This window comes from Olivibacter sp. SA151, assembly GCF_054130995.1.
In genome coordinates this window covers 2,652,885-2,768,227 of record NZ_CP096391.1, presented here as the reverse complement: position 1 = coordinate 2,768,227, position 115,343 = coordinate 2,652,885, and the positions used below count along the sequence as shown (strand labels likewise).

Annotated in this window: 99 protein-coding genes (2 of these 99 cut by a window edge); 43 read left to right on the top strand and 56 right to left on the bottom strand. The window is 40.8% G+C overall.

Features of this window, described 5'->3' with window-relative positions; all coding sequences use genetic code 11:
- The 3 genes from M1D52_RS11315 to M1D52_RS11305 form a co-directional block, all read right to left on the bottom strand.
- A protein-coding gene (locus M1D52_RS11315; RefSeq protein WP_289553314.1) for a phosphatase PAP2 family protein crosses the window boundary here: on the bottom strand, positions 1-572 show its 5' portion. It extends 7 nt beyond the left edge of the window; the window shows 572 of its 579 coding nt (coding positions 1-572); its start codon is at positions 570-572; its stop codon lies beyond the left edge, outside the window.
- A gap of 292 nt (positions 573-864) precedes the next feature.
- Positions 865-1,623 (bottom strand): TIGR03915 family putative DNA repair protein, encoded by a 759-nt coding sequence (locus M1D52_RS11310; RefSeq protein WP_437392620.1) that lies wholly within the window; start codon positions 1,621-1,623, stop codon positions 865-867.
- Positions 1,624-1,625: 2 nt separating this feature from the next.
- Positions 1,626-2,876, bottom strand: coding sequence for a putative DNA modification/repair radical SAM protein (locus M1D52_RS11305; protein WP_437365834.1), 1,251 nt, complete (start codon positions 2,874-2,876; stop codon positions 1,626-1,628).
- A gap of 203 nt (positions 2,877-3,079) precedes the next feature.
- Here M1D52_RS11305 and M1D52_RS11300 point away from each other — a divergent pair, with 203 nt between their 5' ends.
- Complete coding sequence (locus M1D52_RS11300) at positions 3,080-3,496, top strand: OsmC family protein (protein WP_437365836.1); 417 nt, start codon at positions 3,080-3,082, stop codon at positions 3,494-3,496.
- A gap of 57 nt (positions 3,497-3,553) precedes the next feature.
- Here M1D52_RS11300 and M1D52_RS11295 read toward each other — a convergent pair whose 3' ends face one another.
- Positions 3,554-5,779 (bottom strand): alpha-galactosidase, encoded by a 2,226-nt coding sequence (locus tag M1D52_RS11295; RefSeq protein WP_437365838.1) that lies wholly within the window; start codon positions 5,777-5,779, stop codon positions 3,554-3,556.
- Between the two features lie 467 nt (positions 5,780-6,246).
- Between M1D52_RS11295 and M1D52_RS11290 the strand changes: the two genes are divergently transcribed.
- Together M1D52_RS11290 and M1D52_RS11285 are read left to right on the top strand one after the other, a co-directional pair.
- A complete protein-coding gene (locus M1D52_RS11290) occupies positions 6,247-6,864 on the top strand; it encodes a dihydrofolate reductase family protein (protein WP_013667316.1) in 618 nt (205 codons plus the stop codon).
- Positions 6,854-7,381, top strand: a complete 528-nt coding sequence (locus M1D52_RS11285; RefSeq protein WP_013667317.1) for a hypothetical protein — start codon at positions 6,854-6,856, stop codon at positions 7,379-7,381. Before M1D52_RS11290 ends, M1D52_RS11285 begins: the two co-directional genes overlap by 11 nt.
- A 122-nt stretch (positions 7,382-7,503) precedes the next feature.
- Here the strand turns inward: M1D52_RS11285 and M1D52_RS11280 are convergent, their stop codons facing one another.
- The gene (locus M1D52_RS11280; protein WP_013667318.1) at positions 7,504-8,196 is read right to left on the bottom strand and encodes a response regulator transcription factor; all 693 of its coding nucleotides are present in this window, start codon (positions 8,194-8,196) and stop codon (positions 7,504-7,506) included.
- A 52-nt stretch (positions 8,197-8,248) separates the two neighbouring features.
- A complete protein-coding gene (locus M1D52_RS11275) occupies positions 8,249-9,727 on the bottom strand; it encodes a sensor histidine kinase (protein WP_437365841.1) in 1,479 nt (492 codons plus the stop codon).
- Positions 9,728-9,953: 226 nt separating this feature from the next.
- Between M1D52_RS11275 and M1D52_RS11270 the strand changes: the two genes are divergently transcribed.
- Positions 9,954-10,838 carry a GLPGLI family protein gene (locus M1D52_RS11270; protein WP_377608669.1) on the top strand — a complete coding sequence of 295 codons (885 nt, stop codon included), beginning with the start codon at positions 9,954-9,956 and terminating at the stop codon, positions 10,836-10,838.
- 20 nt (positions 10,839-10,858) lie between these two features.
- Positions 10,859-13,528, top strand: coding sequence for a hypothetical protein (locus tag M1D52_RS11265; RefSeq protein ID WP_437365843.1), 2,670 nt, complete (start codon positions 10,859-10,861; stop codon positions 13,526-13,528).
- A gap of 39 nt (positions 13,529-13,567) precedes the next feature.
- Here the strand turns inward: M1D52_RS11265 and M1D52_RS11260 are convergent, their stop codons facing one another.
- The 3 genes from M1D52_RS11260 to fabF form a co-directional block, all read right to left on the bottom strand.
- Complete coding sequence (locus M1D52_RS11260; RefSeq protein ID WP_013667322.1) at positions 13,568-15,289, bottom strand: M14 family metallopeptidase; 1,722 nt, start codon at positions 15,287-15,289, stop codon at positions 13,568-13,570.
- A gap of 42 nt (positions 15,290-15,331) precedes the next feature.
- Positions 15,332-16,228, bottom strand: coding sequence for a LysR family transcriptional regulator (locus M1D52_RS11255; RefSeq protein ID WP_013667323.1), 897 nt, complete (start codon positions 16,226-16,228; stop codon positions 15,332-15,334).
- Between the two features lie 68 nt (positions 16,229-16,296).
- Entirely contained in the window at positions 16,297-17,541 is a 1,245-nt protein-coding gene (gene fabF / locus M1D52_RS11250) for a beta-ketoacyl-ACP synthase II (protein WP_013667324.1), read from the bottom strand.
- Positions 17,542-17,656: 115 nt separating this feature from the next.
- Here fabF and M1D52_RS11245 point away from each other — a divergent pair, with 115 nt between their 5' ends.
- The 3 genes from M1D52_RS11245 (at position 17,657) to M1D52_RS11235 (ending at position 19,850) form a co-directional block, all read left to right on the top strand.
- Entirely contained in the window at positions 17,657-18,070 is a 414-nt protein-coding gene (locus M1D52_RS11245) for a winged helix-turn-helix transcriptional regulator (protein ID WP_013667325.1), read from the top strand.
- Between the two features lie 123 nt (positions 18,071-18,193).
- Positions 18,194-18,829, top strand: coding sequence for a porin family protein (locus M1D52_RS11240; protein ID WP_437365847.1), 636 nt, complete (start codon positions 18,194-18,196; stop codon positions 18,827-18,829).
- A gap of 178 nt (positions 18,830-19,007) precedes the next feature.
- The gene (locus M1D52_RS11235) at positions 19,008-19,850 is read left to right on the top strand and encodes a DUF4349 domain-containing protein (RefSeq protein ID WP_377608662.1); all 843 of its coding nucleotides are present in this window, start codon (positions 19,008-19,010) and stop codon (positions 19,848-19,850) included.
- A 21-nt stretch (positions 19,851-19,871) separates the two neighbouring features.
- Here the strand turns inward: M1D52_RS11235 and M1D52_RS11230 are convergent, their stop codons facing one another.
- The 7 genes from M1D52_RS11230 to M1D52_RS11200 form a co-directional block, all read right to left on the bottom strand.
- On the bottom strand, positions 19,872-20,978 hold the full coding sequence (locus M1D52_RS11230) for an ABC transporter permease (RefSeq protein WP_437365849.1): 1,107 nt from the start codon (positions 20,976-20,978) through the stop codon (positions 19,872-19,874).
- Positions 20,979-21,006: 28 nt separating this feature from the next.
- Positions 21,007-22,116: an ABC transporter permease gene (locus tag M1D52_RS11225; RefSeq protein WP_013667329.1), complete on the bottom strand. Its 1,110-nt coding sequence runs from the start codon at positions 22,114-22,116 to the stop codon at positions 21,007-21,009.
- 43 nt (positions 22,117-22,159) lie between these two features.
- Positions 22,160-22,900 carry an ABC transporter ATP-binding protein gene (locus M1D52_RS11220; protein ID WP_377608656.1) on the bottom strand — a complete coding sequence of 247 codons (741 nt, stop codon included), beginning with the start codon at positions 22,898-22,900 and terminating at the stop codon, positions 22,160-22,162.
- 5 nt (positions 22,901-22,905) lie between these two features.
- Entirely contained in the window at positions 22,906-23,862 is a 957-nt protein-coding gene (locus M1D52_RS11215) for an ABC transporter ATP-binding protein (RefSeq protein WP_437392618.1), read from the bottom strand.
- The gene (locus M1D52_RS11210; protein WP_130855719.1) at positions 23,849-24,766 is read right to left on the bottom strand and encodes an HlyD family secretion protein; all 918 of its coding nucleotides are present in this window, start codon (positions 24,764-24,766) and stop codon (positions 23,849-23,851) included. Before M1D52_RS11210 ends, M1D52_RS11215 begins: the two co-directional genes overlap by 14 nt.
- Before the next feature lie 17 nt (positions 24,767-24,783).
- The gene (locus M1D52_RS11205) at positions 24,784-26,052 is read right to left on the bottom strand and encodes a TolC family protein (protein ID WP_437392617.1); all 1,269 of its coding nucleotides are present in this window, start codon (positions 26,050-26,052) and stop codon (positions 24,784-24,786) included.
- Positions 26,053-26,312: 260 nt separating this feature from the next.
- Positions 26,313-26,915, bottom strand: coding sequence for a TetR/AcrR family transcriptional regulator (locus M1D52_RS11200; protein WP_013667334.1), 603 nt, complete (start codon positions 26,913-26,915; stop codon positions 26,313-26,315).
- Positions 26,916-27,093: 178 nt separating this feature from the next.
- On the opposite strand from M1D52_RS11200, the gene M1D52_RS11195 reads away from it, so the two are divergent.
- Positions 27,094-27,687 carry a YdeI/OmpD-associated family protein gene (locus M1D52_RS11195; RefSeq protein WP_437392615.1) on the top strand — a complete coding sequence of 198 codons (594 nt, stop codon included), beginning with the start codon at positions 27,094-27,096 and terminating at the stop codon, positions 27,685-27,687.
- Positions 27,688-27,828: 141 nt separating this feature from the next.
- Here the strand turns inward: M1D52_RS11195 and M1D52_RS11190 are convergent, their stop codons facing one another.
- The 3 genes from M1D52_RS11190 to M1D52_RS11180 all read right to left on the bottom strand — a co-directional run bounded on the left by M1D52_RS11190 (position 27,829) and on the right by M1D52_RS11180 (position 30,312).
- Positions 27,829-28,344, bottom strand: coding sequence for an ExbD/TolR family protein (locus M1D52_RS11190; protein WP_437392614.1), 516 nt, complete (start codon positions 28,342-28,344; stop codon positions 27,829-27,831).
- 139 nt (positions 28,345-28,483) lie between these two features.
- Entirely contained in the window at positions 28,484-29,272 is a 789-nt protein-coding gene (locus M1D52_RS11185; RefSeq protein WP_013667337.1) for a cold-shock protein, read from the bottom strand.
- Between the two features lie 194 nt (positions 29,273-29,466).
- The gene (locus tag M1D52_RS11180) at positions 29,467-30,312 is read right to left on the bottom strand and encodes a restriction endonuclease (RefSeq protein WP_013667338.1); all 846 of its coding nucleotides are present in this window, start codon (positions 30,310-30,312) and stop codon (positions 29,467-29,469) included.
- A 447-nt stretch (positions 30,313-30,759) separates the two neighbouring features.
- Here M1D52_RS11180 and M1D52_RS11175 point away from each other — a divergent pair, with 447 nt between their 5' ends.
- The 4 genes from M1D52_RS11175 (at position 30,760) to M1D52_RS11160 (ending at position 35,110) form a co-directional block, all read left to right on the top strand.
- Positions 30,760-30,954, top strand: a complete 195-nt coding sequence (locus tag M1D52_RS11175) for a hypothetical protein (RefSeq protein WP_013667339.1) — start codon at positions 30,760-30,762, stop codon at positions 30,952-30,954.
- Between the two features lie 406 nt (positions 30,955-31,360).
- Entirely contained in the window at positions 31,361-31,555 is a 195-nt protein-coding gene (locus M1D52_RS11170) for a hypothetical protein (RefSeq protein ID WP_013667340.1), read from the top strand.
- Between the two features lie 175 nt (positions 31,556-31,730).
- A complete protein-coding gene (locus M1D52_RS11165) occupies positions 31,731-32,897 on the top strand; it encodes an HlyD family secretion protein (protein ID WP_437392613.1) in 1,167 nt (388 codons plus the stop codon).
- Between the two features lie 47 nt (positions 32,898-32,944).
- Positions 32,945-35,110 (top strand): peptidase domain-containing ABC transporter, encoded by a 2,166-nt coding sequence (locus M1D52_RS11160; RefSeq protein ID WP_437392611.1) that lies wholly within the window; start codon positions 32,945-32,947, stop codon positions 35,108-35,110.
- A 23-nt stretch (positions 35,111-35,133) separates the two neighbouring features.
- Here the strand turns inward: M1D52_RS11160 and M1D52_RS11155 are convergent, their stop codons facing one another.
- Complete coding sequence (locus M1D52_RS11155) at positions 35,134-36,309, bottom strand: acyltransferase family protein (RefSeq protein WP_377608645.1); 1,176 nt, start codon at positions 36,307-36,309, stop codon at positions 35,134-35,136.
- Positions 36,310-36,452: 143 nt separating this feature from the next.
- On the opposite strand from M1D52_RS11155, the gene M1D52_RS11150 reads away from it, so the two are divergent.
- The 3 genes from M1D52_RS11150 (at position 36,453) to M1D52_RS11140 (ending at position 38,657) form a co-directional block, all read left to right on the top strand.
- Positions 36,453-37,310: a patatin-like phospholipase family protein gene (locus tag M1D52_RS11150; protein WP_013667344.1), complete on the top strand. Its 858-nt coding sequence runs from the start codon at positions 36,453-36,455 to the stop codon at positions 37,308-37,310.
- Complete coding sequence (locus M1D52_RS11145; RefSeq protein WP_437392609.1) at positions 37,295-37,825, top strand: DinB family protein; 531 nt, start codon at positions 37,295-37,297, stop codon at positions 37,823-37,825. The genes M1D52_RS11150 and M1D52_RS11145 overlap by 16 nt, the downstream gene beginning before the upstream one ends.
- A 265-nt stretch (positions 37,826-38,090) precedes the next feature.
- Positions 38,091-38,657 (top strand): AAA family ATPase, encoded by a 567-nt coding sequence (locus M1D52_RS11140; RefSeq protein WP_013667346.1) that lies wholly within the window; start codon positions 38,091-38,093, stop codon positions 38,655-38,657.
- Between the two features lie 179 nt (positions 38,658-38,836).
- Here the strand turns inward: M1D52_RS11140 and M1D52_RS11135 are convergent, their stop codons facing one another.
- Both M1D52_RS11135 and M1D52_RS11130 read right to left on the bottom strand, forming a co-directional pair.
- On the bottom strand, positions 38,837-39,157 hold the full coding sequence (locus M1D52_RS11135) for a heavy metal-binding domain-containing protein (protein ID WP_013667347.1): 321 nt from the start codon (positions 39,155-39,157) through the stop codon (positions 38,837-38,839).
- 85 nt (positions 39,158-39,242) lie between these two features.
- Positions 39,243-39,854, bottom strand: a complete 612-nt coding sequence (locus tag M1D52_RS11130) for a hypothetical protein (protein WP_130855713.1) — start codon at positions 39,852-39,854, stop codon at positions 39,243-39,245.
- Positions 39,855-40,189: 335 nt separating this feature from the next.
- Here M1D52_RS11130 and M1D52_RS11125 point away from each other — a divergent pair, with 335 nt between their 5' ends.
- Complete coding sequence (locus M1D52_RS11125; RefSeq protein WP_013667350.1) at positions 40,190-40,390, top strand: hypothetical protein; 201 nt, start codon at positions 40,190-40,192, stop codon at positions 40,388-40,390.
- 67 nt (positions 40,391-40,457) lie between these two features.
- A complete protein-coding gene (locus M1D52_RS11120) occupies positions 40,458-40,895 on the top strand; it encodes a nuclear transport factor 2 family protein (protein ID WP_013667351.1) in 438 nt (145 codons plus the stop codon).
- Between the two features lie 3 nt (positions 40,896-40,898).
- Here the strand turns inward: M1D52_RS11120 and nfi are convergent, their stop codons facing one another.
- Both nfi and M1D52_RS11110 read right to left on the bottom strand, forming a co-directional pair.
- The gene (gene nfi, locus M1D52_RS11115) at positions 40,899-41,618 is read right to left on the bottom strand and encodes a deoxyribonuclease V (RefSeq protein ID WP_130855711.1); all 720 of its coding nucleotides are present in this window, start codon (positions 41,616-41,618) and stop codon (positions 40,899-40,901) included.
- 6 nt (positions 41,619-41,624) lie between these two features.
- Positions 41,625-42,830 (bottom strand): DUF763 domain-containing protein, encoded by a 1,206-nt coding sequence (locus tag M1D52_RS11110; RefSeq protein WP_437392608.1) that lies wholly within the window; start codon positions 42,828-42,830, stop codon positions 41,625-41,627.
- Positions 42,831-43,122: 292 nt separating this feature from the next.
- Between M1D52_RS11110 and M1D52_RS11105 the strand changes: the two genes are divergently transcribed.
- On the top strand, positions 43,123-43,575 hold the full coding sequence (locus tag M1D52_RS11105) for a VOC family protein (RefSeq protein WP_437392607.1): 453 nt from the start codon (positions 43,123-43,125) through the stop codon (positions 43,573-43,575).
- Between the two features lie 248 nt (positions 43,576-43,823).
- On the opposite strand, the gene M1D52_RS11100 is transcribed toward M1D52_RS11105, so the two are convergent.
- Both M1D52_RS11100 and M1D52_RS11095 read right to left on the bottom strand, forming a co-directional pair.
- Positions 43,824-45,248: a sugar MFS transporter gene (locus M1D52_RS11100; protein WP_130855708.1), complete on the bottom strand. Its 1,425-nt coding sequence runs from the start codon at positions 45,246-45,248 to the stop codon at positions 43,824-43,826.
- Between the two features lie 105 nt (positions 45,249-45,353).
- A complete protein-coding gene (locus M1D52_RS11095; protein WP_437392606.1) occupies positions 45,354-46,325 on the bottom strand; it encodes a TIGR01212 family radical SAM protein in 972 nt (323 codons plus the stop codon).
- A 204-nt stretch (positions 46,326-46,529) separates the two neighbouring features.
- Here M1D52_RS11095 and M1D52_RS11090 point away from each other — a divergent pair, with 204 nt between their 5' ends.
- Positions 46,530-46,703, top strand: coding sequence for a hypothetical protein (locus tag M1D52_RS11090; RefSeq protein ID WP_013667357.1), 174 nt, complete (start codon positions 46,530-46,532; stop codon positions 46,701-46,703).
- Positions 46,704-46,790: 87 nt separating this feature from the next.
- On the top strand, positions 46,791-47,600 hold the full coding sequence (locus M1D52_RS11085; protein ID WP_437392604.1) for a Rossmann-fold NAD(P)-binding domain-containing protein: 810 nt from the start codon (positions 46,791-46,793) through the stop codon (positions 47,598-47,600).
- Here M1D52_RS11085 and M1D52_RS11080 read toward each other — a convergent pair.
- From M1D52_RS11080 to nagA, 4 genes are all read right to left on the bottom strand, one after another.
- A complete protein-coding gene (locus tag M1D52_RS11080) occupies positions 47,597-48,481 on the bottom strand; it encodes an alkaline phosphatase (RefSeq protein WP_289553342.1) in 885 nt (294 codons plus the stop codon). The genes M1D52_RS11085 and M1D52_RS11080 overlap by 4 nt on opposite strands.
- A 164-nt stretch (positions 48,482-48,645) precedes the next feature.
- Positions 48,646-49,647 (bottom strand): acyl-ACP desaturase, encoded by a 1,002-nt coding sequence (locus M1D52_RS11075; RefSeq protein WP_041387628.1) that lies wholly within the window; start codon positions 49,645-49,647, stop codon positions 48,646-48,648.
- A gap of 181 nt (positions 49,648-49,828) precedes the next feature.
- On the bottom strand, positions 49,829-51,142 hold the full coding sequence (locus tag M1D52_RS11070; RefSeq protein WP_377608632.1) for a PepSY-associated TM helix domain-containing protein: 1,314 nt from the start codon (positions 51,140-51,142) through the stop codon (positions 49,829-49,831).
- A gap of 82 nt (positions 51,143-51,224) precedes the next feature.
- Entirely contained in the window at positions 51,225-52,328 is a 1,104-nt protein-coding gene (nagA, locus tag M1D52_RS11065; protein ID WP_437392603.1) for an N-acetylglucosamine-6-phosphate deacetylase, read from the bottom strand.
- 136 nt (positions 52,329-52,464) lie between these two features.
- Between nagA and M1D52_RS11060 the strand changes: the two genes are divergently transcribed.
- The 4 genes from M1D52_RS11060 to M1D52_RS11045 are packed head-to-tail and all read left to right on the top strand — an operon-like array spanning position 52,465 to position 57,255.
- Positions 52,465-53,262 carry an N-formylglutamate amidohydrolase gene (locus M1D52_RS11060; protein ID WP_377608628.1) on the top strand — a complete coding sequence of 266 codons (798 nt, stop codon included), beginning with the start codon at positions 52,465-52,467 and terminating at the stop codon, positions 53,260-53,262.
- 4 nt (positions 53,263-53,266) lie between these two features.
- Positions 53,267-55,111 carry a flavohemoglobin expression-modulating QEGLA motif protein gene (locus M1D52_RS11055; RefSeq protein ID WP_437392602.1) on the top strand — a complete coding sequence of 615 codons (1,845 nt, stop codon included), beginning with the start codon at positions 53,267-53,269 and terminating at the stop codon, positions 55,109-55,111.
- Between the two features lie 51 nt (positions 55,112-55,162).
- Positions 55,163-56,164: a glutathione synthetase gene (locus M1D52_RS11050; protein ID WP_013667364.1), complete on the top strand. Its 1,002-nt coding sequence runs from the start codon at positions 55,163-55,165 to the stop codon at positions 56,162-56,164.
- A 2-nt stretch (positions 56,165-56,166) separates the two neighbouring features.
- Positions 56,167-57,255, top strand: coding sequence for a flavin reductase family protein (locus tag M1D52_RS11045; protein WP_130855699.1), 1,089 nt, complete (start codon positions 56,167-56,169; stop codon positions 57,253-57,255).
- A 388-nt stretch (positions 57,256-57,643) separates the two neighbouring features.
- On the opposite strand, the gene M1D52_RS11040 is transcribed toward M1D52_RS11045, so the two are convergent.
- Positions 57,644-58,504: a hypothetical protein gene (locus tag M1D52_RS11040; protein ID WP_377608623.1), complete on the bottom strand. Its 861-nt coding sequence runs from the start codon at positions 58,502-58,504 to the stop codon at positions 57,644-57,646.
- A 387-nt stretch (positions 58,505-58,891) separates the two neighbouring features.
- On the opposite strand from M1D52_RS11040, the gene M1D52_RS11035 reads away from it, so the two are divergent.
- Entirely contained in the window at positions 58,892-60,874 is a 1,983-nt protein-coding gene (locus M1D52_RS11035) for a tetratricopeptide repeat-containing sensor histidine kinase (RefSeq protein ID WP_377608621.1), read from the top strand.
- Positions 60,871-61,494, top strand: a complete 624-nt coding sequence (locus M1D52_RS11030; protein WP_377608619.1) for a response regulator — start codon at positions 60,871-60,873, stop codon at positions 61,492-61,494. Before M1D52_RS11035 ends, M1D52_RS11030 begins: the two co-directional genes overlap by 4 nt.
- Before the next feature lie 76 nt (positions 61,495-61,570).
- Here the strand turns inward: M1D52_RS11030 and pbpC are convergent, their stop codons facing one another.
- The 7 genes from pbpC to M1D52_RS10995 form a co-directional block, all read right to left on the bottom strand.
- Positions 61,571-63,934, bottom strand: coding sequence for a penicillin-binding protein 1C (gene pbpC, locus M1D52_RS11025; RefSeq protein ID WP_437392601.1), 2,364 nt, complete (start codon positions 63,932-63,934; stop codon positions 61,571-61,573).
- A 355-nt stretch (positions 63,935-64,289) separates the two neighbouring features.
- On the bottom strand, positions 64,290-69,794 hold the full coding sequence (locus M1D52_RS11020; protein ID WP_437392600.1) for an alpha-2-macroglobulin family protein: 5,505 nt from the start codon (positions 69,792-69,794) through the stop codon (positions 64,290-64,292).
- Between the two features lie 234 nt (positions 69,795-70,028).
- The gene (locus tag M1D52_RS11015) at positions 70,029-70,475 is read right to left on the bottom strand and encodes a DoxX family protein (protein WP_013667372.1); all 447 of its coding nucleotides are present in this window, start codon (positions 70,473-70,475) and stop codon (positions 70,029-70,031) included.
- 93 nt (positions 70,476-70,568) lie between these two features.
- On the bottom strand, positions 70,569-71,438 hold the full coding sequence (gene cysM, locus M1D52_RS11010; protein ID WP_289553355.1) for a cysteine synthase CysM: 870 nt from the start codon (positions 71,436-71,438) through the stop codon (positions 70,569-70,571).
- Between the two features lie 44 nt (positions 71,439-71,482).
- Positions 71,483-72,319, bottom strand: a complete 837-nt coding sequence (gene epsC / locus M1D52_RS11005) for a serine O-acetyltransferase EpsC (RefSeq protein WP_130855692.1) — start codon at positions 72,317-72,319, stop codon at positions 71,483-71,485.
- Positions 72,320-72,756: 437 nt separating this feature from the next.
- A complete protein-coding gene (locus tag M1D52_RS11000) occupies positions 72,757-73,857 on the bottom strand; it encodes an NADH:flavin oxidoreductase (RefSeq protein WP_437392599.1) in 1,101 nt (366 codons plus the stop codon).
- Between the two features lie 51 nt (positions 73,858-73,908).
- Positions 73,909-74,211 (bottom strand): ArsR/SmtB family transcription factor, encoded by a 303-nt coding sequence (locus M1D52_RS10995; RefSeq protein WP_041387630.1) that lies wholly within the window; start codon positions 74,209-74,211, stop codon positions 73,909-73,911.
- 309 nt (positions 74,212-74,520) lie between these two features.
- Between M1D52_RS10995 and M1D52_RS10990 the strand changes: the two genes are divergently transcribed.
- The 4 genes from M1D52_RS10990 (at position 74,521) to M1D52_RS10975 (ending at position 77,667) form a co-directional block, all read left to right on the top strand.
- Positions 74,521-74,976, top strand: coding sequence for a hypothetical protein (locus M1D52_RS10990; RefSeq protein ID WP_289553356.1), 456 nt, complete (start codon positions 74,521-74,523; stop codon positions 74,974-74,976).
- Between the two features lie 534 nt (positions 74,977-75,510).
- Positions 75,511-76,092: a tRNA-(ms[2]io[6]A)-hydroxylase gene (locus M1D52_RS10985; protein WP_437392598.1), complete on the top strand. Its 582-nt coding sequence runs from the start codon at positions 75,511-75,513 to the stop codon at positions 76,090-76,092.
- Positions 76,093-76,242: 150 nt separating this feature from the next.
- Positions 76,243-76,620, top strand: coding sequence for a hypothetical protein (locus M1D52_RS10980; RefSeq protein ID WP_013667380.1), 378 nt, complete (start codon positions 76,243-76,245; stop codon positions 76,618-76,620).
- 264 nt (positions 76,621-76,884) lie between these two features.
- Positions 76,885-77,667: a LamG domain-containing protein gene (locus M1D52_RS10975; RefSeq protein WP_437392597.1), complete on the top strand. Its 783-nt coding sequence runs from the start codon at positions 76,885-76,887 to the stop codon at positions 77,665-77,667.
- 55 nt (positions 77,668-77,722) lie between these two features.
- Here the strand turns inward: M1D52_RS10975 and mnmE are convergent, their stop codons facing one another.
- The 5 genes from mnmE to M1D52_RS10950 all read right to left on the bottom strand — a co-directional run bounded on the left by mnmE (position 77,723) and on the right by M1D52_RS10950 (position 83,034).
- On the bottom strand, positions 77,723-79,108 hold the full coding sequence (mnmE, locus tag M1D52_RS10970; protein ID WP_041387635.1) for a tRNA uridine-5-carboxymethylaminomethyl(34) synthesis GTPase MnmE: 1,386 nt from the start codon (positions 79,106-79,108) through the stop codon (positions 77,723-77,725).
- A 107-nt stretch (positions 79,109-79,215) separates the two neighbouring features.
- Positions 79,216-79,728 (bottom strand): YdeI/OmpD-associated family protein, encoded by a 513-nt coding sequence (locus M1D52_RS10965; protein ID WP_437392596.1) that lies wholly within the window; start codon positions 79,726-79,728, stop codon positions 79,216-79,218.
- Positions 79,729-79,758: 30 nt separating this feature from the next.
- Entirely contained in the window at positions 79,759-80,133 is a 375-nt protein-coding gene (locus M1D52_RS10960; protein WP_437392595.1) for a hypothetical protein, read from the bottom strand.
- A gap of 114 nt (positions 80,134-80,247) precedes the next feature.
- Positions 80,248-81,609: an efflux RND transporter periplasmic adaptor subunit gene (locus M1D52_RS10955; RefSeq protein ID WP_013667383.1), complete on the bottom strand. Its 1,362-nt coding sequence runs from the start codon at positions 81,607-81,609 to the stop codon at positions 80,248-80,250.
- Positions 81,610-81,645: 36 nt separating this feature from the next.
- Positions 81,646-83,034, bottom strand: coding sequence for a TolC family protein (locus M1D52_RS10950; protein WP_013667384.1), 1,389 nt, complete (start codon positions 83,032-83,034; stop codon positions 81,646-81,648).
- 78 nt (positions 83,035-83,112) lie between these two features.
- Here M1D52_RS10950 and M1D52_RS10945 point away from each other — a divergent pair, with 78 nt between their 5' ends.
- Entirely contained in the window at positions 83,113-83,721 is a 609-nt protein-coding gene (locus M1D52_RS10945; RefSeq protein ID WP_437392594.1) for a polysaccharide deacetylase family protein, read from the top strand.
- A 423-nt stretch (positions 83,722-84,144) separates the two neighbouring features.
- On the opposite strand, the gene M1D52_RS10940 is transcribed toward M1D52_RS10945, so the two are convergent.
- The 3 genes from M1D52_RS10940 to M1D52_RS10930 all read right to left on the bottom strand — a co-directional run bounded on the left by M1D52_RS10940 (position 84,145) and on the right by M1D52_RS10930 (position 88,360).
- The gene (locus M1D52_RS10940) at positions 84,145-84,957 is read right to left on the bottom strand and encodes a DUF4249 domain-containing protein (RefSeq protein WP_437392593.1); all 813 of its coding nucleotides are present in this window, start codon (positions 84,955-84,957) and stop codon (positions 84,145-84,147) included.
- An 11-nt stretch (positions 84,958-84,968) separates the two neighbouring features.
- Positions 84,969-87,284, bottom strand: a complete 2,316-nt coding sequence (locus M1D52_RS10935) for a TonB-dependent receptor (protein ID WP_013667387.1) — start codon at positions 87,282-87,284, stop codon at positions 84,969-84,971.
- Between the two features lie 107 nt (positions 87,285-87,391).
- Entirely contained in the window at positions 87,392-88,360 is a 969-nt protein-coding gene (locus tag M1D52_RS10930; protein ID WP_377608601.1) for a lipid A deacylase LpxR family protein, read from the bottom strand.
- A gap of 195 nt (positions 88,361-88,555) precedes the next feature.
- On the opposite strand from M1D52_RS10930, the gene M1D52_RS10925 reads away from it, so the two are divergent.
- From M1D52_RS10925 to M1D52_RS10910, 4 genes are all read left to right on the top strand, one after another.
- Complete coding sequence (locus tag M1D52_RS10925) at positions 88,556-89,269, top strand: 3-keto-disaccharide hydrolase (RefSeq protein WP_013667389.1); 714 nt, start codon at positions 88,556-88,558, stop codon at positions 89,267-89,269.
- 521 nt (positions 89,270-89,790) lie between these two features.
- Entirely contained in the window at positions 89,791-90,672 is an 882-nt protein-coding gene (gene prpB, locus M1D52_RS10920) for a methylisocitrate lyase (protein ID WP_437392592.1), read from the top strand.
- A gap of 62 nt (positions 90,673-90,734) precedes the next feature.
- A complete protein-coding gene (gene prpC / locus M1D52_RS10915; RefSeq protein WP_437366582.1) occupies positions 90,735-91,886 on the top strand; it encodes a bifunctional 2-methylcitrate synthase/citrate synthase in 1,152 nt (383 codons plus the stop codon).
- A gap of 115 nt (positions 91,887-92,001) precedes the next feature.
- A complete protein-coding gene (locus M1D52_RS10910) occupies positions 92,002-93,447 on the top strand; it encodes a bifunctional 2-methylcitrate dehydratase/aconitate hydratase (protein WP_013667392.1) in 1,446 nt (481 codons plus the stop codon).
- 76 nt (positions 93,448-93,523) lie between these two features.
- On the opposite strand, the gene M1D52_RS10905 is transcribed toward M1D52_RS10910, so the two are convergent.
- Complete coding sequence (locus tag M1D52_RS10905) at positions 93,524-94,501, bottom strand: hypothetical protein (RefSeq protein ID WP_013667393.1); 978 nt, start codon at positions 94,499-94,501, stop codon at positions 93,524-93,526.
- Between the two features lie 94 nt (positions 94,502-94,595).
- Between M1D52_RS10905 and M1D52_RS10900 the strand changes: the two genes are divergently transcribed.
- The 3 genes from M1D52_RS10900 (at position 94,596) to M1D52_RS10890 (ending at position 96,247) form a co-directional block, all read left to right on the top strand.
- Positions 94,596-95,306 (top strand): porin family protein, encoded by a 711-nt coding sequence (locus tag M1D52_RS10900; RefSeq protein WP_437392591.1) that lies wholly within the window; start codon positions 94,596-94,598, stop codon positions 95,304-95,306.
- A 129-nt stretch (positions 95,307-95,435) separates the two neighbouring features.
- Entirely contained in the window at positions 95,436-95,606 is a 171-nt protein-coding gene (locus M1D52_RS10895) for a hypothetical protein (protein WP_013667395.1), read from the top strand.
- 194 nt (positions 95,607-95,800) lie between these two features.
- Positions 95,801-96,247, top strand: a complete 447-nt coding sequence (locus M1D52_RS10890; protein WP_041387638.1) for a hypothetical protein — start codon at positions 95,801-95,803, stop codon at positions 96,245-96,247.
- Between the two features lie 124 nt (positions 96,248-96,371).
- Here the strand turns inward: M1D52_RS10890 and M1D52_RS10885 are convergent, their stop codons facing one another.
- The 6 genes from M1D52_RS10885 to M1D52_RS10860 all read right to left on the bottom strand — a co-directional run bounded on the left by M1D52_RS10885 (position 96,372) and on the right by M1D52_RS10860 (position 107,888).
- Positions 96,372-97,778, bottom strand: a complete 1,407-nt coding sequence (locus tag M1D52_RS10885) for a c-type cytochrome domain-containing protein (RefSeq protein ID WP_437392590.1) — start codon at positions 97,776-97,778, stop codon at positions 96,372-96,374.
- Between the two features lie 3 nt (positions 97,779-97,781).
- Positions 97,782-98,702: a sugar phosphate isomerase/epimerase family protein gene (locus M1D52_RS10880; RefSeq protein WP_377608587.1), complete on the bottom strand. Its 921-nt coding sequence runs from the start codon at positions 98,700-98,702 to the stop codon at positions 97,782-97,784.
- A gap of 20 nt (positions 98,703-98,722) precedes the next feature.
- Complete coding sequence (locus M1D52_RS10875) at positions 98,723-100,231, bottom strand: DUF1501 domain-containing protein (RefSeq protein ID WP_437392589.1); 1,509 nt, start codon at positions 100,229-100,231, stop codon at positions 98,723-98,725.
- A 6-nt stretch (positions 100,232-100,237) separates the two neighbouring features.
- Positions 100,238-102,973, bottom strand: coding sequence for a DUF1553 domain-containing protein (locus M1D52_RS10870; RefSeq protein ID WP_437392588.1), 2,736 nt, complete (start codon positions 102,971-102,973; stop codon positions 100,238-100,240).
- A 179-nt stretch (positions 102,974-103,152) separates the two neighbouring features.
- A complete protein-coding gene (locus tag M1D52_RS10865; protein WP_437392587.1) occupies positions 103,153-104,499 on the bottom strand; it encodes a sugar porter family MFS transporter in 1,347 nt (448 codons plus the stop codon).
- 38 nt (positions 104,500-104,537) lie between these two features.
- Positions 104,538-107,888 (bottom strand): DUF5107 domain-containing protein, encoded by a 3,351-nt coding sequence (locus tag M1D52_RS10860; RefSeq protein WP_437392586.1) that lies wholly within the window; start codon positions 107,886-107,888, stop codon positions 104,538-104,540.
- A gap of 112 nt (positions 107,889-108,000) precedes the next feature.
- Between M1D52_RS10860 and M1D52_RS10855 the strand changes: the two genes are divergently transcribed.
- A complete protein-coding gene (locus M1D52_RS10855; RefSeq protein ID WP_437392585.1) occupies positions 108,001-108,891 on the top strand; it encodes a helix-turn-helix domain-containing protein in 891 nt (296 codons plus the stop codon).
- A 108-nt stretch (positions 108,892-108,999) separates the two neighbouring features.
- On the opposite strand, the gene M1D52_RS10850 is transcribed toward M1D52_RS10855, so the two are convergent.
- Positions 109,000-110,010, bottom strand: a complete 1,011-nt coding sequence (locus tag M1D52_RS10850) for a zinc-binding alcohol dehydrogenase family protein (protein WP_013667401.1) — start codon at positions 110,008-110,010, stop codon at positions 109,000-109,002.
- A 92-nt stretch (positions 110,011-110,102) separates the two neighbouring features.
- On the opposite strand from M1D52_RS10850, the gene M1D52_RS10845 reads away from it, so the two are divergent.
- Together M1D52_RS10845 and M1D52_RS10840 are read left to right on the top strand one after the other, a co-directional pair.
- A complete protein-coding gene (locus tag M1D52_RS10845; RefSeq protein WP_377608573.1) occupies positions 110,103-110,969 on the top strand; it encodes a helix-turn-helix domain-containing protein in 867 nt (288 codons plus the stop codon).
- 127 nt (positions 110,970-111,096) lie between these two features.
- The gene (locus M1D52_RS10840; protein WP_437392584.1) at positions 111,097-113,502 is read left to right on the top strand and encodes a glycoside hydrolase family 95 protein; all 2,406 of its coding nucleotides are present in this window, start codon (positions 111,097-111,099) and stop codon (positions 113,500-113,502) included.
- A 44-nt stretch (positions 113,503-113,546) separates the two neighbouring features.
- Here M1D52_RS10840 and M1D52_RS10835 read toward each other — a convergent pair whose 3' ends face one another.
- Positions 113,547-114,017 carry a hypothetical protein gene (locus M1D52_RS10835; RefSeq protein ID WP_149105745.1) on the bottom strand — a complete coding sequence of 157 codons (471 nt, stop codon included), beginning with the start codon at positions 114,015-114,017 and terminating at the stop codon, positions 113,547-113,549.
- Positions 114,018-114,228: 211 nt separating this feature from the next.
- Here M1D52_RS10835 and M1D52_RS10830 point away from each other — a divergent pair, with 211 nt between their 5' ends.
- Positions 114,229-114,438: a hypothetical protein gene (locus tag M1D52_RS10830; RefSeq protein ID WP_437366643.1), complete on the top strand. Its 210-nt coding sequence runs from the start codon at positions 114,229-114,231 to the stop codon at positions 114,436-114,438.
- A gap of 61 nt (positions 114,439-114,499) precedes the next feature.
- Here the strand turns inward: M1D52_RS10830 and M1D52_RS10825 are convergent, their stop codons facing one another.
- Positions 114,500-115,343, bottom strand: the 3' portion of a protein-coding gene (locus M1D52_RS10825) for a sugar phosphate isomerase/epimerase family protein (RefSeq protein ID WP_437392583.1). Its footprint extends 56 nt past the window's final position; the window shows 844 of its 900 coding nt (coding positions 57-900); its start codon lies beyond the right edge, outside the window — the gene reads right to left on this strand; it ends in the stop codon at positions 114,500-114,502.

Below are 115,343 nucleotides of genomic sequence, written 5' to 3'. Positions count from 1 at the left end.
CTTATAAACCCCATACCAAAGGCGGATCCAGCACCTAAAATAGCTCCTGCCGCAACATCTGATGGATTATGAACACCTAAATACATGCGAGAGTAACCTACAGTTCCTGCCCAAATGAACGATGGCGCAATTATATACCATTTAGGATAAGCGCGCGACAAGGCCGTGGCCGTACTGAATGAAGCGGACGTATGACCTGACGGGAAAGAATAACTAGACGGCTGATAAACAGCTTTAAACCCAATATGTGCGATGAAGGGACGTGGTCTTTTAAATATTTTCTTCAATCCAAAATTTAGCAAGGCGGTAATTGCTGTACTACTAGCTATATAAACTGCGTTCTGCCGCATCTCTTTGTTTCCATCAATTACACCGGCGACAAACAATCCGGCAGGTATGGCGGCGTTGACATAGTTGTTTGCATCAGAAATGATACGCATTGCCTTCGTTTCTTGCTCGCTCCTCTTGGCGGCTAAATTTTCCAAAATGCGTAGATCAATTTGATCAACTGTCGACTGCCCAAAAAGATTAGAAGTACAAAAAAACAAAAATACGATCGTATAAATTTTCATCTACCTTAATTCCAATTTCCAAACTTAGGCAAATTACATCCCGAAAGCAAAGAAGATTGATCACTGCCGTGATTGGATAAACCGTTAAGATTTAAAAATTGGAATAAAAAAAGTCTTCAACCGGGGAGATTGAAGACTTTAACTAACCAATTATAAACCTAAATTATGATGACACAAAGATAGTGTACTTAATACACTATATTGATAAATTAATTGTAATTTATTTGTCATTTCAACCAAGGACCTATTAAACACCGAATGGTGGAAGTTCAGTTCCTGTGACTTACTGCTTTTAAATGCTTTTTTCAGTCAAGTATTTCCAGTACCTCTTGGGCACATGTTGAACATGCAATCTCATGTTTTTTCTTTCCTTTATATTGGTGGATTTAAAATACTGTTGCCACAAATCGGCATACAGAATCTCGTCTTCTTCAAGCTGTACCATATCATCCAACATGACTGTCTCATTTGTTAATTTTACTTCCGAAACAAGGTTTAAATTGTAATAGATGCCGTAGTCGCGTTTTGTATCATATATTAACCAACGTTGATCCGCATAACGGCGCATAAAATGCTCGTTAATAAGCGGAAGCACATTAAAGTCCGGTTCAATCACGGCAAAGTATAAACCATTTTTTTGCTTTTTAAAACGCGTAAAGGCTTTCATGCGATGTCGTTCTCTGTTCACCATCTTTGCAGTCTGATGTATTGTTAGCACGTCATTCCGTCCAAATGCTAAGTGCCCCTCTTCAACGGTCGAAAAATAAAAACAGACAGCCGAGCACAAGGTCGCCTCTATTTGGGGAAGCTCAGACAGAAACGCGCAGAACAAGTTTTCCTGAGCATATTTTGGTATCCGCAATTGTAAACCTCTCCAAACGCGCTGGGCTTTTGATTTATCGGTTGTCACTCTTTTCCACGGCACGAAAATATCTTGTTGTAACGGTTGTTCATTCCGGTAAATGGCGGTTACCGAGACCTTGAATTCGAACATCTCAAAAACCAAAGTTAACCAGCCTTCCCATGTTCCATCATAAATTATTACACACATTTCTAGAAGAGGCTTGTTTGATAAAAGTTGCTTCTTGAATATTTACTTTTCGAAGCATTCAAAATATATGATTTAATAAGCTGCTCAGGCTTATCACAGAAAATTTGCTTATATCCTCTACATATAATGAAATACTTAGCTCTATTGAGCGAAACACCTATTTTTTTCAATTGTTCTATATCAAGATGACCATGCTTTCGCGCATTGACTATTTTATGGGCCGAAGTCAGCCCGATACCCGGTACTCTTAGTATAAGATGGAGATCCGCATTATTGATATCAACAGGAAAAAATCCGGGATTTCTCAATGCCCAACTAAGTTTCGGGTCAATGTCTAAATCTAATACAGGATGTTGCTCATTCACCAGCTCGGATGATTTAAAGCCGTAAAACCTCATGAGCCAATCGGTTTGATAAAGCCTATTTTCCCGAAGGAAAGGTATTGCCGAACCAATCCCCGGTAAACGCATATCATCACTTATCGGAACATATCCGGAATAGTATACGCGTTTAAGGTTAAATTTGTCATAGAGATTTTGTGCAACCTTTATAATTTGAGCATCCGTTTCGCCACTTGCGCCAATTATCATTTGGGTACTTTGACCTGCCGGTGTAAACGAAGGAGTATATTTGAATTTTTCTTTTTCTTCTTTTACCTCCATGATTTTCTGCTTGAGGTAATCCATCGGTCGGATCATATCTTGCCTATTCTTTTCCGGTGCTAACAACTTTAAACCTGAGTCAATCGGAATTTCAATATTCACGCTTAACCTATCAGCGTATAGCCCCGCTTCGTACATCAGGTCATTACTAGCTCCCGGAATCGTCTTCAAATGAATATAGCCATTAAAATTGTGATCCATTCTCAGTTTTTTTGCAACAAGTATCAACCGCTCCATGGTATAATCTGCATTTTTAAAAATACCGCTACTGAGAAACAAGCCTTCAATGTAGTTGCGTCGATAAAAGTTGATGGTAAGATCTACGACTTCCTGAACTGTAAAAGCCACCCGTTTAATATCATTGCTTTTTCGCGTAACACAATAGGCGCAGTCATAAATACAAAAGTTCGTCAATAAGATTTTCAATAAAGAAACACAACGACCGTCTTCCGTATAGGTATGGCAGATACCGGCGCCCGTATTCCCAATGCCTTTGTTCTTATTTTGTCGATTGCTTCCACTCGAGGAACAACTTACATCATATTTGGCTGCATCAGCCAAAATTTCTAACTTCTCTATAATTCTGCTCAAAACAAACTAAATTTATTAGCAAATATACTAAATAAAATAGTATACAGAATTATTCGAGAATCAATTCTATTTACCTTCAAATAATCTTCCCCAACTTGATTACTACCGCGCCACCTACGATCACAATGCATTAAAAAAGCTTCCGGATATAGTTACTTTAACCTGTATTTTCACTAGCTTCGTAAAAGTTAATAAATAAGATTATGAAATTCACAAGAAAAGCAAATGCCAATTGGAAAGGCACAGGCATGGAAGGAAAGGGTACAATCAGTACACAAAGTAAGACATTGGATAACGCCCAACTCTCATTCAAAACCCGCTTTGAACAAGGCGTCGGCACTAACCCCGAGGAGTTGGTCGCAGCAGGGCACGCGGGCTGCTTTACCATGCAACTAAGTTTCCTGTTGAGCGAAAAAGATTATACACCGGAAAATCTAGATACCGAAGCCCAGATAACGTTTGAGGACGGCTCAATTACACATATCAAATTAATCTTAACCGGAGAGGTAGATAACATTTCCGAGCAAGAATTTAAGGAAATTGCGCAAAAAGCAAAAGAAATCTGTCCTATCTCTAAGTTATTGAATACTGACATAACATTAGAAGCGTCTTTAGTGTAAGTGCCCCCTCCAAGCAGCTATTTTCCAGCTGCTTGGGGAGCAAAGCAAACTTTTTAACTATGACACCGCGGTAAGCTTCAACACGACGCTCTTTCGCTTACTAGACAAATAGGGGTTAAAACCTACCTTCATCAAAAAGTCGCCCGTATAAGTTTCCCCGGGATTAATCAGAGATGATTCTCCGTTATAAAGATTTATCTCTTCCAACCGGTAGCTTTTAACCGGATCTAATCCTTTGAACTTTATGGGGACCGGCGTACCTGTATTTTGACGATAATTTACCAAGTAATTAAATATTACCCCTGAATCCCTATTTTCATTGACATATAGAATAGAAGCATAATCCTTTTCTCGAGGGTTTGCCAATCGAAATTGATCGCCTTGCCAAATAATCGGTTTTAATTCATCGTAGGTTTTCAGTGCTTGCTGACAAAATGCCAAATCTTCTTTTGGTAGTTTACTGACCACAATATCAAATCCTAATTTACCCATCATAGCAACGTCAACCTTAAATTTAATGGGCTGGTCTCCCCAGTCAGTTACATGATTAGCACTGGCCAAAGCCGGATAAAAAAAAGAATATTCATACTGCATGAAAATACGTTCCAAAGGGTCTGTATTATCACTCGGCCAATATTCAGTGAAATAGCGAAGGGCCCCGTAATCAACCCGTCCTCCTCCCCCCGAGCAAAGCATCATCGGTATTCTTGGATACTTGGCCCTGATCCGTTCCAGAACCGCATATAACCCTTTCACATAGTCTACATAGAAATTTCCCTGGCTTTTAAGATAAGGGGAATAGGCGTTGTAAATAACAGCATTGCAATCCCATTTCACGTAGGCGAGGCCCGGATTTTTTACAAACAAATCATCCAACGTCTTGAAAACAAAATCCTGTACTTTAGGGTTTGACAAGTCCAACACCAACTGATTTCTAAAATAATATTCAGGACGTCCCTCTTGCTTTACCACCCAATCCGGATGTTTTTCATATAACTCGCTTTTAGGACTTACCATCTCAGGTTCCACCCAAATACCAAATTTAACCCCATTGGACGCAGCCTCCTTTACTAAAGAAACAAGGCCATTGGGTAATTTCTCCCTATTCTCTTCCCAATCGCCTAAAGCCGCTGTATCGCTGTTTCTTGGATATTTATTTCCGAACCAGCCATCATCTAAAAGAAACAAATCAACCCCTAACTTTTTTGTATCTTTTAGCAGAGAAGAAAGTTTGTCTTCATTAAAATCGAAATAAGTGGCTTCCCAATTGTTCAATAAGGTTAATCTACTGCCTCCGCCATCAAGCAATTGATACCTCCGTGCCCAATTATGAAGATTTCTACTCGCATTCCCTATGCCCTGATCAGAAATCGTATAGACAAACTTAGGCGTTATGAATTCTTCATTTTTTTGCAGTATATAAGTAGAGGCGTAATTGTTTATTCCGGCTAGTATACGTAGGTTGTCTTGCGGATCCTTCTCGAAATCAATTTTGAAATTACCGCTCCATGCTAAACCGCCTATAAGCACAGACCCCTCATCTTCTTTGGCAGGACCATTAAAAGACAGCAAAAAGGAAGAATGCTGAAAAAGGTTTGCTCGCGTTCCCAATTTGCTGTCAATCGTTTTTATTCCGTGCGTTAACTTCTCTTCCTCGGGCTGCATTTCCTTGATCCAATCGCCGTGATAATGCTTTAACCAAAAATTGTCCGCTTTTAAGTTTAAATTGGCGGACGAATACTTAACCAACTCCACAGCTCCCTTCTCATGATGACGAATGGTAGCCCATTGCTCGATAACATTTTCTTTTTGATAGATCCGATAATGTAAATCAACTTCAAAAGGATATAGAGCATCTTTTAGAAGCACCCGTAACTCACCGATGTTATGGTTTACAGTGATAAATTCATGGTTCAGATATTTTAAATCCAGCGATTGATTACCGTCTGCGTGTCGCACACTGATCGCAGGTTCCAGCAAGTTACGACTTCCCGACCCTGTATAGGCCGCGCGGTACATCCCGGTATAATCGTCAGCTTGTTTATATTGAGAAGCCAGTCGGCGGTAGTCAGAAGAATGTAGCAATTTAGGGCCCAAATAAACCATATTGAGATCGCCATTGATTTCCACTTGTAAAACAATGGCTTGTTCGCTACCCTCTAAAATAAGTTGCTCTTTTACTTGGTTGGTAAGCTCTTTTTGCTGCGCTCCTGCAATAAGATAACAGCACATGGCAATTAAGACGAAACAGCAGTGTTTCATAAATACGATTGTTCTTTGCATTTATTATCGGTTAATTTACAAATCTGTACTAGTCTATACTATTGAACAAAAGTAGCAATTAACATGCAACAAGACAAGCTATTTGTATGCAAACAATAAGACTAAATCTTTTTACACTTTTTCTAGTACCTTCTTTATTTTTAACTATCTTTATCGCCAGCATAATAGTTTTAGAATAAAGCACATAGCAACTAATCAACCCAAATAGAAAAGCCAGGCATATAGTCTGGCCTTTTCATTCTATTTGATATAGAGCTATTCTTATAAGCGTCGCATCACACCCCATTATTGTCGCTTCTACACATATTACCTGTTGATTTTTTGAATTAAGTTTGTACTTAACAATGACAATATTTGGCCATTGAAAACAAATTATTCCAGTGAATCCGGCACGAGCCGTAGCTTTAAAAAGAACACCTGCCAGCGGTAGGCAGCAAGCGTTCTTGCTATTAAGAAAGTTTATTCTAATGAAAAAAATTATCGTATGTAATTGGCTATCCCTAGACGGTTTTTTTTCCGGTCACAATGGCGAAACCGACTGGTTTTATTGGAATGATGAAATCGAGCATCACCAACTTACCATACTACAAGGGGTAAAATTAATGTTATTTGGCAGAACTACTTATGATATAATGGCAAATTACTGGCCCACAAACGCAGCTGCTCATGAGAATAAACAAATAACCAAATTGATGAACAACATACATAAAATCGTTTTTACAAGCAGCTTAAAAGCGATCAGTTGGAAAAACAGCATCGTTAAAAGAGAACTTAAGCAAGAGGATATACACCGCCTAAAACAAGAGACTCATGGAGACATCCTCATCTTGGGAAGTGGAAGTATTGCTTCGCAACTGTTGAATTTGGATTTAGTGGATGAATTGCACCTTTTCATCAATCCGATTATACTGGGTAGTGGGCAAACCATGTTTCAACACGTACACGGACGAATAACATGGGAACAAGCGAAAAGCGAGTCTTTCAGTAATGGGGTAACATTAAATGTTTATGAAAAGCAGCCTGCAATTTCAAATGAACATCATCAACTCCTTTCGAAAATTAATTTATCATATTATGGAAACTAAGATCAAAAGTAATTTCTTAAAAATTGTCATCCCTGCCTACAGAATGCGTAGTCAACTATTTAATAACGTGCTGGCCAACATAAATGAAACAGATGCTAAACATAGGGTAAACGGTCGCACCAATCACATATTGTGGATGGCTGGCAATTTAGTAAACTGCCGCTATTGGCTCGGAGAAGCATTGGGACTTCCATACAAAGACCCGCATGCAGATTTATTTTCAGATGCCAAAGCTTTAGATGAAAACCTAAATTATCCTAACCTGACGGCACTTATAGGTGAGTGGCATAAGATTTCACCAAAGCTTTTTGACAGACTTTGCAACATAATTGACGATGAGCTTCTTCAGCCCTATGCTATTGGAATGGAAACACCCTTTATCGAAGAAAACTATTTAAATGCAATCGGAATGTGTCTTGACAGAGAAGAATATTTGTTCGGGCAGTTAGGCCTTATGCGGCGAGTTCTAGGTTACGAGGCTATGAAATATGATCTAGATCCCTCCATCAAGTACTAAAGGTCGTTTTTCACTTTTAAGCCCTGCGGAGCCATTTACGCGATATATCGCCAGTTACTTGAGGGACAGCCCCCACATATACACCGAAGTAAAAAGATTAAGAATGAGATAATGAACTCGACTTATTCATTGATGATTAATTTGTAACCAATACCCCGTATATTAACAATCTCAATACGGCTGTCCTCTCTCAGGTGTTTTCTAAGCTTTGTAATAAAGACGTCCATACTTCTGGCGTTAAAGAAATTATCTTCTCCCCATACAACTTCAAGCGCCAATTTACGATTGAGCACCTCGTTTTTATTTTCGGCAAGTAACTTCAGAAGTACCGACTCTCTGAACGAGAGTTTGATCGTTCCGTTTGGCTTGTTCAGTTCCTGATTTTTGCTGTTGAACAAAAAATCGCCTATCTCAAAGATCTCTTTTATCTCATTTTTGTTTTTTATTGATGGACGGGATAAAAGCGCATTTATTCGAACAATTAACTCTTCCATACTAAATGGTTTCTTTAAGTAATCATTGCAACCCAGTTCGAAACCCTTTACCACATCGTTGGTTAGAGATTTTGCTGTGAGAAATATAATCGGAACCTGCTGATCTATCCTTCTAACGTCTTCTATAAGACTAAAACCATCTTTAACGGGCATCATAATATCAAATATGCAAACAGTCGGTTGCCAAGCTCTGAACGTGGCATAGGCCTTTACTCCATCTTGGACTAAAATCACGTTAAACCCGCTAAGTTCTAAGCTCTCCTTAACGATCTTACCAAGAAAAGGCTCGTCTTCTGCTATCAATATTTTCACAGCTTCCATATAAAGTAAAATTTTATGTAATCAAGTTAATATAAATAAAAACAACACAATATCATTTAAAAGGTAAACAAATAGTAAATACACTTCCCTCTCCTAATCTACTGCTTACGCTGATCTCTCCGTGATGCATCCTGACAATACTTGCAACGTAACTCAGTCCCATACCGAAGCCTTTTACATCATGAAGGTCGCCTGTTGGAACCCGGAAAAAATTGTCAAACACACGATCCTGATAAGCGGTAGGAATTCCAATACCATTATCTTCTATCGAAATCTTCACAAACGCTTGCTCATAACGCAGGTCAATCTTAATCACAGGTAAACGTCTTGAATATTTTAGGCTATTTTCTATTAGATTATAAAAGACATTCGCTATATGGTCTTGATCCAGCTCCAACATCGGCAGTAATTCTTGCCCTTCGTTAACGTGTATTACTGCATTTTTTCTTGATAATTGCGGCTGCATAGTTGAGATAACCTTATTAATTAGTAAAAGAACATTGGTTGTTTGAAAGTATAGACTAACTTCGTTCTTTTCAAAAGCAGCCATTCTTAACACCTTATCAACCATACTCGATATACGATTGAGTTCAAGTTGACAGATAGTTAGGTATTCTGACAATCGTTGCGAATTACTATTTACTTCCCTATTTTTAAGCGCTTCGACAGCCAAGGATATAGTTGCTATGGGCGTTTTGAATTCATGGGTCATATTATTAAAAAAGTCATTTTTTATATCCGACATTTTTTTTTGCTGAAAAATAGTACGCAACATATACAAAAATGCCCAGGCCGTTGCTCCTATAATAGCGATTGAAATAAGTAATATCCATTGCATTTTTTTTACGATAAAGAGCAGATTATTGTCTAAAGAAAAATCGACAAAGTAAGGCTGTAATATGCCGAATTTTAAACGCGTTATTTTACGTGAGAACTGCTCAAAGCGTATACTATCCGTATAATAAGGTTGACCTCTACCACTTATATTGGACAATTTTAATGCATAAGACGTATATATATTATGCGTGTGTAGTAAAGAATCAATTTCTAAAGATAAAGGGCCGGATAGCTTTTGTAGCTCAGATTTGTCATGGAAAACATCGGTTATGTTAACAATTTTCGTTTGTTGAACTTTTGAGCGGCCTTTTATATCCGTTTTGCCTGCGTTTATCTGCGTGATCACCGACAATTTAAAAGGCCCTTTTGTTGAATCATCGGGTTCAAGTAACGGAAGCTCCGGTTGTCCCCCCGTCACATTGCTAAATGTTTGAAAAAAGGCATTCATTTTCTCGCCCTTACCTATAATAAGACGCTTACCGCTCCGCAAGCTATCCAATGGAATACCCAACGTCTTCATATCACGCTGGATATGTTTTTGCTGAAGCGTTTGCAATAGCTTTAATATATCCTTATCAAATTGTTCAGCACTCAGTTGATAAGAATTGTATAGCCAGTAGCCTTGTAACAGAAAAACACCGGCCAAGGCAAATGACACAATGATTACTGTAAAACGAATTCGTTGCAATAACATACTACAAATCTACATTTAATTGAATGCAAGCCTTAAACCGTTAACAGAACTTAGCAGAAATTAACAGTAATTAACATTCACCCTTATGTTTAACAGTGTTTAACAGTAATAAAAATCAATAAATCGACTAACCTATATACTTTCGATGATACAATAATGCTTTAATCTAACAAAACGTGTTGATCCATTGATAAAAGCATCCATTAACTATTAAAATATAAGCGAAATGAAAACATTTTTTTTTCTGAAAAGAAGCCTCGCGTTTTTTGGCACTATCGGTCTCGCATTTTCTGCATTTGCTCAAGAAAAAGATCAAGCACTCGCCAGTGTTGTCTATGACTTTATTCATGTGACAGATACAAACAAGAGAGAAAACCCCAAAAAAGAAAGTATGATCCTCTATTTAGGTAAATTCATGAGCGCCTATAAAAGTAAAACACTCGCTTTAAAGCTAGAAGAAATTAGAAAGGAGATGGGGGAAGAAAACGACAATGGAAATAAAAGAAAACTTTTCTCCTTTAATTCGCCCAATGTATCCAACGATGAGCTTTTTCTAAATCCTCAAAAGCAGAAATTAATTAGGGTAGATAAAATTGGTCCCACGGCATACCAAATCCCTGAAGACTATCCGATTATCAATTGGAAGATAACCAATCAAACAAAAATTATTGGTGGATATAATTGCCAGCAGGCCTTTGGAGAATTTGGCGGTAGACTCTATACCGTTTGGTTTACCCCCGAAATACCATTTCCTTATGGTCCATGGAAACTTCATGGCCTACCGGGACTAATCCTGCAAGCATCCGATGCTAAAAACGATGTTCAGTTTAATTATGGAGGATTTAAGAAAGAGCTAGACAGCAAAGTTTCTATAGCACTTCCCGACAATGCTCCGCAAACAACACTAAAGGATTTTATGAAGGCGAAAGCCGCTTTTGAAAAGAATTTAATGTTCAATCAAAAAGCCCTCGCACCGGGGAATGCTAATACGAGAATCGTCCTTAAGGATCAATCCGGGCGCCAATTATCTGAGAACGAGTTCAAAGAAATGATGGAGTCTCGGGCGAACGAAAAAAACCCGATAAATAATCCATTAGAGCTTAATAAATAACAAGCCTCATCCATAAGTAAATGAGATTCATCGTACCGTTTCTTTCTTTCTTCTCTATATTGGTAGTTCATTGCCAAGAATTGAAAATTAGTGGTCAATTAAAAACAATTGACGGTAAAGGTATTCCATACGCCAACATCACATTAAAAAGTGCGCAGCAAACAATTATTGCCTATACCACCAGTAACATTGAAGGCTATTTCAGCTTCACATTAAACGATACTACTACTACTGCACATTGGTTAGAAGTAAACCACTTAGGATATAAAAAGTTCAGGACATCCGTAATAAATGGTAAAATGGAGTACCTGATCATGCTCGAAGAGCAATCGATTGATTTAGCGGAAGTGGAAGTTAAGAGCCCTCCCATACGTTCAAATAACGACACCTTAAGTTATGACGTTGAATCTTTTGCTAAATCAGAGGATCGTACCATAGGCGATGTGTTAAAACGTATGCCTGGAATAGAGGTTGAAGAAAGCGGACAAATAAAATATAATGGCAAGAATATATCAAACTTTTATATCGATGGAGATGACTTATTAAACGACCGTTATAATATCGGAACAAGAGCGATTCCACAAGACATGGTAAAAGAGGTTGAAGTATTACAAAACCATCAACCCATTGAAGTGCTACGAGATAAAAGCTATAGTGATGATGTGGCAATTAACTTAAAAATAAAAGAAGACGCCAAGCTTAAGCTGACAGGACAGATAAAAATGGGTGGCGGAATTCCGAATTTATACGAAGCTGAACTAAATAGCCTATTATTCAATGATAAACACAAAATGCTTAATGTTGCTAAAGCGAACGATATTGGCGTCGATTTATCAAGGGAGCTAACTGCCTTTAACGCCGAAAACCAATTACAGTCTATGAATAATCAACGACCATCCGAAATACTTTCTTCAGGTACCGTATCGGAACCAAATCTTCCGAAGGAACGTTACAATTTCAATCACTCAGCCTTAGTTAGCGCAAATAATCTAACGAATTTGAAAAACAGTTTTCAGTTAAAATCGACGATAAATCTGTTATATAACCGCAACGATATGAACTACAACAGCTTGACAAATATGTATGTAAACAATGATACGATTCGTTATAGCGAGGTACAAAACATAGAAAACAAACCTTTAATGGCAGATTTCTCAGTGAGTCTTAAAAACAACAATAAAAAGTATTATTTCAACAACATGCTTCAGGTCAACTTTAGCAACGAAAAAAGCGTGTCTGATCTTCAAAGCAACTCCTTTGACTTTAGTCAGCAACTAAAAACAGGGCAGTATGACTTTTCAAATAAAATATCCTACCTCCCTTCCTTAAAGAACCAACATATCCTGAGCTTTAATTGGTATCTTAATTACTTTAATAAGCCACAGACGCTAACAATAAACCCAGGCATCAATGACGGAGCACTTAATGATAGCATTCCCTTTCAAGCCGTCAATCAGATTACTAATTTACCAACTTGGTTTAGTAATTTGTCATTGAGCTATCGGATCCCAAAAGGTCGTATTAAACAGCATTATCTAGTTGGCCTCGTAAGTGAATGGCAACACCTGACTTCTAATTTAGAATTAAGGCAGGCAAACGGAGACTGGACTCCTTATGGAAATAGTTTAGATAATGATTTATATTGGAAGCGACATAGAATAAACATAAATCCATCTTTTGAATACGAAAAAGGTCCTTGGGAAAGTCTCGTTTCGTTTCCACTTTCGATACAAAGTATAAATTATGAAGATGTCGGATTTACATTTAGAGAAAATTTCAGCAAATGGCTTTTCAACCCTGCATGGAACTTAACCTATAACCTAAATAGTGAAGATTATCTTGCTGTCAACTACAGTTACAACAACCAAATAGGTAATATAAGCGATCTCTATCGCGGGGCTATTCTTACCAATTACCGAAGCCTTCAATCTAACAATGCAAGCCTCCAGGAAAGAAATCTCCACAATATCGGTCTACGCTACAATTATCAGCGAAACCTTCAAATGTTTTTTATGAATGCATCTATTAATTACAGTAAGGTTCGTTCCAATACAATTCTTTCTCATATAGTAAGCAATAATCTCTTTCAAACCGTTCTTTTACCTTTTAGCAATAAAAGCCATGATTTAAGCATCGCGGCTGGCATTAGCAAATATTTATTCGATATCGACGTCAATATTGGTGCTAATGCCTCTTGGAATAACACCCGTTATAATCAGTTTTTAAACAACCAATTACTTCCTTTTAATAACCTAACCTTCAGTTTTAGCCCTTATTTTGAAACTCGCTTATTGAATTTCCTATTTTTAAAATACGCCGGAAAGGGAAATTGGACCACCAGTAAAATGATCGGTGCAACCGCAGGAATTGATTTTCCCGACAGACAAATTCAATTTTTTGATCAATCTCTTGACCTAACATTCCGACCATTTGAAAATGCTTTTTTTAAGCTGAGTGGCCGACAACTTTTAACCACGCAAAAAAATGCGGAAAATGTAAAGTACCTTTTTACAGACCTCAACTTCCGTTATAAAATAGACAAATGGAAGACTGATATAGAGTTGGATGCAAGTAACCTTACAGACATTAGGTCTTACGAACTATACACGCTTTCTTCCAATCAGTTTGGATACAGTCAATACGATTTAAGAGGCCGCATGTTACTCCTTAGACTTAGTTTTCGTATTTAAAACACGTCGAAACGCAAATGCTGATCGCTAAAAACGTGTTTAGTCCGTCAAACGTCCAATAGGATAAAGCAAGTGTGTCTTCTCGTAATAAGAAGAATGTTTATAAATCCAATCGAGCTGTGCTTGGCCACTTTTCATAAGCGATGAATCAGCCTGTTTAGCTTTTTCAAAGGCATGTGCCAATGCTCGGTTTTCTTTTAATAACCTCTCAGCTTCTTCTTCAAAAATGTAAGAGGCAAAGTATTCTTTCTGTCCTAAAATTGCGTCAAAAAAGTTCCAACAGAAATATGAGTCCACCGCTTGAGGCTCAAGTGTCTCTATAATATACCTGTTTTTCTCTTGATCCGTTTTTACTATCACGTCTCCTGCATAAAACGGAACCTCCATTTTTTTCGTTACAAGCTCTACCTCCCTATGCAAATAATGACCTTCGAATGGTTTTTCTAGACTTTTGAATCGCTTAATATAGTACATGTCAAGCAATAGGGTTGTGTCTCGCTCGAGCGTTTCCAGCTTCACTCCATTTAACGCTAAAAGTTTAACAACTTTTTCATAAGCTTGGGGAATGATATAAGCCGATGGCTTTTTCACAGTTAATTTTGGCTTGTATCGATTATAAAGTTTTATCTTTCGGGTAAAAGGTTTGTTTCTATCGTAATATAATCGATCCTGTCCACTTACCTCACTTGGCTTGTGCATAGCCTCATACCCATAAAAGTCAATTTGCCTATAATTAAGCGTATCCAGTTCCCATGCCAGCGGAAAAACCTGCTGATCCTTTACAGATTGCTTCGCTTTTTTTCTAACTGCCAGCAATTGGCTTCCTTGCTCATGGGTAATGTCTATTAAATGTTTCATCAGCGCATAAGTTGCATTTACTCGCTGCGCAAAAGGTTTCCACATATGAGTTTCGGGCATATAAGCTATGGTATTATGCAATGCAGCATATCCAGTGGAATATCTGGGATTTTCCAAAAAAGACACGATACCGGATTCCGGCGTCTCTCCGCGCGAATCTACATAAGGCACCAGTCGGTACCCCTCTCCTTCCATTCGATTATATAGCTCCTGCGTATAATTTTTCAACATATAATCAGCTAAAATAGTGTTCAATTTGTCCGGTTGCGTATCGATAAGCGTCATCACATACTGATAATCAGCACCGTTACTTGCGTGGTTATCGATAAAAACATCGGGGTCCCAGCGATTAAATATTTCCTGGAAAGTCTGAGAATTACGACTGTCTGTCTTAATAAAATCACGATTGAGATCTAAATTCTGTCTGTTCCCCCTAAACCCATATTGTTCCGGGCCGTTTTGATTAACTCTCGATACCCCGCGATTTAACATACCATCAATATTGTATACAGGGATGAAGCAAAGCACAACATTGTCCGGAACAGCATCTTTTATTAACAAATCCCGAATTAGCATCATGGATGCGTCAATACCCTCGGGTTCTCCGGGATGGATTCCGTTGTTGAACAATATGATGCTTTTATTTTTCTTTCTTAGGCTAAGGGGATCGAAATCACCATCCTTGGACAAAACCATCAGCTGAAGTGCCTTACCAACATCAGTTGTACCAAAAGAAAAGAGTTTAGCCTGCACATAACTACTATCCAAATGGCGATAAAATGCCAGTACTTCTTCGTAAGTAGCAGTACGATTATGTTTATCATCTAACTCAAAAGCAATCTTTTGAGCTTGAACAAAAAAGGAGAAAAAAATGAGCGAGAGAAAGACAAATGATTTTAGCATTTTCTGTTTGTTATTTTCTTTAGGGTGTCCCCTAATTCTTAATCATATACCCTCTTCTACAAAGATCTTTTTTACTAAGTTGATTTCCCTTTCATACATAGTTTTTTTCCTGGTACCGAAATACAGCGTGTTTTCCATAACCGGGTCACCGGTCCATATAAGATGAAGCTTTTTGGACTCTATTTCGTTCTTGCACAAAAAATCCGGAATGATTGAAAAACCAACCCCCTCGCTTAAGCATCGGACAATAGAGCATATATTAGGGACGATATAGTTCGGTTTAAAATCCGGATGGTGCCTGAAGTTCAGATACCAGAATCTTTTTAAGTTCTCCATATCAGCGGCGGTACTATACCATACTTGTTCCTTAAGCCATTTCTCTGCAGCCATCAAATCGCCCTTTACAATGAGCTCTTCCACAATTTTCGTATCTGTTTCCGCACCGGCTACCAAGACGATCCGTTCTTTAGAAAATGGGCTAAATTCCAGGTTTTTTTCCAGACCTTTCTGAGGCGTAATAATCAGATCTAATAAACCTTTATCTAAATCGTGAATCATCTGCGGATACTCCCCAAATTTAATAATTACATTAAATGGCAGGGATGATATATGTCTTTCCAGCGTAAATTGAAAAGTTTCAAAGCACATACCGATACTCACGGTTGCGCGATCGATTTTAGAACTTCGGTGAAAAAGCTGTTCAGAAGTTTCTAATTTCGTTAAGGGTTCAAGAATGAAGTTATATAATACCTTGCCTCGTTCCGTGGGGACCATCCGCTTTGCAGAGCGATCAAACAGCTTATAACCGGTATAAGTCTCCAGCGAATTTAAATGTAAGCTCACCCCTGGTTGTGATATAAATAACATCTGCGCAGCACCGGTAAGTGTTCCGGTTTCATAAATAGCCTTAAAAGTGCGAAACCATTCCAAATTTAGCATATCTATTATATTAGTAATGCAAAGTTAACACATTGCACATACTATTAATACACTACATTTTTTAATCGCTAACTTAATTTCTTAAAAACAGCGATGCCGTTATGGCCCCCGAAACCAAAAGTGTTACTCATTGCTACTTTAACATCATGTTTTAGTGCATTTAATTTTACAAGTTGAAGACCTTCAGGTATTGCTTCGTCCGGATTGGTTAAATTAATTGTGGGAGGTATAATCGAATCACGAATTGATAGAACACAGGCAATGGCTTCAATGGCACCCGCAGCACCTAACAAATGACCGGTCATAGACTTCGTTGCGCTCACATGCAAACGATCAAAACTGCTCTCGAATAGTTTATGGATTGCCTTTAGTTCACTCATATCGCCAACAGGGGTAGAAGTCGCGTGCGCATTCAGATAATCTACTTCTTGAGCTTCAATATTGGCATCCTTTAGGGCTAGCTTCATTGCCATATAAGCTCCTTCGCCTTCAGGATGGGTGGCGGTCATGTGATAAGCGTCTGCCGTCATCGCTGCACCAACTATCTCGGCATAAATTTTAGCTCCTCGTGCACGCGCGTGCTCATATTCTTCTAATACCAAAGCCCCCGCTCCTTCACCCATCAAGAATCCATCGCGACCTTGGTCAAAAGGCCGGCAAGCTAACGTGGGTTCTCCATTTAGCGTAGTCATTGCCTTCATTGCACAAAACCCACCTATTGACGCTTCCGTAATAGGCGCTTCTGAACCTCCGGTAATCATCACTTTTGCCTTCCCCCATCTTATATAATTAAAAGCATCCATAATAGCCGTATTGGATGTTGCGCATGCCGACACCGTCGTATAATTGATCCCTTTCAGCCCATGTCTTATAGAAATCAATCCCGAAGCCATGTTAGCGATTAGCTTCGGAACAAAAAACGGACTAAACCGCGGTGTAAAGTTTTCAGACACATATTCCTTTACCTGCTCCTCAAAAGTAAGCATCCCCCCTTGCCCAGACCCCCATATGACACCTATATCGTAGGGATCCATGTCCGCGAAGTTTAATTGTGCATCACTAATCGCCTGATCAGCGGCTATAAGTGCATATTGTGTAAAGGGGTCTGTACGCTTGATCTCACCTCTATCAAGCCATCGGGAAGGATCATAATCTTTAAGCTCGCAAGCAATTTGTGTTCGAAATTTATTGGCGTTAAATTTTGTGATTCTCGTGGCACCCGAAACACCTTTTATCAAGTTCTGCCAAAAAGTCTCAACATTTTCGCCAATTGGCGTTAAGGCTCCAAGCCCGGTTATAACGATTCGATTCATGATTTTAAATTTAGGTGAAGCAACGGCCTCACAACAACTACTTGCATTTAACAAGCACTTGCAAATATAAAGCAAACCGCCTTATATTTGCAAGTGTATAAATTTCCATGTAAATATGAGATCTGATTGCCCTTTAAACTACGCTCTTGAGCTATTTGGTGACAAGTGGTCTTTATTGATTATCCGGGACATGGTATTCTTTGATAAGCGATACTATCAGGAATTTTTACTTTCTGAGGAAAAGATATCAACCAACATTTTAGCAAACAGATTGCTCATGCTCGAAAAAAACGGGTTCATAAAAAAGAAAAAGGCACCCGATCATAAACAGAAAATAGTATATAGCTTAACCGAAAAAGCGATCGATTTGGTTCCTATGATTATTGAAATTGGTTTATGGTCGGATAAGCACGGCCACCACATTCCGGCCTATAAAAAGGAGCTTATCTTAAAAGATGTAAAAATCAATAAACTGAATGCCCTCCAACAGCTTAAGGACAAGTTGTACCGCAAGCATATTTCTAGCTAATAGGTATTTCAACAAGGCATGCCTTCGCGACACCTAATCTTTTAACATTTTTTAAGGTTAACTGAACCAAACCTTAAAACTTCTTAACACTTCATTAGCTAGTTTTGATTTAAAATTAGCAATATGAAAAAAACTATTTTTATTTGTATTTTACTCGGCTTGATGGATAAATCTTTATCAGCCCAACAATGGAATATTCGATGTAGTGTAAGACTGGGAGGCAATTTGCCTTATTACGCATTGTCCAATATAAACAATAATACTTCTCGTGTAGCGTCCAAAAAGGTGGGTTTTACCGTTACCGGTTTAGTCGAAGCATCAACAGCTCGTTACTTTGCCATCCAGTCCGGTATCTCCTTCCAACAACTCGGTTCACAGCTAGATTATTCTGAGTTTGGCAATACACCAGTCAAACAGCACACCTTCTGGCTTCAGCTTCCTGTTAATTTTGTAGGAAAGCTTCCATTGAAGGATAGCAGCTATTTCTTTTTAAGCATGGGGCCATACGGGGGATTTGGACTTATGGGATCAAACAGCTTTGCTTCAAACTATACGGGGAATCGGGAAGATTTCACATTCGGCGATTCAGGAAGCCAGAAAAGGTTTGATTACGGCGTGAATCTCCATTTTGGTTACCAGTTAAAAAAAGGATATAATCTTTCTGCAGGTTACTTACTGGGATTGGCCGACTTATCAACCAGCTCGCGGTATGAGCAACGGAACAGAGCTTGGGCGTTTACGGTTGGTTATTCCTTTTAAAACAGAAACAAGCCTGCGTATAGGTTACCTTTGGCAGAAAAAAGGAATGAAAGGTTATGGAATTTGATTGAAGAAAACATCTTATGAAAAAATCAAAGTCCATATCATGATGGACTGAAAGTTGTGATGCGGTTCATACGTGCAAAAGAATAAAGATAAACGAGCTAATTATTTGTAGATGAAAAAGAAAACCCAGGTTATCGATCACCTAGCGCATCCTCTTCTAATAATTTTTTCATTCCTGCTATTTGCTTGCCATAACGGGATAGATCAACAGCATGCCATTGGCAGCGCAGCTACAGCGGAAGCGATTGCACTTAATGAACCGGAACCTATACAAACTATACCATTAGAACGAAGGCTAATTAAAGAAGGAACTATCTCTTTTGAAACAAACGATTTATCGGAAACGGCCAAACTAATTGGACAAGCAATAAAAAAATATAATGCTTATATAGCATCAGAAACCGAGAATAATTATTCGGAAAGCCTCAACAGAACCATCGTTGTTCGCGTAAATGCTAAGCAATTTGACGCCTTTATTGGAGATGTGGCTAAAGGCGTCAATCATTTTGAAACAAAAAACATACAAGTAAAAGATGTTACCGAGGAATTTGTTGATATACAGGCTAGGTTAAAAACAAAAAAAGAGCTGGAACAACGCTATCGCACATTACTCCAACGTGCAGCTAAGGTTACTGAAATTCTCGAAATCGAAAAGCAATTAGCAGAAGTTCGGGCCGAAATCGAATCGGTTGAAGGGCGTTTACGATATCTGGCGAATCAATCGACTTATTCTACCTTGTCGATTACTTATTATAAAGCTGTTCCTAAGCAAATTGCTTTTGGTCAAAAGTTCAAACAGGGACTTTCCAACGGTTGGCAAAACTTCGTATGGTTTACGGTAGGCCTCATTAATATTTGGCCATTTTTATTGCTGATGGTAATAGCCATGTTTTTTGCTCGACGTTGGTGGCGCAAACGTAAAACAAGACAACGAATGGACGCATCAACGAATTAAACAAGCTGGTAATTCGAACGATTAGCTCGTTTTCCGATAATTCCAAATGGCCCAGACGTTTAATATGATTGCAAAAACAATTAAATATAAAAATTCCAATTGTACGTCACTAAAGTCGCTGCCTTTTAAGATAATCATTCTTACTACTTTTACGAAGTGAGTTACCGGCGTTAGATCAGATAAGGTTCGAGCCCACCGCGGCATGCTATCGGTAGACGTAAAAAAGCCGCTCATGAGCATAAAGATCATCATAAAAAAGAAGGCTATAAACATGGCTTGCACCTGATTATCGCTATAGGTAGAAATAAGCAAGCCGAAACCCAACACGGCCACCAAATAAACGGCCGCAAATAAGTATAAAAGCCACAAACTTCCTTGTAATGCAATTCCATAAACAAAAAAACAAATCATCAATCCCAAGGTAAAAATAATAATCCCTATTACCCAGAACGGGATCATTTTACCTAATATAAACTGCCACTTTTTAATCGGGCTTACATTGATTTGCTCAATCGTACCAATTTCTTTTTCCTTTACAATATTTAATGCAGTCATAAAACCACCTATTAATGTTAGCAGCAATACCAACACCGCTGGAACAACATTAAATTTATAGGCCTCCAAGGGATTATACCAGCTTCTTTGTAGAATTTCGATACTTCCCCTTGGCCTCGATTCCGCGTTCCATTCCAATTCTGAACTGAAATCTGAAATAATCCGATTCAAGTAGGCTGTACCAATGCCTGATTTTGTCCCGTTAATAGCGTCAGCATAAACTCCTACCCGCTGCTTCCCCTCTCTTATCAGATTTCGTTCAAAATTTAGCGGGATTTCCAAAATTATGTCCACTTCTTCTTTTTCAATATGATGAATGGCACCGTTATAACTGGTGTTAGAACTAATAGGAATGAAATACCCTGAAGCGTAAATTTTGTGAATTAAGCGCTGTGAAAAAGAACTGTTGTCCATATCAACAACAGAAAGATTAATGTGCTTTACATCAAAGTCCATGGCTAGCGGTAAAACAACCAATTGAACGATCGGCATAGCGAACATCATAGCCAAGATAGACTTATCCCGAAATATTTGACGAAACTCCTTTTGCAATATAAATCTTAAAATTTTCATCTTTAGCGCCGTATTGTTTAGAAAACTATTAAAGTCTTACTTTAAAACGTCTCAAGGCTAAACTGAGCAGTATAATTGTCATCAAAGTCAGAACCAGTGTCTCCTTCCAAACATAGGTCAAACCCAAGCCCTTTAACATAACCGATTTAACTGCAAGATAATACCATCTGGACGGAACAATATGAGAGAGCACTTGAAAAAAGCCAGGCATATTTTCCAATGGCATAATAAAACCGGTGAAAATCAAGGTTGGCAACATCATTCCCATAAGCGATATTAACAGAGCTGTTTGCTGCGAATTGGTTATATTTGATATTAGTAACCCTAAAGAAAGACAAGTAACAATAAATAACGTACTCTCAAAATAGAGCAACAAGATGCTTCCTCGAATTTCGACATCAAGAGCAAAGGCGGTTAACAACAAAATCAACGTAAAATTTGCAAGCGAAAGCAATAAATAAGGAATTGCCTTTGCAATAAGTACGAAAACGGGCTTAAAGGGAGATACGAGTAGTATTTCCATGGTTCCCATCTCCTTTTCTTTAACAACTGAAACAGATGTTAAAGCAGTGCATACAATCATCAAAATTAACGCCATAACCCCTGGAATAAAATTCAGGGAACCATTCCCCTCTTCATTGTAAAGCATTCTCAATTCCGGTTGTATTTGTAAAAACAACGGATTGATCGATGGTGTGTTAAATTCACGCCCAAAATCCATAAAAATTGACGTCAAATAATTTGTCACGGTTTTCGAAATATTAGGATCAGAACCGTCGGTAATAAGCTGTACCGGTGACTGGCCAAGATGCAGTTGATCGCTGCTAAAATTAGACGGAATAATAAGAGCGGCCTTTATGTCTCCTTTTTTAAACGCATCCTCAATCTGTGTATAATGAACATTTGCCTGCTCGACAACGAAGTAATCTGATGTCTTAATTTTTTCAATTAATCTTTGGCTTTGAAAATCTTTCGCATAATCAGCCACTATCATCCGAATATTCTTCACCTCACTCGATAGAGCGAACCCAAATAAAATGATCTGTACAATGGGTAAGCCGAACATGATCAACAGGGTCCGGCGATCTCTAAAGACGTGGTAAAATTCTTTCCTAATAAAAACTAACAGCTGCTTCATTTTTCATGATTTTGATGAGATCGAAACCTTTGACCATACTGAGTTAATTGTCGTTTCGTTTGGCTCCTCTTGCCAATTGATAAAAGACTTCGTCCATTGAGTTAGCGTTATAGGCTAATTTCAGGTTAGTCGGTGAATCAAGTGCTACTACCTTGCCGTCCACCATGATAGACACTCTATTACAATATTCTGCCTCATCCATATAATGAGTCGTGACGAAAACAGTAATTCCGGCATTTGCCGCACTGTAAATCATATCCCAGAACTGTCGGCGGGTTACCGGATCTACACCTCCGGTAGGTTCATCCAAAAAGACGATCTTTGGTTGATGAAAAATGGCAACCGAGAACGCCAATTTCTGTTTCCATCCAAGGGGCAACTCGCCGACCATTTTATTCGCTTCTTGCGTCAAGCCCAAAGCTCGTATCAGTTCCTGTCCTCTTTTATTGATCTCTTTTTTGTTTACACCGTAAACGCCACCAAAAAATTCGATATTCTCCGAAACCGACAGGTTCTCATATAAAGAAAACTTTTGGCTCATATAGCCGATATGCTTTTTTATTTTTTCCTGTTGCTTATAAACATCATAACCTGCTACCTCTGCTTCACCGGATGAGGGAAAAGATAAACCACAGAGCATGCGCATCGCAGTGGTTTTGCCGGCGCCATTTGCTCCCAAAAATCCAAAAATTTCTCCTTTAGCAACGTCAAAGGAAATACCGTCAACTGCCACAAAACCGCCAAATCGTTTGGTTAAATTGCGGCACATTATTACATTTTCCATCGTCTTTATTCTACACGGCCCGTAAATTCTATTCGTTCCATTAAACGAATAAAGCTATCTTCTATCCCTGGCTTAATCTCTTTTACAATGATGTCCCTGTGCCCCAAGTTTGTGGTTAAATCTTGCAACGTAGATAATCCATCTCTTTCGGGATATCGTAATGTAACATGGATGTATTCACCAAAAGCGTAGCTGCTTTCTATCGCTTCGTTTTGTCTATAATCTTTTAAAAGTCGATAAATATCGGCTGATTTAGCGGCATATAATTTTGTTGGATATCGCTTGATTATATCTGCAGGTGGATCGACGCTTAAAATTTTCCCTTGCTGGATTAATGCAATCCGGTCGCAAAGAATAGCTTCATCCATATAAGGGGTGGAGACTAATATGGTTATACCCTGTTGTTTGAGTGCTTTTAGCATATCCCAAAATTCGCGTCGCGAAACGACGTCCACCCCTGTGGTTGGCTCATCTAGTAAAAGAACCTTGGGCTTATGGATCAGTGCGCAACATAAGGCTAACTTTTGTTTCATCCCGCCTGATAGCTTTCCGGCCCGCCGGTGGTTAAACGGTTTTATTTGCTCGTAAATATCTTTTATGAGGTCATAATTCTGTTGGATATTAGTGCCGAATACCGTAGCAAAAAAACGGAGGTTCTCGAGTACAGTTAAGTCTTGATACAGTGAAAATTTCCCAGGCATATATCCAACCAGATTACGAATCGCCTTATAGTCTTTTATTACGTCGAGACCGACAACACTTGCCATTCCCTGATCAGCAAGTAGAAGCGTAGTTAGTATACGGAATACGGACGTTTTGCCCGCGCCATCCGGGCCAATCAATCCAAACAATTCACCTTCGTCAACAGAAAAGGATACATCATTCACAGCTACAACTCTTCCCTTATCATAGCTTTTGAAAATATGGTGGAGTTTTACTGCTTCCATTCTACCTTTTTCCATTTTTCTGCGTTGCTAAAATCACTTGTCCGTACATCCCGATTTTTAAATATCCATCATTTTCCACCTTAACCTTCATTGCATATACCAAATTAGCTCTTTCATCCTTTGTTTGGATGGTCTTTGGTGTAAACTCCGCCTGATCACTTATCCACTCAACCACGCCGGGATAATCCTTGAATGCAGCCTTACCTTTATCAACCTGCACCCGAACGCGCTGTCCTATTTTAACATCCGCAAATTTTTCACCGGTAATATAAGCACGCAGGATCATTTTTTTGGTGTTAGCTATACGATATAGGGGTTTTCCAATGGTTGCCATTTCATTCGCCTCTACATATTTAGCGAGAACGGTTCCTGTAACGGGATTGACAATCTTGCTTTTCCGAAGTTGGTCATCCAACTGTTCAATCTGTGCATGCAACGGAGCTGTCTCTTCTTGCAAACTGACCGATGCAATACCTAATGATGATTGTTGACCTTCAATACGTTTACGAATGATATTTACCTGTGCGGTTGCCGCATCCAATTCCTTTGGGGTTGCCGCATCAGCCTTAACCAGGTTGGTCAACCGTTCTTGCTCGTTTTTAGCATACCGAAGCTCTTCCTGTAAAGCTGCAATCTCTGTGGCGATATTAGGACGTTTACTCAGTATGGCACCTGCTTGTGCTTCTAATTGCTTCTTCTTGAGAAACAGCTGAAGCGTATCAATATAACCAATTACTTTCCCTGCTGGAATAGTTTGCCCTTCTTCCAATAAAAGCTCCCTTATAATGCCGTTTGCTTCCGCAGGTACGATGGTCTCTACGGTTTCAAAAGCACCCGATGCGTCGTAATTTATATCGTTCGTTTTACAAGATACGATAGAAAAAGCCAGCAAATTCGTGTATAATATAACTGTTTTCATTTTTCTTCTTTGGTATATCAATAGGTATCTCCTGTTATGTATAAATAATCGTATTGTGAAGCAAGCAATTGAATCTCGTGTATGATTTTATTTAATCTAGCCTGATCCTCTGCATTTACTTCCCGCAAATAGTCATTTGTGGTGATTACACCATGTTCTAATTGAGTAACCGCGGTTTTTTTTACTTTTTCGCGCAATGCGATAATCTCGTTGTCGGATTGCAATAAATCTTGGTAGCGTCGTATTGTTACTGATTCCCGCTTGGCTTGCGAATGTGTATTGAATAGAAATGTTTCTTTTTCGACTCCTATTGCCAATCGATTAATTTCCAAAATTGCTTTTTCCTTTTTTTGGGTGTACAGCCCCCCTAAATTCCAACTTAAGCGCAAGCCACCGATGTAATAAGCATCAAAACGAGGTTTTAGAATATTAAGAGCCCGCCTGCCGTAACCACCCTGAAAAAAGAAATCAAGTCGAGGCCTATTTCTCACATTAATCAATTCTTCCTGTACCGCAATATTCGTAAGTTGATCATCATACAAAGCAAGTTCCGGTCGTTGAATCGTCTTCGGTAGTATAGGTAATTCCGGCTTAATCAGTTTTGTACTGGCATCTAAAGTTTTATTAAGAAATAAACCGAGCACCTCCAAATAGGCCGTTCGATTCGCCTTCAAATCAACCGCGTGCTGCGCTGCTTTTAACAATTCGGCCTTCAAAACGTTAAGATCCGCCTCCAGGGCAGTCCCATTGGTAACTGCCGCTTCGACTTTATCCAGCCCTAGCTGGATATCCTTCATTAACAGTTGATTCTGGTTTAATTGCTCTTCTATCATTAAGATGCTGAAAAAAAGCTGGTTTATCCGGTCCTTTAGTTGATAAAGCGCTACTGAAAGACTTTGCTCTTCAATCGCCGATGTAGACCGATGTAGCTCAATCTTTTGCTTAATGTTTCCCCCGTCATAAATCGTTTGATTTAGCTCGCCATAGAACTTATACTGATCTTTGGTCAACTGCGGGATTTCAATACCCTGTATTTGAATAGGAATTTCAGTAACGGCCGACTGATACGTTGCTTGTGCATTAATAATAAACTGAGGCAAATAACCCTTTGCCGCCTTTTCAATGGCGTACGCTTTACTTCTTTGCACTAAGTCGCGCTTCTTAATAAGCGGGTAATTAACTTGTGCCTGATTTTGACAATCATCTAAAGTGAGACTTAATTGTCCATAAAGCTCTGGACTGAATACGATTAATATCAGCCCTATCCATAGTGCCTTACTTCTCATTGCTTGTTGTTTTTTCTAATCTTCGTCTGCTAATAGTGACAAAAGATTTTCTAATTGTCATTATTCTAAATACTTCAAGTAATAACATTGGTCGTACTTTTTAATCATTTGATTAGTTTCAAACCAAAAAAATTTGTTCTCCAACTAACATTCTTCAATCACGGCAAAGGTAGAGGTATTTTTTTATTTAAAAAATATTTCTAATCATTTGATTAAAAATAAAGATCAAAAAAGTTCCTTTGCCAATTGATTGACAGTGTTTATATTTCCGTACGCAAAATGCTATTGAACCATAACGGGATCATTTTTTTCCGTTCTAGAATAAATTTTTTGAACTCGCCGCTTCTAAATGCGTCTGTTTGTGTAATAACGGGTTGAGCAAGTATAGGAAAAATGATCATGCTCAATAAATTCAAGATTAAGTGAAACACGTTAATATCAGGACGGAGCTCGTTTAATTGTTCATAAAATTTAGAAGTCATCAGCTTCCCTGATATTCGGCTACTAAACAACTTGGGATTGTTTTTTATCTCGCTCAATACAAATATAGGTAGATCCGGATTGTGTAGAAGCATATCAATATAATCATTCGCAACTGCCTGCACCTTTTGCTCCAATGAACTGTCTTCATCGTTGAGAAGCCTTACAATCATCCCAAAAAATTGTTCAAACTTCTCTTCCATAATGATGTGGAACAATTTCTCTTTACTCCTAAAATAGTAATTTAATAAAGCTAGATTCAAGCCAGCTTCATCTGCAATATCCCTTGTACGAGTAGCTGCAAACCCTTTTCTTGTAAAAACAATTCTTGCAGCTTCTTTTATTTTTTCTTCCGTTGAAATATCTTTATCTTTCTTAACCATTTTATGCGATCTAAATTTAGGCCAAAAGTAAGGAGGAGTATAACAATTTAAAAACAAAATTTAATCATTTATTTAAAAAAGTACGCAATCACCGGTTATAGCGCCAACTTGTATTTCATATTGTCGCTATTCCGCTTTCACAAATAGTCGTATCTTCGAACTACTTCATTATTTGAATATGGAAAGTTTTAAAAGTTCAGACGATTTCTATAGGGCTCAGCAACAATGGCGCGACGAGCTCTACGAATTAAGAAAGCTCATAGTATCTACGGGTCTAAAAGAAGAACTCAAATGGGGCGGCCCCGTTTATACGCATAATGGCAAGAACATAGTAGGCTTAGCGGGATTTAAATCTTATTTTGGTATCTGGTTCTATCAGGGCGTCTTTTTGAAGGATCCGCACCATTTACTCATTAATGCTCAAAACGGCACTACAAAAGCGTTACGCCAAATGCGTTTCACAACGCTCGAAGAGGCCAATTTAGGCATTATACGAACTTACGTGCTGGAAGCGATGAGCAATCAGGAAAAGGGAATTGCAATCAAAGCGGATAGAAACAAACCAATTATAGTGCCTCAAGAACTGAACTCCGTTTTTGACAAAAATCCCGAGCTAAAGGAGTGTTTTGATCAACTGAAAAAGACTCAGCAACGGGAATTCACGGAATACATTGAATCAGCCAAACAAGAAACGACTAAAAAAAGTCGTTTGGAAAAAATCATTCCGATGATTATTAAGGGAGTTGGGCTGCACGATAAATATCGCGGGTAGCGGGTAAACAAAAAACCCGGTATTTGGGATACCGGGTAAAAACATACGTTTTTATCAACCTAAACCTATTGATAAAATAACGGTACGATATCGAGATTATTATATCCTTTTAATTTTTTTTTATTTTTTTTTGCTACTTCATCAAATTCCTCGGTAAAGTCCCAACTTTATGAGAAGTTGAACTTCCTCCCTGCTAATATCGCCAATAGCATATTGCGTAATCCCATTAATTTTCATTTCATCGAGTATATTCACCAGATCGCTATAACTCGACAGGTTGCTTGGGCGAATAATAACCATTAAAGGCTTGGTGGAGCCGACTTGCTGACTCTTTATCTTTGTCATCTTATCTTTTAGCTCCGCTCTTATTCCATTCCTTCCAAAATCAGTTACTTTTGGGCCTTCGATCGGAGTTTTCTGAAGCCCCCAATACCATGCCGCTTGATGATTGGCACCAAGCAATATCGTCATCGTGCGTTTGTCAGAAAAACCGGTGGCCTTCCCTAAATCTACTTTATCCGGCAGTGCAATGTCCATCATCTTCGGTTTGGCCAAGCTCGTTGTTAACATAAAGAAGGTTATTAGCAAGAAGGCTAAATCCACCATTGGTGTAAGGTCAACCCTTGGTTGCATCTTACCGCGTATTAATTCCGCCATGACGCAATTGATTAGTAATAACTTTTATATTAGATGCCAAAAACGAATCGATTCCATAACAGCTATTATGGCTTACGTCTTTTAGAGATTACGCAGAATGCGCACCATAGTATAAGATGTAGGTAGTTTAGGATGAGACCTATTCTTTAAAAAATTTAACATGGCTGATCATTTCCAACTTTTTGATTTCTTCGGTACTAAGATCGTTGGTATCTTCAAGCTTTTTGGCGATCAATTCATTGCAAAATATATTCCCGTAGCTATAGGTATGGATGCGCATCAGTTCAGAAACGCTTAATTCATCAGCAAAAAGTACAAGAATATCTTCAGGAATTTCGAAATCGTCAGCCTCAACGTGTCCGATATACCGAAATTTCGTAGACTTCCACACAAGAAAAAGCTTACGTGCGTTGACGTTTTCTCCGAAGAAATTAAAAATTCGCGTCAGTAGCTCATTTCTCTTTTCCAATCCCATACTTCTTGTAAATACTTTTTCAAGAAACTCCCCATAAAACAAAAATTTATCGTCCGGTAACTTGCTTGTAAAGTATGTGGTAACCTCTTGAAAAATTTGCTCGCGTGATTTCCCATTGAGGTATTGATAAGCAGCCAATTCAGCAAGTGACAGGTGATTGCTTTTTGGCATAGTCGATCGTTCGCTTAGTTCTTTAGTTGCATTACTCCCCTTTAACGCCAGCGAAGCGATCAATTCCCAGTCGTGCACATCACCAACTAAACGTGAATGGATTGCTACCGCGTTGTGGCTCTTTGGATCGACACGTCTTTTAAACAGAATGGCATCTCTTGAAGATAAATTGGTCGGTTTCAACTTAAAACTCTTAATATGAACGAATACTTGACCGCTCACTGTATCTGCTACACCGAAACCTTTCGAATTATTGAACCACTTAATCACTCCTATTTCCATAGTTCTCGATTTTATGAAGAAGGATGAAAAGGTAAACTGAAATAAATGAAACGTCTTAGTTAATCGCTCCAATGAACACCTTAACAACAAGAATTTCAAACATTAACGGCACTTAATTTAAAGAATTATCTATCTTCATTGCAAGATACCGAATATTTTTTAAAACGCAAAAGCAAGCTAGCCTTTGTCCTCATTTATTCCGGATTCACGGGAAAACCGTATACAAGCTCATTAGCTTCCTGGTAAATTTTCTTTCTGCGATAGGTGGTGGTATTTAAATGTTCAAGTATTCGAGGCTCATCCAGAATGTCTTTCACAAGCATATAATTTAAAGAAAGCAACTTATCTTTCTCCTGTGTATTAATGGAAGTCAGGCAAGTTAAGGGATATAGGCCGGCGCTATCAACTCGGTTTTTTATGCTCAAACCATTGGGATAATCCCAGGAGAGCAAATTCAGCTTATAATAATTTGCGAATTCGATTGCATCTTTCGTTAAATACGCATTCGTAACAAGCCAGGCTTGTGTAAATTTAATGGGGCGATCAAAGAAGTTGAATTCTTTATCGCTGAGATCAACAAATCGTGAGAGAAAATACATGGGGTTTGTAACGCTAACCTTCGCATCAACCGTATTTCTGAATTTACATTCGATCAATAATAAATCATTATCTTTTTGGGCAATTACATCAACTTCATGACTTACCGCATTTCCTTCAAGTATGAGACTCGTCAACGTGTGATGATTTGTATGTTCAAATAATCTTGCCACCCATTTTTCAAAAAGATAGCCTGTGGGCCCTAGGTCACGAAGTGCCTTCTTAAGGCTGTAACGAGCAGCTAACGAATTTCGCTGCTGCTTTAATAGTTGAAAAGCTAACCGATATAACTGTTTAGTAGACATACCATCAAATATCGTTTTGTTCATCTTTTCCCAAACGAGTTCAACGGTCTCATTCGAAGCCCCGGATTTTGTCAACGAACCTTTCAATCGCTGTAAATCAAAATCAACTAATTCCCCCGAGTATTTTCTTACCTTCATGTTTCCTTGTATTTTTTGATCTTTAAAAATGGCAATTTTAAATAGTATTTTTCTAAAGTTGGTATAGAGAAGCTTAATTTTCTCTAGTATTTTCTTCCTGCCTCTTTACATACTGTTTCCCGAAGTTGTTTGTTCTTCTTTTGTAACTAAATCAAAACGACTGCTGTTACTCCGTTAAAAGCCGATAAATCACATTATAAAAAATGAACAAAAAGACCAAACACTTAATAAGACATAGATTTTTTAAAAAAACAGATTAAAAATGCCTTCAATTAAGTAAAAATCCACTTTTTTCATGAGTGAATAAGGATTAAGCGTTGTTCTGCTTTCATTGCTTCGGTGAAGCCCTAATTTACTTAATTATATATATTTGTTACGTGCTGGCCAGCGCAGGCGTATCCTGAAAAGCCGTGATAGAGTAAGGACAACGACAAAAATCTCTTTGTTATGAAAAAATTAGATTTAAACAACCTAGGCGTAGAAGAAATGAACGCTACCGAATTAAGAACCGTAGAAGGTGGCGGTCCTGTTAACGATTTATTGAATATTCTTGTAGGCGGTGTTGGCACAGTCCTTAACGATACATTCAAATTCGTAAACAAAACATTGGTGACTATTTTCCAAACACTTTCTTCATTATAAGACAAAGTGTTTAAAAAGCCACTAACAGTTATCCCCAAAAGGATAACTGTTAGGCTTATAACATGGCGGCACGTCCGCCTCAACCCTTTCCTCCTTTAGCGGCAACTGTTAACTATGAAATCATTTTATACAACAGGCGCAAGTTCATGCTTAAAAAAAACTGAACAAAAAGGCAAGGATCATTTAATCAACAACCTTCAGATAAAAAAAACGGCTAACGCATTATATTTCAGCAAGAAAACTACGTGTTTTAGCACTGACAACTTAATAATCCTAAACGGGCCACCCTTCCAACCGCAGCTCCTATTAGCTTATTAATTATATATATTTGTTACATGCTGGCCAGCATAGGCGTATCCTGAAAGGCCTTAAAAGAGTAAGGACAATAAGCAAAAATCTCTTTGTTATGAAAAATTTAAATTTGAACAACTTTGGTGTTGAAGAAATGAACGCTTCTGAATTAAGAACTGTAGAAGGAGGAGGTCCTGTTAATGACTTATTAGGTATTGTTGTAGGCGGTACTCGTACAATCCTTAAAGATACTTTTGAGTATGTAGGCAAAACTGCAACAACCCTTCTTCAGACTATTTTCTCTCTATAGATTACAGTTCTAATAACAACATTAACGGTAGCCTTTAACGAAGGCGACTGTTAATGTTTAACCAGTCCGGCAAATATTATCGGCAGCCCAAAGCTCCGCAACTCATTTATGTTTTGGCGCAATTTGGGATGATCGGTAAGCGAGCAATCAACAACCAAGTCTCAGGATTATGTCAATGCCTATCTATTCAGTAGAAACAATCAGTAATACATCCATTGTTTATACTGCACGTGTCAAAAAAACAACACAGATTATTTATCTCGGCATTTTATTATTATTTATATTGGCATTTGCTTCTCTCCCATTAGTAACAATAAATATAAGCGTAAAGGGCAGCGGCCTATTGCAGTCTTCAATTGAAAAAACAGACGTTAGCATTCCTGTTAACGGAAGATTGGTATATTTCAATTTAAAAGACAATCAAAAAATGACATTAGGCGACACACTGTTGATCATCGACGGAAGCTCGTCCAATAAACAAGACCTCTTGGTAAAGGGAAGGCAACAAGAAATCTCTTTATTTGTTAAAGATCTTCATACCTTAATGAGGCAGGCTAATGCCGAAGATTTCAGCCCTCCCAATCTTCAATCAGGACAATACTTTGCCATCTGGCAACAATATATACAAGAAGTTGAAAACGCCCGAATTGCCAAAGAGCAAGCGGAAAACACATTTAATCGCTATAGTAAGCTATATAAAAAGAAGATGCTATCTTCAGCAGAATATGACAAATACGATTTTGAGTATAAGCAAGCGTCTGCCGCTTTAGCAATGGTTTCAAGAAAATATAAGGCTCAGTGGCAAACAGAGGTCAATCAATTACAAAACGAACTGCGTCAATTATTAAGTCAGCAAATTGATATCAATGAACAAAGAAAACAGTTTGTGGTAACGGCCCCTATTGACGGTTCGGTGCAAAATTTAGTGGGCATGCAGAAGGGAACTTATGTTTTCGCAAACCAAAAGGTAGCTGAAATTTCTCCCGACACCACCCTACTGGCTTTCTGCTATATAAATCCTTCCGATATTGGTTTAATAAAAAAAGAACAAGAAGTTCGCTTTCAAATAGATGCTTTCAATTATAATCAATGGGGGCTGTTAACAGGGCGGGTAATTGATATTTCTGACGACATCGTCATGTTGAACGACAAACAACCGGTTTTTAAGGTGCGTTGCGCTTTGAATAATGATCATCTTACATTGAAAAACGGCTATAAAGGCTACGTAAAGAAGGGCATGAGTTTTACGGCAAGATTTTCTGTTACCGAAAGAACGCTGTTTCAATTACTATATGATAAAGTGGACAACTGGTTAAATCCCAATATAAAGGCGGCATCGTAGCCTGTAGCAAAGTGCTGTGTACGAGATCGCAAATTAGAAAGAAGTTTATGACTAAGAGAGTAAAACAACGTGATATAACCGACTGTGGAGCTGCTTGTATTGCATCTGTTGCCGCTCACTATAAATTGGCAATTTCCGTAGCGAATGTAAGGCAGATGGCAGGGACGGATAAAAAAGGAACCACGGTACTCGGCATCTTAGAAGCGGCCCAATTGTTAGGCTTTGAGGCAAAAGGAGTTAGGGGACCCTTTGAAAGCCTTTTTAAAATTCCAAAACCGGCCATTGCTCATATCGTAGTGGAGGGAGTGCTGCAGCACTATGTTGTCATATATAAAGTGACGAAGCACTGTATTGAGGTCATGGATCCACTGGATGGCCAATTTCATAAGAAATCGCACGAAGACTTTAAAAAGATATGGACCGGTGCCCTTGTCTTATTGATTCCTTCGGAATCATTCGAAAAAGGCAGGAAAACAGCTAGTGCCTCTTACCGTTTCTGGAATCTTGTAAAGCCACAAACCGGCACGCTGATCCAAATATTGATGGGAGCCCTCGTATATACTGTTTTGGGGTTATCTACGGCCATATTTGTACAGAAAATCGTAGATTTTGTTTTGGTTGACAGAAATGTCAACCTGTTGAATCTCATGAGTACAATGATGCTGGTTTTGCTCGGATTTCAACTATTTATTGGTGCCACAAAAACCATTTTCACACTAAAAATGGGACAGATTATTGATGCTCAACTTATACTTGGTTACTATAAGCACCTGTTAACATTGCCTCAAAAATTCTTTGACACCATGCGAGTCGGTGAGGTTATTTCAAGAATCAATGACGCTGTAAAAATCAGGATATTTCTCAATGAAGTAAGCGTTAACTTTTTGGTAAACATTTTCATTGTAACTTTTTCTTTTTTAATGATGTTTACCTACTACTGGAAACTGGGCTTACTTATACTTACCGTGATTCCAATGTATCTAGTAGTCTATTTTATAAGTAATAAACTGAATAAAAAGGCCCAAAGAACATTAATGGAGGATTCTGCTGAACTCGAATCTCAACTTGTTGAGAGCCTAAATTCTATTCGGACCATTAAACAGTTCGGCGCCGAAAGCTACGCCAATGAAAAGACCGAAACAAGATTCGTAAAGTTGTTGAAAACAGGATACCGTTCCAATTTGAATGGGGTGTTTTCTACTACCTCCTCGGAATTGATTTCAAGACTGATTACAATTGTTCTTTTATGGGTAGGAGCCACGTATGTCTTGAGCAACCAAATTACGCCGGGCGAACTCCTTTCATTTTATGCGCTCATCGGTTATTTTACAGGGCCCGTCACGTCGCTAATCACCATGAACAAAACAGTCCAGGATGCCATGATCGCTACCGACCGTCTTTTTGAAATACTCGATTTGGAGCGCGAAAAAGACAGCAGTGACCTCGAATTAACGAAAGAAAATATAGGCGACATCCAAATTAAGAACGTATCCTTTAGGTATGGAACACGAGATAACGTCTTTGACGAATTAAGCTTAACAATTCCCAAGGCGAAGTTTACCGCCATCGTTGGTGAAAGTGGATCCGGCAAGTCGACCCTCATTTCCATCTTGCAAAATCTTTATCCCGTTCAAAGTGGAACTATTACCATTGGCAAATACGATTTAAAGCACATAAAAAACACCTCTCTTCGCCAAACGATTTCTGTTGTACCTCAACATATTGATTTGTTTTCGGGCAATGTAGTAAGTAATATTGCGCTGGGAGACTATACCCCCGATATGCAGCGGATCATCGATATTACCACTCAGCTCGGAATTATAGATTTTATTGAATCGTTACCCCAAGGCTTCTACACCTCTATAGGGGAAAATGGTTTGTCACTTTCCGGTGGGCAACGCCAACGGATCGCTATAGCCCGAGCCTTATATCGAAATCCGGAGATTTTAATCCTTGATGAAGCAACATCTTCACTCGACTCCGCTTCAGAGAAATTTGTATTGAACACCATCGAACATCTGAAAAAAGAAAATAAAACCATTATTGTCATAGCACATCGCCTAAGCACACTTTATAGTGCCGACAAAATCATCGTCCTCGATAAAGGTAAGGTCATCGAACAGGGAACACATCAAGAATTACTACTAAGCACGGATTCGCTTTATGCACATTTATGGAAAATGCAATCCCAACAGCTCATTCTGAAAAACTAATTGGTGGTATATACACGCTGCGTTTAAGTGACTAACAAAGGGTTCTTGGTCCTTTGTCGCCGCTTTTTTAGGATCGTGCTCTTTAGTTTCATAAATGGATACTCAATAACCCGATTTAAAAGAAGGGCAATCAGTATACACATTAAGGCGCAGACAGCAACACGCCAGTTGCTATCAATTGGGATATCTAATGCGTTAAGAGGAGCCTGAAGTAGATGATTAACAAACTTGTGGCACAAATAAATACTATACGATAAAGTAGCGATTAACGCGCTAGTCCGCCATTTAAACCGATATAAAAAACTTGCAGGCAAAATGGCGCTTAACACCATAAAACCAAAGGCAACAGAAATCAACGGAAAACCGAGAACGGTAGGCCAAAAACCGAGCCGATCTTCTTTTAATAGTAAATAGGCAACGGAAATCAACAATGCACCTATTATGAATAAGGCATTTGCATGCTTTTCAATTCGTTTTATCCATGTTGGGAAAAAGTTTACCAAGGCCGCAATCCCCACTCCTACCAGCAAACCGTCGAAACGATTATAAGTGGGATAATACACCCATTTATTATAAGCTACAAATCTTCCATCAGTTATATTATTTGCATAAAACGGTTCCACAAAATAAAACCAGTTCAGGGCCCTCGATAAAACGCTGAGCAAAAAAAATCCCAGTAACAGCCAAAAAGCTTTACCGGGGCGCGTCTCATCCCAAAAAGCACTTATATAGAAAGGGAGCGCCAAATAGAACTGCTCTTCGATACATAAAGACCAGGCATGCGAAAAGCTACCTTCCGTACCGAAATCCAAATCAAAATTCTGCGTAAACGTGAGAAACTGCCACCAAGGAGCGATTCCTTCGCGTTCGCGAATCATAGGAAACAAAAAATATAACGAGACAACGAAGAAATAAACAGGTAAGATCCGAAAACTTCTGCTAATGTAAAACTCCTGAAAGTTTATACGTCCAAGAGATATCATTTGACGAATTAATTGGTTTCCTATCAAAAAACCACTCAGCACAAAAAAAAGGTCAACACCTGTCCAACCAAAACTCCCGATGAGGTCAACCCATTCGGGTCTGACATAAGCTCGGTAATGACATAAAAAAACCAGAACAATAGCAAGCGCCCGCAAATGATCAAGCCCCGCTAAACGCTGGTTATCAGCGTCTATTAATTTCTTCCAATAAGTCATTAGTGTTAGTTATTAGTCAGTTAGCCGCAATATAGAACAAATTACCAATCGATCAAAAATTTCCACTCGTAAATATTTTTTCTATACATTAAGTTATGTAATTTCTTCCTGTCTTTTAAACATTATCTATATATTAGCTTTGAATGAAAACTTCAATCTCATTGGTATTATCTAGCGGTGGAGCGCGCGGCATAGCTCAAATTGGAGCAATTAAGGTATTAGAAGAACAAGGGTTCACCGTAAAATCCATTGCAGGCTCATCTATTGGCAGCCTTATTGGCGGATTATACGCCATGGGCAGATTGGACGATTTCACCTCATGGCTAAAAACATTAAAGCGACGGGATGTCTTTAACTTAATGGATTTCACGTGGAGTAGTTCAGGTGTCATGAAAGGGGAACGCGTTTTTAACAAAATTAAGAGCTTTATTCCCGATATGTATATTGAAGACATGCCCATTCCTTTCATTGCTGTATCTACTGATATACTTCATCAAAAAGAAATAACCTTTACACAAGGGAGCTTCTTTGACGCCGTAAGAGCCTCTATCGCTATCCCAGGTGTTTTTACGCCGGTTAATCATATGGACAATATCCTTGTAGATGGGGGCTTGATAAATCCATTACCACTCAATCATCTTCCTAATCAGGGAGACGCGCTGGTGGTAGCCATAAACCTAAATGCGCCGGAGGAAACAACTTTTTCATTGGCAAAGGCTAATAGTAAATACGGTGGCTACCTCACTATTACACAAAAAGCAATATTGACCATGCTTGGAAAGATTACAGAACTTTCCATTGACCTATATAAACCGGATATTGTCGTTCATATACCTCGGAATGTAGTAGGTGTTTGGGATTACCATAAGGCGGATTATCTTATCGAAATAGGAAGGCAAAGAACGTTGGCAGCTTTACACGATTTTTGTCAGGTAAGCACAGAAGGTGTGCCCAAAAACGTCAAACATAGTAACAATAACATAAAATGGAATCAACGTTAGAGGTTTGGATGCGGGGACCCATTGACGGTGTTCCTCCTTTATTGCAACCGGTAGCACATGCATTGCTTCAGGTAAAGGAAGAATTGACAAGCTTGCTAGCTGATTTTCCCAGAGAAAAACTTTGGGAAAGACCCGCAAACATCGCTTCTGTTGCCTTTCATTTACAACACATTACGGGAGTAATTGATCGTATATTCACTTACGCGCAACAGCGGGCCTTATCAGACGAACAATTTGTTTACCTCCAAAACGAAGGGCAAAAAAAAGAATCGATTGATACCCATCAATTATTGAAGCAACTTGATAATCGCATTTCAAATGCTATTCAGGAGCTGAGAAAGATAGATCCTGCCTCACTAACAGAAACAAGGGGTATTGGAAGAAAAAAAATCCCAACCACACTCATCGGTTTGCTTTTTCACGCAGCAGAGCATGCGCAACGTCATGTCGGACAAGCATTGGTAACCGCTAAAATCATTCTAAATAGCGCAGCAAGCACCGAGGACACCCTGTAAATATTCTTTTTCAGTCGCCTAAAACATAACAAAAATAGAAAAATTTGTATCTTGCGGAGTCTTTGGTATAATCATCCCAGTTGGACTTAATAAGTGAACCTTTACCTCATTAACCTCTCTTTTTTATTATAGCCCATATCTCTTCTATCGTGCCTAATTTTACCTGCACAAATTAATCCCTCCCCTAGTTTTAAAGTACTTGGCAAAGATCGGCTTATGAAGGCTATCCCTGCTGAACATAATGTTAAATTCAATAAACTATTAAATGAAACCATTAATATATAACAAGACGAACTTCTTTGTCTTAACAGGTGGCCCTGGTTCGGGCAAAACGTCATTAATACAGCAGCTACATAAAGAGGGGTTTCTAACTATAAACGAATCCGGTAGACGCATCATTCAGGAACAGAAAAAAATAGACGGCGATGCACTGCCTTGGAAGAATAAATTACACTTCGCTAAAAAAATGCTGGAAATTGATATGAAAAATTATCGAGAAAATCTACCAACACAAGCACCCGTCATTTTTGATCGTGGAATACCGGATATCCTGGGCTATGTTAAACTATGTCACTTAGATCCCTTTCCTTGTTTAGAACAGAGTGTTAATTCCTTTCGATATAATGCCTTTGTATTTATCCTCCCCCCCTGGCGGGCCATCTATCATCAAGATGCTGAGCGAAAGCAGAGCTTTTCATTAGCAATGGAAACGTATCGCATGATGCGAAGTATCTATACCTCATGCGGTTATAAACTTATTACTATACCAAAACTTAGCGTCGAAAATCGGGCGAATATCCTACTACAGCATATCAAAAATCAGCAAACATAAACGAATGATGCGATTCCGGCCCGTATTGTATTCAAAAAGAAAAGTCCTTAACCGGGGAGATTAAGGACTTTCATTAACCAATTATAAACCTAAATTATGATGATACAAAGATAACCGATTTTGGACACGATGACAAAAAGCCTTGCGACTTTAACAAAATTTTAACATTTCTTTGCTTCTTATTCTATTACAACAGCTGTTCCGCTCGCAGTAACCATAAGCATACTTCCTCCGTTTCCCACCGTTTCATAGTCAAGATCCACACCTACGATTGCGTTTGCTCCAATGGATGCGGCGTACTGTTGCATTTCAAAAACTGCGGTATCTTTTGCTTCCCTTAACACTTTTTCATATGAATTGGATCTGCCTCCTACAAAATCCCTTATTCCCGCAAATATATCCCTAAAAAAGTTAGCACCTATAATGGTTTCGCCACTTACCAAGCCGATATATTTTACTATTTTTTTACCTTCTACATTAGGTGTTGTTGTTATTAGCATGGCTTTTTTCTAGTTAGATGTAGAAAGGTGGCTATTGTTACAAAAAGGGAGCCGCTGTGATTTCCTTTTTTGAGTTTTTAACACATTACACCTTCTTGATATCTTCAAGCTTCCGATCATAGTATGTCGCATTTTGAATATTACTTTCGGTGCTCTCCTTTAGTATCTTTTCCGTCTCTTCCAGCTTAGTTTCCAGGTCTCGCAATTCAGGGCTTACATTTCCATCTAAGTACTTTTTGTACTTGGCCTTCAAAGATTTGCATTCACGAATATGGCTATTCAATTCTTTTTGCATGCTCGTAGCTAAGCTCTTTTGTTCTTTAAGTTCATACGCAGCTCTATTTTTATGTTTGCGTGCATATTCTTTCTTAAGGCGTTGCACGGATTCATCGATCTCCTTTGCGTTATCCTGTGTTTTTGAATCTTCCAATAATAAACTGTGAAAATACTCAAAATCTTTATCGATATCTTTATGGCTTCCTTTTGAATTCTTAATGGCTTCCTGTGCCATTTTAAATTGTTTATTCAGCATATTTAGGTTATAAAGTTGTACTTCCACTTTTTGCTTCAGTTCTTCTGCTTCACTCTTTTTTTCTTCGATTTTACCGACATGCGATACATCGCTTAAAACTAAAGCACTGGCCTGCGCGCTCAGTACAGAAGTACCCAATAGCGCTACGATTAATAATGTTTTCATTTTACTGATTTTAATTTTTTAACGTTCATGACCGAACGATTTTCATTCCTGTTATTTAATGGTAAAATATATTTGCCGGCCGGGCATATTAAGCGTTTTAATAATCTTTATCACCCCTCTAAGCTGTTACGCTTTTTGTATATAAGACGCTTTTGATGTAGAAACGTTGCAGGAATTTCTCGTTTTTTATGGTCTTTTCTACCAACAGGATAATTTTCTCTACGAACAGGCATTGCTTATCTTCCTATTCTGCCAATGGAAGAAATAATGATAAAAGAACAAACCGGGGAGATATAATTATGTTACTAGTAAAGACAGGCATAATACTTTGTAATATGGACAATTTGAATAAAAGAAAGGTGAGTAAACAACAAAAAGCGCACAAAAAGCGGCAAGAAAAAAGCAATCCGCCAGAAACCAATCGCTCCGCTATTACCGGACACAACCTGGAAGATGACATTACAGGTGCTAATCCCGCAGGTTCGGCTGTCAGACCCGACATACTTCGAGAGGATCATCCCGGGCTTGCTAAATAGCGATGGCCATATTTTAGGTTGAATAAAAAAGTAAAATTGCATATGTTTGTTAAAAAAACAAGCACTTATGCTAAGACCAAAAATTCTCCTATTCTTAACTATGATTGTATCAGGTACCTTGGCCTATGGTCAAACTGCCGAGGAAAAACAGCTTTTAAAAGCCGTAGAAGATCTTCGTTTAGCCATGATCAGTGGTAACCGGCAGGCGCTCGACGCGATAGCTGCCGACAAGCTAAATTATTGGCATTCAAGCGGAAAACATGAAGATAAGGCGGCTTTTATAGAGAGTCTCACATCAGGAAAATCGGATTTTTTAAGCATTAATTTAAGCGAACAAACAATCAATATATCAGGGGACGTGGCTACCGTTCACCACATCTTGAGCGGAGAAACGAACGACGGCGGTAAACCCGGCACCGTAAGAATCGGCGTATTACTGGTTTTTCAGAAGCAAAGTGGAAATTGGAAGTTATTTGCCAGACAGGCCTTTAAACTGCCTTCATAACTTTTAAAATAAAGTGTCATTTGTCGTCAATTGAAAGAATCCTTCTTTCAATTGACCCGTTCTAAATAAGTTGACAAATTCATGCGCTTTCCTTGTTGGTTCAGGAAGTCGATAAGTGCCTATACAATGCATGGCAATGTGCAAGCTGTCTTCTATACTGAGATGGTTACCCGGCGAAATATACACCGGTTTAACGTAGTTTTTGGTTCTTAATACATACCCCAACAGTTCCTCCTTATGCTTAAGTGGACTAAAGCTATACTTCACGGCCGAGGGCTCCTCGAAATTTCCATATAGTTTCTTCTTGGCACAACCAAGCGTGGGAATGTTAATTAAAGCGCCTAAATGCGCTGCAATGCCCAATCTTCTAGGATGGGCAATGCCATGACCGTCCACCATGATGACATCAGGCTTCACGGTCATTTGAAGAAAAGCCTCCACTAAAGCAGGAACCTCCCTAAAGGCCAGAAAACCGGGAACATAAGGAAACGAAGTTTTGCTCTTTACTAACGAGTAAGCTAAAGGCTTTAACGTGTTAAAATCAAGCGTGACAATTCCTGCATAAATAATATCACTGAAGCGGTTAAGTGATATGTCAGCACCGGCAATCGTTTTTATCTCCTGCTCCAAGGGTGAATGTACCAAGGAATTCTGTAATTCCTTTTGCATGGCAGTTGCTTCGGATATGGTTATGTTGGTATAATCCAATTGTTTGTTATTCATAGGTATCTAAAACAGACTTAACTGAATCTTTGTTTGTTTTGGTTTCTGTTCTCTTCCATAAACGGTTCGTCCGTCATATTGCCAAGAAACAGCCTTCTCTTTAGCTACTAGCTGATCCAATTGATGGTTAGGTATAAAGTCTTTTTCTTTTTGCAAGGCTACCTTCGACAAATTCTTAATGGCTTCTGAACGCGCTTTGAATCCGATTTTTGCCTTCTCCAATGCCTGTTGAAGAATGGCTATGGATTCGTCGTATATTTTTGTCGGTACAGGAAAAGGATGCCCATCTTTACCACCATGAGCGAAAGAAAAACGTGCAGGGTCTTCAAAACGACTAGCTGTACCATGAATAACTTCACTGATTAATGTGAGCGATTGCAGTGTTCTGGGCCCGAGTCCTTCCAACAAAAGCAACTCTTCCATCGTCTGCACGGCTTGCTCCTCAGCCAATGCCAGCACAGTACCTAGACGCTTTAGGTTTACATCTTCTTTCCTTACATCATGATGAGAAGGCATGATAATTTTTCTAGCCTCCTGTAGAATATAACCCGGGCGCTCCTTTGTAATCGCCAGTATTGCTTCCCTTGTCAATGCGGCATTTCGGTCGGTCAGATTTAATATTTGACCTTGGTTATCTCCATAAATGAAAGTATGCGGCTCCTCGATAAAAGAATGAACCTGCGGAGCATGCCAATGATAACGCCGAGCCAATCGAGTTTCGGTATTCATTCCTTGCTGAACAATTGCCCAGCTTCCATCAATACTTAGTACAAAAGAATGTAAATACAGCTGAAAGCCGTCTTGAATGGCTGTATTGTCGACCTTTGCAGCAAGCTTGCTATGCTGTACAAGCTTGTTGCCATCCAAACCCGTTGCAGACGCAATGCGGAGAAGCTCATCGGGCGTTTTCAAAGAATGTTTGCCTCTCCCACCACAGATGTAGATGCCTAACTCATGTGCTCTTTTGTTTATAGAAGCTTTTAATGCTCCCATAACGGAAGTCGTAATGCCGGAAGAGTGCCAGTCCATCCCTAATACACAACCCAGCGATTGAAACCAACAGGGGTCACTCAATTTACGAAGAAACATATCTCGTCCGTATTCCACTACAATGGCTTCCACAATCGCACCGCCTAAAAGACTCATCCGTTGCGCTAACCATTTGGGAACATGCCCATAATGTAAGGGCAAATCTGCCTGTCCTCCTCTCATATCAAATTCTTTCAGCAGGCAATTTACTAAAAAAAATAGCAAAACAACAACAGTAATTATTTTTTTGCGAAACATCTGATTGAACGAAAACATAGAAACCAGTTTGCATAAATTTCCTTATATTGCCGCCTGGTTATAACGATAGATCGACAAACCACTTTATAATGTAATTACCGCAAGGCAATAAAATGAATTTATGCTAATTACCTTCGATGAGTGAGCGGGGTCCGACTCGCTATACATTGAAGGCTATTTACTAACGAATTTTTGGCCTTGCATTTAGAAAATTAACATGAAAATTACTGGAATTCTATTGACAAGCTTTTTGTTTTTTGGGGCAAGTATATTGCAAGCCCAAGAAAAGAACACGCTAAGGTTGAATCATATCGCGGTATACGTAGAGAACCTACAAAAGAGTACTGCTTTCTATAAAAATGTCTTGCAACTTACCGAGATTCCTGAACCCTTCCATGATGGCCTACATACTTGGTTTACCTTAGGCCAAGCCGGAAGTTTACATCTTATTCAAGGTGCTAAAGGAGGCGTGGAACGAGAAAAGAATGATCACCTATGTTTTAGTACAAATGATATAGACAAATTTATTCACAACCTGGAAAGTCATCAAATCAGTTATTTCGACTGGCCCGGAAACAAAGGCAAAGTTACAACGAGGGTAGATGGTATCCATCAGATATATTTTCAGGATCCGGACGGGCATTGGATAGAAATTAACGATGAACAATAAACCGATTTGTTAGTAAGTTAAGTCGGTAATACGTTAAGTAGTTAAATAGTCAGGTTGTTGAGAAGTTAAAGACTACTCGTCGTTTCTTCTTGCCATAAGGACGTCATCATAAAGTCGGTAATACGTTAAGTAGTTAAATGGTCAGACATTAAGATCATGACCATTCAACTAGGCCTGTGCCGCTGCTGCTACTAATTCACTACTCAACTACTCCCCTACTCAACGACTTTATTAGACGATTCAATCGGTTAATGCCCACCAGCCACAGGCCCTGTTTGCTCAACATGCTTAAGCTTTTTTGAACAGTAGATACCGAAACCAAAAATGTAAACATAACAAACGACCGGTAAAATCAATGAAAGTTGAACACCTAATTGGTCTGCTAATGCGCCTTGAATTACAGGAACAATGGCACCACCTAAAATAGCCATAACCAATAGCGAAGACCCTTGGCTTGTATATTTACCAAGGCCCGCGATTGATAAGGTATATATATTAGAGAACATGATCGAATTGAATATACCAATTCCTAAAATCGAATACATCGCATAAGCGCCTGTATTTACAATACTGGAAATCAGCAACAAAACATTAATGCCGGCGAATATAGCTAAAGTACGTGCCGGCGCTGCCTTTCCAATTAAAAAACCAAGCAAATTCAACACTATGAATACGAGGAAGAAGCTTACTTGCGAAAAGGTCAGATCGACTAAACTAAAAATTAACAGAAATACAAGCGTTGCCATTCCTACCATATAAATAAGTTTCTTGCCGAAATCGATATTGTGGTTAAGATAGATAGCGCCTAAGAATCGGCCAATCATCGCCCCTCCCCAATAAAGTGAAAGATAGTTTTTACTTATAGATTCGGTAAAGCCCATAATCTGCTCTTGCTCAAGGAAACTGATGATAAAACTGCCGATGGCTACCTCCGCACCTACATAACAAAAAATTCCGAGGACGCCTAAACGCAAATGTGTAAATTTTAATGCACCTAATCCTTTAACATCTTTTTCTTCATCACTTGACTCAAAAGAAGGCAGCTTAACGGTCGAGATAAAGACGGCTACCAATAATAAAATTATAGCGAAAATAAGGTAAGGAATACGAGTAGCTTGCGGACTAATGGAGTCACCATCTGCAAAAAACTCAAATATAAGATGTCCTCCTAATACAGGGGCAATGGTAGTCCCCAGCGCATTAAAAGCCTGTGTCATATTGAGTCTGCTAGAAGCACCATCTTCGGGGCCTAACAAAGAAACATACGCATTCGCGGTAATCTGTAATATAGTAAAACCCAAACCCAATACAAAGAGCGCCGTTAAAAACAATCCATATAACGAGGTAGTAGCTGCGGGCCAAAACAATACACAGCCTACCGCAGACAAGATAATGCCGGCGATAATAGATTTTTTATAACCGATTTTGTTCACCGGATCACCCCACTTGGAAGAAACGACAAAATAAATCAATGAGCCAATAAAATAAGCACCAAAAAAACAGAATTGCACCAGCATGGATTCAAAAAAACTCAAGCTAAACAACTGCTTTAAATAGGGTATTAAGATATCATTCATGCAGGTTATAAATCCCCACATAAAAAATAATATCGTTAATGTAATCAGTGGCACCACATAGCGCTGGCCGGAGGAAGGGGTTTGGATATTACTCATGAATAGTACGTTTAATATAGTTTTTTTCCAATACGCATTGAAAGTATGCTACGAATATACATTTTTGGATTTTAAAAACAATTGAATTAATGCGAATAAATCGATTTAAAACGTATTAGCAGTGTTTTGAACAGGTATGAATCGAGATCCCTGTACCGCCTCCCTTTTTTCCAGCTGTTTGTCGATGTAGGTCTGGATACTTGATTTACCAAGCCCCCAATTAGGCGCAATAAGCAGCTCTTGATCAGCCAGCCCAAAAAGGCGCTGTATAATAATATCAGGACGCAATAGCGGAATAAATTCACAGAGAAAATCGGTGTAAGATTTCAAGCTAAAGAGTGGAAAGGGTTTGCGTTTATACTGAACACCCATAATGGATCCTTCCACAATGTGCAGGTGATGTAATTTCACAAATTTGATTTGCGGAAACCGGTTAATTTCGTCAGCATACTTTAGCATCATCTCTTTTGATTCCCAGGGAAAACCAAAGATGGTGTGAACGCAAATATCAAGTGGGCTATTTTGTACCAGATTGAGTGCCACTTCGAGCTCTTCATGCGAACATCCCCGATTGATTCGGTTTAATGTATCATTATAGATCGATTCCATGCCCATCTCTAAATCCACATCAAACCTATCGGTATAACTTTCCAATAATGCAACCTTCTCAAAATCTATGCAATCCGGCCGCGTACCTACCGATAATCCTACTACATTTTCCGGTGCAATACTCAAAGCTTCATCATACATGGCTTTCAAATAATGAACAGGGGCGTAGGTATTTGTATTCGGCTGAAAATAAATGACAAATTTCTCAGCGCCGTAACCCTTGATGGCTCGTTCAATCCCTTGTTCTACCTGCTCGCGAATTGTCGGCATCTTTCGGGCGCTTTCCGGGGTAAAGGAATCAACATTGCAATAAGAACAACCACCAAATCCTTTACTCCCATCACGGTTGGGGCAAGTAAAATTACCGTCGACGATAATTTTAAAAACGCGCTTATCATCATATTTCTTTTTAAGATATGCGCCATAATGATTGTAAGGCTTTATTCCCGAATCTAATAGAGTTCCCATAATAAACGCAAAGGTAGTTATTTCATGTGTAAATAAATCGTTTTTCTACCAGACCTCAATCCTGGAAAGGAAATGTCAACAATCTAAACTTTTCATAATACGGGGCGGCCTTTCTCGGATATTTCACTTTGTAATAAACAATTATACCGGCTGCCTGTTACTTAAAAACAAATCAGGTTAAACGTCAAAAGAAAGGAGCTTAACATGAAGTCAGGACAAAAATCAGCCACGCAAAAGACCCCATTTGTAGGAACGACAACAGCTGACAAGTCTTTCAAAGATCAAAAAGTATTAAAACGTCATCAAGGCTTGCCAAACGCAGGCGCCCGCTCGGCCGATTCAGGCGCCCGAACGGATAATGAGAAAAACAAGAACTGACAACGATATGATTCGATAAGATTATTACTTTGAACCTTTATTTTTACTTTTACCGACAAGGTATTAATAAAGTTTCAAATACGTTATATGTTCCGAAGAAAGAAAGCGCTCATCATCGGTTGTGGATGGGTTGGATTTCGGTTTGCCCAAAAGCTACTGACATTAAATTTTGAAGTAACCGCCACCACAACCTCTGAGCACAAAATAAATGCGTTGGAGGCTGAAGGTATTTCCCCCCTACTGCTAGATTTTAATTTCGAAACTGATTCAGAAACAGTAGCTGTTATTAGTAGTCTACATTATGATCTTGTATTCGTAAGTGTGCCCGCTAAAAAACGTGAGCATCAGCAGACCTGTCTAATGAAATTTGAGCGCCTGGCTAAGTTTCTTCAAAAGATCCAAGCAAAATCGATCATTTATTTAAGCTCTGTTGGTATTTATCCGAGTGCACCTTATCTCATCAATGAGACAAATATTCCAAATTCATCACTCGATCCCAAATTGTTCCAAACAGAGCAGACGCTCGCGATGCGGGTTAATAAGCTGAATATTTTGCGCCTAGGCGGTATATTTGGCGATAACCGCATTCCCGGCAAACACTTCAGCGCTAAAGTATGCGAAGTTGGCAACCAATTTGCAAATTATATCCACCTAGATGATATCATGGCAATCATTTTATGCTTGTATCATCAACGTATCGAAGGCCAACTCTTTAATGCAGTCTCACCACTCCATCCAAGTAAAAAAGAAATCACACTACAAATGGCGGAGAAATATGGCTTCGCACCTCCGAGTTCGTTCGAAAACGTTTCATTTGATAAAAAGGTCATTTCTCCCGCAAAATTAATCTCTGATTTAAACTACCAATTTATATACGAAAACCCGTTGGACTACTAGTCAAATGCTTCCTTGACGGCTTTCCCACGCCAAACAGCAGGCTCCTCCAGTCCAAGTATCCAGGCTATGGTTGAGGCCGTGTCGTAGGTTATGATGGGACTAGATAACTCGTGTCCTTTTTTAACGCCTACACCATGAATGATCCAAGGTATTTGAACCTCATCCAATGATTTTCCACCATGTCCCTTATCTTTACCGCCGTGGTCTGCAGAAACTATTATAATCGTTTCATCAGCAATACCAGCTTTCTGTACCGCCGTTACAATAGCTCCTATTCGCTCATCTACCTTATGAAGCGCTTTGTAATAAGCCGGTGTGCGATGGCCTATATTATGTCCCGTGTGATCCGGTTCGTCAAAATGAATAAAGGTAAATAGGGGCTTGTTTTCCGTAATTGTCTTTACGGCTTCTTTCAAACAAAGTTCTTCGTCGTCGTTCGCAGGAAACGCCCTGCTTATGGCAGCCTTTTCAATCAAATAACCAATTCCCGGCCAGCTATATACAGCAGCGGTATATTCATTAGGCCGTTGATCTCGAATGATGCTGAAAATACTTGGGAATAGTTTATAGCGTGTGGTATAAATTGAAGGGATTTCCGGTGTTTTGCTTCCCCACTCCGTATAGCCATGTAATGTTGGCCCTGCTCCCATTAACATAGAAGCCCAATTGACCGCGCTCGAAGAAGGCAATACTGACCTGGCTTTTAATGTCCAAGCTCCTGTTTCCATGAGCTTTTTAAGATTCGGCATATCTGCTTCCGGTAGGGCATATGCTCCAAATCCATCACATCCGATAAGAATAATATGTTTGGCTTGTTTCACTTGCGCATTCAGCGCAAATACAGAGAACAATAGATGCGTTAAAATGATTAGTTTCTTCATCTGAATATTTGATATAATTCGAACGACTAAACTAATGTTTTAATATTAACAAACAAAGTTTATAAATACCAAAAATAAACGCAATCGATTGCCCAATTTCAACAAATAAAAGGGGATCTAAAAGTATCACTTCTTAGATCCCCATCCCATATTTTACTCTTCATTTACCTATCGCCATGAATCCACTTAAAATTGTATTGTTTCACCGGATTTTTCATCCGTTCGGCAATACGAAGCAATCGATCGGGTAAACGCATAAGGTAATCCCGAGCTTTTTCGCCGGCTTCATTCAAATTGGTCATCGTATCTACTTTCCACTCGTTCAACAGGTCTTTTAAAATATCAACATAATCAATCGCTGTGTAGACTCCCAAACGCTGTGCTGCATCGGAAAAATGCGAAAAAAGTTCTCCTTGTGGCTCCCCCGCCTCTCTTAGGAAATGCGCCGGCATCACAATTTTCTTTTTCATCATATCTTCAAATGCAACCAATACTTCACTGGCATCAACCTCAGCTGCTTTGGAAATAAATGACATATAAGCTTTTGCATGGCGCGCCTCGTCCGAAGCAATAACACCACACATCTTTGCCAGTAGTTTATCGCCTGCTTGTTTCGCTAAACCGGCCACTCTTCGATGCGAGACGTTGGTGGCCAGCTCCTGAAACGAGGTATAAATAAAGTTTCTATAAGGATCCCGACCGGTACCAATATCAAAGCCATCCTGTAACAGATATTGAACCGAAATCTCGAATTGTTTCATGTCGACTCTTCCGGATAAGTATATATATTTGTTCAGGAGATCCCCATGCCTGTTTTCCTCTGCTGTCCATGCCCGAACCCATTTCATCCACCCACCCTGCTCGTGTTTTTCAACATCTTCCACCATAGTCAACCATGATTCGTAGGTTGGCAAAGCCTCCTCTGTAACTGTATCACCAATTAAAACGGCAACTAAATCATAAGGTAGTTCCTTTGCGCTATCTTGTAGATCCTTAACTTCTTGAAAAAAAGTATCTCGCGATGCGTCGGGTAAAAAATCAGCCGGCTGCCACATTTCCTCAACGGGCTTCAAATATTCACTCATTTCGTTGAGCATAAACGGCTCAAGATAGGTCATTACTTCTTTTCTCGATCCCTCGTGTATCGGTTGCATGGTATTTTCCATATAGAAAACAAATATACACATATGGATATAAAATAACGATTAGCGATTTATACCCATTTTTTTCTTCATTGCTTTCCTAGCAACAAATGCTTTAGTATCAGTGTTTTAAAAACTCCATTAATTTTTTAGTAAAAGTTGTGCAGTGACGAAAATTTATTTTCCCGCTAATCAATAACGTACCTCAGTATTTAGATCCTTTATTGATATTCAACGCCGGCTTATAAGGTCTGGGAATAGGTCGCTTTTGACCCCGTTCGGGCATAAGCTTCTCACTTAGTTCGATGCTTGAAATAGACCTCTGTATTTCACGCGGTATTCGCTTCTTGGTTTTCTTTTTTCGCTTTCCCCACCAAATGATAAAGCCTGTAATTGGCAGACTAGCGCCGATCAGGGATGCAAAGAAGGCAATGACTTTTCCTGTCAATCCCAAAATAGAGCCGACATGGATATCATAATTCATTTTGCGAAGTTTTACGCCAAACGAGGACGTAGCGAAGTTTGCTCCGTATACCTCATGCCGGGGAAGCTGTTTTAATGTGTGCTGGTCAAAGCTATAGGCAATATGGTTATAGTACTGCCCTGCACTCGGATAAATAGTCACATTAATGGTAGATTTAGGTTTTGTTGAATCCGGAAAGCTATAATAAAATCCTTCCGCTCGCGAATGTTCACTAATCACTTTGCTCCATACAATATCCATTGCATTTTTTCCTGTAAAATGTTTCCCCATCTGAAGAGAGTCCGACTCAAGACGCGCAAAATCGGGTAACGAATTTCCTCCTGAAGTTGTCCAATACAAGCCTTTGCTAAACCATTGTATACCGTACACCATGCCGGTACAAGCGATTGCGAAAACAATTAACAATGAATAAAAGCCCAGTACATTGTGTAAATCATAGTTAACCCGTTTAAACGAACCTTTCCATTTAATAAAAAAGCTCTTCGCTCGTGCGCTCTTTGTCCATTTCGCCGGCCACCAAAGTACCATCCCCGTTATAAGAGTAATAACGAATACCAATGTACTGTAATTCACAATTGGGCGACCAATTTCATAAGGTAACCACAAAAAGCGGTGACCGTTTAATATAAATCGAAAGAAATCAACTTCCCCCTCTTTTCTTTCACTTACGCTGATAATTTTACCGGTATAAGGGTTCAAACGCAGCGACGTACCCCCGCGACGCCCCTCTCCCATCCCTACATAAATGGCTCGGCCTTGCTGATAAGTTGCATAGGAGACCCTTTTATCCGGAAACTTTGCTGTGGCTATGCGTTGAATCTGAGACGGAGTCAGCACAGGAGCTGCTTGGTGAGTAACGCGCGTTTCCGGTTCAAGGATATAAGTCGTTATCTCATCCTGGAAAACCCAAATGCAACCGGTTAGGCATACAATTATCATCACAATACCCGTGATAAGCCCTAACCAAAGATGAAGCCAGGCTGCTATTCTGTAAAAAAGTGATCGTGATGCGGATTTCCTTACCTTTGTGCTCATTTTAATTGATTAAGAGCTCAAAGATAATGTTATTTAGATTTATTAAAAATAATATCTATAAAATATCTTGCTTTCCCGAATTTTAGCCTTTTAAAACCCTGGCATTTTTTAATTCAGCATCAAAACACGTAAATCGAGCAGGGTAACCGAGCGCTATTTTTCCAATACGATCATGAAGGCCTATAGCTTCCGCAGGGCGACGGCTTGCCATTTCAATAGCTTCTTGTACAGATACACCCAGCTCTTTAATCGCATTTTGGACTGCATCCATGAGAGATATATTAGCTCCTGCAAGATTTCCTTCACTATTTACATATTCTCCATTAATTAATGTTGCATCAAATTCTTCCCACTGAAAACGGGCTTTCTTTTTTCCAAGGAATAAGGCATCCGAAATCAAAAAGAGTTTATCTCGCTTTAATTTATAAGCGATTGTGGCTGCTGAAAAGTCAACATGTTTTCCATCGAGCACAAGGGGAGCATAGATGCGTTCATCGGATAAGACAGCTCCTACCAGTCCGGGGTTCCGATGCTGGAAAGGGGACATTGCGTTAAACAAATGCGTCACCTGGGTAATTCCCAGATTAAAAGCGTTTCTTGCTTCTTCAAATGAGGCATTACTATGCCCCAAAGCCAATGCAATTCCAGAATCCTGCAAGAGAGCGAGTAGATGGTCGTCAAACATTTCCGGTGCAATCGTCATCTGTAAGATAATGCCTTTTCCATATCTCACTATTTCCTCAACCACCGCTCTTTCGGGTTTTTTAATATATTTCAACAGGTGTGCGCCTCTCTTTATCGGATTAATAAAAGGGCCTTCCAAATGCATTCCCAAAATGGCGGATTGTGGATGCTTTTCTATGTATTTTCTAACAGCGTCAATGCCTGCTAAGATGTTATCGATGGAAGAAGTAATAAGGGTTGGCAATACAAACGCCGTCCCATCAGTCAAACACGCCTCTTCAATATCTGATAAACACTGCTCATTCGGATGAGCTGTAAAATGGTAGCTCGCCCCTCCATTTACCTGAATATCAAAAAATCCCGGAGCTATATGCGCTACCCTTTCGTCCGCATTGCCGGCATTTCCTCGATTTATTCCTACAATTAAACCTTTTTCGCAAGTAATCAGTTGATCCGTCAATACCGTTTCACCTGTATAGACTCGATTCGCAAATATTTTCATATAATGATTTCTCTCTTTTTATGGATCTTATACAACCTATCGTTCCTAAAGGAATAGGCTAAAGGTAATGGTTTTAAACGATAAGAAAGCAAAGTGAAACAATGCTTTCTTTTACCTGTTATTTCCCTAAATTATTATGGAGTCTAAAATTCATATATACAGAGCTAAAAGTCCGATCATTGCCACAGCCATTCATGACGGGCATAGTATAGCGCCGTCGCTCCGGTCTAATATGCTTTTATCTGAACACGAACGTATGCGCGAAGAAGACCCCTATACCGCAGAGATGATAAATTTTCCGGTTAATCGAATCGTTGTTGACAATTCACGCTTTATGGTGGACCTGAATAGGCCGAGGGACCGTGCCATCTACCGCTCACCTAATGATGCCTGGGGGCTAGCTGTATGGGCAACGAAGCTTACACAAGAACAGGAAGAGGAAATATTAACTTTTTACGATACATTTTATTCAGAGGTAAAGAAGGTACTGCTTGATCTTATTCAAAGCTACGGATATTTCATTGTTCTAGACGTTCATAGCTACAACCACAGAAGAAAAGATCCTTATATAGAAGCTATATCCAGCGAAAATCCGGAAATAAATATTGGAACGGCCAACAACATTTCTAAATGGAGGCCGATAATAGACACATTTATTGATTCCCTTTCAAAAACAACAATTGATGACCATTTTCCGGACGTTAGAGAGAACATAAAGTTTAAAGGTGGCACATTTTCCAACTGGATATGCTCTCAATATAGCAAATTTGGCTGTGTACTATCCGTGGAGTTTAAAAAGACTTTCATGGACGAGTGGACAGGTCGAGTCAACATAAGCCATTTGATGGACATACAACGCGCTTTACAAGCCAGCATCCTGCCTCTGGAAACCGAACTAAAGAAGTTATACCAAACAGCCTCAACAGATAAATGATCATATGGAGAAAAAGCAAGAAAAGGTTTTGAATCAGATTCAGGACAAGTTGAAAAAAGGTGAACCGATTAGACTTTCCTTACCGGACAAAGGCATACTCAAGATAGACAAACCCGTTCCTTTTCTCCTGGTATACCGTGTTCCTAAAAAGGGCAAAGACAACTTTGCTTATAACCTTGCTAAAACCGAATCATCCTATTTAATTACGTCCGACTATGAAGGAAACGGTCTGACTGAGCTCTTGAAACTCATCTCTGCATATTTAGCAGACCAATTCGGTGGTTTCATGCTCGTAGAGATCTGGCATCAAGCCAAACTGGACGATAAAGCCTTTACAATAAAGGTCAACCAAAAAGGGACGTTGAGTATGGCGACAAAATTGACTGAAGAACTGAATGCACTACGAATAGGTAATCAAAAAATCACGGCGTCACTCGATAAACAAAAAACGGCTGTTGCTCCCCCGGGACGTTCGCCACTTATTGACAAAAATGTAGCTAAACAATCTGAAATTGTATTAGTCGGTGTGGAAATAGCACCTGTTTACAACGATGTTAAAACCGGCAAGCCCTATCCCTTGTTTATGCGCGAATTACGAGCCGCTTTTGGTAAATCGCTACGCAAAAGCCTATTTGAGTTCGTTCGCACAAATACCTCATATAATGCAACTCACTTTGAAATGCTCGGCACGACAGTGTTAGACGACAAAGTTTGGGAAATTGATAATGAGTTGGCAGAATACAGTAATCTTTTTGATTTTCTCCTGTTAGTGACGCCTATTAACACCATGGATGCATGGAAAAATTTTGCAGAAAATAAGTATCTAAAAGCACCCGTTTTTCATTATCGACCGATGCCGATAGAGCCTGAGTTGATCAAGCGTAAAATATACAACTTACCTATTGAGGATATTTCTGATCCCACTATCGCCTTCCTTTTCCGGGATAAACGAAAAGAGATAGATCGGATGCTGAATATGATGTTAGAGCGGGAAAAACCGGATTTTATGCACAGTAGCTTACAAATATTCGGCAATATAGACGAACATCTTTTGGATGTTGCTCGCGCCATCCTTGTTGCCGCCGAGCCAAATTACGAACAAGAGAATCAAGATTTATTAAACGCCTGGGAATTCGCACAAATGGCTGAAAATGAATTAATATGGCTTAAAAAACAGGACGCATCCATCTTAACCGCCGTACGCGTACGCGACGATGTTGATGGAGTCATGGTCTCACGTGGCATACTGAACATCAATAAAAGTTACCAAATTTCGAAGCAACGGGCCTTTGCCCTCATTCAGCATGAAATTGGAACACATGTGGTCACATATTATAACGGCAAAGCGCAACCACTCAAACTCTTCTATATAGGCGTGCCGGGTTATGAACAGCTGCAAGAAGGATTGGCCGTCTTTTCAGAATACTTGTGTGGCGGATTAACCAATCAACGCATGCGTATTCTTGCAGCTCGCGTAGTAGCTGTCAATTCCATGATAACAGGGAATTCGTTTGTTGATACCTTTTTTCTGTTAACCGACAAATATCTTTTTACTCCTGAGGCCGCTTTTCATATTACGATGCGTGTATATCGCGGCGGCGGGCTCACTAAAGACGCCGTCTATTTAAAAGGGTTGCTTAATCTAATCGAGTATATCAAACAAGGTAATGACATTGCACCTTTGCTCATTGGCAAAATTCGCCAGGATTACATACCCGTTATTAACGAATTGACATTTAGAGGTTTATTATCAAAAATACCGATCAAACCTCGCTACTTGAGTCGTCCGTATCTAAAGCATATTGAGACAATTAAAAAAGGGGGAAATATTTTCACCATGCTAAACTAAAGAACATCATTCCTGTTATCTTAAAAAATCAATGCCTTAAAACTATTACTGATGAAAATCGCATTTATTGTGAACCAACTAATGAAGGAAACTGCTGTATACACAACAACAGGATTGGCCTTACAAGCCCATAAAATGGGGCACGAAGTTTATTATCTGGGCGTGGGTGATCTTGCTTATTTTAGCGACGAGCAAATGGGTGGACTTGCGCGGAAGGTACCCTCTAAACAATTTCGTTCGCCTGACACCTTCTTACAAGCCATTAAAGAGAGCGAGAAAATTCAGATAAAAGCAGCTGATCTTGACGTGCTACTATTAAGAAATGATCCTTCCGCTGATATCGACAAACGTCCCTGGGCACAAAACGCGGGCATAGTATTTGGCCAATTAGCGCAAAAGCAAGGCGTTTTGGTCTTAAATGACCCCACTAGCTTGTCACAGGCATCCAACAAAATGTACTTCCAGTATTTTCCAAGGGAAGTGCGTCCGGAAACTATTATAACCAGAAGTGTAGCGGATATCGAGGCATTTTATAAGGCCAACGGTAATAAAATTATTCTAAAACCACTTCAAGGATCCGGAGGGAGGAACGTGTTTCTTATCAATAAACAAGAAGTAAAAAACTTAAATCAAATTGTCGATGCCATTTGTCGCGACGGATTTGTTGTTGCGCAAGAATATCTTCCCGCAGCAAAAAACGGCGATATCCGTTTGTTTTTGCTGGACGGTGACCCAATTGTAGTAAATGGCCACTACGCCGCCATTCATCGTCAACAAAAAAAAGGCGAAATCAGAAGTAACATACATCAGGGCGGTACCGCAGGTAAAGCGAGGATGACAAAGAGAATTAAAGAAATTGTAGAACTGGTAGGGCCCAAGCTTAAAAAGGACGGCATGTTCCTAACCGGTTTGGATGTGGTGGGCGATAAGCTAATGGAAGTAAATGTCTTTAGCCCCGGCGGTTTAGTGCATGCTTGTGAATTGTATGATGCCGACTTCTATACTCCCGTCATAAAGGCCATCGAGGATAAAGTTAGGATTCGAAAGGAATAGTTTTGTTCAACAGAAAGGATTTGCTATCTTGGGTGGATAAGAAGGTTATGGACAATCTTTCGATCGTTTTACGCATAAAATCTATTAAAACAGAAGCGCCTGACACGAAGTCCTTCGTTTTGGAATCAGTGGAAAGTAAGCCGCTTGTTTATAAATCAGGCCAATTTTTGACATTATTATTTAAGCACAACAATGGTGAAGAAGTAAGGAGAAGTTATTCAATCAGCTCATCCCCTCTTTTGAGCGAACCGCTCACGATAACGGTAAAAAAAATACCAAATGGCGAATTCTCTCGAAAGCTGGTAGACCATGCGAAAGAGGGGGATCTACTTAATAGCATCGGTGCCAGCGGCCTTTTTGTTCTACCGGATTCTTATGACCGTCATCTGCTTTTTTGTTTTTTAGCTGCCGGCAGTGGTATTACGCCTATATTTTCCCAGATTAAATCTATTCTTTACGGATCAGAAAACAGTGTCATTTTAATTTATAGTAATAAGAACGCGTTTTCAACCATATTTTTGAACGAAATTTTGCGATTGAAAGACGTGTTTAAAGAGCGTTTTATGCTCGAATTACTTTTTAGCGAATCAGCTCCGTTGACAGAGGGTAGGCTGAGCCAAGGCGTTTTGGATCAACTGGCGCAAAAGTACAACCTTTATAAGGATGATCATATTCTTTTTTATCTATGTGGACCGAACGCTTATATGCGCATGATCAATATTAAGTTACGTGCTGAAGGTGTGCGGTCCGACCACATAAAAAAAGAACTTTTTATTGTGGACGCTCCGCTCTATCAACTGCCGGAACCACCTGAAAGGAAGGCGTATCCTGTTACCATACATTATAAGGGAGAAACTTTCACCATTCAGGTTAAATATCCTATATCCATCTTAGAAACCGCTAAAAAACATGGCAAAGCCTTACCCTATAGCTGCGAAACCGGACAATGCGGTACCTGCGCCGCAATCTGCTCTACCGGTAACGTGTGGATGCGCTATAACGAGGTTTTAGGAGAGCATGCGCTTGCTGAAGGTTACGTACTAACTTGCACGGGCTATCCTATTGGCGGCCCTGTGGAATTAACTATTTAGCAAATCACACACATATGGTTAAGCAGGTACGCGATAAAAATTAAAATTCCGCTATAACCTAAAGCCACAATTAATGCCCACCAGGCTCTGTCGCTTTTTTTAATCATTAACGATGCAATGGCTGAGACCAAAGCAATTGGTGCAGGTAATAATACACCATATACCCACAAATTTGTATTTTCAACAACAAATAAGAGAAAAAACCACAGTGCTGCGAAGGCCGACAGTGTCAACGATACATTCGCCAGCCTTTTGGCACGGTATATTGACTTCAACTGATTGTTAACGTAAGGCATATTAATTGTGTTGCGATATTCTCTATCTCAGAAGCAGATAATTTCTGAGCTTTTGCAGTTAGTATACTGCTCAACTGCAAATGCATAGCAAGTTAGTGTAATATCGGAGGCGATGTAGGAGCTGCTCCGTTCTCGTGATCGGAAAAATAGGCTGAATTTTCATCTAGATGGAGTAAACACTTAAACTGTTTTACGGGCCTTAAACGTTGAAGGATTATTCTTTTGCCATTAAGTCCTTCTACCTCAAGTTGCAGCGGAATGCGCTGATTTTCTGTAGCATCGGATAACAAAGCTTCATAGTCGGAATTTAGCGTACCTTTCACAGCAAAGAATCTTTCCCCCGCACCGTCGTTCATGTAAAGACTATCCCCTTTTAGATAGGCCTCCATTTGAAAGGTATCGTAATTCGTGTCGTGATTATAATACAAATACAGGGTATTTGAAGTGGTTGCCGGCTTAAATTCATACACGTCATTTTCCACACTATTGTTGGGGGCGCTCAGGAAGAACGAAGAATGCGCTTTGGGTGTAACACTTAGCCTATTGGTCATACTAAATGTATTTTCATCTCTTAGATGTATTAGCTTCATACTATCGGGATGAAACTCAGGAAGTATCCGAAATGCAGTGCCGGTATTTTGGCTAAAATTTTTGAAGACAAATTCACTTTCCGCTAAAAGTTCTTTATCAATTCCTTCATAGACTATAAACGCATCACGATCGGCGCTCTTTGTTTCTTGGAAGAAAATCTTTTCGCCTTTCTGCTCCCATTTTCCAACAATTGTTCGATCTATTGCACCATAGCTCATAGCAAAAACAAAATGATGTTGCGGCAAGATGTATAGCTCTAAGGCAGCCTCTCTTTGTGATCCATTGTAACTACCGATAAAGGGGCTTTGTCCGTAAGCCATTCCCAGTGTTAGCGTCAGCAAGATCGTTAATTTACTTCTCATTATTTGCACTTAAAAGAATGTGACAACGGATGTTGTCACTTGCACAAAAGTAAGGTTTTAGCGAGCGTAGCAAAATAGCTGAAAATCGGGATTTCACAAACGAGTGTCTTCGAAGCAAATGTGCAGACTACAAAAAAGGCAAGTGAAGCCACTTGCCTGGTTTTTCATGTGTGTTTAATCTAATCTCGATTCAACCTTGCAAAGATATAATTTATTATGCATACATAAAATAGTTGTTTTCAGGTATTTTCCTCATTCGTACAAATGAGCCCATGTCACAGACTAAAAAAACTAGCAGAAATCATGTATTTTTATAAGCTCCCTGAAAATCGGGGTTTTACTATTTGCTTTGTTCCACTTCGTCAAAAAAACTAACTTGCCAAAAATATGAGGTCCACGGTTAGATATACGCTTTTTAGCTTGTTGATTATGACGATTGTTTTGCCCTTGCGCGGTAAACAGCAATCCCCATTAATTGACAGCTTAAAAAGAGAACTCAAAAATGCTCATTCCGATACTTTAAAAGCACGTTTATATGTTGGTATTGGCAGTCATTTAGCCTCGTCCGATAGTTCAGGTGGTTTTCAAGCCCTAAAAAAAGGGTTAAGTCTTGCCTTATCAAGCGGAGAAGACTACTACATTGCCAACGCGTATGCATCGTTGGCAAGATTCTTTCAAATTTATTATTTGCAAGATAGCGCTGAAAGCTATTATCAAAAGGCCGAGCATTTATTGCTACAGTATTCCAATGTCCGAAATCAGAAGCTACTGCTCTTTATTAAGCAGAATCACCTTACGTTAAAAATCAGTAAGGAACCGGATAAAGCCCTCAACGAAGCGCTTTCTCTCGTGCCACTGGCTTACAAAGTAGGTGATCAGGTCACCTTGGGAAATCTATATAATAATATCGGAGTCTGGTTTATGAATATCAGCCAATATGAGAAAGCGATACAGTATTTTAAGAAAAGCGTAGCCGTAAAAATAGTTGAACGCAAACAATATGCGCGATTCGCTTATTCCTACGTAAACTTAGCCGCTTGTTATTATAGAAGCGATCGAATTGACGAGATGAAACCGTACCTGGACGAAGCCAAAAATTATTTATTAAAGGCCAATGATCGTCAGGAAGTGTGGAGCTGGTATTACAACTATCGCGGACTGTACGCCTTCGAAAAGAAGCAATATCAACCGGCGGAGAAAGACTTACTAAAGGGGCTTTCTATTGCAAAAAAAGAGACCGATGCGCTTGCCCAGAGTAATATCTTAGGAACTTTGGTAAAGCTGAAGCAGGCCATGGGTGATAATCAACGAGCTTTAGCCTATGCACAGGAGAACGTTCGCCTAAATTTAAAAGGCAGCCAGTTAGGTGCATTGGATGATTTAGCTGACATCTATGAAAAAATTGGTGATTATAAGCATGCATACGAAGCTAAATCCTTATATGCGCACCTCGCCGACAGCCTAAATGAATCGGAAAAAAAGGCGAACCTGAATGAAATTGAGGAGAAATTCCAAAACGCAAATAAGCAAAAACAAATTTTACAATTACAACATGAAAACGAAGTTAAATCTTTTGCCTTGCAAAAAAATCGCCTTTATACCGGCTTATTGACGGCCACATCTCTTTTATTATTGACCTTAGCTGTCTTGTATTTTCAATCCAATCGTCATCATAAGAAGCAGTTAATACAACATAAAAAGCTACATCAACTGGAGATGGATAAGATCAGTCAGCACAACCAGATATCCTTGTTATCAGCGATGTTAAACGGGCAAGAGTCCGAGCGAACACGAATCGCACGTGATCTTCACGATGGTCTGGGAGGCTTGTTATCAGCATTAAAAATCGAGCTGTCCAGTGCTTTAAAAAAGGAAAATAAATATACCAAGCTTACCGACCCTTTAAAAAAAATTGACTATGCCGTAGATGAGCTACGATTCATCTCGCAGAACTTGATGCCTGAGACGCTCTTAAAATACGGTCTTGGCGAGGCCATTAAGTCGTATTGCTCACGTATGCGAAACAAGGGAATACAACTCATCTGTCAGATATTTCACTATAATAATGAACTAACACAGGAAAAGGAATTGATCTTATATCGAATCATGCAAGAATTGGTAACGAATGCCATTCGTCATGCAAAGGCCAGTACCATTTTTGTCCAACTCTTGAAAAGCGAAGACAAGGTAACGTTAACTGTAGAAGATAACGGGATCGGCTTTGATAAAACACTATTGGTTAAAAACAGAGCGGGCAACGGCCTTACCAATATACTTTCCCGCATCGAATATATTCAAGGCGAGCTCGATGTTCACTCGCAAATCGGCAATGGCACCACTTTCACTATAGAATGTAATATTAAATCATGATAAAGGTTATTATAATAGACGATCATCCCATCGTAATTGACGGTTTAAAGAATTTGTTCTTCACACATGAAGATATTTCCCTGATTGAGTCGTACAAATCAGGAAAAGAGGCCATAGATGCATTGAAAGGAATGGACGTAGACGTCATTCTTTTAGACATCAACCTACCTGATATGAACGGAATTAACTTATGCAGTGATTTAAAGCGAAACCATCCCGGTTTAAAAATAATAGCACTAAGTTTACACAACGAACATGCAGTAATTCGGAGCATGCTGCAGAATGGTGCCTTAGGTTATGTTATCAAGAATGCCCCTGGCGACGAAATTCTGGAAGCGATACGAACGGTTGCGCGGGGACAAAAGTATTTATGCTCTGCTACGCGTACGACAATGGCCAATGCCGAAGCCGATCAACACATAACGGTTCCACTGATAACCCGACGGGAGAAGGAAGTCTTACAGCTTATCGGTAAAGGTCTGACAACACAGCAAGTTGCTGATCAACTTTTTATCAGTCCACATACCGTAGAGAGTCACAGAAAAAAATTGATGGAAAAATTTGAAGTAAACAATATTATTTCCGTCATAAAATTAGCAACTGATTATCGTTTGCTGTAATTACTTGAGCGTTTTTTCCTTGCTTGTTAAATAGGGAAATAGTTTTTTGCATAAAGCTTAGCACCTTAGGGCTAAGCTATTCATTAATTAACTCAATTTTCCTATTTATCTCCATACCATTTTCATCAGTTACAGTGATAAAATAGTTGCCTGATTTTAAATTTAACGGCATCTCATGAAAGGTCTCGGTAGTTCCCAGAAACTCCTTATTCGCATACCAAAAGAGTTTCGTATGATCCAAGGCATGCGCTACTTTCAGAATTACAGGTTGCACAATTCCGTTAAAATCTTTTGTTAAATAGATTTTACTAGCATAATCCTTCGGATAAATGAAATCCATACGTGCTATCTGTGCTCCCAGGCAATCGGCTCGGAAGGGCGGAAGCACTTTATAATCTGCGTGTTTACTTTTATAGTACCACGCCATAACCGGTGGTAAAACAAACCAACTTTGGGTAACTAGCTGGTCAACAGCTTCGCAACTACTGTTCACGCGAAATCGGCCGGTACGGTCGAGGTGAATCAATTGATGATACGGACAGGTTTTTGTTCGTATACCATTAATCGGAATATAAGCCTTTTGTTTTGGACAATGGTCGGTTGCCAAATAACCGCTTACAGTGCACACTTCCTCTGCTATTAAGTTATCGACCGGACCGGTAAACCAAGTTGTTCTGGGCAGGAGCCGAAAGACATCAAATAATAAAGGAGCTGCACTTCCAACTCCCGTTAGAAGCGGTCGCCCTTCCCCCGTTGCATTCCCTACCCATACGCCCACCACATAGTTCTTGGTGGTACCAATAGCCCATGCATCCTTATTTCCGAAACTGGTGCCTGTTTTCCAAGCAATTTCCAAAGCCGAATCATAAAATTTCCAAGCTTCGTCGCCACTGGGCCTATTCACTTCCTTCATCGCATTATAAGTCAGCCAAATAGAGCCTGCATCCAAAACCGGTTCCTGCCTGGTTTCTTTACCAAACATCGCCTGATTATTCGCATACAAATTCAATTCCGCAAATTCATCTTCACGATATTTGCTACCGATGTTGTAATAATTCAAGGTAGAGGATAAGTTAGCATAGGTGCGACATAAATCCCACAGGTTGGATTCGGCTCCACCTAGAATTAAAGAAAGACCATAGTGGTCGGGATGCTTATTGATATTTTTTAACTTGAACTTCTGTAATTCTTCATAAAATTTATAGATACCATACTGTTGAAGCATTAATACCGCAGGAATATTTAGCGATCTCGCCAAAGCACTATGGGCTGGTACAGCTCCATCGTAAGTTCTATTAAAATTTTCGGGACTATATCCAGCTATCTGGGTTGGTACGTCAGCCACCAAGGTATTTGGCAGTAGCTTGCCATCATTGAGCATTGCGGCATAAAGTAGCGGTTTCAATATACTCCCGGTACTTCTTGGTGCTTCTATGATATCGACGTCCTTTTGATGCCATTTATCAGTCGGCGCATTTCCCACATAAGCCAATATGTTTCTGCTCCTGACATCAACCACTAAAACTGCCAGATTGTAAATTTCATTTTGTTTATATTGGAGATAATATTGTTTAGCCAGTTGATTAACACGTTGTTGAAGACCTAATTGCAGGCTTGTCCTTATCCGTCTTCCACGGTCTGTTTTGGTTAATTTAGCCAGTAAATGTGGAGCAATTTGCGGTAGATCATACGGTTTTTGGGGCAGTGGTTCCGCAAGAGAAAGCGTATAAGTAAGCGAGTCAATCAGTTTTTCATGATAGAGCTTATGTAAAAGATGGTTTCTTTTCTTGAGCAATAGCTGTTGATTTTTTCCCGGGTAAATAAGACCGGGAGCATTGGGAAGGACCGCTAATGTAGCGGCCTCTGCCCACGAAAGCTGATTTGGGTCTGTTCCAAAGTAACGCCAGGAAGCCATTTCAAGTCCTACAACATTACCTCCAAAGGGGGCATGCGCACCATATAAATTCAGGATTTTATCTTTACTATACCTAAGCTCAAGTCGGGTGGCTAGAAACAGCTCAATTAGTTTTTCCCAATAAGTACGGCGCTTTCCGTTCCTTGAAAGCCTGATTACCTGTTGTGTAAGCGTACTCCCTCCACGTACAATGGATTTGGCTCTAGTATTCTGAATCAGTGCCTTGAACATGGCCACTGGATTGAAGCCCGGATGGTAATAAAAATGCTGATCTTCATAATTGACAATGCACTGTTTAAACTTTTCAGGAAGCGAATCCCGCTCAGGAAAACGCCATTGTCCATCAGATGCAATCTTCGCTCCGAGGAGCTGTCCCTGTGTATCCTCAATTACGGTCACATACGGATCGTCAAAAAGCTTTCGGGGCAACGAAAAATAATAAACCAACAGGATGAATAAAATAGCTATACTCTTCTTTTTATTTTGCCCAATCCAATGCTTAACAAGTAGTAACTTTTTTTTCAACAATTCAATTTTTATTTTACGTTAAGTAGTTAAATGGTTGCGTAGTTGAGTGCGTAATTAGCCAATGTGATAATAGGCGGTCTGTAAGCCTAACGCCTATTGTTTCCATACTATTATTTTATGCCTGAATTAAGTTGAGTGGTTGAGTAGTTAAGTAGTTCAATAACTAGCAACTAAATTCCGATCACTAATAACTAATAACCAATAACTAACAACTAAACCCTAACACCTAACTGCTAACACCTAACAACCAATAACTAACAACTAATAACCAACAACCAATAACTAATAACCAACAACCAATAACTAACAACCAATAACTAAACCCTAACACCTAACCGCTAACACCTAATAACTAATAATCAACAACTTCTATCCAAGTTCCTTTTGTTCGCGTTAAGAAAGAATGATCATACATTCCCTCACACTGCACCCCCGGTAAATAATATCTACCAAGATAAGATGCATTTAATAAAATCTTAAACGTGCGGCTCTCGTTGCCGTTTAACGAAAAATAAAAAGAACTTCGATCATCCCGTATATCAATATAATCCGCTTTATTCTGTCCAAAAGCCCCATAATCAGTATATCGAGTATTTACAATTTCCCAACCGGAAGGTAAAATCTGCGTCAATGCCAAATTCTCCACACGATCCAAGCTTTGGTTCTTAACGGCTACCAAGGCAACAAATTCCGTACCTTGCTTAAGGGTATGTATGTCTAATGCCTTACCTGCCCTATCTACGAATTCAACCTGCACGGTTAAATTTCGCTGAATTACCTGTTCTCGGCCAACCGGTAAAACACCACTGTTTAAGAGTTTAACATACAAAGTATTTTTATCATTGTTTCTAATTTTGATACTATTCAGTCCCTTATTTATTTGTAAGCCCTTGTCTATAAACGATTTTGTAGTTTTGACATCCGCACTTTGCCCATGGTAACTAAAACGAGCATTAACACCGTTTTTGCCATTCAATTTTGCAAATTTAGCGATCGAATATAAGCTGTAAGCAGTGGTTTGGGTACTCATCCATGCACCGGACGACAGGTCTTTTGCTATTTTCGTAGCAAGCGCAAATGCATCGACCGTTCGGTTCAACAATAACAGAGTTTCCAGCACCATTGCTCGATTGCGTTCCGGCGAACCGTAATAATAATAGCTATAAGCATTATTAACGTTATTGATACTGCTAATTTTCAGTAATTCATTACCGGCGTGCTTTTGTCCCGCCAATACATAGGCGGCAGCAAGACGTAAACGAGCTTCATTAGAAATACCTACCGTTTCCCTTAAACGGTTCATCGAGGCCAAATCAGGAGCACCTGCTAATGCCAAGGTATACAATCGATAAGCCTGCGCGAAATCGCTACCGGGATGTGTCTCCATACGCCATTGTCTTGCCGCTCGCTGTTGATAGCTTATCCATTTGTTTTTAAAATCAATCGGCAAAACATATCCTTTTGTCTCCGCCTCTAACAAAAAGTGCCCCGCATAGGACGTACTCCAATCGTCGGCTGACGATAAGCCGGGCCAATAAACAAATCCCCCGTCCGGTAATTGAAACCCGGCGAGTTTGCTGATACCTTCAACTACATTTCGTTGAATAGCTTCGCGCTTGGCAGCTTCTAAATCAACAATATCGCCAAGGTACAATTGCGGAAAAACACTGGATGTTGTCTGTTCTAAACAACCGTGAGGATATTGAATCAAATAATTCAACCGGGCATTAAGGTCTATAGAAGGAAAAGAGGAAAGCTCTATACGCGCTTTGTTACTACCATCTACACCAAAAGGCTCCCAAGTGAGTGTCTGCTCTTCGTTGGCTTTCAATACCAGTTCTTTATAATCGTGGGTTATCGGATTCGGATTTGTGACATCGATCTCCACCGGATATGATGCCCTTTCATTACCCGAGCTTGCCACGACTTCCACTTTTGCCATTCCGGTTAACGCACCTACTTCCAAATCGAAGTACACCATCTTCTCGTCCGGACCACTAAAGCTAAGCGATTTGGCACTCGACCCCAGCACTTTTATTCCTTTGCTTACCTTTACCTGGACCCGTGCATTCTTTATCTGATTTTCCATAGCGAAAACGGTCACTGGTAAGGTTACTTTTTCCCCTGGAGAAATCTTCCGAGGCAGCGATGCTAATACCATTAATGGGCTTCTAACGGGTGTCGCCTTTTCTGTACTTCCATAAGCGCTCGTTTTAGCATCACCGGCAACCACCATCGTACGAACCGATCCTATATAGTTCGGCAATTTGACACGATGGGTTTTGCTTTCATTTTTCGACAGGTGGAAGGGGCCCAGATAAATCACAACCGGTTTGAAGCGATCTGCATGTTTATTTTCGCCACCTCCAATATCCTCGTCACCGCCTATGCTGAATACCTGATTGATCTTGCCACCATAAGCGCCTATAACGTCATTATATACATCCCATGTTTTAACACCTAAGGCTTCTCTCGCATAAAACTTGTCCCAAGCATTTGGCGTCTTGAAACGAGTAAGATCCAGTAAGCCTTCGTCCACAATAGCGATCGTATAACTCATAGCCCTTCCATTTTTCTCTTTCACCTGCAGACTAACCGCTTGCTCGGGGCGTAATACATCCGGCATGGAAAGAACGGGCTGTAAAATGGTTTCTTTATCCAACACCTCTACAGGCACCACACCATACAAACGAATAGGCGCGTCGTTCAGCGTGGAAGCATGTGGTTGTAAGAGTGTCACAAAAAGATAGATATTGGGTGCCATTTCAGAAGTAACAGGTACTTCTAGCTGCGTCTCACCCTTTTTTGTTTCTACCCAATACGTGTTTACAATCTTCGCGCCACTTTCAATTGATACCAAGGCTCGGCTCCCTTCACTTGAAGGAAAGGAAATCTTCATCTTTTCCCCTACATTGTATTTTGGCTTATCGGTAGAAAACACCAACATATTTGCATTTGTCCCATCGGTATTTTTAGTCTTAGCCGACCAGTAAGGCCAGTCGATCAATACCGTCTCACCGCTTGCGTGCCCCCCGTCCAAGTCGGTTACACGTACAAAATATCTACCCCAGTCCTCATCGTTCACAACAAACTGCACGCTCGTTTTACCACTCGTACCGGTGCTGATACGATAACTTTTAAAAGGTGTTTTGCTGGAAGAAGCACTATAGCTTGATAGGTTATCGTTCGAAGCATCCCACCACCATCGCCAATCCACTTTATATATTTTCACTTCCAAGTTGGCTACTGCCTTCGGTCTTCCCTTTTCATCAACCGTTACAATATCAAATCGATTGCTTTTACCTGTTTCCAACATACCGTATTTATTCGGTTCCGGCGATTTTAAACCCACATAGGTTTGATAAGGCGAATAAGTAGCTGTTGCTACATCCGTGCTAAAATCGCCACCATTTTCATATACCTTTGTAATGAAGGAAGCCTTCAACATACCGGGCGCTTGCCCATGTAACTGCGGTTTGATACCAATCGTTGCTTTTCCGTTTTCATCAACATTTCCGGAGAACACGTTCACCTCTTCGGTGCTAAAGCTGCGTGCCGGATCATCAAAAACATAGTTAGCCAAGCCTTTAAATGTAGTTTTCATTTGATAAAACTTGGCTTGCATTTCTGCTTTCAGATTCTTAGCCACAGCTCCATGCAACCAGATTACCGAAATTTCATCAGTTGTTGCACTATTTGCTTGTAGCACCCGACCGGCCAGGTTGTTCTTTATCTTTAAACGGTTGGGTTTAATGGTTTCTATTTTGATACTTTTATAAAATCGGGCACCACCAACGCTCACAACAGCTTCCCAATTTCCTGTAGGAGCTTCATCTTTTGTAGCAATAACAAATCGGTATAAATTACGCTCATTGTATCGTTGTACTAGCTGGGTAAACAACTTTCCGTTAGGATCGGTTAGCCGCAGCTTTATAGGATGATTTGCCGGTAGCCTATTAGCCTGATCATTTAACATAAACGAAAGAAACAAAGTATCTCCGGGACGCCAAACACCCCGTTCTCCATAAATGTACCCCTTCAAACCTTTCTCAAGCTCGTTACCGGCGACATCGAAATTGCTTAATGATAAAGAAAGCCCTTCTTCAAGTTTTACATAGGTACTACTATTATCTTTCTTTACGATAACAAAATATCCTCTTTTTGTATGGTCTAAGTGCGCTATTCCTTCGTCGTTTGTAGTCGCCTCACCAACTTTCTGTTGTTGATAGTCATAAAGTTCGATATGTGCTCCCGATACCACTTCGGTTGTTACAATGTTATTCACGGCAAAAAAATAAGAGCCGTTTTTACCCATTTTAGCAATCACACCCAAGTCGGTAGCCAAGACGTTGGTTGACACTTTGTTGTCGTAATAATAATATGAATTAGCACATGGATCTTCTCTCTCTTGCCAATTATAGTCGTCGTAGTAAGGATAGTCTTCAGACTCATTGCTTCTAAAAGATGCCTGCTCGTCTTCCAGGCTTTGTTCTTCCGGCTCCTCTTGGTTTTCTTCCGGTTGGCTACTACATGGATAAATAGAGTAGGCTTTTTTATAGCTAAATTCGACATGATAAATCGCACCTGGATCCGGCTTAATCAGTGAAGCGAGATCTAAGGCAAAAACATTCCACTTCCCATTGTTATATAATCGGTTTTGCGTCAGTTCAATTTTCTTCTTCGCAATAGGCAAAGCAACTTTTCGCAGATTGTAACTGCCATTTAGATCATTATCCTGCAAAAACTGCAAAATATTATCTTGATAAATCTTGTAAATTTTTACATCTACAGCCTTTAGGTTAGCCGCTTCAAAATTCAACTTTAGGTTATTCGAGCTTGGAAGTAAGGTCCCATTTTTAAGCAGTCGCACACCGGGTTTTGTTTGTTCAAAGTATACTTTTTTTGTATAACCCTTTTTAAGCTTCGTCCCTTGTGCACTTTCCACGCCCTGGAAAACCTCTAAGAGTCGCTCCCCTTTAAGGGGCTCGCTCAAAAACACTTTGAGCACATTCCCGTCTACAGTATACGTCAAACTTTTTGCTGAGTCAATCGTCACCAAGCCTTCAAAGTCTTGACTTTTTTTGAGTGGATCTGAAAAATTAATCAAAAGCAGTTGATTATTCTCCTCAGCCACTGTAGCCTTCATCACCTTAAAATGGCCTTTTGCGGCTATTTCTATTTCTTCCTCCCCTTTTTGATCGATATCCAAGTCGCTTCCGTCCCACATTAACTGAATCGATCCATCCTTTTCCGGTCTTTTGATGCTATCTACGATAAAGCGGAATTCAGTCCCCGACTTGATCTGATCAAAGCGAATAGGCAACTTGCCCGTTCCTTGTTTGGCATATATCAATTTTGCCGCTAATTGTACGTCCATCTCATCGCTTGTCCGCAAAATGGCATGTTGAAATTGATATTCCGAACTGTAGGATTGCAATTCTCTGCTAAGCACCACAAAATCTTGCTTAATCGTTTTTATTGTGAAATTGAACTCTTTCAGTTCTTTAGGCACATCAATCAACTCCTTCAACTTAAATGAAATTTGATATTCTGTATCCTGCTTTAATCGTTTACTCGGTTTAAACATCAGCGTATTTTGCGATAAAGCAATAACCTTCCCTTCAACCTTTGGTGTAATCTCAAAGAGATTGGATTCCAATTCCTGATTCGGCATCCATTCCTTTCTGTTGAAATTGAGCACGATACGAATCGTTGACTTCGCCGATATAATGCCCGACGTAAATTCGGTGATATAATCTTTATATAATGAAAAGTCAGAATTGAAATCTTTTCCGTTTTTTTTTGCGCAGGCAACCAAGAGGAAAAGAAAATAAATGAATAGGTATTTTTTCTTCATAGAGCAAATTGTGAAAACCATAATGCGTCTAATCGGATATTAGTAACAGTTCCGGAAGATACATATAAGGTTTTTGATAGCCATTTAAATACAGACAATAAAAAAACTACCTCCTTAAGAAGGTAGCTTAATCAATGTTATGAAATTTGATATAATACATGTAGACAGCTTTGTTTATACAGCAAAGCTAAAAGAAGCTGTTCGGTCTCGAAATACCTGTTTTCAGGTAATTTTCTAAAACCATCTTTTATTACCGGGCCTTCTCATTTCATGATCAAGCGAATACCGTCCTGAACCGACAATGAAGAAAACGATTAATAATAGCAAAACCACCAGCGAGAACCAGAATTCTGAGTTTAAGAAACTAAAACCGTTGGTAATGTTTACAAAAAACACTGCACCGAATAAAATTGGCAGCTGAAAGGCAATGGCCACTCGCGTTACTAATCCCAGCGCGATAAAAATCCCGCCAACCAAATGCGCAAAAGCAATATAATGCACAGCCGACCAAATGGATAATTGGAAATGGGTATTTTCCAGTAAACGCGCTACCGAATCCGTATCAGCTATAAAGCTTACACCCTTAGCAAAAATAACAACACCCAATACAATTCTAACAGCATCCATCCAGCGAGGGTGATGTGCATCACCCCAATGTTCGATTCTGTGGATTAGGTTCATAATAACCTCCTTTCTAATTGGTTATATAAAGTTAACAAAAATAAAATCGCATTTACAATTTTATTTTCATTTAATGGAGGTCATACCCTCTCCCTACCCAAACAAATCGCTGCTCAAATAACGGTCACCCCGATCACAAGCTATAAAGACAACAACCCCATGCTCTAGCTCATCCGCCACCTGAAGTGCTGCCTGCAGCGCACCACCGGAACTCATTCCTACAAAAATGCCTTCCTCTTTGGCCATTTGTCTTGCACGAAGTGTAGCATCCTGCTGAGACACGTCAATAATTCGGTCTACCCGCGAAGGGTCGAATATTTTCGGTAAGTATTCCACCGGCCAACGCCTTATGCCCGGTATAGACGATTCTTCAGTAGGTTGGCAACCTACAATCTGTATATCCTTACTTTTCTCTTTCAGATACATAGAATTGCCCATGATACTACCCGTAGTACCCATTGAACTTACAAAATGGGTAATGGTTCCTGCCGTGTCGTTCCAGATCTCTGGTCCTGTAGTTTTATAATGGGCCATATAGTTATCGGGATTAGCAAATTGATTTAGGATAAAAAAATTCTCATTTGCTGCTTTTTCCTCGGCATAATCCCGGCAAACCTCTATCGATTCAAGTAAAGTAACTTTTGCCCCATATGCTTCCATCGTAAGTGTACGCTCTCTCGTAGAATTAGATGGCATGACCAGTTCAATTTCCAGTCCATAGATCGCCGCAATCATGGCAAGAGCAATACCTGTATTTCCGCTAGTAGCCTCAATAAGACGGGTACCTGCTTTAATTTCACCTCGTTCCATCGCACTGCGAATCATATTCAAGGCAGCTCTGTCTTTCACGCTTCCACCCGGATTATTCCCCTCTAACTTAGCGAATAACTTTACCTTTGGATTTTTATTTAAACGCTTGATTTCAACCAGCGGTGTATTACCTATACTTTCTATAATGTCCATTTCAATAAACTAATGCTCTTAACCCCATTGTTTGATTTAAATACCTATTTCTTTCCAGGGTCAACGATGGTACTTCCTATACCCGCTTCCACTACCTTGATAGTCGATTGATGATACACCGTAGATCCCGCAGGAACACTTTTCGTAAGCCAAACATTACCGCCGATTGTCGAGTGTGTTCCTACCACCGTATCTCCTCCCAGAATCGTAGCTCCTGCATAAATTATTACATAATCTTCAATGGTCGGATGTCGTTTCGTATTAGCCATAAACTTTTCCACGCTTAACGCGCCCAAAGTTACCCCCTGGTAAAGTTTAACATGATTACCGATAACCGTAGTTTCTCCAATTACGATCCCTGTACCATGGTCGATATATAAATACTCGCCGATTTCCGCACCCGGATGAATATCGATCCCCGTAAGCGAATGTGCATGCTCTGTTAATATCCGAGGTATTAATGGCACCTCCAATTTGAACAAAGCGTGAGCAATACGATAGAGAGAAATTGCCAAAAACCCCGGATAGGTACGAATAATTTCAAACTTACTCCGCGAAGCCGGATCACCATTTAAAATAGCTTCCACATCGGTATTCATTACACGATACAAGTCAGGAACGCGCTCAAAAAAAATTGCTGCTACCGCTTGATTATTACAGTCTTTGCAAGCTTTTGTTGCGTCCAAAAGTTTCACCAAATCGCTTTGCAAACTTAAAAAACGTTCCCGTATCCCCGTTAAACTCTGCTTAGGAGAAGTAAGTCGTTCCGGATAAATTAAATCCAATAAATTAAAGGCCCATTCCGCTATTACTTTATTAGAGGGAACTACTTCTACCCGATGCTGTTTCTCATAAATGTGTTGAAGAAAATCTTCGCTCATGTGGTTTTATTCTGATTATATAAACTTTGATAATTAGCCTATCCATCGTGAATCTGACATACAAAATAGAACAAGCGAGCAACGCTTTTACGTATAATGCCTTTTAGCACATAAAAGCGATTAGCCATCCACGTTTATTTTATAAGGTATTCATGAAAGCTGGCCTTTCATCTATCTCTTCTCAACCACAAAGAACTTTCTTCCCGTGGCATAATGTTATTGTAAAGGACGGAAAATTATTGCATTTATGGCAACACTTTTGTTAGTTCAATATAATATTTGAATCTTTTGCTCCCTTTTTGAGAAATTTTGGGTGTTGCCTGAGATACGGCGAGGTTTATAAATAGAAACCCGTCGGTATTAACAATGTCTGATGCACCGCAGATGTCATTACAAAATCGCTACCGGCAGGTCTCTTATCAGAAAGCATGATTAAATTAAATCAACTCAACCAGGGCTTCTCGGGTAAAACCCTTTAATTCATCCGAACGATTATCTCGTATTTTCGTAACCCAGAGTGGATCCGCTAAAAGTGCACGTCCTACAGCCACAAGATCGAAATCCCCCCTATCCAATCGGCGGATAAGCTCATCCAACGAACTAGGGTTGGAACTCTCACCTCTAAACGCGGCTAAAAACTCACCGGACAAGCCAACAGACCCAACCGTAATGGTAGCCTTTCCTGTCAACTTTTTCGCCCAACCCGCAAAGTTTAAGTCAGATTCCTCAAACTCTGCTTCCCAAAAACGACGTTGTGAACAATGAAAAATATCAACACCTGCGTCGGCTAAGGGCTGCAACCATGCTTCCATCTCAGCAGGTGTTTTTGCATGTTTATAGCTATAATCGCTCCCTTTCCATTGCGATAGGCGCAAAATAATGGTAAAATGTTCCCCAACCTGTTTTCTAACCTCTTTGATGACTTCTATGGCAAAACGTGAACGTTCGGATAAGGTTTTGCCCCCATAAATATCTGTTCGGTTATTGGTGGCTTCCCAGAAAAATTGATCGATTAAATAACCATGTGCCCCGTGTATCTCAACACAATCAAAGCCTAAACGCTTTGCGTCTGCTGCCGCCCTACCAAAAGCTCGTATGGTGTCTTCAATGTCTTTTTCACTCATGGCCCTCCCATTGGAAAACCCCGGCCTTGCCAAATCTGAAGGTCCTTCAAAAGGTGCTGCAGGAACCCACCCGGAATAGTGATTTTCCATAATACCCATGTGCCATATCTGCGGCCCCATGCTGCCTCTTGCTGCATGTACACTCTTAATCACCTGCTGCCAGCCGGCCAAGGCCGATTCGCCATAGAAATGCGGGATATTTGGGTCGTTCGAAGAGGATACGCGGTCAATCACCGTACCTTCTGATAAAATTAACCCTACATCACTTGCAGCTCGCTTGCTATAATATGCAGCCACTGCATTTGTGGGCACACCATTCGGCGAGAATGACCGTGTCATAGGCGCCATAACGATTCTATTCTTTAAATTCAACGACTTCAGTTGAAAAGGTTCAAACAATTTTGTGGTACTCATTCTTTTAAATTTTTACCCTCCCTACGGGAGGCAAGCTTCTTACTTTTTAATTTATAGCGCCGATTTCACAAAGTCTCCTAACAATTCAAAGGCCTTCTCATTACGTTTATAGTAGGTCCACTGTCCTATTCTTGTTGCTTCCAGTAGACCGGCCTTTAATAACAGGGCCAAGTATTCTGACACCGTCGACTGTGTCATGCCGCACTTCTCCTGTATCTTTCCTACACAAACCCCAACTTCCATAAAGTCGGCATGCTCCTGTGGAGGAAAATGCAGTTCAGGGTCTTTAAGCCATTGGAGGATATCCAACCGGGTCTTATTAGAGAGTGCTTTGAAAATCGCCAATTGATCCATGCAGCAAATATATATCGACTTTTCCCGATATCCCTATTGATAGAGATGCAAATGACGAAACATTGATAATAAGTGGATTGAATTACATTTCGTTGACCTTATACTCGCCTTTCAAAAATTTCCGCTTCAATGTGAAAGATTGCAGATGTGGATCGCTACCGGAAAACCAGTAGAAAAAAACACCCATAAACCGGAATTGCTCAGCTTTTCTCGGCTGTATACCTTTGGGAAAATTATTTCGGGCCTTTATAAAGAAGTTATATCCCTCGATAATTAAGAACAAAAGTTTAAAACATATTAATTACACTTATGAAACGATTTTTTCTATCCTGTTTTTTAGCGGCCAGTGTATTGGCCATGAACGCCTGCTCGGACGACGATGATCCACAACCACAAGTTGAAGACACGAAGAATGCAAAATACACAATTACAGTGGAGGGTGTTGGCGTTGATGAAACGGCAACGTTCAATTTCATAGGAGTGACGGTATCTCAAGAAAAAAATCTCTGGAAAGTAAATGGACAACTTCGCACCAACGAGACAACTATTACCTTAACAGCTGATGATTTTCCGAGCAAAAAGACTTATGTTGTTGAATCTAATGTTCCTCATTATGACACTGGGGTTGTCATTTCCTGCCAAAACTTTGACGATACGCCGATTAAATTCACTTATAAGGCAGAGATTAATGGCAAGGTGCTTAAAGAAGATACACAAACTATAAGCGGCTTTGGCACACAGTATCATCAGGATTATCAATACTAGGTTTTATACTCAACGGTACAACGTAGGGTCTGGTTATCCCTGCCTATCGAGAATCTTCACGATAGGCAGGGATGTTACAATAATCCGGACATAAGACAAGGGTAGCAGGACATAAGATTTTATTAAAGGCTTTAGGCAATAAGCTATAAGCAGTAGGCTTTAGGCAATAAGCGTTAAGCTATAGACAATAGACGTTAGACTTGCCCAGACCACCTATTATTACATTATCACATTGGTTATATAAGACTTTGGGTAAATTGGCTAACCGACCGTAGGGAGCTCATGAGTGCCAAAAAAAGCAAACACTTACGAATAATCGGCTATTTCCTACTTAACCACTCAACTACTTAACTACTTAACTACTTAACCACTTAACCACTTAACTACTCAACTACTCAACCACTCAACTACTCAACCACTCAACTACTCAACCACTCAACTACTCAACCACTTAACTACTCAACCACTTAACTACTCAATCGTCCCTTCTAAATTAAAAGCTTTTCCCTAAGTTTGCATGGAAAAGACTTTGCTATGCTTGGATTAAAACTACTGACAGACCCCCGTTGGGCGAATATTGCGCAAACAAATTTGGAAGAGATCTTAACAGACCATGCTTGGTGCGAGCAGAAAGCAGCCTCTAACGCCATTTCGTTAATTACCAACAATTCCGAACACGAAGATTTAGTGCACGAATTAACGGCGATTGTTATTGAAGAAATGCAACATTTCCAAATGGTAATTGATATCATCAAAAAACGAGGTTATACACTCGGCAGAGAGCGGAAGGACGACTATGTAAACCAGCTGATGCGATTCTCTAAAAAAGACGGCAGCCGAAATACCGCTTTTATTGATCGATTACTCTTTGCAGCCATGATTGAGGCTCGCAGTTGCGAGCGTTTTCGCGTGCTATCCCAAAATATAGTGGACGAGGAATTGGCCAAATTTTATTATGACCTCATGGTCTCAGAAGCCAATCATTACACTACTTTTTTAAATTTTGCACGTAAATACACCCTCGATGTAGATGTGGATAAACGCTGGAAAGAATGGTTGGAATTTGAAGGTAAGCTCATTCAGTCCTACGGAAAAAGAGAACATATACATGGATGACGGTTTATTATCTCGAATCAGTCACCCTGCAATTTCCTAAAAATCCTTTGATATAGAGATAATTATATACGACTCCCTAACCGTTTAAATTTGCATCAACTGCATTTGGCATGGTGCTTGCCTTATCTAGTGCTAAATATCTATATTACTATGAAAAGCAAAATTAAATTTTTAGGCATGTTGGCCATTGCCATGCTCTTGTTTACTGTGGGGTGTAGTAAAGACGACGATCCGGCAGACAACGATTTCTTTGTAGGGACATACAACGGAACCATCACCTTCAGCAACGGAAGCGAGACCATTGCGGATGACGATGGCCGTGTAACTGTTGTCAAAGTCGATGATTCGTATACCTTCGATTTTGGCAGTAGCATCCCCAATATTAATGGCGTTAAGTTTCAGCAACAGGGGGACAACACTTACGTTAGTATAGGCGATGGACTTACCGGCATTACCATAACCGCGAATACCTTGAAAATGCTGGTATCAAACGATAATGGTACGTGGACAGCTGATTGTACACGTTAGTTACGTGCTATACTTTCTAGATAAAAACCATCTATCAGCGCGATAGGTGGTTTTTATGTTTAAACGGTTCTTGCATCAGCGGCAATTTGCGTCTGCAATCTTTGTGAGACTATTCATTCTGACAAAAAGAGAAATTATGTGCAATTAGCACAGATTATATACAAATCAAATGAAAGCTAAACAATCTCTGTTGGAGATTGTTTTCAATCTACCAATCAACATAACACTATAAATCAGTTTATTATGAAAAATTAAACGTAGGTTATGAAATCAAAATTTAGTTTAGGGACGCTGGTGATGCTTCTTACGGCAGCCATGTTTCTCGCCTGTGACAAAGATGGTCACATGAATCCCGGCGAACCGGGGGATTTGAGTGAAGGTCTGGTTGTACACTTTCCTTTTGATGGAAATAGTATAGAGGCGATAAGCAACCAGGAATATGACAGCCACGGTGCACAATATGTTGAAGACCGATTCGGCAATTCAAATGCTGCAATATCCTTGGATAGTAATTACCTCAACGCCAATGTAAAAATGCACGATTCCGTGGGCACTTTTTCCTTCTGGGTGAGGGTAGAAAACCTGAATAATATCTACCCTATATTTTCTTACGGAGGGACTACCATGGGCATTTCTCCATACCGTCTCGCTCTTGATGGTGATAGCATAACCTTACTATCGGATAGACGGTGGGGAACTCTTGGGAGTGATGGCCAACTGGAGGACTTCATCATACCCTCCGTTATTCAAGCAAATAAATGGAAACATGTGGTTGTTCGGTGGTCGGATAGCGAAGAGCTCCTAGAGGTATTCGTAGACAAAAAGAAAACGTTCAGCGCTAATTACATTGATGGCTGGGAGCTATGGGACCCGGAGGAATTTGAGGCGCCTGCAGCATCTACTATTGGTGGATGGATGTTTGAAGGAGGCAATCACACGGGGGATCGGTTAAGGCCTTTCAAAGGAATATTGGATGATGTTCGGACTTACAACCGGAAGCTGAGTGACCATGAAATAGCGATGCTATTTTTTAGCAAAGATAGTTAGTTGGATTTAAGGAGGTGTTCACTCGATTTAGCACCTCCTTTTTTATTTACGGTATTTACTTACCGATGCAAAACTTACTGAATATGTTATCCAAGAGGTCTTCCGTACTTACTTGTCCCGTAATCTCTCCTAAATGATGGAGTGCCTGCCTTATGTCCATCGCTAGAAAGTCTGAGGTAATCGGGTTATCAATTCCGTACAAAACCTTTTCCAGCGATGCCTGTGTTTTAAGAAGCGCTTCTACATGCCGAATATTGGTTACCATTACATCATCTACATTAATATTTCGGAGACTTACCTGATTTAAGAGCTCTTCTTTCAGCGCCTCTACCCCATCTCCACTTTTAGCTGATATAAATACCGGGTTAAGCGGCTCGTATTGGGCTAACGCATCGGGTGATAACAGATCCTTTTTATTGATGACCAGAACAAAAGGCGTTCTCAGTAAAATCAGATCCGCCACCTGAATGGAAACCTCTTCAAATGCATCATCAACCGGATCTACCAAATAAATAACCAATCGGGCCTTTTTCATTTTCTCGCGCGTACGTTCCACCCCTTTCGCTTCAATAATATCTTCCGTATCCCGAATGCCAGCCGTATCGATAAAACGGAAACTTACTCCTTGAATGTTGATTTCATCCTCAATGGTATCCCGCGTTGTACCGGCAATATCAGACACAATCGCTCTTTCTTCGTTTAGCAAAGCATTCAACAGCGTGGATTTACCCACATTTGGTTTACCGGCAATAACGATCGGAACGCCATTCTTTAGCACATTACCTTGCTCAAACGATAAAATAAGTCGGTGTAACACTTTAATGATCTCCAGGATGAGATCCTTGAGTTGACTGCGGTTTGCAAATTCGACATCTTCCTCCGAAAAATCGAGCTCCAGCTCAATCATAGAAGCAAAATGAATCAGCTGTTCCCGTAATTGTTTTAATTCATTGGAGAAGCCACCACGCATTTGCTGCATTGCAACTTGATGTGAAGCGGCCGAATTAGAAGCAATCAAATCTGCCACAGCCTCCGCCTGTGATAGATCCATTCCTCCATGCAAAAAAGCTCTAAGTGTAAATTCCCCCGGTTTTGCAGCACGGGCACCTTTTCTTATAAAAAGCTTAATAATGCTTTCTACAATATACTTGGAACCATGCGTAGAAACCTCTACTACATTTTCTCTCGTATAAGAATGGGGTGCAATAAAAATAGAAGCCAGCACTTCATCTAAAATTTTCCCGTCCTCGTCGCGGATGGTTCCAAAATGCACTGTATGGCTTGCTTGTTTGCTTAAATCTTTTCCCTTAAAGACGCCGTTTACTATTTCAATTGCTTGTGGTCCCGACAAACGGATAACGGCAATGGCACCGCTTCCTGTGGGTGTCGCAAGTGCAACAATTGTGTCAGCACTTTCGGCTTCCATGCTTATTATTGACATACACAAAGATACTTATTTGTTAGGAGATAATTTCTAGCGATGAATTTAAATATCATTGCTCATAACCTCCTATCAAAATGTACGCCATCTTTTATTTAACAGGCATTTTAACTATTCCTCCTCGCTTTGTCCATACGGATCATTGCACCAAAGTCGAGCTGTTTTTCCATTGCTTCTACCGTTAAGGCAATCCGTTTGGTACGCGTTGCTTCCGTTTTGGCTTCATCGATCCATTTGATAAAGTAATGCTGGTGCGACTTTGCCAGGGATAGAAATTGGTTGATCCAAGTCTCCTCCTCACAAAGGCATAACTCAAGATCTTCGGGTATTTCCATTTTGAAGTCGGTATCCTCTTCCAGCTCCAGCTGGATGATATCACCTTCTTCTTTACGGATTTTTTTTCGCAGCGATGCCCTTAATGCTAAAATAAAATTGCCCTCACCCATGGGGGTAAGGGCTAATCCATGCACAGGCTGCTGATCTATTATCCCTCTTACACGAAAACTCTTTCGATAGTCTGATTTTAACTGCTCTGCAAGCGCTCGCGGAATTTCGATGTAAGACCAGCCGCTCTTTTCGCCTTTACTGCTAAATTTTAGTATCTCAGCTTGGAAGATCATAGCTGTAAATCTACGTTCTTTATTTACAAATTAACCTCCAATACTCTCATAATTAAACGGCCCGTCGAATCTCAAAGTAATATTTTGTCCAAAATCTGGATGGTAAAATGTCACCTTAAAATCTACAGAATATAATCCTCCAGTATGGGAACTATAACCTACGAATCCGTCATAGCTTATGACCGAATAGTACTGTCCAGATAGATCTTGTATCCCCACTGCACTTATTGAGGATGTGCTGGTATCATAAAACACAATGGTATAAAAACCACCACTATCTGCAATTCTTGATCCAGCAACTAATGACGAATTAGCATGTACAGTGTTCTCTACTTCTTTCGCGATAACTCCCATTGGAGTAAATCCAAGGGCTAAAACAAACATCAAAATCAAGATTTTTTTCATAATATTTATAATTTATTAATCAAATATAATAAACATATAAATAAGAATGACTTTTCTTTTTAAAAAAACTAAACCGAGATCAACGCGTCAGCTTCATTAATTTATAAGCAACAGCTAATTCACTTTATCTTTTGTTGTTTTTTCTACCAGGTCACCGTCTTTCAAGGTTTTGCTGATGGCATTGAACGGCCGTATTACTACTTCCTGCCCCTCTTTCAGTCCTGATAAGATACGGATATAAGCATCGTCCTGAATACCGGTAGTTACCTCGACTTGTTTCACCTTGGTTGTGGCCGGATCATAAACAAATACATATTCCTTTACATTCGATTTAAATCCATCGTCTTTTTTAGCGTCATTGGCCGTGCTGTCCTTCTTCGCGGTTGCATCTTCGCGCGTTGTTACCGCTTGGATAGGAACGGCTAAACCGGTATCTTTTTCCGTCAGGATATCAACTGTAGCCGACAATCCCGGTCTAAAAGGAGATGGATTGGGCCGGTTCGGTTTTAACAAATCTTCGTACGACTCCGGTAAGATTCGAACTTTCACCGTAAAATTCGTTACCTGATCCGTGTTGGAAGTGGTTGTGGTAGAGGAAGAAGACAAGGCATTTGCTGACGAAGAGCTTGCAATCTCCGTTACAATGCCCTTAAATTTTCTGCCTCGGAATGCATCGATTTCGATGGTAGCTTCATTGTTCAACGAAACCCGGTTGATGTCACTTTCATTTACATCCACGTTCACTTCCATTGAACTCATATTAGCAATGCGCATAATCTCGGTACCCGCCATCTGCGCAGTTCCTACCACACGCTCTCCCTGCTCAGCCCCCAACCAGGAGATAACGCCATCTACCGGTGCATATATAGTGGTCCTGGCTAAATTGTCGCCTGCCTCTTTCACCGCTGCTTGTGATTGGTCAATTCCATAACGGGAGCCAATTACATTCTGCCGTTGTGCTTCTACACTCGCCAAGGCACTTTCGTAGTCGGTTCTGGCTTTATCAAATTCCGCGGCCGAAATTACTTTCCGATTGTAAAGCTGTTGCGTCCGTTTAAAAGTAGCTTCCATAATATTTAAGGAAGCTTCGGATTGCTTCAATTGTTGTTGTGCAGAAGCTAATGCAGCACGTTGTGAATTTAAAGAAGCAACGGCTTTGTCATACCCTGATTGTAAGATGTCCGGCTTAATACGACATAAAATTTGTCCTTTCGTCACCACTTCTCCCTCCTTCACATTCAGTTCCACAATTTCTCCGGACACTTCCGAGCTCAGCTTCACCTCTTTTTCAGGCTGTACCTTGCCACTAGCCGATACCGTTTCCTGAACCGTCCGCTTCTCCGCTTTCTCGGTGGCAATCAATTCTTTCTTTGGCCCACCGATCCAACCCATCTTGCCGGCTATAACCACCAGGATAAGCAAAACAACTGCACCAATGATGATATATTTAAGTGTACCTTTTTTCTTCTTCGCCATGGTTTATTTTGATGTTATGATAAATATAATAGCCCATTAATTATTAAAGGTGATGGGGCGACCTAAATAAAAGTCAATCACCTTGCTTCTAAAAATAAAGTCGTATCGTGCTTGAATAAAATCAAATTCGGCTTTATTCTTGGCAGTCTGTTGTGTGGATAGCTCTACCGCATTTGCCAAACCTACATCGTAACGTTGTTTCAACACCTCAAAAGCATCCGAAGCCGATTTAAAATTTTCTTGCGTAGAGTAATACTTCTTCTCAGCCGTTCTTAGATCCAATACCGCCTGATTAACCACTTTATTCAGGTTGTTCTTCGCTAAGCGTTCATCATTCACCGCACTTTCGTAAGAAATCTTGGCTTTTCTTAAGGTGATGTTTCTTCTGTAATTGTCAAAAATGGGAATACTTAATTGTGCAAAAACGTTTGTATTCTTATTACGATCCAGCTGTCTACCAAAACTAGGATAAGTCGTTATTGGAACACCATTAATTATCTCAGTAATTGCTGCTTGAGACGAATAATTCGTCCCATACCCTGCTCCGATCGATAATTGCGGATAAAAACCACCTTTGGCGATGTCTATGTTTTTTAATGCCACCAATGTATTGTATTCCGCTACCTTAATATCGGGATATTGCTGCACGGCCTCTTGATAAATGTCTTCTGCTACATAGCTGGAAACCAATTTTGCTACATCCGGCAAGGGTGGTTTTTCCAGGGCAATATCATTCACCGGGTTCATTTCCATTAACTGTTTCAGATCCAGGATGGATAAATCGTAAGCATTTTGCGCGGTAACCAGGTTTAATTCATCGGTGGCTAATTGGCTCTTCGCTTGGGATAAGTCGGCCAACGTCTTATTACCTACTTCATAATTATATTTCTGCGCCTCTAATTGTTCCGTCGACAAAGCTACCTGTTGTTTGGCTGCCGTAGCCATATCCTTATTACTTAAGGCTTCCAAATATTTGGTTACCACCTGTAGTACCAGATCATTTTTTACTTTATCGACATTGGTTTGATTGGACAGTAATTGGTATTTATTCGCTTTAATCTGGTTTACTTTCTGAAATCCACCAAACAGCAACATATTACCCGTGACACTGGCTCCTCCAGAAGTGACAGAAGTATTCAGAAGCCTACCTGCTGTTTGGTCAAAACTCAAACCCCAATTCTTAGACCCTTGTACGGTACCACTAACCGATGGATAAAGGTCCATCTTCGCCTGCAGCACATCCTCTTCACTCAGCGAGCTTTGAAAGACAGCCTGTTTAACCTGTAAATTATTACGTAAAGCCTGATCTAGAGCTTCTCGGATGGTAATGGTTTTCTGCGCGCTGGCGGAAACGGAGATGGCACATGCAATTAGTACTGAGCTGCCATATTTAAAATATTTCATTGCGGGTTTACGTTGTATCATCTAGTAAATTTTTCTCAACTTCTTATTAATGTATTTAATTGTTTTACCTTCGCCCTAAACAAATCACTGCGCCGTAAAATGAATATTGTCAAATCACCTTTATGGTTACGCTTACTTCTACCTAAACTCACCTGGAATCGCAATCGGAAAGAAAAGCATATTTATTTAACCTTTGACGACGGACCCATACCTGATGTTACACCACAGGTATTAAATATCTTAAAAAAATATAACATTCAAGCCACCTTCTTTTGCGTTGGCGAAAACATTGTTAAACATCCTGAAATTTTTGAGCAAGTCAAGCTTCAAGGCCATCGAGTAGGCAATCACACCTATAACCATTTAAAAGGCTGGCAAACACCTTTAGCTATTTATTTGGAAAATGTAGAGAAATGCCAACAGCTTACCCAAACGAATCTATTTCGTCCTCCTTATGGTAAGTGCACCCTTCCGCAGTTCAAAAAACTAAGAGATACATACGAAATCATCATGTGGGATGTGATAACCTACGACTTTGATCACAAATTGAGCCCCGAAGCCTGTTACCAAAATGCCATACAGCATGTTACCAACGGTTCTATCGTCGTATTTCACGACAATATAAAAGCTGTACCGCGCTTACTTTACGCCCTCCCAAAAGCCATTGAATATTGGCTGGATAAGGGTTATGAATTTAAGCTTTTGTAGTGATAGTTAAGTGGTTAAGTGGTTAAGTGGTTAAGTGGTTGAGTAGTTAAGTAGTTGAGTGGTTAAGTGGTTGAGTGGTTAAGTAGGAAATAGCAGATTATTCGTAAGTGTTTGCTTTTTTTGGTACTCATGAGCTCCCTACGGTCGGTTAGACAATGTGATAATGTGATAATAGGTGGTTTGTGCAAGTCTAACGTCTATTGCCTATAGCTTAACGCTTATTGCTTAAAGCCTACTTATGGCTTATTGCCTAAATCCTTTAATAAAGGATTGTGTCCTGATACCTTTGTCTTATGTCTGGGTTAAGTTGAATAGTTAAATCGTTGAGTAGTTGAGTAAGGAATTAACTTATGTGATAATGGGCGTTCATCACTCATCATTCACTCATCACTCATCACTCATCATTCATCACTCGTTATCCCCCTACTCAATCGTGGTAGATGCCCGGGTTATACTATGAGCACTAAAATACCCTAAAGCGCCATTGCTAAAGTTTGATTTCGGATTGGCGGGTGCGGCAGAGCCCGGGTTGTTCGACTGAATACCGTTGAAATAGGTATAAACAGCTTGATCGATGCAATGCTGCTCCACCTCTACATAATCGCCCACAGCTAAATCCAGGTCTTCATGATATAAATTTCTTTGCACCTTCTTGCCGTCATTAAACTTATCATTATAAGCAAAAACGAAGTTCGAGGGTTTTCCATTCACGGCAACCAGGTACCGATAATAATTCTTCTCGCCGGGCGGGTCCTGATATACAACCCCCACCGTTTTCTCCTCGTCGCCAAAAAAGCTATCGGTTACCGTCCCGATGGAGTCAATGGCAATAGGCGCAGGCATCGTTGAACTAGCCATATATTGCTCATTCTCAAAGCCGACTGTCAATCTATAAGTCCGGCCTGGATTCGCCTGATAGTTGTTTATTCGATATTGTCCCGGGCTCACCTCTGTAAAGGTACGCTCCGCGGACGTTCCTTCTTCTTGGATTTTCACAACGGCACCGGACTGCGGGTTATTGGTACTGTTTGATGAGAAGGGTACCGTTTTGGATATATAAACATAATGCGTTGTTTCGGTATTCGACACCCCGCCTTCTATCACCAACACCTGATCAGCTTCTTTTAATTCAATATCAATCACTTCTTCACAGGAACTTAAACCAAAAAGAATCATTGAAAGAGTTAAAACATTTATATACAATTGCTTATTTAAAAAAGGAAGGGATTTTTTCATAGTTATCATCCTTAAAATTTAAAATTCCACGTTACTGAAGGTATAATACCAAACAAGGCCACTTTATAGGCTTCCGTAACATTCGGGTCATTTTCATTTTCCCTAAAATCAATAATATAAGCGTTTTTCCGGTTATAGGCATTATAGAGACCAAAGGTCCAGCTCGACTTAAAACGTTTTCCGGGTTTCGATTCCAGCGTCGCCCCTAAATCCAGCCGGTGATAATCCGGCATACGATAACCATTTCGCTCCGTATAGTACCAAGTGGATTTACCACCGATACTATATTTTCCACTTGGGAAGGTAACGGCATTACCCGTGTAATATACAAAGGTTCCGGAGAAACTCCAACGATCGGAAAATTTGTACATACCCACAATCGCAATATTGTGGATACGGTCTTGGCGGGCAGCAAACCAATTACCATTGTTGATTTCATCAAATCTTCTTTTACTTCGGGATAATGTATAGCTAACCCACCCATTCAAGCGGCCCGTTCTTTTCTTCATAAAAAGTTCCAGTCCGTAAGACTTACCCACACCATATACCAATTCCGCTTCTACATGCGCGTTTGCCTGTAAATCAGCAGCATTTTTATAATCGATCTGATTTTGCATATCCTTGTAGTACACCTCCGCAGAAAACTCGTACTGATCATCATTAAAATTCCGATAATACCCCAAGGCACCCTGATCCGCTATTTGGGGCTTTATATTGTTACTGCTCAATACCCAGGCATCCGTCGGTAACGATGAGGTTGTATTCGTGAGCTGATGTAAGTTTTGGGTATTGCGGTTATAGGAAGCTTTCACGCTGCTATTCTCATTGAGCATATAGTTGACGGAAAATCGCGGTTCCGGATTAATGTAGCTCTTTACCAATTTACCACTTCCATAAATATCGGTTTGAATAATATCACCTTCTGAATCATAAGTATTAAATTCACCGGGCCCCATTAATAAGAAGGAATTCAATCGCAAGCCATAAATAAAGCTGAGCCGATTACTAGGTTTCCATTCATGCGAGAGGTACGCCGCCAGCTCATAGCCTTGCCTATTTTCAATTCGCAACGAATTGATATCCGATTCTTCCGAGGCGTCGATACCCGCCGGTGAGATTTCCTGCCGCATTAGGTTTAATCCGAAACGTAGATTGCTGCGACTACTTGAAAAGTAATGAAAATCCTGTTTCAAGTTCAAATTCTGTATACGCGAGTTGATTTTCAAATCATTGTTATCGGTATACACGCCCACATTATACTTAAAGTCGCTGTAAATAAATGAGGTGTTTGAGAAAAGTCGACTATTGAAGACATGGTTCCACCGTAAGGTTCCGGTAGCATTTCCCCAATCGAAATCGAAGTCGTTTGCATAGCCCAGCACGTCCTTTCCGAAATAACCTGAAAGATAGAGTGTATTGTTTTGATCAAGCTGATAATTGGCTTTTAAGTTCAAATCATAAAAATACAGAACGCTGCTGTTTACCGAAGTGTCCGAAGAAAGCTTCAGAAATAAATCGGCGTAGGTACGCCTACCGCTTAACATAAAAGACCCCTTGCCCTTCTTTATGGGGCCCTCCACCTTTAATCGAGAAGCAATTAGGCCGATGCCGCCATCCATACCGAAACGTTGATTATTACCATCCAGCATATTGACGTCCAGTACCGACGCCAAGCGCCCACCGTATTGCGCAGGCATTCCACCCTTATACAGGTTAACATCTTTGATCGCATCGGAGTTAAAGGTAGAGAAGAAGCCCATCAAATGGGATGCATTATAAACCATGGCTTCATCAAGTAAAATCAAATTTTGATCGGTTGTTCCTCCCCGCACAAAAAAACCGCTATTCCCTTCGCCCGCACTTAACACTCCCGGGAGCAATTGAATGGTTTTTAACACGTCGCGTTCCCCAAACAATACGGGCACATTATTCACTTCCTTAATGCTAATTTTGTTGACACCCATTTGCGGGCTTTCGATTTGCTCCCTACTCGAAACGGCATTGATTTCGACTGTTTCGAGTTGATTAGCCGGCTCCAGTGAAAAATCCAGGCGGAGATCCCCGCTTAATTCAACCGCTCGTTCTTGCATGGTATAGCCTACCGAGGATACCTGAATGGTGTACCTTCCTTTTGCCAGGCTTAACGAGTAAAAGCCATACGAATTGGCGCTAACACCGGAAGCGCTCTCTTTCACCTTGATGCTGGCGCCGATCAATGTCTCACCACTGGAAGCGTCTCTCACGGTGCCACTAAGCGTTATTTGTTGGGCGAAGGAAAAGGAAAAGAAATAGAGAGAAATAGTAATTGATAAAATAAAAGCTTTCAAGGCCTTGCGTTTAATATGAATTTATGAGCTTTTTTGCGTGCACTTTATTCCACTAGACGCAGGGCACTTTAAAATGTTACAAATAAATTACAAATTTATTGTGCGTATTAAAAGGCATATCCAATCGAAATGGAGCCAAACTGATGGGCAGTGGCATTACTTTTAACTTCTTTGGTATTAAACTGGAGATGCGCGTCGATCGTTACGTGACGATGCGCATAAGTGAAGCCAACAATTTGACTAAGCATCCAAGGCTTAATGCCAAAGGTAACAGGTCCTTTGTCATCCAGTAACATCCCTCCCTGTATGCTCGCATCGTATAATCGGTAAAACAGCATTGGCCGATAGTAAAAGTAACGCTCTTTATTGACAACCTCGCCTTTTCGAAATAACCGACTCCCGTTATAAGCAGACGCGTACAAAGCGTTCAATTTGCCAAGCCGCAATACCGGGCCCGCACCGATAAAACTTTGATTTAAGCCCAGAGACATGCTTGATTGAAGCTGCAGATCCATTTTACCGGAGGTACTTCGTAGTAGCAGTCGACTATACTTCGCCCGCAAATCCAGTGTTACATGATCGCGCAATTGATACTCCCAACCGCTGATTTCATAAAAGCCGAACAGATTGTGAAAACCTTCCTGTAGCGCCTCACCAAAAGCACCTTTACCATATAAGCCCACTTCTGCACCAAGGTTTAAGCTCGATTCGTCCCGATAGAGCCATGCCTTGCTTGCTCTTCCATATAAGTAGGCTGTAAAAGGCCTGTCCATCAATACCAACTCGCTGAAACCGTTATATGCATTATATAGTTTATGGCCTATCGCTATTCCCCAGATCTTCTTCTTAGCACTCGCAGCACTAAAATCCTTGTCGACTAATTGACGATAGCTAAAGGATATTCCGTTAGTATAGTATTGGTCCTGATTAATGAACAAATAGGCATCGTTATCACTATGAATAGACAATTCATGTAACAGTTCAGTCTGCGCACGTCCTTTATACGCAATTAAACATAAAAAAATACACACGCCCATCAATAGGACTTGCGTATGGCTGATCGATCGTAAGCTCATGAAGAAGAGCCAAACTTATACAAATTGAAAATATCAGTCAAGGTGAATGAAACAAAGTTGTTAATGAATCCTTAAATATGACAAAACAACTTCAATTTTCCGGAGATTTTTATATCTTGCGCAAAAACGTTTTAACAGTTAACCACAGTAAACGAATCAGAACTAAAGAACAACAAAAACATTAAGAAGAAACAAATGAAGAAGATTTCACTAAGTATCTGTGCCTGTTTATTCCTGGCTACAGCTACCTTTGCGCAAAAGCCAAATGCCTTAAGCTCTAAAGAAAAGAAAGATGGATGGGTGCTTCTATTTGATGGAAAGTCCACTACAGGATGGCACACCTATCAAAAAGACAAGGCCACTGCCGCATGGTCTGTCAAAGACGGTGCCTTAGTTTTCGATCCAACCGTTGATAAGGCGGAAAAAGGCGATTTGGTAACCGATGCCGAATATGAAAATTACGATCTGACCTTGGAGTGGAAAATAAGTGACGGCGGAAACAGTGGTGTTATATTTGGCATCCATGAAGATCCAAAATATGGTGCAACATACCAAACAGGAATAGAAATGCAAGTATTGGATAACATCAATGCGGGTGATCGCTTTATTCCCAATCACTTAGCAGGTTCATTATACGATTTAATCGGAGGACCTGATGTTTCCAAACCAAAGCCGGTTGGCGAATGGAACCAAGCGCGTATTCTGTATAATCAAGGAGAAATTACTTTGTGGTTAAACGGGGTACAAACTGCTCATGTCAAAAAAGGTTCTGAAGAATGGAATCAATTGATTGCCAAAAGTAAATTCCACGATTGGGAAGGATTCGCCAAGTATCCTAAAGGAAAAATTGCCTTACAGGATCATGGGAATGTCGTCTCTTTCAGAAACATCAAAATCAAGCAGTTATAACAGGGATTACCTTCGGTGAATCCCTGTTGGTCAGCTTGGTAGTGCCTCAACGTAACGTGCAAACCGCAAATTTCCTAGGCGATATTTCAGCAGAACGGAAGGCTTCTACTTTTAACCCGACGTATTAGCCTTAGCTTAGCACTATAGACTTGTGCGTCGGAAGAACGGCCTTGGAGGATACCGAAGCAACGAGCAGTATAGCATTTGCACGCCTGTTCATCTTGCAGCACACAAGCGGATTGAGGAAGTGAAACGGCTCCAATACGCGCCACGAATGCTTTGCCATCGGTTGCGAGGTAGCCTACACAGCCTTGATCTTTTGTAACTTTTGGATTAAACCAAAAGTTAAATGCCTTTAAAAACTAACGAGTGATGAAAAAAGTTGATTAAAAAAATCGTTCCTTTTATAAGCGTAAAATTCTTGACAATTATAATTAGCTTATACGCTTCTTAAATAAAATTTGTAACTTGTTTGGCCACCTTACCTTGTGTTCGGTGGCCAATCTTTTAAACACCCTATTATGAACAATTCTTCTGCGGGATTACGCTTTAAAGAAGCGATGGAAAAGAATAGACCTTTACAGATTGCCGGCGCCATTAACGCCAATCATGCTTTATTGGCTACACAAGCTGGTTTTCAGGCATTGTATTTATCAGGAGGTGGTGTAGCTGCAGGTTCTTTAGGCATTCCTGACTTAGGAATCACCAACCTCGAAGATATCTTAATTGATGTCAATCGGATTACCAATGTTACCGACACGCCCTTGTTGGTGGATGTGGATACGGGGTTTGGACCTTCGGCCTTTAATGTTGCCCGTACGGTAAAGTCCTTGATTAAGGCCGGCGCGGCTGCCCTTCATATCGAAGATCAGGTAGGAGCCAAACGCTGCGGACATCGCCCAGGTAAGGAAGTCGTGAGTACAGACGAAATGGTCGATCGGATAAAAGCGGCCGTAGATGCGCGGACTGACCCCAACTTCCTGATCGGTGCGCGCACGGATGCGCTTGCGACAGAAGGAATTGAAAGAACACTAGATCGAGTAAATAAGTATCAAGAGGCCGGGGCCGACTTTATTTTTGCAGAGGCTGTACATGAAATCCGGCTATACGCAGAATTCGCCAAAGCGAGCGGTTTGCCTATATTAGCCAATATAACCGAATTTGGTATGACACCCTTATGGACAGTTTCTGAATTGCATGCCGCCGATGTTCGTCTTATTCTTTACCCCTTATCCGCTTTTCGGGCGGCCAATAAAGCGGCCTTAAAAGTGTATACACATTTGCTGCAGGATGGTTCGCAGCAAGCGGTCATAGCAGATATGCAAACACGGGAGGAACTTTATCAAAGTATTGGATATTATGATTTCGAGACGAAACTTGATAAGCTATTCAAAAAGACATGAAGAGCTGTAATTTTGGCTGAGACAGCATTATCGTCACCTATAAACATGAAAAACCCATAATTATGACAACAGAAGAGAACCAACCATTTAAACCAAAAAAGTCAGTTGCCTTATCAGGCGTCCTAGCGGGAAATACAGCCTTATCCACCGTCGGACGAAGCGGTAATGATCTCCACTATCGGGGATACGACATTTTAGATCTCGCAGAGGGTGCTTCTTTTGAAGAGGTCGCTCATCTGCTCATCCATGAAAAATTGCCAAATGCCGCAGAACTTAATATCTACAAGGCGAAATTAAAAGCCTTGCGTGGTTTGCCCATTATTGCAAAAAATGTATTGGAACAGATTCCCGCTGCGGCACACCCGATGGATATCCTCCGTACGTACACTTCTCTTTTAGGCACCATATCGCCCGAAAAAGACGATCATAACATCTCGGGTGCTCGAGATATCGCCGACAAACTAATGGCCTCCTACCCTTCTGCGTTGCTGTATTGGTACCACTATTCGCACAACAGCAAACGCATCGAGGTGGAAACGGATGACGACAGTATTGGCGCACACTTTTTACATCTCTTACACGGAAAAGAACCGAGCGAATCATGGATTAAGGCAATGCAGATTTCTTTAAATCTCTACGCCGAGCACGAGTTTAATGCTTCAACCTTCACCGGCCGGGTTATCACGGGTACCGGTTCGGATATTTATTCGGCCATTACGGGAAGCATTGGTGCTTTACGTGGTCAAAAACACGGAGGTGCCAATGAAGTAGCGTATGACATACAAAGTAGGTATCCCAATGAAGAAGAAGCGGCAAGAGATATTGAAGCTCGACTGGAACAAAAAGAAGTGATCATCGGCTTCGGTCATCCCGTGTACACCATTGCCGACCCACGCAATATTGTTATTAAGAAAGTAGCCAAATCGCTATCGGAAGAAGTTGGCGATCTCAAACTGTATAAGATAGCGGAGCGAATCGAAACCCTGATGTGGGAAAAGAAAAAAATGTTTCCCAACCTCGATTGGTTCTCTGCCGTCTCTTATCATATTATGGGCGTCCCTACTTTGTTTTTCACGCCCTTATTTGTTATTTCAAGAGTGAGTGGTTGGAGCGCTCACATTATTGAACAACGGTTGGACGGTAAAATCATCCGCCCCAGCGCCAATTATATCGGACCGGAAAACAGAGCCTTTGTGCCACTTGATAAGCGGTAAGGTTAGTTGTTAGTTGTTAGTTGTTAGTTGTTAGTAAAATTTACTTTTTACTTTTTACTTTTTACTTTTTACTTTTTACTTTTTACTTTTTACTTTTTACTTTTTACTTTAAAAAATGCACCATTCTAACATACGTCCACCTGTAGATCAAGTCATTACTGACATGGTTAACTATGTCTTTGATTATAAAATCACGAGTGATCTTGCTGTTCAAACAGCCTATCATTGTTTTCTAGACACGCTTGGATGTGGCTTTGAAGCCCTCACTTATCCAGCCTGTACTAAACTTTTGGGCCCTATTGTAAAAGGCACCATCGTTCCGAATGGGGCAAAGGTACCTGGCACCCCTTATCAACTAGATCCCGTGCAAGCAGCTTTTAATATCGGAACGATTATTAGGTGGCTCGATTTCAACGATACTTGGCTGGCAGCTGAATGGGGCCATCCCTCTGACAACCTGGGTGCTATCTTAGCGGTCGCCGACTGGTTAAGCCGGGAGTCCATTGCGACGGGCAAATCGCCTTTTACCATCAAAGATGTATTGCATGCCATGATTAAGGCCCATGAAATACAGGGCATTATGGCCTTAGAGAACTCCTTTAACAAAGTAGGACTAGATCACGTCGTCTTAGTAAAATTGGCGTCTACTGCTGTTGTTGGCCATCTATTAGGTTTAAGTCGTGAAGAACTTACAAACGCCATTTCACTGGTTTTTGTAGACGGCCAATCCTTGCGTACCTATCGCCATGCACCTAACACCGGGAGTCGAAAATCATGGGCAGCCGGTGATGCTACCTCACGCGCAGTCCGTTTGGCATTGATCGCCCGCACGGGCGAGATGGGCTATCCCTCGGCGTTGACTGCCAAAACCTGGGGTTTCTACGATGTTTTGTTTAAGGGACAAGCCTTTAAGTTTCAGCGAGCATATGGAAGTTATGTAATGGAAAATGTCTTATTTAAGATTTCTTACCCGGCAGAATTTCATGCACAGACGGCAGTGGAAGCAGCCATGACACTTTTTCGGAAGCTACAAGCGGCCGGAAAAACAGCTGACGACATTGAAAAGGTCCAAATCCGCACGCATGAAGCGGCGATTCGTATTATCGATAAATCGGGCCCTTTACACAATCCGGCCGACCGTGATCATTGCTTACAATATATGATTGCCATTCCGCTTTTATTTGGAAGATTGACGGCAGCAGACTATGAAGATGACATCGCATTCGATCCAAGGATAGACGCGCTCCGTGAGAAAATGAGCACGCTAGAGGATCCTCAATTTACAAAAGACTACCACGACCCGAATAAACGTTCGATCGCCAATGCTTTGACAATTACCTGTAAAGACGGCATGGTATTTGGCGAGGAAGTTGTTGAATATCCAATTGGACATAAACGGCGACGAGAAGAGGGAATCCCCCTGTTAATTGCAAAGTATAAAACAAACTTAGCGCGAATCTTTGCGAAGAAGCAGCAAGATAAAATTCTTGAAGAATCACTCAATCTGGAAAAATTAGTTGATATACCTGTCTCCAGTTTTGTGGATTTAATTACGTTTTAATTCGTCGCCTTAATTTAAAATAGGATTTTGCCTCCGGTTCATGTTGATTTTATCCGTGAACCGGATTTTTATTCCATTATTCTATCCCCCTCACCCTTAGCATAATTAAGCTGGTATGCGGTATCCCCAAGGTTGTGCCCGGTTTAATTGTTAATAGGTTTTTCAAATAGACGTTGATAATTCCTTCCAAAACTTTTTTCCTGGATTCCACAAACTCATCACTGGTCACAAACTTTCCAAGATGGACATCCCCTTTCCCATCTACGAGTACCGAGAACGGATAGTAAAAATCCTTATATGCCTTATTGATTACAATATCATATTCAGGATACAAATATGCATAGGCAGCACTCTGGTTTAACCGTTCTGTTTCACTGAATATACGCCTTTTAACAGTTATATTCGGATTCTTCGGTATCAGTTGCACCGGATTACGTGCAGCAAAAGCGCTATCAATGACCGTGGGGTTTGCATTTGCAATATTGGACCGCCATTGAATAAAAGCCGTATCATTCGGTCGTGGCTTTCTTAATTCTTCTACTGTTGTTTTTAAACTATCGCGGATAAAGCGTGCCGAGTAAAGCTTCATATATACATTGGATCGCGCTTCCTTCACATGCTTGCTTACCACCGTCAGGCGTTGCAATAGCAAGCTATCCTTTGCTAAACTACGTACTCGAAACCATTCCCTTCCAAAGTGGAAGATAGAATCCTGATCAAAATAAATTGAGTAATGCAGCATGGCATTGCTATCCGGACTAAAAATTTTGACAGAGTCATTGCTGATGAAATTCAGATGCCATACCGGCTCCTGTTCAAAACCCAAGGTGTCAAAAGCCAAGCCATTGTCAAAAGCTCTCCGAACCTCAAAAAAATCCGTTCCCGCAATCGGTGTAAAAGACGGTCGACCCGGCTCCAATTCTTCCTCATCGGTTGAGGCTTGCTTGTTCGCAGCGGGAGAAGAACAAGAAAATAAAAAAAACAGATTTAAGAGGAAAAGAAAAACGTTAAAGCACTTCGAAAATCTCAATAGCATAGCTAGCTTAAAATACATAATATAAAATTACGAAACAATGTCTATTCATCGGGTAAACAAAACAAAAGAAACACTATTATTGTTACCTAAATATTTGCAAATCTATAAATCAATGATCAAAAAAATAGTTTTACTTTCGATTTTACTGATTAATATCCGATGCCTCGCTCAAGAAATCTATATTATCCCACAAGTTGGCCTAAACGCTAACACGTATGACTTCGGCGAAACCTCTTCGAACCTGAGTAACCAACGCTTCTCGCCGGGTGTTTCTGCAGGCGTCGGTCTAAATATCGCATTGGATGAATTACGAACTTTTATCCTGCAACCCGAAATAAATTATAGCATGCGCAATAACCGAACCGATCATATTTCTTCCGGTAACATGAATGAAGCCTTGACCATCCAACAAAAGAGCACATTGCATTACCTGGAAATACCGCTACTTGCCCGCTTCGACTTTGGAATTGGCACACGCTATTACTTTAACGCCGGACCTTCCTTTTCCTATGCTTTAGGTGGTAGAGAAAAACTGGAAAGTGATGAACCTCGAATTCAAAGCTACAATAGATCCGCTGATTTCGACAATCGCTTTAACCGTACCGATTGGAGTGCGCTCATTGGTGGCGGAATTGAATTTCCATTCAACGATGGCTTTTTAGTGCTCGATGCCCGTTTTTCTTGGGGTTTCAAAACGCTTTACAAATCCAGGGAGATACAACGCGTAGACAATGAGGGCAATTTAACCTCCACTATTGTTGGCCCCGAAGGCAAGAATAGAATATTCACATTAAGCATCGGCTATGCGCTTCCGCTAAATTAGTTAGCAAGACCTGTTTTTTTCATTCATGTAAGCCACAGGCGTGTTCGTCATGTCTATAGCGCTGTATGTGTAATTTTTTTTCATATAAGAAAGCGTTTCTTACGTTTGTTCTATTAAAACAACACAGTCATGCCTAACACTCAAAACCACCAAGAACTGGAGTCTCTTATTAAAAGAAGAGAAAACATTAAAAACGAACTTTATCTATTAGAGTTGGCCATCATGTCAATCGAACTGAATGATGCGTTTCATTCGAACGACTTCGGTTTAGCTACAAGGAGAGCGGCTCTCCCAAATTAATTCCATTTATTAACATACAAGTAAAGACAATTTCATCGCTATATTCAATTTATAATATAAAATATCACGATGTCTTCATTTATGTCACCATTAATAAACATAAGTGAAGCTATAATCGTGACAGCTAAACTTTTATAATATTTTAAAATGTTAAAATTTAGTTATATTTTTGTTATAAATCATAAGACATAGTAATGAAAGCTGAAAGTATAACAGAGAAACAAGTAGTTGAATTTCTAAAGCTGCGACAACAACAGCTTAAAGAGGAACTTAAAAGTATTGAAGTCACGATCAATGCAATTGCTCAATCTAAGTCGGTTAATTTAGGTAATGATCGAATCAAAAGCGATTCACCTGATACAGACGACGCAACAAAAAAGAGAAAGACAGCAGGTAAAGCCCTGGCTCCTCAGGAAAATTTCAACGTAAATAGCAAGCTCGATCAAAAGATCAGTTATGCACTTACAAAAATCGGATCAGGTTATAAGGATGATATTCTGGAAGTCTTAAATCAAGCACAACCGGAAGCAGATCCTTATAAGGTCGAAAAAGCAGTTGCCGTGCGTCTCTCCTATTTATTAAAGAATGATTTCATTCAAGCTACCAAACATGGTAGAAGTTATAAATATAGCCTGAAATAACAGGCTATATTTTTAATTAGTTCTGCTTATAAGCCTACCCTATCTCGCACTTTCAGATTTTCCGTTTCAACCTAAACAGGATGGAGCAGGAAGCAGGTTATGCCAAGATTAACAGATTTTAGAATTAACGGGCAGGCATACTCACCATCATTGTATCACTTGCTAATGTAGGCACATAATAGCCCCCAGTGTCAAGCGATGCCTGGGGGAATTGCTTCTTTAAAGCTGCCAATCCGTTTCGGTCTACTGACGTTTTATACAAATAGATGCTTTTTAGGTTTTTAAGTCCCTTTAAGGAGGTCAAGCCTGTGGCACTTATTTTTGTTTCTACCAAATTAAGCAAATTTAGCTGCGTTAAATCTTTCAGATTGATTAATCCTTTATCTGTAATCGCCGTGCCTCTCAAATTAAGCTGTAAAAGATTTTCAAGTGAGGCTAATACTTTCGTATTCTCATCATTTAGTGATGTATAAGCTACTTCCAAGTAAACTAACTGTTTAGCTAGCTTTTTTACTTCTTCCAGTAAAGCGGGCGTCACATCGGTCGTAACAAAATTTACGGATAAGTAATTACTGTTTTGGTGGATGGGCAATACCACCACACCTGCATCTTTCAGTTTTTCGAGTGTGCCCGCATCAGCCGCATCTACCTCTTTGGCTAGCAGATCGCTCTGCACCTCTTTGTTTTTTGCACTGCCCGATTGAAAGACCGCAAGTATGGCGCTCATTTCAGGCTTAGGTTTCAATTCCGCGACCGTTTTGTGGATATCGGCGCCTTGGTTAACCCACCATTTTAATAATGCAATTTCTTCTTGCGTTAGCTGCGCCTTTTCTTTTGGCGGCATATGATCTTCATTATCCAATGGTAGTAATAGACGTTTAATAAGTTCGCTTTCATCCGCCTTTCCTTCTATAAGAGAAGAACCGGCTTCCCCTCCTTTTACCATAAATTCCTTCGTATCCACCCGAAGCTTACCTTTCTGCTTCTCTCCGCCATGGCAGCTGTAGCAGCGGTTCTTAAGCAATGGTTCAACGAGCTGCGGATATACCTTTGCCTGTTGAATATTGGGAACGGGCGGGATGGCTTCCTTGCTAGCTGGTTCACCCTTTAGCGCCGCAACCAGGTAGTCAGAACCATGGGTAAGTGATCCTCCATAATGTCCCGTTATGGTAATACCTATTAATAACGTAACACTCAGCAGGCGAAGCAAGGGCTCTTTAACAGGATATTTCATCAACCCATACAATAGCATCGCAACAATTGCTACAGCAATTCCGAACCATTGGTGTAAGCCAACCAATTTTGCATCATAATCACTCGTTTGGGATAATAAATAGCCGCTAATACAGGATACAATCGCTCCAATCGCTCCCAGCAAATAAATTAACGGAACGGCTGTACGAAGAAAGGCATAAGACTTTATGGCACTCAATAAATGAAATAGTACACCTAAGATTAATATGCCAATAGGTAAGTGGACAAGTACCGGATGAAAATGGCCAATAAGTTGTTGAATGGTAAGAAGCTGCATGGTCTATTCGTATCGTTTGCGTAGTAGCTGCATCATATGAACATTGATGGCCCATTGATCGGCTAAAGGCTGTCGGGTATAAGGCAAGGTCGGCAAATAATCCGGGGGGCCAAATTCGGTAAGCATGGTCATCGGCTCACCCTTTTGTTTCTTACGCGAAACGACTTGGTCCCACCAACGAAGATGAGCCTCCACAGCCCCTTTCCATTCAGGTGCGCGCGGATCATTTACCTGTGGACCTTCTGCATGGCCAATGCGCGTATGAATATGATCAGCACGTTGGAGGGCCAGTTGCACGGTTTCTGCCTGATCATCCAATAAACTCTCATGAACAACACACCAATGTGAAATATCTAAGGTTAAGCGTAAATCAGGGTGCTTCTCTATAAAATTTCGAGCTACAGGTGCGGCAAACAGCATTCGGCCACGATGGGTTTCATGGTAAATCGGGATACCCGTTTCTTTCGATTTCTTAACGGTATAATCAATAAAAGCCGCATTTTCTTCATAGGTAAAATAATCTTTCCCGGAATGGCAATTGATATAAAGTGGACGTTGATATCCATTACCGGAAGCCGCGTCAATTTGCCTGCAAAAGGTTGCCAAATGCTCTTTGATATCCGGCCCGCTACCCGCACATAGAAATCCCACTTCCAGCCGGTGCTTCTGAAGTGCCGAAAACAACAGCTTTTGTGCCTCTGCGCTACTCGGCCACCATACCTCGATACCATCATAGCCGTCCTTTTTTGCTGCTGCACAGAAGTTCTCAACACCCCCTTGAAAACCCCAGTCGGTAGCCATAAAAGTCAGCGAATAACCGGCTTTTGATAATACCGGCACGGATAAATCGGCAAAAAGTTCTTCCATTGGCAAAAATAAACCAGCCGTTGCGGCTTTTAAAAAATGTCGTCGATTATGCGGCATCGTTATGTATCATTAAATCGCTAAGCAATAATATCATGGATAACCTTTCCGAAAACATCGGTGAGTCGAAATGGCCGTCCCTGAAAGTCGTACGTAAATTTTTCGTGGTCAAAACCCAGTTGATGCAAAATAGTAGCTTGTATATCAAAGGGCTCTACCTTACCACTAATCGCGCTATAACCAATTTCATCTGTTTCGCCATAGGTGAATCCTTTTTTGATACCGCCTCCCGCCATCCAAATGGTAAATGCCTCCGTATGATGGTCGCGTCCATTGTAAGGATTCGTGGCCCCGTTTCGATTTTCCAGCATGGGGGTTCTGCCAAATTCTCCACCCCAAACAACCAGGGTATCTTCCAATAGTCCCCTTTGTTTCAAATCCAACAGTAGGGCGGTAATCGGCTTATCCGTGCTTCTGCATTTGTTTTTCAAGCCGATGTTCAATGAATTTTGCGGTCCGTCGCCATGTGCATCCCAGCCCCAATCGAAAAGCTGCACAAAGCGCACCCCCTTCTCCACCAACTTGCGGGCCAGCAGTACGTTATTGGCAAAACAAGCTTTCCCGGGTTGCGTGCCATACATATCGTGAATGTATTGGGGCTCGTTATCAATATTCATGACTTCAGGCGCAGTTACTTGCATGCGAAAAGCCATTTCATATTGCGAGATCCGCGATAAAATTTCAGGGTCATTGTAGTAAGCATATTCCTGTTCATTGGACGCATTGATCGCGTCGATGGTTGCCTTCCGTAAATCCCGATCCATCCCATTCGGATCCTTGATAAACAACACCGGATCACCTTCACTTCTGCACTGAACACCCTGATAAACCGAAGGTAAAAAACCGCTCCCCCAAATGCTCTTTCCGGCATCCGGAAAACTGCCACCACTGGTGAGCACCACAAAGCCCGGCAAATTCTGATTTTCGGTTCCCAAGCCATAGGTAACCCAACTTCCCATACTGGGTTTCCCCAAACGGGCACTCCCTGTATGCATTAACAACTGCGCAGGCGCATGATTAAACTGGTCTGTTGTCACCGCTTTTAAAAAAGTCACTTCATCCACTACGCTCGAAAAGTGCGGTAAATTTTCACTCACCCAAGCCCTACTTTCGCCATGTTGGGCAAATTTAGCCTGCGGCCCCAACATCTTCGGAACTCCCGTGATAAATGCAAATTTTTTCCCTTTCAGCAAAGACTCCGGGCAATCCTGCCCGTTCATCTTCTCCAGTTCAGGTTTATAATCAAACAGCTCCAATTGCGATGGTGCTCCGGCCATATGTAGATAGATTACGCTTTTAGCTTTCCCCAAAAAAGGCGGCGATTTCGGCAACAATGGGTGAGCCGGATCAAAGACAACCGGCTTAGCGCCCGTAGCCTGCGTACTACAGCTCCCCAGCAATGAGCCAAATGCTAACGCTCCCAGCCCCATCGCACTTTCCTTTAAAAAATGTCGACGTGTATAAGCCCGCAATTGCGTGTGGTTGGCCTCCTTTAGCAACCGATGTAAATTCAATTCGTCCCGTGTCATAAATTCCTAGTTTTTAGTAATTACTTCGTCCAAGTTAAATAGGGTGTTCGCGACTACCAATAAGGCTGCACTGCTTGCATCCTTTTTAACCTGTTCCCCTAATAAAGAATCGATGCGATCCGGATGTGTTTTATATTCATCAAAAGCGGTTTGATACAACTTGGATAAAATTCCCAGCTTTCCGGCCGGGATAGGCTTATACATAATCCATTCATAACCTTTTGCAATCTGATCGTTAACCTGCTCGCCCCCCTCCCGTTGCATCCGATCAACGAAATGGCGCGCGAGATCTATATAGACTGAGTCATTTAGTGTTACCAAAGCTTGTAGGGGCGTATTAGTGCGGATCCGCCGTGGATTACACACCACACGTTGTGCACCATCAAATGTTATCATGGAAGGATAAGGTGCCGAACGCTTCCAGTAGGTATATACCGCCCGACGATACCGATCGTCCCCTTTTGCATTTTCCCATTTGGCGCTATTATATGGCGAATTCCATATACCTTCAGGCTGCCAGGGCATTACCCCTTTTCCATACATTTCCGTCCTGAGCACGCCACTGATCGACAAAAACTGGTCGCGCAGTTGTTCGGCGCTGAGTCGCATACGTGGTCCTCTGGCGTACAGCTTATTAAACAAATCCTTTTCCCGGAGCTCCTTAGTGATCCTAGAGTCTTGTCGGTAGGTTGCACTCATCATAAGCTCCTTCACCAATCGCTTCACACTCCATTTATAGTCATGCATAAACCGCCACGATAAATGATCGAGCAGTTCGCGATGCGTCGGGTCCATGCCTTGTGTACCCATGTCTTCCAGGGTTTCCACGATACCTGTCCCGAAAAGTTGCTCCCAAACACGGTTCACCATCGTGCGCGAAAGCAGTGGATTGCGCTTATCCGTGAGCCACATCGCCAGTCCCATCCGATTTTTCGGTGCACCTTTCGGCATGGCATACTTAAATGCCGCCGGGACATCGGCATTTACCTCCTTTCCCGGCGATATCCAGGCACCACGCTCAAAGACAAAGGTTTTACGTTGCCTATTGGTCGGATTTTCTACCATAATCGGTGTTGTACTGGCAGGTGCTTGCAGTAAGGTCCAGAAGGTCTGTTTTTGTTCTTCATAACCAACCTTGCCTTTTCCGGGAAATTGATCACTAAAGTAAAACCAATCAAAAAATACTAACACCTCATCACCTTTACCTTTACTTGCATTCCGATAGGTAATATATACATCGTGTACGCCTTGTTGCATGGGGAAGTCTACTGCCTGGATCTGGTAACCCTCCTTAGCTTCCACCTTCCAAGAAGCGAAAACCGGTCCATCCGGCCTGTCCAGGTGCAGCTGCATATGGCCGCCGGGCACCTTGGAAGCAAAGTGGTAGATCATTTGGTCAACACGGTTCAAATCCACTGCCGCAATCCGAGCAACACCATGATTACGGAAGTAAAGCGCAATGTTATTATTGCCGATTACCGCATTGCGTAAACTATCCGTAGTCGTAGAATTGATTGTCGGTTGTCCCGTTTTTAGAAACTTATAGATCTCAGCGGCCTTTTGTTCAGAAACATTTTCTTTAAGCCATTTTGTCAAGGACTTCAACTTCAGTTCCATATCTGGAGCGAACTGTTTTAATAAAGGATATTCGCTCGGCACATCTTCATCCCGCGAATTATTAAAATAGGCCATAAACTTATAATACTCATCATGCTTAATGGGATCATAAGGGTGACTGTGGCATTGTACACAGGCAAAAGTAGTGCTTAATAGCCCTTCCCATGTCGTATTGACGCGATCGATAACCGCCGCCACGCGGTATTCCTCGTTACTGGTACCACCCTCGTCATTGGTCATCGAATTCCGATGAAAAGCCGTCGCGATATACTGCTCGTCCGTTGGATTCACATAAAAATCACCGGCTATTTGTTCGGTAATAAAGCGATCATAGGGCTTGTCTTCATTAAATGCTCGGATTACCCAGTCGCGGTATTTCCAAATATTACGTGCTCCGTCTGATTCATACCCTTTTGTGTCTGCATATCGTGCTACATCGAGCCACATGGAGGCCCACTTTTCGCCAAAGGCAGGCGATTTCAATAAGTCATCTATTAACTTCTCATAGGCTTTGTCGGCATTCGGATCACGTAGATAGGCGTCTGCAAGCGCCGACTTGGGCGCCATGCCAATTAAATCTAAACTTGCTCTTCTGAGTAAGGTAGCACGATCGGCTTCCTTTGACGGTTTTAAGCCAGCAGCATCTAGCTTCTCGTAAATAAAACGGTCAATTTCATTGTGTGCCCAATCCTCCCCCTTACTAGGCACTTCTACTTCCGTAACGGGCAGGTAGGCCCAATGCTCCCCCCACTTCGCACCCTGTTTTATCCATTTCTTAAAAACGCTTATCTCTTCTTCACTTAGCGGCTCATGTTTGTAAGGCATACGTTCTTCCACATCCTTTGTCAATAAGCGCTTAACAAACTCGCTACCGTCGGGATTGCCGGGAATGATAGCCGGTTTACCGCTATTGGTAGCAGCCATTGCTTCTTCCTCGAAAAGCAAACTGAAACCTCCTTGCTGTTTTACGCCTCCATGGCAGGATATGCACTTTTTGTTAATGATAGGCTTCACCTGCGTATTAAAATCAATCGGATCCTCATGCGGAAAAGCAAACACGATTAATACAAGCACTACCGCTACCGCAAGTAAAATAAGCAACTTTTTTCTATGGAATACCACCATGCTCTTCTCGGTTTATTTCATATTGGTTATAAAAGGGAACGACATCATCTCGCTTCCCTGTTTCTTATTTATTAGGTTTTCAATATCTAAGATACTGAAAACCACTTTTCGTTCAAAGAAAGATTCAACGGTTCTACACTTTCTTTTTTTATTTTTTCGGATTCCCCGTATTGTTTGTTTTAACGATGAATCAATTGTTGTTCTAGTTCTTCGAGCGTTTGTCCCTTGGTCTCCTTTACCCGGTGCTTCACAAACAAAAAGCCGGCAAAACAGATAGCCGCATAGAGGTAGAAGGGCCCATAGGTACCTAAGATTTCAGCGAGAACGGGAAACGTAAAAACTAAAATGAAATAAGCGATCCAAAGCGACACAATGGCAATGGATGAGGCCACACCGCGGATCTTATTCGGAAAAATCTCGGCAATCAAGACCCAAGTAACCGGCGCCAACGAAGTGGCATACATAGCAATGGCCATTAACACAAAAATAGATACCACCGTGGCGTTCATTTCAAGTTGCAATACCCCCGCTAATACGAGATAAACGACGGCAAGGCCTAGAGATCCGATTAACATCAAAGGACGTCTCCCAAGTTTATCCACCTGCCACATAGCAATAACCGTAAAAATTAAGTTAACCGTACCAATGGCAACGGTTTCGAACAGCTGTCTATCCAGATCAGCGCCTATGGATTCAAAAATCGTGGAGGTATAATTGAATACCACATTGATACCACATAACTGCTGGAATACAGCTAACGTAATGCCGACAATGACGGCCGGACGTACTGCCTTTTCAAATACGGCCCGAAAGGATTGCCTGGCTGCACCCTTAAGGGATGCCTGAATTGTTGAAAAAGTTTCTGCAGCAAAAGCCTCACTTCCGATAGCTGACAACACCTTACGCGCACGTTCGTCCTGCCTTGCTTTTAACAGCCATCGTGGGCTCTCCGGCAACCAAAGCACACCAATAAAGAACAAAACGGCAGGTACAGCCCCCAGGCCAAACATCCACCGCCAGGCCTCGGGGCCATTGTCTGCAAGGGTATAGTTAACCAGGTTGGTCACCAGAATCCCTATGACGATGGTCAGTTGATTGATAGCGACATTGCGACCGCGAACATGGGCCGGTGAAATTTCGGCAATATATAAAGGGCTTAACATCGAGGCCATGCCCACGCCTATCCCCGCAGCAAAGCGCATGAGTACAAAGATGGATAAGTCGGAGGCATAGGCCATTCCCAGGGAAGATATGGCAAAGATGAGGGCAGCTAACAGGAGGCCGGGCTTTCTGCCATAACGATCCGCCAGCTTTCCGGCCAGCAGGCATCCCACAATACAACCAAGGGCCAGCGAGCCGGTGAGAAATCCTTCCCACCATGCATTGAGTCCAAACGCCTCACGCAAAAAAGGTAAGGCACCGGCAATCACGGCGAAATCAAAACCAAACAGATAGCCTCCAAGTGCCGAAATAAAGGAGATACCCAAAATATAGGAATGCTTAAAGTTCAATTCAGAATCATTCATCGATATACTGTTTTATCGTCTATGTATTTCGTTACTCTTTACCTAGGTACACAAAGCGCGTCGAAACGCTGCAGGAAACCGATCATGCGTCTATGCAGAACGGCACCCAAATGACTATTGTTACGCTCCAATACTTGATTGAAAAAATGTTCGGCCCCATCCGTATTGCCTAGTCCCAATTGAGCCAATCCAGCCATATAAAGGCAATGAACATGGTTCTTGGCCGACAAATCCTGTTCAAAAACCAACAGATCCGGTAAGGATACAGCCATGTAATCAATTGAAATGACATCATGTAGATGATAAGCGCTAAAATCCGCCAGTCTATTAAATACCATGCGCGCCTTTTCTTCTTCCCCTAATTGTATCCAAGCCAATCCTTGATAAAAGATTTTGTCGGGTTGCGGATCATTATAAAAGATCGCTTGTACGGGTTCGTCATTCCCCCGTGTTGCCAGTTCAAAATACGCTTTTGCCTTCGTTTCTTCTTCCAACCTTTTATAGGCCAATCCGGTTAGGTAATGAATGTCATTTTCCGGGGTGTTAGGGAGTTTGCCTTCACCCAAATTTGGCGGATAGCAAAGCATGGCCTGTAAATAATCCAAGGCCTCCTCGAGCCGGTTTTCAAGCAGCGCTAATTTGGCCAATTCTTGCCCTGCCACCAGGTACTGGCCCGGCACCTTGCCCTCGCCCCCCTCCCAAGGGTGGAAATTACGCGATGCCAATTGTTGCCAGGCTTCATCATGTCGCTGCAATAAATTGAACAAGCTGATACGTTCAAGGTATAAATCGTCTCGCTGTTCTACCAAATCCCCATATTGAGCTAAAAACGAAAGGCGCTGATGTGGCGTTACCTGTTGTAAGCGATATAGCTGATCCAGCTCCATCAAAATACGGGCGTCAGTGCGATCCAGGAAAAACGCCTCCTCCAAGAAACGCAGGGCCTTTTCACGCTCGTTCTTTTTATTATAAAAGGCCAGTGCCAAATTCCGTTTTACGGTAGGAAAACCGGCATCTATACGAACCGATTCTTCCCAACAGTGAATGGCCTTTTCGTGCACACGTTTATCATACCAATAATTACCCAGATAATAGTACGCCTTGGCATCGTTTGGGTTAAAGGTTAAGGCTTTTTCCAGTGCCAGCATATCTTCCATCCGATTCGGAAAACAATAATCAGGACTGCATCTGCTTGCCTTCTCGAAAAACGAATGTGCTAAATCGAGTTGAGCCTGTAAAGAGGCGATATAACCTTTATGGTAATGAACCAAAGGGTCCGGGCTTTCGGCCAAGCACCCCAACCAGTCCAGCGCTTCCTCATAACAATACGCCTGCACGTAATCCAGCGCATACTCAATGAACGTACTGCTTCGCTCATTCATTAAAGCGACTGTATTGCTTATTAGGCTATCGGCTTCCTGTTCTTGGTTACGCTCTTTTAACAGCAAGTATTTTTCAAAATAAACCGCATAATTAAAAGCGTCCAGCTCAAGGCTAAAGTTCGCATAAGAAAAAGCCTCCTCTACACGCCCGAGCTTTCGTAAAATGACCACGCGCAAATGTTGTGCTTGTCCACTTGTGGTATTATTGGCAAGGGAGTGGTCTATATGTTCCAGTGCGCTGCTAAACTCGCTTCTACCCACGTCTATACGGGCGAGCATCAGATACGCAGTATCTTTCCAAGCAGCATTCCAGGTCGCTTTGTAAAACAGCGAATAGGCCTCATCCAATGCGTCGTTTACCTTCTTGAGCAAGCCCAAGTTATAAAGCACTTCGCTATCGTAAGGATTGGTATTTCTTGAGAGAAGTCGGCTTTTCGCTGCCAGAAAATGTACTTGGGCCTCCGTAAACAAGCCTCTTCTCAATAACCAAAGCCCCATGGCATTGTTATTCCGAATATCATTGGGATCGCGTTGAAGAGCCTCCTGATAGTAAGCCCGTGGATCGTAAGTGGCATGTCGATATTGTTCCAAGTGCAGACCGTGCAAATACAGTTCTTCGGTAGAGGGAACATCTTTCGGATCGGGTGCCGGTGTTGCCGGCGGCGGGATCTCCTTTTCTTCCGCACGTTCAGGGGCATAACGAATCAATAAAGCTCCTTCGCGATCATACACACGCAATTCGTAGTCGTGTAGAGCATCATACCTATCCGAATTGGTTAAGGTTTCCTGATAGCTATGGCTTGGCGAAAACGTCACCGTACGCTCCAAAATCAGTTTAGCACCTACAGTTACAACAATTCGAGCCTCTTCCCAAACACCGCTTGCATAAACACCTAGCGTGAGTTGTCCCTCCTGTAGGTCGAAGTGAACGGCCATGTCCTTATTTGCATTTTTCACTACACCAATTTCACTATAGGGCATAAAATACTGCACGAAAGACTTGGTTTCATTTGGCTGTAGCCATGAAAAATCAGGCTGGTTATCCGTAAAAGCGCCTGTCATTAATTCGATATACGGACCATCCGTATCCGTTAGATTCCGGTCCCAGGCCTTTCCGAAGTCGGCATTACCCCAAGTCCATTGTTTTTTACCCGGCACTACATGATGATTGGCCACATGAAGCATACCGGCTTGCGTGTCATGTTCATAGCCGCCCATAAAATCATAGGTTGAATTTACCGCCATGAAGGAAGTGGGTACCAGTATGTTTTTATAGCGTGAAATATCCGTTCCCGGAGCATAGTCCATTTTATAATATACCCCTTTCGCAATCGGAAAAGAAGAGACATCCCGCTTCCCATGATCGTACACGGCATGCACATCCGGCGGAAATATCGATTGATAATGATCGTTCACTTTTACGGCAGGGTTTGCCCACCATAAGAAAGTCTGCGGAAAAAGTGTTCTGTTCGTTAAATGCGCCTCAATCTCCAGGTAAGCCCTGCCCGGATAAAGCCTAAAGCCGGCTCTGCCCTTTGTTCTGAACATCATTTCCACTTCATTGACCCACACCGTTTGCTCGCCATTTTCTCCGTGCTCAATCGTATATTCTACCGGCAAAAAGGTACTGGGGCGATGATGCTGGGGCCAGTTGAATTCAATACCACCCGAAATCCAGGGTCCTGTCAGGCCTACCAAAGCTGGCTTGATGACGTGGTTGTAATAGATGAAATGCCTTTCCTTCACTTTATCATAAGCCATCTGCACCCTACCCCCTAGGGCCGGGAGTATCATCACTTTAAGGTATTGGTTTTCCAGAAAAACAGCATCATAGCTCACATCTTCTTTCTCGTCAAAGATCTTTTCCACCACCGGATAAGGATAAACAACGCCACTGCTTCCTTGGTATACCCTTTTTTCCAAGAACATTGGATTTTTCTCGGCCTCACCAATTTTATAAGTTGGTATGTTGATTTTTTCGATCCAAACCTTGACTTCAGTCTGCATAGTATATAACGGTTAATGAGACAAAGTTAAGGTCAACCGGTACACGAAGCATGGAGAAAGCGTTTTTAAAAATGGATTATATTACTATCTTGCGGGAATTTTAAACCAATTTATGATTAGAAAGAAAGAAGGATTTGAAGGAGAAAAGGCCATCATCATTCCTCCGAAAGTCGTTAATCAATACCGGGACACGTTCCTTACCAGGGAATTTTACATTACCGATATTGGCTTTTACCCAAAGGCCAAATACCACTACCGAAACCGTCCCGAAGGGACAAATGAACATATATTGATTCATTGCGTCGAAGGTAGGGGAAGTGCTACCATCGATGGTTTCGACCTGCCGATCGAGGCAAATCATTTCCTCATCATCCCTACCGGAACGCAACACCTCTATCGTGCCGATCCAGCCTATCCATGGACAATTTACTGGTTTCACTTTGGCGGGAAGCAAGCCGACCTCATAGTCGCCCATCTTTTCGAGAAAATGCTTTCCCAGAAAAATAAGATCATGCGAAGCGAACCCCATTTAGCACTTTTTTCCAAAATATACAACACACTGCAGCAAGGCTATAGTAAGGAAAATATGGAGTTTATAGCCCTCACTATGCCTTTTTACCTGAGTGCCTTTCTTTTAAACGACCGTTTCAACTATCACCCCGATGAACAGGCAGAAGATATCGTTGATCGCACTATTCGCTTTCTCAAGACTAGTATTCATAAAACATTAAGTCTGAAAGAGATCGCTGATCAGGCGCACCTATCCGTATCCCATTTTTCAAATCTCTTCCACAAAAAAACGGGATATTCGCCTATTGAATACTTTAATCACTTAAAAATCCAGCATGCCTGTCAACTCTTGCAATTTTCCGACCGACGAATCTTTGAAATTGCTTTAGCCATCGGTATTGAAGACCCTTACTATTTCTCCCGTTTATTTAGCACGCAAATGGGAATATCGCCCAAACAATACCGAAAGCAATGGACGCTGTCAAAATCCTAACCGAAGTTACCTGACTACGTCCCAACTAAATGAAATTCACATTGAATCAAAAAACAAAACTCCCCGCTTTTCAGCTAAGGGAGAATAATAGAACGAGCCGGGATTTACCTAAAAGCTGACAACCAGTTTTCCAATCGTTTTTCCACTTTCCAACTGTTGGTGTGCTTCCTTAAAATTTGCAACGGACAAACCCTTAAGCGTTTCTTTTAGTGTGGTTTTTAAAACGCCACGATCCAATAAATCGGCAACCTTATTCAGAATATGATGTTGTTCAATCATATCATCCGTCTGGAAGGTAGAACGTGTGTACATCAACTCCCATGAAAAGCTGACGCTCTTAGCTTTCAATTTATTCAAAGCAAGAGGGGTAGCAGATCCGGTTATCGAACCAATATGACCTTGCGGTTTAATCAATTCAACCATTGCATCCCAATAGGTATTGGTATCCACGAAATCCAGAATAAAGTCGACATACTGAAAACCTGCTTGACGAACTTCGTCCACGAGCTTATAATGATTAACTACATAATCGGCACCCTGAGTCTTGCACCATGAAGCTGTTTCCGGTCGCGAGGCAGTTGCAATCACGGTAAGTCCCGCCACGTGCTTGGCAAGTTGTATCGCAATTGAGCCAACCCCACCGGCTCCGCCGATAATTAAGACGGATTTGCCCTTGTCACGCTCACCGATACGAAGCCTATCAAAGAGAATCTCCCAAGCGGTTAAGGCCGTTAATGGAATAGCTGCGGCTTCCTCCTTAGTAAGTTTTTTTGGTTTATGCCCTACAATCCGTTCATCCACCAACTGATACTCCGCGTTACTGCCTGCACGGTTAATATCCCCTGCGTAATACACTTCGTCTCCCACCTTAAATAAAGATGCCGCATCGCCTACCGCCTCCACTACGCCCACCGCGTCCCAGCCAATAATTTTTGGCTCTGTCAGTACCGTATCCTTTGCACTGTTCTGCCGAATCTTGAAGTCGACCGGATTGACGGATACAGCGCTTACTTTTACTAAAAGGTCTCGGCCTTTCGGGTTTGGTTTTTCTGTTTCAAACTCAATAAAACTGTCCGTTGCTTCAACGGGTAACGATGTTCTGAATCCTATAGCTTTCATATATTTATTCCTTAAGTACATCACAAAATTAGTAGGTTACAGAAAGAGAAACCAGTACAATTTCATGCTATATTTGTAAAAATCAATCCCCGATGACAAGATTTAACAGCTACCATTCGCTCAATATCTTTCGACTAGAAGCCGAAACCTGGAGTTATCCGGCACATAAGCACAACTTTTATGAACTCATTTTCATAGAAGAAGGTAACGGAAATCACGTGCTTAATGACGCTGTTGCGCCCTATCATATGGGTGATGTCTTTTTACTAAGACCGGAAGATACGCATTATTTTGAAATTGAAGCACCTTCGAAATTTATATTTCTAAAATTTACGGAACAACTATTCATAGAAAAGCTCGAAGGAAGCAGGACCGCTAAATGGCTCGACATCCTTAAAACCTTATTACAATCACCTTTCTCTATGAATGGCAGTTTAATCAAGGATAAAAAGGATCAAGATCAACTTAAACATTTACTTCAAATATTGCTGGCCGAGTTTTCCCACCAATGTTCTTACAGCCGTGAACTGCAACTCGAGCTCTTTGGAGCCATTATGATGATGTTGGCCCGAGCACAGGCTACCGCGCAATTTGGCACCCAATGCCCGGTGAATACCGAATTAGATAAGTTGAGCGAAATTCTGAGCTATACCCGTTTGCATGCGCTTGATGCAGATAAAGTACGTGTAGAAAGTATAGCCAGGCACTTCTCGATGTCACCTAATTACATCAGCATTTACGTCAAAAAACATAGTGGCTTATCCCTCCAGCAACACATTGTACAAATTAAACTGAAAGCCGCTGATCAGTTGCTGAAAAACGGGCGCAATAATATCAACGAAATTGCTGTCAAGCTTGGCTTTACCGATGCCAGCCATTTTAATAAAATCTATAAGAAGTACAACGGCAAAAATCCAAGGGACGTACAACGCCGTAAAACAGAAGCATTTCACGAATAATCGGGTTGCCTCTGGTTAATATAGCTGAAGATCTTGCTAATTTCCATGCTAAAGATATAAGCAATATTGTTTAGTATTGTTCCTTACAACCCGGTCCGGCATCGTCACCGGACAGCAAGATCTAAATATGAAAATACAACATGCTATCACACACATTATTTTACTTATTTTCCTATGCAAGAGTGCTACAGGTCAACATAAGAATAATTTAAAACTTTGGTACAGCAAGCCCGCCAGTAAATTTGAAGAAGCACTTCCTTTAGGCAATGGCCGTTTAGGTGCCATGGTTTATGGTGGCGTGCAAGAAGAGCGGCTGTCTCTCAATGAAGCAACGCTTTGGTCGGGCAAACCTGTTGACGAAAATAAAGTTAACCCACAAGCAAAGGATCATCTTCCCGCCGTACAGGAAGCACTCTTTAACGAAGATTATCAAACTGCGGATTCACTGATTCGCTTTATGCAGGGCGCTTATTCTCAATCTTATGAACCCTTGGGCAATCTATTGATCCATTTTAAACACCAAGGTACTCCCACTCATTTCAGGCGCGAACTGGATATTTCCCAAGCCATTGCACGGGTTTCCTATCAGCTTAACGGAACCAGTTACCGTCGGGAAATCTTTGCCTCGCATCCCGATCAGCTTATTGTCATCCGATTAACCGCAGAAGGTAAAGATAGGTTGGATTTTACTTGCCGTTTTAACAGTTTATTGCGTTCAAAAAGCAAGAAGCAAAGTACCAGCTTATGGATGCACGGTTGGGCACCTATTCATACCGAGCCTAATTATCGTAATAAAGAAAAAAATCCGGTGGTATATGATACGCTAAACAGCATGCGTTTTGCCTCCATGCTGAAAGTATTGAAGAACGATGGGCAAACCAGTTGGCAAGATTCATCACTCGCTATTTCGAACGCCAAAGAGGTAGTCTTACTTTTATCAATGGCCACCAGTTACAGCGGTTTCGACAAAAATCCGGGCAGGGCAGGAAAGAATGAATTAGATTTAGCGCTTTCTTACTTGAAGGAAGCAGAAAAGCAATCCTTCGCCTCATTGCAAGCAAAGCATATTCAGGACTATCGGCATTATTTTGACCGCGTTTCAATTAATTTAGGACACGGGGAGAAAGCAAATTTGCCCACGGATGAAAGGCTAGAACGCTTTGCCAAAGGTGACGGCGATAACAACCTCGTAGCACTCTTCTATCAATATAGCCGTTATTTACTGATTAACTCCTCACGACCCGGTGGCCAGCCAACCAATTTGCAGGCTTTGTGGAACGAAATTGTAAGACCGCCTTGGAGCAGCAACTATACCACCAACATCAATACCGAGATGAACTATTGGGGAACTGAGGTCGCTAACCTTCCCGAAATGCACCAGCCCTTATTCGATTTTATAGGCCGCCTAGCACAAACGGGTGCCATCACGGCTAAAAATTATTATAATGCTGATGGTTGGGTATGCCACCATAATACAGATATCTGGGCAATGACGCATCCGGTGGGTCATTTTGGCGAAGGGCATCCCTCTTGGGCCAACTGGCAAATGGCCGGCGTATGGTTAAGTACCCATTTATGGGAACATTTCGCTTTTACCGCAGATGCCGACTTCCTACGCAAGCAGGCATATCCGCTAATGAAGGGCGCCGTCGATTTCTGCCTGAGCTTTCTCACGACCAATAAAGACGGTTATCTAGTAACTGCCCCATCCACCTCACCCGAAAACATCTACATAACCGATAAGGGCTATAAAGGTGCCGTGTTGTATGGAAGTACGGCCGATATTGCAATGATCCGTGAGTTGTTTGCCGACTACCTGAAAGCAGCTGTTATCTTAAAAAAGGACAAAAAAACACAAGAAGCGGTTACCAACGCTTTGGCAAAGCTTCCACCCTACAAAATAGGCAGAAAAGGCAATTTGCAAGAGTGGTATCATGACTGGGAAGATGCTGAACCTCAACACCGTCATGTATCCCATCTGTTTGGATTGTACCCCGGCACTACCATAAGCGATGCATCCACACCGGAACTGGCAAGGGCGGTACAAAAATCATTGGACATCAGAACCAATGAAAGTACTGGCTGGGCTATCACCTGGCGCATCAACCTATGGGCCAGATTACACAACAGTGCGATGGCCTATGACGCGTTGAAAAAGCTATTCCGCAATGCCAATGACCCCGAAATCATCAAAAAAGGAGAAGGCGGACTTTACTCGAATCTATTCAGTACCTGCCCACCTTTCCAGATCGACGCCAACTTTGGCGGTGGTGCCGGCATTTCCGAGATGCTGCTACAGAGTCATGAACACTATATCGAGCTACTTCCCGCCCTGCCTAAGGAATGGCCCGATGGAGAAGTCAACGGGTTAGTTGCCCGTGGGGGCTTTGTCATCGATATGCAATGGCGGAACGGAAAAATTGTGCATGCCAGTATCGTTTCAAAAAATGGTGGGTCTTGTAAAGTAAAATATGGCACCCATAACCAAGAGATAGACACCAAAGCCACACGGAAATACACACTGAAATTTTAGAAGCGATGCATAAGAAAATATGCACCGAACAAGAAGCCGGCATGTTACCCTATTTTCTTGCAAACCACTACGAGTTTTCCCTTGTGAAAAATCAGCAAGTTACCTTCTTTATCTACTTCATAGGCATCTTCCGGGCTTTCCAGACTAACATAATAATTACCGTTTTTTTTCAGCTCTGTGGCATAAGCGCTAACCACCGGTTGATCGCTTACCTGAAGCTTTTTTCCTTTAAAAGCGATGGGCTGAATAAAAACGCGTTGTTGGCGAGCAATCACCTGATAAGCAACGTTCGCCCCTTCCGGTGATTTAATTGTTTCATCAAACCAAACACCTAACAAATGTGTAGAATCGGCTGCACTAAGCGCCATTTGGCCTACGGTATCCGGTTGACTAGGCTGAACGATGGATTTATCTTCCGTATTCGTAGCTTTGGGAGCTTGGCTTTGTGTACAAGCGGACGTCGCTAAAGCACCAATCAGCCATACAAGTCTGTGCAATCTGAGCGTATTTTTCATCTGCCGCAAAGTTACGAATAATTAATGGCTTAGGTTCGCACCTGTAGCAAACCTTCCCGTTAGGGAAAGCTCGAATGCTTTTGAAAACAAGCAAATGATGAAAAAAGTTGATTAGGACAATCGTTTTTTTAAAAGCAATTGCCCTGTATTGCATGTTAAACAGTTGCTATAAAGGCTATTATTTATTATCTTTGTTAAAATACTCAGCTAAATGGCCACATTGAATTCAACATTAGAAGATATCATGAAACTTGATTATACCTCGAGAGAGATGATATTGGAGATTTTGCAAAAAAGGCAAATCGAATCTAGACGTGAATTAATGGCTAAAAATGCCAAAAAATCGTTAAAGGAGTATCGCTCGGACAAAACGCAACCTATGTCATTGGAAGAGACATTAAATCGCCTTCATTCCTTGTAAAATTCCGTATATGGCCCATAAACTTGTATTATCTAAACAGTTTTATTCCCGTCCTCAACACTTAACGAAAATACTTCGCTAAATTCTTTTTAAAAAAAGCAGCACTTTCGGCTATACTCTCCATAGAGCTCTTCTTAAAATTTCCGCCCTGCTCCAGGTAATAATATTCCATACCGGCCAAGTCCTTATCTGGTAAAATTTTAGTATAATCTATTGAACCATTGCCCAGTTCTGTATAATCCTGTGTCACTTTATCCATGTCTTTGATATGCCACATTACAAAACGTCCGGGCTGCATGCTAAAAAGCGCTGCGGGACTTAATTTAGAAGCACGCATTACCCAGTAAAGATCGATCTGCAATTTCACCAAGTCAGGATCTGTCTCCTTCATAATTATTTCATAACCATTTACCCCACCATGATCTATAAATTCGAAATTGTGGTTATGATAAGCAAAGCCCAAACCGGCCTTTTTAATCCTTTCTCCAATCCTATTAAGTTTCGGGGCGAGTTGTTTAAATTGCTCGATACTTCTATTATTAGGATCTAACCAGGGCCAGGTGATATAAGGTTGCTTTAATATACCTGCACCGATAATACATTGATCCACATAAGCCATCAATTCTGCCTCAGGCGCATTGAAATAGCGAAAAAGATCATAATGACCACTGGTGGTCGTCAATCCATGATCGCTCAGTAGACCAAGAAAATCCTTTGCTTTTAAACCATAATAGGATACTGTTTTCGGGTCAAAACCATAAGTCTCCGTATCTTCATAACCCAGAGCCGCTACCTGCTTTATCGTAGCAAAAGGATCTTTTGCCATCGCATCACGAATCGTAAAAAGTTGCAGTCCCATCTTATAGGCGGATTTTGTTTCTTCTGCAAAAAGCGCATTTGGTAGC

Coding starts and splice junctions, on each gene's coding strand:
- M1D52_RS11310 (WP_437392620.1), bottom strand. CDS start 1,623: ATGTGTGTAATAATTTATGATGGAACATGGGAAGGCTGGTTAACTTTG.
- M1D52_RS11300 (WP_437365836.1), top strand. CDS start 3,080: ATGAAATTCACAAGAAAAGCAAATGCCAATTGGAAAGGCACAGGCATG.
- M1D52_RS11295 (WP_437365838.1), bottom strand. CDS start 5,779: ATGCAAAGAACAATCGTATTTATGAAACACTGCTGTTTCGTCTTAATT.
- M1D52_RS11290 (WP_013667316.1), top strand. CDS start 6,247: ATGAAAAAAATTATCGTATGTAATTGGCTATCCCTAGACGGTTTTTTT.
- M1D52_RS11285 (WP_013667317.1), top strand. CDS start 6,854: ATGGAAACTAAGATCAAAAGTAATTTCTTAAAAATTGTCATCCCTGCC.
- M1D52_RS11280 (WP_013667318.1), bottom strand. CDS start 8,196: ATGGAAGCTGTGAAAATATTGATAGCAGAAGACGAGCCTTTTCTTGGT.
- M1D52_RS11275 (WP_437365841.1), bottom strand. CDS start 9,727: ATGTTATTGCAACGAATTCGTTTTACAGTAATCATTGTGTCATTTGCC.
- M1D52_RS11270 (WP_377608669.1), top strand. CDS start 9,954: ATGAAAACATTTTTTTTTCTGAAAAGAAGCCTCGCGTTTTTTGGCACT.
- M1D52_RS11265 (WP_437365843.1), top strand. CDS start 10,859: ATGAGATTCATCGTACCGTTTCTTTCTTTCTTCTCTATATTGGTAGTT.
- M1D52_RS11260 (WP_013667322.1), bottom strand. CDS start 15,289: ATGCTAAAATCATTTGTCTTTCTCTCGCTCATTTTTTTCTCCTTTTTT.
- M1D52_RS11255 (WP_013667323.1), bottom strand. CDS start 16,228: ATGCTAAATTTGGAATGGTTTCGCACTTTTAAGGCTATTTATGAAACC.
- fabF (WP_013667324.1), bottom strand. CDS start 17,541: ATGAATCGAATCGTTATAACCGGGCTTGGAGCCTTAACGCCAATTGGC.
- M1D52_RS11245 (WP_013667325.1), top strand. CDS start 17,657: ATGAGATCTGATTGCCCTTTAAACTACGCTCTTGAGCTATTTGGTGAC.
- M1D52_RS11240 (WP_437365847.1), top strand. CDS start 18,194: ATGAAAAAAACTATTTTTATTTGTATTTTACTCGGCTTGATGGATAAA.
- M1D52_RS11235 (WP_377608662.1), top strand. CDS start 19,008: ATGAAAAAGAAAACCCAGGTTATCGATCACCTAGCGCATCCTCTTCTA.
- M1D52_RS11230 (WP_437365849.1), bottom strand. CDS start 20,978: ATGAAAATTTTAAGATTTATATTGCAAAAGGAGTTTCGTCAAATATTT.
- M1D52_RS11225 (WP_013667329.1), bottom strand. CDS start 22,116: ATGAAGCAGCTGTTAGTTTTTATTAGGAAAGAATTTTACCACGTCTTT.
- M1D52_RS11220 (WP_377608656.1), bottom strand. CDS start 22,900: ATGGAAAATGTAATAATGTGCCGCAATTTAACCAAACGATTTGGCGGT.
- M1D52_RS11215 (WP_437392618.1), bottom strand. CDS start 23,862: ATGGAAAAAGGTAGAATGGAAGCAGTAAAACTCCACCATATTTTCAAA.
- M1D52_RS11210 (WP_130855719.1), bottom strand. CDS start 24,766: ATGAAAACAGTTATATTATACACGAATTTGCTGGCTTTTTCTATCGTA.
- M1D52_RS11205 (WP_437392617.1), bottom strand. CDS start 26,052: ATGAGAAGTAAGGCACTATGGATAGGGCTGATATTAATCGTATTCAGT.
- M1D52_RS11200 (WP_013667334.1), bottom strand. CDS start 26,915: ATGGTTAAGAAAGATAAAGATATTTCAACGGAAGAAAAAATAAAAGAA.
- M1D52_RS11195 (WP_437392615.1), top strand. CDS start 27,094: ATGGAAAGTTTTAAAAGTTCAGACGATTTCTATAGGGCTCAGCAACAA.
- M1D52_RS11190 (WP_437392614.1), bottom strand. CDS start 28,344: ATGGCGGAATTAATACGCGGTAAGATGCAACCAAGGGTTGACCTTACA.
- M1D52_RS11185 (WP_013667337.1), bottom strand. CDS start 29,272: ATGGAAATAGGAGTGATTAAGTGGTTCAATAATTCGAAAGGTTTCGGT.
- M1D52_RS11180 (WP_013667338.1), bottom strand. CDS start 30,312: ATGAAGGTAAGAAAATACTCGGGGGAATTAGTTGATTTTGATTTACAG.
- M1D52_RS11175 (WP_013667339.1), top strand. CDS start 30,760: ATGAAAAAATTAGATTTAAACAACCTAGGCGTAGAAGAAATGAACGCT.
- M1D52_RS11170 (WP_013667340.1), top strand. CDS start 31,361: ATGAAAAATTTAAATTTGAACAACTTTGGTGTTGAAGAAATGAACGCT.
- M1D52_RS11165 (WP_437392613.1), top strand. CDS start 31,731: ATGCCTATCTATTCAGTAGAAACAATCAGTAATACATCCATTGTTTAT.
- M1D52_RS11160 (WP_437392611.1), top strand. CDS start 32,945: ATGACTAAGAGAGTAAAACAACGTGATATAACCGACTGTGGAGCTGCT.
- M1D52_RS11155 (WP_377608645.1), bottom strand. CDS start 36,309: ATGACTTATTGGAAGAAATTAATAGACGCTGATAACCAGCGTTTAGCG.
- M1D52_RS11150 (WP_013667344.1), top strand. CDS start 36,453: ATGAAAACTTCAATCTCATTGGTATTATCTAGCGGTGGAGCGCGCGGC.
- M1D52_RS11145 (WP_437392609.1), top strand. CDS start 37,295: ATGGAATCAACGTTAGAGGTTTGGATGCGGGGACCCATTGACGGTGTT.
- M1D52_RS11140 (WP_013667346.1), top strand. CDS start 38,091: ATGAAACCATTAATATATAACAAGACGAACTTCTTTGTCTTAACAGGT.
- M1D52_RS11135 (WP_013667347.1), bottom strand. CDS start 39,157: ATGCTAATAACAACAACACCTAATGTAGAAGGTAAAAAAATAGTAAAA.
- M1D52_RS11130 (WP_130855713.1), bottom strand. CDS start 39,854: ATGAAAACATTATTAATCGTAGCGCTATTGGGTACTTCTGTACTGAGC.
- M1D52_RS11125 (WP_013667350.1), top strand. CDS start 40,190: ATGGACAATTTGAATAAAAGAAAGGTGAGTAAACAACAAAAAGCGCAC.
- M1D52_RS11120 (WP_013667351.1), top strand. CDS start 40,458: ATGCTAAGACCAAAAATTCTCCTATTCTTAACTATGATTGTATCAGGT.
- nfi (WP_130855711.1), bottom strand. CDS start 41,618: ATGAATAACAAACAATTGGATTATACCAACATAACCATATCCGAAGCA.
- M1D52_RS11110 (WP_437392608.1), bottom strand. CDS start 42,830: ATGAGAGGAGGACAGGCAGATTTGCCCTTACATTATGGGCATGTTCCC.
- M1D52_RS11105 (WP_437392607.1), top strand. CDS start 43,123: ATGAAAATTACTGGAATTCTATTGACAAGCTTTTTGTTTTTTGGGGCA.
- M1D52_RS11100 (WP_130855708.1), bottom strand. CDS start 45,248: ATGAGTAATATCCAAACCCCTTCCTCCGGCCAGCGCTATGTGGTGCCA.
- M1D52_RS11095 (WP_437392606.1), bottom strand. CDS start 46,325: ATGGGAACTCTATTAGATTCGGGAATAAAGCCTTACAATCATTATGGC.
- M1D52_RS11090 (WP_013667357.1), top strand. CDS start 46,530: ATGAAGTCAGGACAAAAATCAGCCACGCAAAAGACCCCATTTGTAGGA.
- M1D52_RS11085 (WP_437392604.1), top strand. CDS start 46,791: ATGTTCCGAAGAAAGAAAGCGCTCATCATCGGTTGTGGATGGGTTGGA.
- M1D52_RS11080 (WP_289553342.1), bottom strand. CDS start 48,481: ATGAAGAAACTAATCATTTTAACGCATCTATTGTTCTCTGTATTTGCG.
- M1D52_RS11075 (WP_041387628.1), bottom strand. CDS start 49,647: ATGGAAAATACCATGCAACCGATACACGAGGGATCGAGAAAAGAAGTA.
- M1D52_RS11070 (WP_377608632.1), bottom strand. CDS start 51,142: ATGAGCACAAAGGTAAGGAAATCCGCATCACGATCACTTTTTTACAGA.
- nagA (WP_437392603.1), bottom strand. CDS start 52,328: ATGAAAATATTTGCGAATCGAGTCTATACAGGTGAAACGGTATTGACG.
- M1D52_RS11060 (WP_377608628.1), top strand. CDS start 52,465: ATGGAGTCTAAAATTCATATATACAGAGCTAAAAGTCCGATCATTGCC.
- M1D52_RS11055 (WP_437392602.1), top strand. CDS start 53,267: ATGGAGAAAAAGCAAGAAAAGGTTTTGAATCAGATTCAGGACAAGTTG.
- M1D52_RS11050 (WP_013667364.1), top strand. CDS start 55,163: ATGAAAATCGCATTTATTGTGAACCAACTAATGAAGGAAACTGCTGTA.
- M1D52_RS11040 (WP_377608623.1), bottom strand. CDS start 58,504: ATGAGAAGTAAATTAACGATCTTGCTGACGCTAACACTGGGAATGGCT.
- M1D52_RS11035 (WP_377608621.1), top strand. CDS start 58,892: ATGAGGTCCACGGTTAGATATACGCTTTTTAGCTTGTTGATTATGACG.
- M1D52_RS11030 (WP_377608619.1), top strand. CDS start 60,871: ATGATAAAGGTTATTATAATAGACGATCATCCCATCGTAATTGACGGT.
- M1D52_RS11020 (WP_437392600.1), bottom strand. CDS start 69,794: ATGAAGAAAAAATACCTATTCATTTATTTTCTTTTCCTCTTGGTTGCC.
- M1D52_RS11015 (WP_013667372.1), bottom strand. CDS start 70,475: ATGAACCTAATCCACAGAATCGAACATTGGGGTGATGCACATCACCCT.
- cysM (WP_289553355.1), bottom strand. CDS start 71,438: ATGGACATTATAGAAAGTATAGGTAATACACCGCTGGTTGAAATCAAG.
- epsC (WP_130855692.1), bottom strand. CDS start 72,319: ATGAGCGAAGATTTTCTTCAACACATTTATGAGAAACAGCATCGGGTA.
- M1D52_RS11000 (WP_437392599.1), bottom strand. CDS start 73,857: ATGAGTACCACAAAATTGTTTGAACCTTTTCAACTGAAGTCGTTGAAT.
- M1D52_RS10995 (WP_041387630.1), bottom strand. CDS start 74,211: ATGGATCAATTGGCGATTTTCAAAGCACTCTCTAATAAGACCCGGTTG.
- M1D52_RS10990 (WP_289553356.1), top strand. CDS start 74,521: ATGAAACGATTTTTTCTATCCTGTTTTTTAGCGGCCAGTGTATTGGCC.
- M1D52_RS10985 (WP_437392598.1), top strand. CDS start 75,511: ATGCTTGGATTAAAACTACTGACAGACCCCCGTTGGGCGAATATTGCG.
- M1D52_RS10980 (WP_013667380.1), top strand. CDS start 76,243: ATGAAAAGCAAAATTAAATTTTTAGGCATGTTGGCCATTGCCATGCTC.
- M1D52_RS10975 (WP_437392597.1), top strand. CDS start 76,885: ATGAAATCAAAATTTAGTTTAGGGACGCTGGTGATGCTTCTTACGGCA.
- mnmE (WP_041387635.1), bottom strand. CDS start 79,108: ATGTCAATAATAAGCATGGAAGCCGAAAGTGCTGACACAATTGTTGCA.
- M1D52_RS10965 (WP_437392596.1), bottom strand. CDS start 79,728: ATGATCTTCCAAGCTGAGATACTAAAATTTAGCAGTAAAGGCGAAAAG.
- M1D52_RS10960 (WP_437392595.1), bottom strand. CDS start 80,133: ATGAAAAAAATCTTGATTTTGATGTTTGTTTTAGCCCTTGGATTTACT.
- M1D52_RS10955 (WP_013667383.1), bottom strand. CDS start 81,609: ATGGCGAAGAAGAAAAAAGGTACACTTAAATATATCATCATTGGTGCA.
- M1D52_RS10950 (WP_013667384.1), bottom strand. CDS start 83,034: ATGATACAACGTAAACCCGCAATGAAATATTTTAAATATGGCAGCTCA.
- M1D52_RS10945 (WP_437392594.1), top strand. CDS start 83,113: ATGAATATTGTCAAATCACCTTTATGGTTACGCTTACTTCTACCTAAA.
- M1D52_RS10940 (WP_437392593.1), bottom strand. CDS start 84,957: ATGAAAAAATCCCTTCCTTTTTTAAATAAGCAATTGTATATAAATGTT.
- M1D52_RS10930 (WP_377608601.1), bottom strand. CDS start 88,360: ATGAGCTTACGATCGATCAGCCATACGCAAGTCCTATTGATGGGCGTG.
- M1D52_RS10925 (WP_013667389.1), top strand. CDS start 88,556: ATGAAGAAGATTTCACTAAGTATCTGTGCCTGTTTATTCCTGGCTACA.
- prpB (WP_437392592.1), top strand. CDS start 89,791: ATGAACAATTCTTCTGCGGGATTACGCTTTAAAGAAGCGATGGAAAAG.
- prpC (WP_437366582.1), top strand. CDS start 90,735: ATGACAACAGAAGAGAACCAACCATTTAAACCAAAAAAGTCAGTTGCC.
- M1D52_RS10910 (WP_013667392.1), top strand. CDS start 92,002: ATGCACCATTCTAACATACGTCCACCTGTAGATCAAGTCATTACTGAC.
- M1D52_RS10905 (WP_013667393.1), bottom strand. CDS start 94,501: ATGTATTTTAAGCTAGCTATGCTATTGAGATTTTCGAAGTGCTTTAAC.
- M1D52_RS10900 (WP_437392591.1), top strand. CDS start 94,596: ATGATCAAAAAAATAGTTTTACTTTCGATTTTACTGATTAATATCCGA.
- M1D52_RS10895 (WP_013667395.1), top strand. CDS start 95,436: ATGCCTAACACTCAAAACCACCAAGAACTGGAGTCTCTTATTAAAAGA.
- M1D52_RS10890 (WP_041387638.1), top strand. CDS start 95,801: ATGAAAGCTGAAAGTATAACAGAGAAACAAGTAGTTGAATTTCTAAAG.
- M1D52_RS10885 (WP_437392590.1), bottom strand. CDS start 97,778: ATGCAGCTTCTTACCATTCAACAACTTATTGGCCATTTTCATCCGGTA.
- M1D52_RS10880 (WP_377608587.1), bottom strand. CDS start 98,702: ATGCCGCATAATCGACGACATTTTTTAAAAGCCGCAACGGCTGGTTTA.
- M1D52_RS10875 (WP_437392589.1), bottom strand. CDS start 100,231: ATGACACGGGACGAATTGAATTTACATCGGTTGCTAAAGGAGGCCAAC.
- M1D52_RS10870 (WP_437392588.1), bottom strand. CDS start 102,973: ATGGTGGTATTCCATAGAAAAAAGTTGCTTATTTTACTTGCGGTAGCG.
- M1D52_RS10865 (WP_437392587.1), bottom strand. CDS start 104,499: ATGAATGATTCTGAATTGAACTTTAAGCATTCCTATATTTTGGGTATC.
- M1D52_RS10860 (WP_437392586.1), bottom strand. CDS start 107,888: ATGCAGACTGAAGTCAAGGTTTGGATCGAAAAAATCAACATACCAACT.
- M1D52_RS10855 (WP_437392585.1), top strand. CDS start 108,001: ATGATTAGAAAGAAAGAAGGATTTGAAGGAGAAAAGGCCATCATCATT.
- M1D52_RS10850 (WP_013667401.1), bottom strand. CDS start 110,010: ATGAAAGCTATAGGATTCAGAACATCGTTACCCGTTGAAGCAACGGAC.
- M1D52_RS10845 (WP_377608573.1), top strand. CDS start 110,103: ATGACAAGATTTAACAGCTACCATTCGCTCAATATCTTTCGACTAGAA.
- M1D52_RS10840 (WP_437392584.1), top strand. CDS start 111,097: ATGAAAATACAACATGCTATCACACACATTATTTTACTTATTTTCCTA.
- M1D52_RS10835 (WP_149105745.1), bottom strand. CDS start 114,017: ATGAAAAATACGCTCAGATTGCACAGACTTGTATGGCTGATTGGTGCT.
- M1D52_RS10830 (WP_437366643.1), top strand. CDS start 114,229: ATGGCCACATTGAATTCAACATTAGAAGATATCATGAAACTTGATTAT.